This is a genomic window from Enterococcus sp. C46, from assembly GCF_040887565.1.
Taxonomy (GTDB): Bacteria; Bacillota; Bacilli; order Lactobacillales; family Enterococcaceae; genus Enterococcus_B; species Enterococcus_B lactis.
The window spans coordinates 57,672-173,014 of sequence record NZ_JBFOGA010000003.1; the positions used below are offsets into that span (position 1 = coordinate 57,672).

Sequence of the window (115,343 nt, forward strand, 5' to 3'; positions counted from 1 at the left end):
ATCAATGTGCTTTTCCTGCAATTTTTGATAGGCTTTGATCGCGCCGTTTTTGTACGCTTCCGTTACATCTTCGCCGCTTGTCGTCCATACTTTTGCTTGATCTTTCCACACATCGAACCCATTTCCACCAATGATTTCAGCAGGATCTCTAGGAATTGACAATCCGCCGATTACTTCTGGACAGACCATGACGGCTTCGCCAGTTTCAACTAGTTCCATCAATTCTGGTACTTCTTTTTTCTGTCCATCATAGCGACAGGCCAGACCGCCTAAACATGCACTGATTCCAATCATTGACTGCTCTTCCTTTCTATTCAGCAAAGTGCCTTCCTATTATACCATTTATTTCTTCTGTAAAATAGCCCCTTGTACTGATTCTATGCTAAAATATAAACAGAATGAAACCTATTTAAAGGAGATTTGAATGAAAAAAATACTAGTTGTTGATGATGAACCTTCTATTGTGACGCTCTTGACGTTCAATTTGGAAAAAGAAGGCTATAAGGTAACCAGTGCCGCAGATGGAGGCGAAGGATTAGAATTAGCATTAGAACAATCATTTGATTTCATCATTTTAGATGTGATGCTTCCAACGATGGATGGCATGGAGATCACTCAGCGGCTGCGTCAAGAAAAAAATGAAACACCGATTTTAATGCTGACGGCTAAAGATGATCAGGTGGATCGAATCATTGGTCTGGAGATAGGTGCTGATGACTATTTGACCAAACCATTTAGTCCACGTGAAGTATTAGCACGTATGAAAGCCATATTCAGACGGATCGAACCTCGTAAGCAATCAAAAGATGAAGCTGAGCCTGAATATCTATCGATTGGACAAATCACTGCTGATTTGACCAATTATCAAGTCACCGTAGACGATCATCTGATTGAACTCACACCGAAAGAATTTGAATTACTCGTTTATTTCATGAAACGAAAAGACCGTGTGATCGATCGCGACACATTGCTAGACCGCATTTGGAATTTTGACTTCGCAGGACAAAGCCGTATCGTAGATGTACACGTTAGTCATTTGCGAGAAAAAATCGAGCGAGATCCAAAACATCCAAAGTACTTGGTGACTGTTAGAGGATTTGGCTATAAGTTTCAGGAACCAAAACGATGAAATGGAAAAAAATTTATGAGCGTCTCTTCTTTCTTATTCTTTTAATTAGTTTGTTTTTTGGTGGTTGGCAATTGATCTCCCATTATTTCCAACAACAGATCGTCGAACAGCAAGAAAGCTACCTGACAAAAAAAGCACAACTACTGATCCGGCAATTAGATGTCGAAAACCTCCAAGCAGCGCAAAACAAAACTGCTTTGGAAGAATTCGTCCATCAGTCGAACGAACGGATCACTTTAATGGATGCTACTGGAAAAATCTTATTTGACACAAACAATGAAACATTGAATGAACGGCGAAGTTCTCGTCCAGAAATAAAAGCTGTATTGAATGGTGGGAACCTAGGTAGCGCTTTGCGCAAAAGTACTACTTTGAATGAGGATCTTTTATACGTCGCATTACCAGTCAAAAAAGGAGGCCAGTTAGAAGCCATTTTACGTATCGCAGAACCGACAAGCGGATTTTTACCGAGAACGGAGAGCTTTCGCCGTTGGGTCTTTTTCTTCTTTCTGTCTTTCTTCCTTGTTCTTGCAGGAATGATTTATTACCTGATCTACCAAAAAAATCAGCCTTTGAAAACTGTCCTGCCTGTTCTTAGAAAAATGGTACAAAATCCAAACCAAGCAGAAGTAATCATGCAGACACCTGACCAATGGGAGGAATTGTATCAAACAATCAATGAGCTGAGCGAACAAATGAGTAAGATGTATCGAGCGTATACTACAACAGAAGAACAATTGTACACATTATTAAATGAACTGATGATAGGCGTATTCCTGATTGATGATGCTGATTCTCGTTTACTACTGCTTAATCCAAAGATGCAGTTGCATTTAAACGTGACAAGCTATGAACCTGAACAACGATACACAGAAGTCATCCAAGAGCCAAAACTCATTCAGCTGATTCACCAAGTGACTCCTGAGCATCCGCTGATCCATCAGGAGATCACCATCGCTGAAGGACGACAGACATTAGACTTGAGTTTGCGCTACTTTACTAATTCAGAAGGTACCGGACAGATTCTAGGGGTGGCGTATGACTTAACGAAAGTGCGACGTTTAGAAAAGCTACAAAAGGATTTCGTGGGCAACGTCTCCCACGAATTAAAAACTCCTGTGACTTCACTGATTGGTTTTACCGAGACTTTACTGGACGGTGCAAAAGATGACCCACAAACTCTGACTTCTTTTCTTGAGATCATGCAAAAAGATGCGATTCGGTTAGATAAATTGATTCGGGAAATCATCCAGCTGTCAAAAGACGGTGAAAATTCTTACGAGATCCAGACGATTTATACAGAACCTTATTTCCAGCAAATCGTTCAAAATTATCAGCCAATCATCGAAAAGAAACGGTTGACGATTCGATTGATTGGAAAGAACGAACCATTTACTACTAAAACAGATATCCTTTATCCAATCCTCAAAAATCTGATTGAAAATGCTGTCCAATACTCAAAAAACGACAGCGAGATCATTATCCGTTATCAGGCAACAGATGAATTATCGTTTTCTGTCCAAGATTTTGGTATAGGTATCGACATTGAGGATCAGGAACGGATCTTTGAGCGTTTTTACCGCGTAGACAAGGCACGAAGCCGACATTCAGGCGGGACCGGACTAGGGTTAGCGATTGTAAAAGACTACGTGCAACTCCTTCATGGTACAATTACTGTAGACAGTCATCTTGGAACAGGTTCGACTTTCACCGTTACCATTCCGAAAAGCAATTAAATAAGGCCTGCTTGCAGCAATGTTTAGATGTCTAACGATCATCTACTACGCTGAAAAGCAGGCTTTTTATTAGCTAAAAACGCTGAGCCACATGTTATAGATCTTTGTCATGATGTGTAGCTGTCTTTTCTGACATCTTTACAATCAGCTCCTGGTTCATTTTCTGATAAGCATCTATAGCATAATCAGCAAAACTTTGTGTTTTTTGATTCAAATAATCCGTTAATTTTTCGGGATGATTTACTATTAATTCTCTTGCTTGTTGGTCTGTACTTGCTAACTCTTTCGATAGATGGTCTCGAACTTTTTGGCGAGTTGGTAAAGTAATATTTTTCTTAAAATCACTATAGTATGGCTTCGTCAAGATGTTCGTCAACCGATATGTCCAGTAAGCGGAAATATCATCTGGCATATCTGTTCCTTTTTGATAAGCTTCAGGTGTCTCGCTTATATTGCTATAAAATGGTATATAATTGCTTGTATCAGGAATCCCCAACGCTAACCAATGGATACCACTGATTTCTTCTGGTACATTGTTTCTTATCTGTAGAATATGAGATTCCATCGTATTCGGCACAGAGATTGGACGATACTTATCCGGCTTTGTCCCTTCGATGGTATCATATTCAGTACCATTAAAGTGTAATGTCATGATATAAGCTGTTTCTGCAATTGAAATAGGTTTATCTGGTTTGACAAACATCTCAAATGAACGATCTGTTATTTTTTGTTTCTTTGAAGGTGTCAGTTTTCTCTGTGCATCCCATATCCTAGGAAGATTGTATTTTTCATCCTTTGACTTATCTGCAAATATGTCTCTTAAAGAAATATCCCGTTTCGTATTTATCAGTTGTTTCTTTTCTAAAAAAGATTCTAAATCTGCTGAACAAAGATAAGAATCTTTGTCCTTCAAATCAAATGAATCAATTGACAACATATTAGGAATAACTGCATAACAGTCATCTGGAACTTTGACAGCTGCCCACTGATGACCACTAAGTATCTCCATATACCAGATTTCATTTTTATCAGAGAAAATCACACCATTTGTCTCCGCAGCTCCTTGCTTAGCAACGATTTTTCCTAATCGTTCTACCCCTGCTCTTGCTGAATCAATATAAGGAAGGGTCACGGTCAACATAGAGTCTTCTGCGATACCATGCGCGGTATATGGATCTTTTTTCAATATCTCTTCCTTTGTCGTAGCTGATTCAGTAGCGCTCATTGCAACGTTCTTGCTATTGATACCATCTTCTTCAAATAATCCTTCTGACGTATCCCATTCTGGGGTCGCTGTGTACTTCAGCTGTTCTTTCGGAAGATCAAGGGTAAATCCATTCCCTTTTGATACAAAATGTGAAGGATTCGTATTTTCTTTTCTGACAACAAAGTATTTTGACCAAGCCGTGTTCAGATCTTCATTTCTAGCAATCATCGTTGAACCATCTACTGAAGCATTTTTTCCTACTAAAATCGTCGTACAAGCATCAATAGAAACTGATAAGAAAATCCCATACAGTACACCTAAAAATAAACTAAATTGAAGCAATCTTCTATTTTTCATTTGAAGCATCCCTCCCACTTTTGTAAAAACGCTTTCAAAAATGATTATAGGACACCTGAAGTAAAGATTTAATTGGTTTTCTATAAGTTCTAGATAAAAATTTGCTTTGTTTTTTATACAGAAAGAAGCTTAGAAAATACAATTTTTTAGTTAATGTATTTTTAAGCTTCTTTTATCTTATTAGTCATTTATTTCTTTTGAATACTCGAAGGAACCGAGGCAATTTATTTATTATCTCCGGCTCTTTTTCATTTTTACGTTCAAACAAATATTCTACCAATGTAGTCAAATGCCTAAAAATCGAATCTGCCGAGAAAAATAAAATACTCAACAACAAAAGCGATACAGCTGAGATACCGGTGATTGAAAACAGTTTATGCAAAAAAACGACCGAAAAAAAGATACCGCTAGCACAGAAAAGAATGATCTGACTTCTGAATTTATTCAGCGGTGAACAGATTTTATAGAGAACGAGAAATCCTACTGCAATCAAAAGCATAGTAGATGCTGTAGAAACATCTGTTTTATTTAGATCCAAAGTCACCCCGCAGATCACCAACGCACCGACTACGATCATATCTGTCAGTCCACCTGGCACAGCCTTTTCCATCACATTCATGATGAACTTCCCTCTGATTCGCTTTTTGTTTTCTTCTAGAGCAAGCAAGAAAGATGGAAGTCCAATCGTAAACAAACTAATCAATGTGATCTGTGATGGTTCTAAAGGATAGGTCAAAGCAAAGATGACTGAAAACAGCGAAAGCAAAAAGGAGAAAATATTCTTCACTAAAAACAAGCTGGCTGATCGCTCAATATTGTTCACGACGCGCCGTCCTTCTGCAACAACTTCCGGCATGCGTGAAAAGTCAGAATCAAGCAAGACCACTTGTGAGGCCTGCATGGCGGCTTCATTGCCAGAAGCCATCGCTATACTGCAGTCTGCTTCTTTCATGGCTAGAATGTCATTCACGCCATCACCTGTCATAGCTACTGTATTGTTACGCTTTAGCAATTGAACGAAGATTTTCTTTTGTTCTGGCTTGACGCGTCCAAAAACTGTATATTTTTCGACAGCTGCTTCATATTCTTCTTCTGATAATTTAGACGCATCAACGTACTGATCAGCATGTGAAATCCCTGCTTGGACAGCTACATTAGATACGGTGAGCGGATTATCTCCAGAAATCACTTTGATAGCTACTTGCTGTTTTTTGAAGTAATTGAATGTGGCTTTTGCTTCTTTTCTGATAGGATTAGCGATCAGGATATACCCTAATGGTGTGACTGCCTCCGTTAATACTGGTTCTTCAAGAATCCCATCGTACACACCAAAGACCAACACGCGATAGCCTTTTTCAGCGAAAGAAACAAACTCTTCCGCATATTCCGGCAACTGATCTCGCAAAACCATTTCGGGTGCTCCTAAAACATATACCTTGTCTCCCAACGCTACACTGCTGAATTTTTGGACAGAAGAAAAAGGAATGACTTGGTGATAGGATTGATCAGTGGTTTTTGTAAAGTATTCTTTGACGGCTTCCATTGTTGCATTGTCTCCTGCCATCGCTTTTGCATAGTCAGCAATGCGCTCTTCCAGTTGATCTGATTGGCTGATTATTTTTTGTTTTTTAGAGACAATCACTTTTTGGACAGACATTTTGTTTTCTGTGATCGTTCCTGTTTTATCTACACAAAGGACATTTACTCTTGCCAATGTCTCAATGCTTTTCATATTGTGTAAAAGAACTCTTTGCTTTGCTAGTTTAGTCGCACTTAATGCTAATGCAATCGTCGTTAACAAGTACAGTCCTTCAGGTATCATACCAATCAATGCTGCTTCCATTGCGACGACACTTTCTTTCATCGTGTTTCCATTAAAAAAGTAACTTTGAGAAAAAAGCAGAATACCGATAGGAATAATGATGATCCCAATCCATTTGATCAATTGATTAAGAGAAGCAATCATCTCCGACTGTTCTCCTTCTCCCATTGTCTTGGCTTTGACTGTCAATTGGGAAATATACGAATCTGCTCCGACTTTGTCTAATCGGGCGTAAGCTTTTCCGGAAACAACGAAACTGCCGGACATCAATGGATCACCTATTTCTTTGGTTATCTCATCTGCTTCGCCTGTCAATAAAGCCTCATTAACTTGCAGTTTCCCTTCCACGACCTCTGCATCTGCTGGAATTTGATGTCCAGTCTCTAAAATAACAATGTCATCTATTACAAGGTCTTCTATATCTATTGTTTGTTCTATCCCGTCTCGTATGACATTGACTTTTGCTGTATTTAAAACATTTAGTTCGTCCAAGATCTTTTTGGATCGAATTTCCTGAAAAATGGCGATTCCTGTATTGGCTATGATAACTGGTAAAAAAGTCAAGTTCTTATAGGATTCTACTAAACAAAGCAAAATAGCTAAGATAAGAAAGATCAAATTGAAATACGTAAAAATATTTTCCAATATAATTTGTTGGTTTGTTTTGAATGTGGGATCGACTGAATCGTTTGCTGCACCTTTTTCTATTCGTTCCTTGACTTGTTCTGCTGTCAATCCTTCTTTGTACGAGGGAAAAAGACGGATAACTTTGTCAGATGATTTTTGTGTTATTTTCTTTTTTTTACTTCGATTTGTCCATTTATTCTTCATGTGGCTACCTCGATCAATTTCGTTTTCTGGATATTTACAAACTTCTCCTATCCAGTATAGAACAGATATGAAAAGTGTTCCTCCTATTAAGCTTGCATACACCTTTCATTCCTGTCATATAGCAAAAAAAGAGCGACGACAGTTCTATGTCGTCGCTCTTTTTCTCAATTAAAGGAAAAATCTATATGCGGGGAAAGATAGTTGATTTTTCCTTGATTGTCACTATAACTGTAGCATATTTATCTGCTAGTTATTTGATATTTCCTTCGTGGTCACGTTCTACTTCCATCATTGTGATTGGTAAATAGCCCAATTCTTTAACAGGTCCTTCTTGGATTTCTTCTGTCATCATGTAGTCTAAGAATTTTTGGACTTCAGGGGAAGGTTTTCCGTTCGTGTACATATGTTCATAGGACCAGATTTTCCAGCTGTTATCTGCTACATTCTCTTCTTTTGGTTCTACACCGTCGATACTTAGTGCTTGTGTGGAATCATCGAGATATGAGAAGGCCAAATAGCTGATTGCTCCTGGTGTTTGACTTACCAACTGCCGAACAGTTCCTGATGAGTCTTGTTCTTGGGACTGTATAGGTGTGGCACCATCTAATCCCCATTTTTCAAATGTCGCACGGGTACCGCTGCCGTTTGCACGGTTCACAACGTTGATCTTTTGATCTTTCCCGCCAACTTCATTCCAATTAGTGATTTTTCCTGTAAAGATATCAATCAATTCCTGTTTTGTGATATCTTTGACACCTGTATCTTTGTTGACGATTGGTGCCATCCCAACTACTGCTACTTTATGATCCACTAATTTAGAGGCATCGATCCCGTCTCTTTCTTCTGCAAATACATCAGAGTTTCCGATAGTAACTGCTCCAGCTTCGACTTGGCTCAAACCAGTTCCACTTCCTCCTCCTTGTACAGAGATTTGATAATTCGGATTTTCTTGTACAAAACTTTCTTGTGCTGCATCGACCAAAGGCTGTAATGCTGTCGAACCTACCGCAACGATTTTTACCTGTTCATTTGAGTCACTTGAATTATTTTGTGTGGCAGAGCCATCTGTATTTCCTGATCCTGAGCCGCATCCGGCTAAAAGAACTCCAATCATGCCTAGAGTAAACAATACTTTTTTCATTTTATTGCTCCTTTCTTATTTACAACTAAAGTTTATCAGTCGACTGTAAATCCCTCGTATGGTTGCTGTAAAAATATAGTTAAGTTATGTAAAAATCATGTAAACGTTTTTCAGATTCTTTACACGATAATAAAAAAGCATATGAGAAACAGGCGTTTTCCGCCGCTCATATGCTTGTTACCGATGATCCACCATCAACGGTTATTTTTTATAGATACAGATCGTTCACTTTTTATCCGGATCTCTGTCCAGAAGTAAAAGAATGTCGCAAGAATAAATGAGACAATGACTAAATAGAAACACGGTTTAATGGTCAAGAAATACATGGAGGGATATGCTGAATCCTTCAGTCCGCTCTCGCTCAAACCATTAGGACCGATGATCATGCGAGGCAACAAGGAAAACATAGATGTGAATATGAGTAAACAAGAAAAATAAAGCAGCTGCCAATTATAATGATTGATCAGAGATTTTGGCAGTAATAGACCTACACTTATCACTAAGTAAAAAATAGTCAAAGCTGGAAAATTTCTAGAAACCACAAATCCACTTCCTTGGATCAGCCCTAATATCTCGGCACCTTGCACAACAGCATTTACCCATGTAAAAGGTAGCAAAACGATAGGAAAAAACCAAAAAAATAAATAAAGCCGATCGATTACTGCTTTTCTTCTCATCAATGTTCCCCCAAACCAATTTTTCTTTCATCATACTATACAATTTTCTATCTAAAAAAATTAGGGGGAAAAACTTTTTTTTTAGAGATAATGGCATGAGAGTTTATTCATTTAATCTAGAAATAATGAAAAAGTAATTGATTATTATATGATTCAATTTACAATAAAATTAACAAAATAATAACACTTGTTAGGTGGTGACAAAATATGATAAAAACGTGTTGGAAGAATCTTCCATTGCTTTTATCTTTTGTTCCTTATGTGCATTTCGCTTTACTGCTTGATTTCTATTATCATTCCGTAAGCGGATTCATCACGTTGATATTTTTATCTCTTTTTGCTGGGTATTATTTCCAAAAAAGCAGGCGTATTTTATCTTTATTTATCGCCAACATTATATCTACTGTCACTTCCTATTTATTTTGCGTCAATTTTGCTGAATGGCGGTACTTTTATCATCCTTTAAAACCGACCCAACTGATTTTGATTCTAGCTGGCATTTACTTAGTTCCACAAATCCTTGGATCGTTATGGGCGGTAGCCTTATCTTATAAAAAAGCACGGCATCCCTAAAAAAATAAACCCTATATGTACAAAGAGAAGCTGTTTTTTTCTTTTTGTACATATAGGGTTTTCTTATAATTCATGTAGAAAAATTTTTTTGATAATAATCTTATCCATCAATTGGGATTGACTGTTTTGCTCCCCTATGATTTCAGCGATGATGGTCCGATTTTGCGGTTTTCTTCTTAGCTGGTAATTGATTTTCCCGGTTTTCATCAATTCGCTGAGCATATCCACGACCCCGCCAAATCCGGTTTTTTTCGTAATAAAACCAAGTGCGACCATTCGTTCATCTAGATTTTTTGCTGTAATCGTCACACCAGTAATAAGCGAGTGCTGTAATGTTTGTGCCAACTCTTCCATCCCTTCAGCATTGGATACGACGGAAGCTGTTTTATTGACAGATTCTTCATGTATTTCTTTTTCCTTTGGTTCTTTCAGTTCCTCTTTCACTGTTTGACGAAGGACATCTAGTTCTTGCAAGAGCGTTTCGTATTGTTCTTGGGTCAACATCACACCAGCTACTTTTTCCCGATTAAATATATATACGCCAGTTCCCGCGTCTCGCGCTTGAGCAAATACATCCATCGGCGATCGTTTCACTTCTGTGATCGAAGATGTGGGAACTTCTAATTTCTTTAATTCCAATGGATTTCCTCCTTTACTAATCGCTTTTTATTATAGCATAGACTGACTTGTTTTGATCTGTTTTCCAAAGGTTTTATCGGTTTTTCCCTAACCAGTAATTGACATCCGTAAGTAGTCTTTCAATACCAAATGAAGGATGGTACAGATACGTTTTTTGATCTTCATTATGGTCTAATGGAAAAAAATGATCCGTAATCACTAGATCTGCATAACGAGGTGGCTTATTTCGAGTGCAAACATGGATCGAAATCCGTTTTCGATGTCTTAGGGTTTTGTTCAGTACCCCGGCAAGTCTTCTTGCTTCCTGATGTTCATAACGAAAAAAAAGACGATTTTCACTTCAGGAGGATGGACATCTAAATACCCCCGTTCTTGGAGTGTCTTAAGTAAAAGCATTCCCCACTCAACTGCGGGGTGTGCAAGTGCTTGTTGGATTGCTAGACGAAATTGATACAGTTTATCTTTGGAATTGGGAAACTTTTCTAATGTTTCCTGATAATAACGAACTTCTTCTTCCACCAATCGATCATGGATACCAATCACATAACGAAGCCATTCTTGGTAAAGTACTTTTGTCAGCTTTGATTTATTTCCACTTTCAAACTCACTATTCAGCCAAAACAGCGAATCAAGCTTTTCAGTTACGATCGTCAATTTCCGATAGTCTTGTGTCTCTTCTATCCGTTCCCACCGTTTTTCAGTAATCTGGTTACAGCTCAAGCGCAAAATCGCTAGATAATTTTTTTCTTTTATTGGCAAAATCTGCTCTTCTCTAAAAAGTAATTCTGGAAACAACTCAAAGAAAAGGGTTCGACTGTCTCCTAAAATCTCGATTTCTGCCGGATCCTTTCGTTGCTTCAATAATTGGATGAATGTCTCTGAAAAGGATTGCTCTCCATCGTCTGCAAAAAAATGGGGGAAATCTTTCAAGAAACAAAATAGCAGGTACCGTATTTTTCTTTCTGAACCAAAGATCTGCGCTTTTTTATAAGAAAACGAAAGGTGATACTCACCAAACCATTTTCTCAACCGCTCTTGTGTCGAACGATCATACTCCTGCTCATAAGGTTCATTCAACAGCAGATTTTTCAGTAGACAAAAAGGTGGTGATTGAATCAGAAAAACAAAAAGGAGGTAGGGTTCGCTATATCCTTGATCATAAACTAACTGAACGGTTTTCTTATGAAGAATCAGCTGGATTGGACAGTCGCTTTCTGCCAAACGTTTTAGATGCCGATCAACTGTTTTGACATCGATTTTCAGTTCTTCAGCTAGATCCGTTTTTCGCCAGATCAGATCTTTCATTAGGTTGATTAGTGAAAATAAATTCTGTGCATTTTTTGATAATAGTTTTTGCCATCTCATTGATCATCTCTCACCTAGTTTCTAAACATATTGTTTGATCAGAAAGGGCTCTTTTCTAAAAAGATAAAAAGTCCCTTTCTATTTACTTAATTACGCAAATTTCTCTCATTATTTTTTATTTTACTTAATTTAATTGTATTCTCATTTTAAAACGAATGTATTTAAAAAAAACATAATAAAATCACTTTGCTTGTAGGATGTATCCCCTTCCATTACAATTAAAATAAATAGTGATTTCATGAGAAGGTGATGTGAAAATGGAAGCTAAAATCGAAGAATCCAAACAAAAAATCGATCAGTTGATACAAGAATTAGAAAAAGCGGTCATCGGTAAACGTTCCACTATCCAATTGATGATCGTTGCCCTGTTAGCAGGTGGTCATGTCTTGTTCGAAGATATTCCCGGTGTAGGTAAAACATTACTAGTCAAAGCACTAGCAAAGGCTGTGCAAGGAACCTTTAGCAGAGTCCAATGCACACCCGATCTTCTTCCTAGTGATATTTTGGGCTTTTCCGTCTATAACTCACAAACAAAAGAGTTTGAATTTCGTCCGGGGCCAATCTTTACAACGATCTTGTTAGCAGATGAAATCAATCGTACGACTCCCCGTACTCAGTCAGCACTTTTAGAAGCAATGGCAGAGAATCATGCAACGATCGACAACAATACATACCCCCTAGACAATCATTTTTTTGTCTTAGCTACACAAAATCCAATCGAGTATGAAGGAACATATCCTTTGCCGGAAGCACAGCTCGATCGTTTTTTATTCCGACTACAAATTGGTTATCCTTCTTTTGACGACGAACTTCTGCTACTTTTGGATAAATTCGAAAAAGTGTTGGATAATTTGAAGGTCGTCTTGAACAGTCATGAAATAGAAGAAATAAAAACAAGTGTGGCGAATGTCTTTGTCAGCCCAGAAGTGGCATCTTATGCCTTGCAGTTAGTATCCGCAACAAGAACCCACTCTGCTATCCAGCTTGGTATCAGTCCACGAGGAAGCCTTGCCTTTATTCAAGCAGCAAAAGCCTATGCATTAATCCATGGGAGAAATTACGTCACGCCCAAAGATTTGCAAGATTTAGTTCCTTTCGTTTTTTCCCACCGCTTGATTTTTTACGATCGTTCATTGAAGGAAGACGAAAAGACACAAATGATCCATGACCTTGTTGCCCAAATCCCAATTCCCGTGAGGTAGATAATGGAAAAAGCCAAAGATTATTTCATTAATTTTGTGTTATTTCTGATATATTTCGTCATTGTCTTTTTTGCTCTTGTATTCAACAATTCTTTAGGGTGGTTCTTATTGGCTTTTTTTACTCTTTATGTATCATGGAGTGTGTTTTCATTAAGCACCTTTCTAAAGAAACTTTCTGTTACTGGCACAGTCCAGCCAGTCGTTTATCGTAAAAAAAGTATACAGGTTATTTTTTCTATAGCCAGAAAAAGAGCTTTTTCTTTCCCTCTCCCTCGTTTACAGATCGTCTTTCCAGAGATCTTTGCAGAAAAAAAACAAGAAATATTGATCCTTACAAATAAACCGCAAGAAGTCCAAGTACTTTGGCAACCAAAAGAGAGAGGGTTCCATGAAGCATTAACCGTCATTTTTACAGCCTATGATAGTCTAGGACTTTTTAGAAAAAGGACAAGAAGAGAGCTTTCTTTTCCTGTGACTGTTCTTCCTGCTTTTCATAAAACTCAAGCAGAAACATTGCAAAGAGTTCTGGAAAAAAAACAACAGCTGAACGCGTATCAAAAAGGTCTTGATTTTCGAGAACATCGCTCTTATCGCCCCGGCGATTCTTTTAACCGAATCGATTGGAAATTGTCTGCTCATAGTCAAGAGTGGTTATACCGCGAATACGAGTATCAAGAAGAATATTCTCCGCTTCTTTGCTTTTGGGGTTCACCTAGCTTGAAATTTGACCATCTGCTAGATTTGTATTTTTCTTTATGGCATCTGAGAAAAGAAAAGCAGCCGGAACTTCTGATATTAGGCGACCGTACCTTTCATGGCAAAGATCCTGGATATACCTATTTTGCTTCTTTGAACGCTGGCGATGAGAAAACTTTTTTGGCACACTTGAAAAAACAGGCAAAAAAACAAATCGTCCTCTTTATTCCTGAGCATTCTCCTGAAGTCTCAGAAGCTGTCGAAACATTGTCGAAAGATCGAACGGTCTATCTTGTTTATTTCGCAGAAAAACAAATCATGATACAAGAAAAAGACAAGGTATGTTCACTGTCAGGAGGTGAATGGATTGACGATTAAATGGGAAAAATACCTGCGTGGCGTTTACTCCTTTATGATGCTAAGTGTAGGTGCTCCGATATTTGTAGCAGCTAATCAATTGCAAAATAGCTATCCTCTTATCCTGACTATTGGTATCCTATGTCTTATTGTCTGCTGTATTCCTAAAAAATGGGTACGATTACTACTTTCTTTGCCAGTAATGATTGGCTGTTTGTTTACCTATTTTCCTTCAAAGACAATTTCTTTATTATGGGTCGTACAGTTTTTTTCGTCAGTTACAGAGGAATTCTTCCATCTATCCCAAGGTAAACTTCATTATTTACCAGAAAAGACAGCTTTTTTTCTCATATTGTTGTTGATCTATTTATTTATTACTTTGACCGTGGATTACGACTATTGGTATGCACCCTTTCTTGCATTGATGGGTTACTTCATGATGCTTACCGTTTTTCGGGAAAAAGAACTATTGTACGAAATGATTGCGGTAGTAGCTGTTTTATGCGTATATTTGGCAGCAAGGCAATTTTTCTCCCTCCGATTGTTGTCGGGAAACGCTCGATTCCAGTCGTTTACTACGATCCTGCTTATTTGTTTGTTCACTTTCAGCGCCATCTTGCCTTTATATCTCCCAAAAGTACACCAATCTCTTGAGGAAACGAGTGAACCGATCCGAGAATATCTTAATGATGAAGGGCTTTATGACAGACTCCATGAGTATCAATTAACCGGAAGTGCCAGAACGGGTTTCAGTGAAAATGATGAACAACTTGGTGGTCCATTGTATGATAATGGCGAAGTTGTTTTTACAGCGAACCAGAAAGTAAACGGCTATTGGAAGATAGAAAATAAGAATCATTACACCGGTTCTGGATGGGTAGAAGATCCGGATGCACCCATCCAACCAATCCAAGAATTTCCTGTTGATATCACAAGCTACCAAACAGTTATGGAAGAAAAAGAAAACATTACATTGACGCTAAAAAACCAAGCTTTCTTACCTTATCCTTATGGAAATACTACCTTGACTGATTTTTCATTAGCCAGTGGACAAACGCTTTACTATTTGCCTGAAAGCCAACGATTCATCCCTGTCCCGAATGAATCGACGCGATTGGCGTCCTTACAAACAGAAAGATTAGCTTTTACGAGAGAAGAATTAAAAAGCAGTCAGTTAGAGGCCGATGATTTAGAAAAACAACAGACAAATCTTCAGTTGCCGAAAGGGTTGCCTCAACGTATTGAGGACTTAGCGATCGAATTGACCAAAAATGAAGCAACTTTAATTCGTAAAGTTGAAGCTGTCGAACAGTATTTGAAAACAAGCGGGAATTTTCGCTATTCCAAAACGGATACCGGACATACGCCTAAAGAACGCGATTATGTAGATTATTTCCTCTTCGATTCAAAAGTCGGCTACTGTGACAACTTTTCAACTTCTATGGTCGTCCTTCTTCGCACACTAGGCATCCCAGCTCGGTGGACAAAAGGGTTTACGGATGGGATTAGAACAGGAACAGATGAGCAAGGAAATGAGGAATACAGCATTCTCAATAGTCATGCTCATTCTTGACCAGAGGTGTACTTTCCCGAGTTTGGCTGGCTTCCATTTGAACCAACTCCTTCATTTGCCAATCCAACTGTTTCACAACCAGCCGCTGAAACAACAGAAACCGTCCAATCTGCTGAAGAACAGCCAAAAGAAAGCGAAAATATAGTAGAAACTATTTCCAGTGAGAAACCTGAGACTATTTCGTCAGATAACACGACACTCACACCGTCTTATAAAATCGTCTTATTCAGCCTTGGGGTGTGTTTATCCGTCTTGTTGTTCTTTCTATTGTTATTTAGAAAATCTCTGCGCTGGACAAGTTATCTTATCTATCTTCATTTTTTTGCTTCTACTAATGCGGTTGCGTATCAAAAACTTCTCCACCATTTGGAAACACTGGTACCGCGCACCCCCGCAGAATCTTTGCAGGCATACAGCCAACGAATAGAACAAACATTCAATCTAGATCAACGTTTCATTCGATTAACTGCTCAATATGAAGCAGAAATATATGGGAGACAAGCAGATCCGGTAAAATTCGATAAAAAAACCTATTTAGAACTAACGCATATAATAAGAAAAACGGTATCCAAAAAGGTTATGACAAAAGGGAGCAGCTTCAAAAAATAAGATAAAATTCCTAGAGAATCTACTTCTGGAATGCCGATAACCAGCTGATTGAGCATCGATTATTCGTAAAAAAAGGTTGTGACACGTTTTTTGTCACAACCTTTTTTCATTATTATTTGATTTTCAATGTCAAAGCATTTAGAGCTACAACTACCGTACTTAACGACATCAAGACAGCACCAACTGCTGGACTTAATATGATACCAATTGGCGCAAGAATTCCGGCTGCTAGCGGAATTGCAAGAATATTGTAACCTGCCCCCCACCAGAGGTTCTGGATCATTTTCTTTCGCGTTTGCTTGGCTAGATCAAGGAAATGCAAAATATCTTTTGGATCGCTGTTTGTCAATACGACATCCGCAGAATCGATTGCGATATCTGTCCCTGCACCGATTGCCATCCCGATTGAAGCACGGGCTAAACTTGGCGCATCATTGATCCCATCACCCACCATGATTACTTTTTTCCCTTGGTCAAGGTATTTCTGGACAACAGCTTCTTTATCATCTGGTAATAAACCGCCATAATATTCTTCGATCCCTAAATAATCTGCTACTGCTTGGGCAGCGTTTTTATTGTCACCAGTAAGCATGACAGGAGTGATTTTTCTTTCTTTCAATGTTCGGATAAATTCTTTTGCTTCTGTTTTTACTACGTCACCTAAAGCAACGATTGCAGCTAGATGATTTTCTAAAATCAGGAAGCTGATGGTATTTCCTTGTTCTTGGTAAGGTTTCAATAATGCTTGTTCTACGTTTAATCCGAGACGCTCAACTTCTTTTTCATTAACTATTTTCACTTGTTGGTTTTTGACTGTTGCCTCTAGCCCAACTCCTGAAAGATTTTTTAGATTTTCGGCTTGATAAGGCTTGATTTCATGTTCTTTCAAATAATTCATAATGCCAACAGCCAATGGATGATTGGCATTCGCTTCCAATGCTCCTAAATATTGAAGGATTTCATTTTTATTGAACGCATCATCAAGTACTTCGACACCCGTTACAGTAAATTTTCCTTCTGTTAGTGTTCCTGTTTTGTCCAGCATGATCACATCTAGATCATTAGCTTGCTCCAGTGCATTGCGGTTTTTCAAAAGTAATCCGTTTTTAGCTGCTATTGATGTAGAGCGAGCAACAACTAATGGGATAGCTAAACCTAGAGCATGAGGACAGGCGATGATAAAGACTGTTACCATACGTTCTAATGCATTAGGAAGATCTGTCAAGAACAACCAGGTGATGAATGCCAGGATACCCACAATTAATGCGACATAAAACAGCCATTTTGCCACTTTGTCAGATAATGACTCTAGCTTGGATTTTTCTCCTTGTGCTTTTCGCACCATTTCCATAACCTTCGCTAGATACCCATTTTCACCAGTTCCAGTTACTTCGATTTCGATCGTTCCATCCCCATTGATAGAACCGCCGATCACTTTATCATTGGCTCGCTTTTTGATTCCTTTTGATTCGCCAGTCACAGCTGATTCATCAACGATAGTTTCACCTTTCAAGATAACACCATCTGTTGGCATTTTGTCACCGGAACGGACGATCAAATGATCGCCTTCGGTTACTTCTTTTAGTGAGACTGTCTCTTCTTTTCCTTCTTTCGTCAAGCGTTTCACTGATTCTGGCAGTAATTCTGCTAGTTTTTGTAAAGCATTGCTGGCATTCGAAACAGCGTTCATTTCGATCCAGTGACCTAGCAACATAATGACGATCAATGTAGCTAATTCCCAGAAGAAATCCATGACGTGCGTATGAGGATTGATCAGATTCGCGATAAACGAATAGACACTATAAATATATGCAACTGTAATCCCCATCGCGATCAGCGTCATCATAGCAGGACTTTTTTGTTTCAATTCCATTTTTGCCCCGCTTAAAAATGGCTGTCCGCCATAGATAAACAGTATAGTTGCTAAGATCAGTACGAGCCAATCCGAACCAGGAAATGTTATCTGGAAGGGAAATTCCATTCCCATCATTGGTGAAAAAAGAATGATTGGGATAGCTAGGATAAGCGATAGCCAAAATTTTTGTTTGAAATTCCCCATGTGCATGGAATGATCCATACCGCCATGATCGTGATCCATGTGCATCGAATGGTCCATTTGTTTGCTGTCCGCTATATCTCCATGGTTATGTTCCATATGCATTGAATGGTCCATCTGGCTATGGTCATGCTTCATCTCCATCTGTTTTTCGTTTGAATGAGCACTTTCTTTGTTTCCTGCTTCTTTTTTATGCTCCTGTTTTTTCTCCATATCGTTCCCGTTCATTTTTACTCCATCCCTTCTCTTACTTTTTCATGTGCCGATTTAAGCTCAGGGAGTTCAACAATACACTGACGGAACTAAACGCCATCGCTCCTCCTGCAATGATTGGATTCAAAAAGCCTAATGCAGCAAAAGGAATGCCAATCGTATTATAGACAAAAGCCCAGAAAAGATTTTGTTTGATTTTTCTCAATGTCATTCTAGACAACTCGATTGTTTGAGCAATGGATGCCAAACTACTATTCATCAGCGTTACATCTGCTGTTTCCATCGCGATGTCCGTTCCACTTCCCATTGCCATACCAACATCAGCTAATGCGAGAGCTGGCGCATCATTGATTCCATCGCCTGCCATACCGACTTTTTTGCCATCTTTCTGCAGTTTTTCCACATAGGCTGCTTTATCCTCTGGAAGTACTTCGGCAAAGATGTGCATTGGATCAATACCCACTTGTTTACCGATCGTTTCGGCTGCCAGTTTGTTGTCTCCTGTCAGCATAAAGACATCTAATCCTTTATCCTGTAACTGCTTGATTGCTTGTTTGGCTTCTTGTTTGATTTGATCTGCCACGGCAATCAGCCCGATTACTTGCTTTTCATCAGCTAAAAACATGACTGTTTTTCCCTGCTGTTCTAATTCTAACGCGTGTTCTTGGTATTCATCAAATGATAGGTTCAATTCAATTAATCGTTTACGTGTACCCGCAAAATAGCGTACTCCGTTAATCGTACCGCTGATTCCAGCACCTGGATGAGCTGTAAAATCGATCATATCGTATGTTGCTGCTTCTTGCAGTTTTCCGTATTCCACGATTGCTTTACCTAGTGGATGTTCAGAAGCTTGTTCTAAAGTATAAAAAATAGATAGGACTTCTTTAGAACCGACTAGATCTGTAACTTTGGGCTTTCCTTCTGTAATCGTTCCAGTTTTATCCAAAACAATGCTGTCTAAGTGAGCAGCTGCTTCTAATGCTTCTCCGCCTTTAATTAAGATTCCGTTTCGTGCGCCAACACCCGTTCCTACCATGATAGCTGTTGGAGTTGCTAAACCTAATGCACATGGACACGCAATGACTAATACAGAGACACTATGGACCAATGCAAGTTGCCAATCACCCGTGATCAATCCTGTCGCCACTAGCGTGATGAATGCAATGACTAAAACGATCGGAACAAAAATCCCTGAGATTCGATCCGCGATTTTTTGAATTGGTGCTTTGCTTCCTTGAGCGTCTTCCACCATTTGGATGATTTGAGCTAAAACTGTCTGCTTACCAACTTGTGTGACTGCCATATGAAGCAGACCATTCGTATTGATTGTTCCGCCAAAGAGTGTGTCATCTGGATTCTTTTCTACAGGAAGACTTTCGCCAGTAAGCATACTTTCATCGATCGCACTACTTCCTGAAATGATTCGACCATCTGCTGGGATCTGCTCACCAGGACGGATGACTAGCTGATCGCCAACGAAGACTTCTTCAATCGCTAACGTTTCTTCTTTACCGTTTCTTATTACTTGAGCTGTTTTTGTTTGAAGAGACATCAATTGTTTGATTGCATTACCTGTTTTCGTTTTTGCTGTATGTTCCAAATATTTGCCGAGCAAAATCAACGTGATGATCATACTGCTGCTTTCAAAATAAAGATCTTGGGGATGTCCACGGAAAAATCCGTTGTAAATGCTCAATGCAAAAGCAGCTGATGTTCCGATTGCTACTAGTACATCCATATTTGGTGCTTTCGTCTTGATTGCATGATACGCCCCTTTATAAAAACGAGCACCAACATAAAATTGGACAGGTGTAGACAGAACTAACTGAACGATTGGCAGATGAAAAAAGTGAACAATTGCCGCATGGCTCCCCAACATCATGGCAATCATTGACAGCATCAATGGCAAAGTCAAAATCGTACTCAATACAAGATCGAATAGCATTTTTTTCAAATATACTTGCTTTTCTTCCGCAATTTTTTGTTTATGGGCTTCATCGTACAAAATCGCACCATAGCCGATATTCTCTACGCTTTGGATTAATTTTTCAGTGGTCGTCCCTTCATATTTGACACTTGCTTTTTCAGTGGCCAAGTTGACTGTGGCATTGACAACACCAGGTTGTCCGTTCAGCTCTTTTTCGATCCTAGCAGAACAATTTGCACAAGTCATACCTGTAATGACGAATGTGTCCATTTTGGTTTCTGCTGCTGCCATCAAATCACCTCTGCTTTATATCCCAATCCATTGATTGCTTGACAGATCTTTTCGGATTGGACTTTTGTTTCATCAAACTTGACTGTACCGTTTGCTTTTTTCAAGTTCACTTTTACTTTCTGTACGCCGTCAAGTGCGCTTACCGCTTCTTCGACTCTTGCAGCACAATGATTGCAGCTCATACCTTCGATTGAAAATTGTTGTTTCATTTTTTCTTCCTCCTATTGATGTTGTTTACATTCACATTGACCTGGGATACAGTTGCATTCGATTGTTTCGACTGGTTGCTTTTGTTCTAATTGTTTCAAGATTTCATTGATATCTTCTTGAGTCAAAGTAGCTTCTTCTACTAGATCCGCAATCGTCTCTCCAATCCTTTTTGCACAGATATGGGAAAAAAGATTCTCCGTCGCACTACGAACTGTTTCCATCTCTGAGACAGTTGGATGATAAATGAATTTTTTTCCTTCTTGTTCTGTCCAGATCACTTCTTTTTTTACCAAACGTCCCAGCAAAGTTTTGATCGTTGCTGGTTTCCAATCCATCGAATCAGCTAAGATCTGCGTGATTTCTTGGGCAGTCGTCTGCCCAAGTGTCCAAATAACCCGCATGATCTCCCATTCTGAATCGCTGATTTTTACCGGCGTTTTGACTTTCTTCACTTATTTCACACCTTTCGTTTACAAATGTAATCAATAGCTTATGAATAAAGATTACACTTGTAAACAAAAACTGTCAATTATTTTTGCTCTCTATTTTCAATTTAGTTAAAAATTCTTGTTTTTCCCCTCTTGTTTTAAGGATGATCAGTTTGTTTCGTGCATGGTTTTCTTGGATCAGTTGCTGTATTTTCGGTTCATTGTTTTCTTCAAAATGCCAGATAAAAGATAAAAATTCTACGTATTCCCTGTTTAGTTTCTCTGTAAATGCTTCAGGCATATCTGGCCGTGATTTTTTGTTTATCTTTCTTTTTAGAGAACGCCAAACTACTCGGTAGATGGCGACATAACGCGGCACTTTAAGCCAAATGATTTTATCTGCTTCTTTGATTCTCTCTTCTAACGTAGAAGTATAATTTCCTTCAACGATCCATGACGGATTAGATACCATAAACGATTGCTGTTCTTGTAAAAACCACTGTTTTGCCTGAATACTGTAATCTGTCGTATGCCATAAAAGGTCTAGAGGCAGTAGCGGAAAGCCGGTGATTTCTTTGATCTTCCTTGCGAGGGTCGATTTTCCCGACCCACTTTGTCCAATCACGATGATCTTCATTTTCCTCCCTCACTTCTCTTTGGAATTTGGTTCGATCATACCACTTATAATGCCACAAAAAAACAAGGGACTGTGACAAAAGTCGTGTCAAAGTCCCTTGTTCCGAATAAACGGTGTTCTCCTGCCAACTCCTCGGTCACAAGTCACACTATTCAACAAACATGAGAAGCTGTTTTTTGAACTTGTTCCTTGTGACTCAGAGTGAAACGGCAAGTTCCCGACCTCTGGGTAAACGGTGTTCAATCAGCTGACCACTTCTGTTACAACCTCTTGTAACAAGTATTTCTATATTTAAGGCTGAACCACAGTTTCTGGCTCAGTGATTTCTTTATTTTTGTCTCGACGAGCGATGGCCGGCAAGATCATGCCTAATAAGATCAAGACGATTGGTGTGATGATATTCGTGAATAGCTGGAACCACCATGCTTTAGGATCCGCAGTGTAATCTACTTTTGGCACCATTCCTAAGATACAGGCGAACGCAGTGAAGGCAAAGCACCAAGCACCGAAGATAAACCCGATTTTTGGATTTTTGACAAATTTATATTCAGAATTGAATTTCTTATAAGCTTTATTCAACATCATATACGCCAAGAATACCCATAGGTAACGCATTGGCATAACAACTGAGTTCAAGTTCGTCAACCATTTAACTAATTCATTCATATCTTTGATACCGAAGATTGGCAGCAAAATAATGATTCCTACTAGGATACCTGTCAAAAGATAGCCGTTTACTAATGTACCTTTATGACTACGTTTACGTAGCCAGTTTGGTACGAATTCTGGATCTGCATCTGCTAACAAGATTTTTAACGGTGCATCGATTGAAAAGGCTAATGCGGAGATTTGTCCGATCATATTTGTCAATGCGTAAATAATCATCAATGAGTTACCGATACCATAGTAATTACCTAAAATTTGAAAAGCACTGTATGCCCCATTTGCCATCAAGTCTTTAGGAATATTATCGCTAGCAAACAGCATGCCCATTGCGACTGAACCTAATACAGCACAAATCCCTACCATTGCTGCTAAGAAAATCATCCCTTTAGGAAATTCTTTTGCAGGGTTTCTTGTAGAGTTGACATAAGGGGATATTTTTTCCGCTCCTCCAACTGCAAATACTAACATAGAGACGGTTGTGAAATAACTGAAGTCAAAGGTTGGAATATATGTTTTCACTTGATTCATATGCGGTGTGGCAAATTCCATCGTTGGGTTGATGAACGGCGCCGTTACTGCTAAAAGAATAAATAAGATCGACATGACGAACATCGCTGTTCCGGCTAATCCGCCGATCACTTTCAACGTAGAAAGTCCTTTTGTTGATAAATATAAAAAGGCAAGAAATATAATAAGTGAAATAACTGCTACCATTTGGACTGACATCGTATTTACGATATTTCCGTTTCCTTGGACCGCCCAACCCCCTGCAATCAGGATGGCTTGAGGTTTTTGTGCCAAATAAGGAATATGCACGACCCAGTAAGTCCAAGCAGCATAATATGCCAGCCGTTTATTGGATGTCGTATTTTCGACCCATGAACTGACGCCTCCTTTACTATCCTTGAAGGCTGAGCCTAATTGTCCAACGATCAATGCGTATGGAATGAAATAAATGGCTAGAATCAATAGCCAAGAGGTGACAACTGATACTCCTTGCTGGGCATAGTTATTAACTACATTCCCCATGCCCCAAACCATGTTGAATGCAATTAACGCAACAGTGAACCAGCGTAATTGTTTATTGTTCATTCGTTCTCTCCTTTATAATAAAAATTTGTTAACCAAATGTAATCATATTCAATTTTTAACAAACTTACAAGACAGCGTTATTTTATGTGTGTATTCTTTTATTTAATACACATCATTTTTTCATATTTTTTCCATCAAAAAAAGGAGTTGTTTTCTTTGATTTCATTGATTTTATTGTATTTAAAGCAATTTTGAATTTTCTGCAAAATTAAAAACATCAGTTATTTTATAATCTTAGCCATTTTCTTTGTATTCTTTTATTAAGAAAAAGGTATAAAAAAAGAGGACGTTCATTCGTCCTCTCTACTGGTCAATATTTATTTTTTACATGTAAGCTTCGCATGGCATTCAAAACAGCTAGGACTGTTACCCCGACATCTGCAAATACTGCATCTCCCATTGTTGCAAAACCAAAAGCACCTAAGGCAAGTACCAATATTTTTATCCCAATAGCAAAAACAATGTTCTGCTTGACGATCTTCAATGTTTTCTTTGCTAACCGGATCGCATCTGCAATCTTCGATGGTTGATCGTTCATGATGACTACATCTGCTGCTTCAATTGCAGCATCGCTTCCTAATCCACCCATTGCAATCCCTACATCTGCTCTTGCTAGCACTGGTGCATCGTTGATTCCATCTCCGACAAAGGCGGTCTTTTTATTGCTTCTTTGTAAGATTTCCTCTAACCGCTGTACTTTATCTTCTGGGAGTAATTCACTGTATATCTTGTCCACGCCAACTTGCTTCCCGATATGATCAGCGATTTTTTTCGAATCACCTGTCAACATGACTATGTGCTTGACACCAGCCTGTTTTAGTTGAACCAATGCGTCTACGGCATCTTCTTTCAAGGTATCCGCAATGACAAGATAACCACTATAACTTTGGTTGATTGCTATATAAAGCAATGTACCGATTTCTTGACTTGAAGGAAAAGAGATTTCAAACCTTTCCATCAATTTGTGATTACCTACTAATATTTGTTTGCTGTCAACTTCAGCTAAGATTCCTTCACCTGCAAATTCTTGGATATTTGTTGCCGGTAAAAGCGGACCTTCGTAGCCTTCTAAAACGGATTGCGCAATCGGATGTGTAGAAAACTGTTCTGCACTTGCAATATATTGCATAAATTTCTTTGGATCAATTCCTGTTGGATCGATCGTCTGGATCGAAAAGTCGCCTTTTGTTAATGTGCCAGTTTTATCGAAAACCACTGTCTCAGTTTGTGCAAGCAACTCCAAATAATTTGAACCTTTTATTAATACACCAATTTTACTTGCTCCGCCGATCCCACCAAAGAAACTAAGTGGTACGGAAATCACTAATGCACATGGACATGAGATCACTAAAAACGTCAACGCCCGATAGATCCATTCAGAAAACGCCGCTCCAGAAACTATTGGAGGTAAAACAGCCAATAAGACGGCCAACCCTACAACGACTGGTGTATAATATCGCGCGAATTTGGTAATGAAATTTTCAGCTGGTGCTTTTTTGCTGCTGGCATTTTCTACTAATTCTAATAATTTACTGATGGTAGAATTTTCATAGGATTTTTCTACTTGAACTAAAAATGGTTTATTTTTATTGATAAATCCACTTAATACTGTTTCACCAACATATACAGATTTAGGAACGGATTCACCTGTAAGTGCGGATGTATCGACTAATGATTCTCCTTCGATGATCGTTCCATCTAACGGTACACGTTCACCAGGCTTAACAAGTACATACTGACCAATCTGCACATCTTCAGGATTCACGGTCATCAATCCTTCTTCTGTCTGTATGTGCGCTGTTTCTGGACGAATAGCCATCAATTCACGAATCGATTTTCTTGAATGATTGACTGCCAATCCTTGGAAATATTCGCCGATTTGATAAAACAGCATCACTGCTACGGCTTCTGGATATTCACCGATCAACATAGCGCCGATCGTAGCCACAGACATGAGGAAATTTTCATCAAAGATTTGTCCTTTGACGATATTCATCACCGCTTTTTTCACTACATCATATCCTATCAGCAGATAAATCAATAAATATCCTATCAAACGAATTGGTTCGTTAAAATCAAATAATAGCAAAACAGCGATACCTGCAAGTGAAAATAAAATCCGGATCAGCGTGTTTCTCTCTTTTTCATTTCCATGTTCAGATACTTTTTCTTTATCTATTTCTGTTACCTTGACGTCTGGTTCTAATTCCCTCACTACTTTTTTTGTTTCCTGTTCAACCGTAGCTAATCGATCTTCCGCTACGTCAATCGTTAGTTTTCCAGAAGTGAAATTTACCGTTGCTTCCTTGACTCCATCGATTTGCTGGACTCCTTTTTCGATTTTCATCGCACAGTTCGCACAATCTAAACCTTCTAATCTGTAACTTTTCATTTTAATGACCTCCTCGCCTTAACATATGAATATCTCTTCATAACTAATTATAAATGAATGTACATTCATATGTCAAGGTATCCGAAAGAAAAAATGAGTTTTCAAAATATAAAAAGAACCAGATAAAACACGTGATAGTTGTGTTTCATCCAGTCCTCTCGTTCATAAAACATGTTTAGGACACTCTTTTAGAACATCCTGACTTATATAATCTCTGCACCAAATGGCATTAACGCTAATCGAGCAAGTTTGAAAGATTGCTTTGCAAATGGTATCCCTATAATCGTGATACATAGAAGGATGCCGCTGACGACATGTCCAAGAGCAATTGGGAGACCTGAAACGATCAGCCAGATGATGTTAACAATCAATGACATGCCGGACTGGTGATAAATTACTTCTTTGCCAAAAGGCGCAAAAGAAAGGGAGGCGATTTTAAAACACTGCATACCGATGGGGATACCGATGATCGTGATACACCAAAGTACCCCTGCTGCTAACCAGCTAAGACCCCCAATTAGTCCGCCAAATATGAACCAGATGACATTTCCTAAACAACTCATTGTATTTCTCCTTTTATTACAGTTTTTAATTAGAACTGGACAAAAAACGATTTGATTTTTCTTTTTTTAGCTTCCAGCATCAAGTATTCCGCAAATCTTTTTTGGATTTCTTCCGTTTTTTCTTTTGTTACTAATGTGTGTTGGATTAGTTTTCCTGCTGGTCGCTGATCCACCCGTTCTTCTGATTGCTGTTCATCTGCTTGCGCAAAACCGATGATCCTGTTTTCTTTTGTTACAGCAACGATCAATAGTTTATTCCTATCATGTAGTTCAGCTGCCGTTTTTACTTTTACGAATGATTCTGGATGATCAGTAATCAGCTGATTGATTTGAGGGAGATCTTCTTTTACTGCCCTTCGTATTTCCATCATTTCTCCCTTTTCTTTCGTTCATTTTTATTTCCACTAAAAAAATCAACTGCGGAAATCGCATCTATCCAACTTTGTGCAATAATCTCGTGTCCGCCAATCGTTGGATGCACGCCATCTTCTTTTGTATATTTCGAAAAACCATAAGCGATTCCTAAAGCATTGAATATTCCATCTAAAGGAATCAGTAATGTGCCATATTCTTTTGCGAGTTTACGAACGGTTTGGATCTTAGGGTCTAAGTCTTTGCGCCACCCATAACGATCATTTGTCACAGGAAGTACAAAAGGCTCCATTAATACGATATTGCAGATTCCAGCTGCTTGTAGTTCATTTAGTAACTCTCGATAAACGGATTCAAATTGCTGCACAGATTTCTCAGTGCCGAATATAGCTTGATCTCCAGTATTATGCCACGTATCATTGATTCCAATCAAAATCGATACATAATCAGGTTGCAGAGCTAAACAATCTTCTTGCCAGCGCGCTTGCAGATCTGCAATTTTGTCTCCTCCTATCCCACGGTTTATACATTCAAATTCCATCGTTGGATATCGTGAGATTAGTTTCCCGGCAATCAAAAGCGGATACCCTTTACCTAAATCCGTTGCTTCTGAACGGTCTCTTCCTGCGTCTGTAATACTGTCACCAATAAATAACACGCGTGTTTTCATTTGTCAAAAACTCCTTTTTGAATAAAACGACGATTTTCTTCCTTATATTATCCCATAAGCTCTGCCAAGACGAAAGAGTAAATAGATGTATAAAAAAAGACACCCGCCTAGTTTCCTCAAACGATTGGATGAATACTCAACAAGTGCCTAGTTTTTTATGCTTTTTTCTTAACGTGCCGGATTTTTCTTGATTCCTTCGTTGTTTGATTCAGTGAAATCGATCAGACCTAAGTTTCCGTCAATCAGCCCACTGTCGCCCGTCAAACTCAAAATATGACGAGAAGCATCAAAACGTATATTCATATGCTCATCTAAGTCTGCCAACGAATATCCCTTTACTAATATCTCTCCTAGATTGCTTGGGATAGATTGGTCATAACTTTCTGTCGACATATCTGATCCGATGATTCCAAGGGTGAATTGAACTTGCATGTGGATCATTGCATGCTGAGAATACGGACCTATTCCATCTTCGAATGTTAATATTAGTTTGTTTTCAGGTGCTAGATGCTGCTTTATTTCAGCAGCAGAAGCATCATCAAATCGGATCTCCATTTGAATCGCCTTCTTTGTATATGTTGGATTGATTGCGATTTCATTATAGAACCTTGTGAATCAAATAGCAATTTCTTTTGCTTTCTTCTCTTGTCTGTTGGAAACTTCCTTTATCCCGTATTTAAAAAAAGAACTGCGAGAGCTCGCAGTTCTTTTTTAGAATAAACGGTGTTCAATCAGCTGACCCTCGATATTAGCTCAAAAAACGGTAAAATATGAGAAGCTATTTTTCCGTTTTGTTTCTCTAATACTCAGGTCAAGGCACTGATTTCACAACCTCTTCCTTAAACGGTGTTCAAAAGCCAGTTTCTCGGTATTAAGCCAAATTTATGTAAAAATGTGGAAAGCCATTTTTTACAAAATTTTTCTTAATACTCGAAACTAAACAGCTTTTTCATCACTTCTTATGGATAAATTCGGTTCAACAAACGTGGGAATGGAATAGCTTCACGCACATGGTCGATACCAGCAATCCAAGTGACTGTTCGTTCAAGACCTAGACCAAAACCAGAGTGCGGAACAGAACCGTATTTACGTAAATCAAGATACCATGAATATTCTTTTTCATCCAAACCGTGATCACGGATTTGTTCTAACAAGAAATCATAGTCCGTTGCCCGTTCGCTTCCGCCAATGATTTCACCGTAGCCTTCTGGTGCGATCATATCTGCACAGATCACCACGTCTTCTCTTGTTGGATGTGGTTTCATGTAGAATGGCTTGATGGCTTTTGGATAGTTTAGGATAAAGACAGGTTGTTCGAATGAATTCGCAATGAACGTTTCATGAGGTGAACCAAAATCTTCGCCCCATTCGATGTCATCAAATCCATTTTTCTTCAGTAATTCGATTGCATCATCGTAAGTAATACGAGGGAATGGCAATTTTGTATAAGTTTTTAAGGCTTCTTTGTCTCGTCCTAGTACATCCAATGCGTATTCGCAATGATCTAAAACATTTTGTACTAAGAAGGCTACATATTGCTCCTGTACTTCTAAACTTTCTTCTTGGTGAGTGAAGGCCATTTCTGGTTCGATCATCCAGAATTCAATCAAGTGACGGCGTGTCTTTGATTTTTCAGCACGGAAAGTCGGACCGAATGAAAAGACTTTTCCGAAAGCCATAGCAGCAGCTTCCATATATAATTGGCCACTTTGAGATAAATAGGCTTTTTGATCAAAGTAGTTTGTTTCGAATAGATCCGTTGTGCCTTCTGGTGCTGAACCAGTCAAGATTGGCGGATCGATTTTGACAAAATGATGTTGATTAAAGAATTCATACGTTGCACGAATGATTTCATTTCTGATTTGCATGATCGCATGTTGTCTTGAAGAACGTAGCCATAAATGACGATGATCCATCAAGAAATCTGTTCCGTGTTCTTTTGGTGTGATTGGATAATCGTGGCTCTCGCTTACTACTTCCACATTTGTAATCCCGATTTCATAACCGAATTTTGAACGGCTGTCTTCACGAATTTCTCCAGTTACTAACACAGATGTTTCTTGGTGCAGATTTTTAGCTGTTTGGAAAACTTCTTCTGGCACTTCGCTTTTTACAACCACCCCTTGGAAAAAGGCTGTTCCATCTCTTAATTGTAAAAATGCGATTTTTCCGCTTGATCGTTTATTTGCGACCCAAGCGCCGATTGTTACTGTTTCTCCCACATGGTTTTTCGAATCGATGATTTGAATTTGTTCCACGTATGACTCTCCTTTTATATTCCTTGAATTTCTTCAGGATTAATTTTGACTTTTACTCTCAATAAATTGCTTGATTCTGCGTACCGCTTCTTCTAACGTAGCCCGATCAGTCGCATAACTCATGCGGACATTCTCTGGTGCCCCAAATCCTTCGCCAGTCACAAGTGCTACCCCTGTTTCTTCTAAAAGATCTTCTACCCATTTTGTGACATTCTCATACTTACACATGCGTAGCGTTTCTTTTACATTAGGAAAAAGATAAAAAGCTCCTTGCGGCTTTTCAAGAGAAACACCTGGCAGTTCTGCCACAAGCGGATATAACGTATTCAGGCGTTCTTCAAAGGCGTTCCGCATTTCTTCCACTGTATCTTGCTCGCCTTTCAATGCTTCAACAGCTGCATATTGACTGACTGCGGTCGGATTGCTAGTTGATTGGGAAGCAACAGCGATCATTCCATTGATAATTTCAGGATTCCCAACCGCATAACCGATGCGCCAGCCTGTCATCGCATAGGTCTTAGACACGCCATTGATGATGATGGTCTGATTTTTGATTGCTTCTGAAATCGTTGCAATTGGAGTAAACTCATTGCCATTATAAACTAAACGACCATAAATATCATCAGCAACTATCAAAATATCATTTTTTACTGCCCATTCACCAATTGCCTGCAGTTCATTCTTGCTATAAATCATTCCAGTCGGATTCGATGGCGAATTGATGATCACGGCTTTTGTTTTTCCTGAACGTGCTTGTTCTAACTGTTCAACAGTAACTTTCCAGTTATTAGATTCTTTCCCTTTCACAAAGACAGGCAGGCCTTCTGCCAGTTTCACTTGCTCGCCGTAACTGACCCAATAAGGCACAGGAATGATGACTTCATCTTGCGGGTCCAAGATTGTTTGAAAAAGTGTATACAAAGCAAATTTCGCGCCATCTGTTACGACCGTTTGTGAAGATTCATAGACAAGTCCATCATTTTTCTTCAGATAATCAACGATCGCCTGCCGAAGTTCTGGGATTCCTGCTGTTGGTGTATAATAGCTAGCTTTTCCGTTGCGGATTGCTTCGATTGCTGCTTCTTGGATGTTTTCTGGTGTCGCAAAATCCGGTTCTCCCACAGTCAAACTCAGCACATCTCTTCCTTTTGCTTTTAACGCCTTGGCTTTTGCCGCAGCTGCCAAAGTAACAGATGGTTCTAATCGTTTCGTTCTTTTTGATAACTCCATCCCATTCATTCCTTTATCTATTAAATTCCTTTGATTGTCTTGACTTCATCTCCTGATTCAAAACCAATCAGGTAATAATTCAATTTTCCATTTGTTTCTTTTCCTATTACTTCCCATACAGGCTGATCATCGTACATTCCTAAAGCTGCTTTTTCGATTTGGATTTCAGGATGAGCTGCAGCAATTGTTTGTTTCGCTTCGTTTTCAGTCAATCCCTTCGTTTGATCCAATACTTTTACTTTTTCACCAGATTTAGGAATGATAACGGCGATTTCTTTTCCTTTATCATTCGTACCCGTCAATGAAAAGTACGTTTTCTTTCGAGTAAACCAGTAAAAATGATCGGCTTCCTCGAGATTTGCATATTTCTTTGCGATTTCTACTGCTTCTTTTTTCGCCTGGACCGCCGGACGACTGGAACGCAAGTAAAAAATCGAGCTGATCACGATGACCGCTAATAAAAATACGATCAAGCCAAGCAATACGCGATTAATCGTTTTTTCCTTTGTCTGTTTTTTCTTCAAGGGTCGTCGCTCCTTTATCTTCATTCCTTTTCATTATAGCAGATTTTAATGATGAAAAAAGACGGCACCTTTAACTTCCTTCTTCATTTTTCTTTAAGAATTCATGGATATCCTGATAGATTTCATCCATAGCTAGCTCTTTTATCGGTACTTTTTTCGGTAATGCATGGATGATTCGTGCGCCATATTTTGCAGTGACTAGTCTTCGATCCAAAATAAGCAATACGCCACGATCTGTCTCCGTCCTTATCAAGCGACCTAATGCTTGGCGTAACTTCAAAGCTGCTTTAGGTACGGATTCCTGGTAAAAAGGATTGATCCCCTCTGATTCTAAATAAGCGTTCCTAGCTTTGACCATCGGGCGAAGCGGATTATCGAAGGGTAAACGTGTGACTACAACGATCTGCAAAGCATCTCCAGGCAAATCTACACCTTCCCAAAAGCTGTCAGCACCAAATAAGACGCTTTTTTCTGACAAAATGAAGCGTTTCAAAAGTTTTTCCCGACTTCCGCCAAATCCTTGAGCAAGAATTTCACGTCCTTTTTCTAGCATAGACAAATGCATTTTCTGATATACCTTTTGCAAAACATCATGAGAAGTGAATAAAACAAGGATCGGCCGATCTTCTTGTTCAATCAATCCTGTGAGTGCTGCTTCTAAATAATCGATATATGCTTGATTGCTGACTTGATGGACTGCAGGTGCTTCTTTCGGCACATAGATTCTTGCCTGTTTCTCGTAATCATAAGGAGAAGCAATCACTTTAAGAGGTGCTGCTTCAATGCCCAGTCGTTTAGAGAGATACTGTCGATTAGGTCCGATCTTCAGCGTTCCTCCAATATAAAGAATATGGTCATATCGTGGATACCACACAGTGGACGGCAACATAGCTGCTTGAAAATCATGGAGATGAAAAATCATCTGCTGTGCTGTATTCCCAGGAACGAACCAATGGATCAAATGATCTCGCCAATCTTCTAGCCATTGGTCCATCAGCAAGTATTGCTTGTCTAATTGATCAAATAAGCTATATAAACTTGCTAAATCGATCCGCATCTGGTTAGTCCAACTTTCTTGGATAATCTCAAAAGTCAAGCGCATTTGTGATTGTAGTTGTTGGATCTCTTGATAAAAAAGTTGCAGGTGATCCATTGCTGTCCCAGATTCCAGTGGCAGCTGATCCAACATTTCTTTTGTCATCATGACTTCTTCTGGATATTGTCCGTTAGGTTGCTTGCTGCTTACTAAGTTCATTAATCCCTCTGCCACGCAAATCTGCGCTTCGCATAGCGCAGAGAGTTCTTCTCGATAAATCGACAACCAGCGTAAGGCTTCATGTTCCTTCGGCAAATAACTTTGTATGCGGTCAAATAACTGATTCGGCTCTTCCAACTGCTGGATTTGTTTATGGAAGTAGTTAATACTTAGTCGTTTGTCATTTACTTTTTCAGCAATTTCCGGCAAATGATGCACTTCATCAATCAACAAATAAGGACTAGCTGGAAGCAATGGTTCTTTTCGCTGTGTTTCTTGTACTAAAAATGCATGGTTGACAATCAAAAAATTGCTTTGTTTGATTTTCTTTTGCAAGAAACGCACAAAGTCTTGTTTGTAAAACGACTGATTCCTTGCTAAAAACCCGGTGCCTCTGTGCGCGACATCTGCAAAGAATGCATGGTTCAGATTAGTTAAATGTAATTCATCCAAATCACCGGTCTTCGTTTGTGTTAGCCATACTAAGACAGCCATTTGGTACAAAGCATATTGTTTTTGTCCCGGCGGTTCCACAAGTGTACCTTTAAAACGCTGTAAATCAATATAGTGGCGATAGCTTTTGATAATCACAGGTTGTATCGGCTGTTCTAGTAATTGATTCAGTAATGGAATGTCTTTTTCCATGATCTGCTGCTGCAAAACAAGCGAAACGGTGCTGATGACAGCTGGTTTTTCAGGTGTAGCCAAATAACTCAAAGGCAACAGATAACCAATCGTTTTGCCCATTCCTGTAGCTGCTTCGATCATCAAATCTTTTGATTCATCTTTTGTGAAATGGTCGTAGACAGCATTCATCAGCCTGTTCTGTTCTTTTCGATACATCAGTGTTTTACCAAACATTTTTTCTTTTGCTTGTTTTTTTCTTGGATATGTCCGCTCGCCATAATGGACGGATGTGAATAGTTCCACTTCTTTTTTCTGCAAAGCTAGCCCATCGATGATTTCTAATGAGAGATCAAGGGGCTCCGGGTTTTCTTTCATTTCTTCAAGCACGTGGTAAATGAAACGACTCGTATCCATTCCTGTATGGCTACTTAATCGTGCAATCTGCTCTAATGTGATGATCGGCAATTTCCTCATTCGTTCTTCGATCAGTAAAAGAAGCTGACCTGTCACTTCGGCATCACTATCCGCCTGATGAGGATTCTCATGAAAAAAGCCAAGGCTTTCTGACAAATCAGCTAAGCGAAAACTTGGTTCCGTCGGCAAGAAAATTTGTGCAAGTTCTACGGTATCGATGCCCGGTATCTTCAAACTAGGAAGTCCGCATCGCATGAGTTCATGGTTCAAAAAATTATAATCAAAATAAATATTATGCGCGACAAATATGGTGTCTGCCAAAAGATTGTAAATCGTTTGGGCGACATCTTCAAAATAAGGCGCTTTTTGGACGCGTTGATTCGTGATCCCTGTTAAATGCTGGATTTGTTTTGAAATCTTCCGCCCTGGATGAATATCGATCGAAAAACGTGAAGTGATCCGACCAGCTTCAATCATGACGCAGCCAAATTGGATGATCCGATCTTCTTTTGGATTCGTCCCAGTCGTCTCGATATCAACGACTGCATAAGTTCTTGGTTTCAAAATATCTTCCTCTTCTCCTGCCTCTAATGTTCTTTTGAAATTATACTACAAAGTGCAGAAAAATACTCTCATCGCTTTTTAAGGAAAAAAAGACAAAAAAGCCCAGACACATAAATGTCTGGACTTTTATTTTTAATATAGGTAAATTAAGCTTTAGTAACGTTTGTTGCTTGAGGTCCGCGTTGACCTTCTTCAACGTCGAAAGTTACTGCTTGGCCTTCTTCTAAAGTTTTGAATCCGTCGCCTTGGATAGCTGAGAAATGAACGAATACATCGTTTCCGTTTTCTGCAGTGATGAATCCAAATCCTTTTTCTGAGTTAAACCATTTTACTGTACCTGTTTCCATAATAAAAATCCTCCTTGTGTTTCAACACATATTTTGCAATTACTTGAATGGTGTATATCTGGAAGATGTTTATTTGAAACAAGCTACCACAGATTACCGAACAAAAACTACTTCTACAGTATATCATACCGTTTACAAAAACGCTAGAGTTTTTCGATATTTTTTTATAAAAAAATGTTTTCTCAGCGATTACATCAAGTGAAAAACCGAACTTTCTTAATGACAAACGTTCTATTGTTCAGATACCCCTCTTTCGATCCATTGCACCTCTTTAAACTAAAAAATTATTCTATCTGACTATTTATTGTTTCTGTTTCAACGGTTGAGGATGGGGAAGACTCTTTAGTAGGTCTGATGTTCTCATGGTATTTCTGATAGCCTATGACAGTGACCAGAAGAACAAGACAAACCAATACGATCAACGAGATTAATTTTTCTTTTTTGTTCATACCTATACCTCATAAATGACAGGATGATGCCCATCATATTTCTGAGCATGGGTAACAGCAAAAGCTGCAGCTGTTGAATGGAAGAAATGCCAGCAACTTTCGTAATCACATGACGGACAATACCAAAAATAACCAAACCTTGGCTGCAAAGCCCGTTCTTCTGTTTCAGGGAACGCAGAATCAAACGCTGATGTCTGCGCATAAATATTTTTGTACATACGTGCGCCTGTGCTTAGAGAACGCTGTGTTTCTTCTGCAAAAACTGGTTGACTTGTTAAACTTAGGGATAGAGACAGCAAACACCATAACAGTCTTTTTTTCATAAAGATCTCCTTATCGATAAGTTTTTCCCAATTAAAATCATATCTCAAGAACGACCGTTATTTGCATTTCATTCATAAATGGTGTTTTTTGTATCATAATCGTCAAAAAAGAGGTCGTGACGATGTCACGACCTCTTGATAAACGATGTTCCAGAAGTAACTTCTTCGGAAATAAGCCGAAATTTCACAAAAATTTGAGAAATAATTTTCGTAAATCTCTTCTTATTCTTGATGCAGAACAGCTTTTTCTCTCTAATACTCAGATAAAAACACTGATTTCACAACCTCTTTAATAACGAAGAATCGCTGTCAGACTCTTTTCATCTGGCGCATCTTTTTGATCCAAAATAAACACTTTCCCACCATTAATAATCACATCGTCTGCCAAAGCATTCAGCACTTGACGCCGATCATATTCTGTTTCAGGATCTTCTCCGAAACCATCAGCTAAGTTTGACGTAGCGATAAACAAATGGGATACTTTTCCTTCTTTCGCAGCTGGAACGATATCAACTAACTGATCGATGAATTTCTTATCTAAAAGTTTATTGTACTCTTTTGATTCTTGGGCTGCTAGTTCACTTGACAGCTTCTTCGCTCCTTCTTCGATATCTCTAAAGGATAGTTGTGCTGGAGAAGCAGAAATCGCAACGTCTGCACAATAGTAAGGATTTTTGGCGATTTTTTTGAACATCGTCTGATTTTCTGGTAGAGCGAATAAATAAATCGGCCATTGTTCAGGATTTTCGAAAGAATCCTTCAAGTACGTATCAACTGCTTGGTAATAGTTGACCCAATCGATCTCTACTTCTTCATCTTTTGGATTCACGCCATGGAAAGTAACGCCATCTCGGGCACCGCCTCCTCCATTAGAAGAGAAGTTCAAACCGCCACCTGTCAGTTCAGATCCCAATGCAGTAACAACATCGACCGGTGCCCCTTCTGGTAGAGACACTTCTTTTACTTGTTTGTTGCTGACTTCATACAATTTCATGGAGTCGCGGTTCAATCCCAACAGATAATAGGAATAGTTGAACTGTCCATTTTTGATAATGGCCAGTAAATAAGGAAGATCACTTACATAATATTGATCGTCTACCGGGATACTCAAACGATGTATATAGGTTTGATCAGCAGTTATAATGACCGCTACACTCGTAGTTGCACTACGCCAAAACGAAGGATCTCCTAACAAATTTTCAATTTTTTCTTGGAACGGGGACCAGTCATGCTCGGAATATTTTTTTTCAAAACGTTTCTTTGCTTCTTTTGCAAAATTTTTGAATTTGATTTGATCTTTTTCCACATCTTGATGTGCGACATGCGTATTCAGCATGATCGTGACGAACGGTCCTTTAGCGCCTTCTGAAGTCAATTGTGACAGTAGTTCTTTATCCTTTTTTGCCATAAACGTACCCCTCCTAAAAAAATCATTCCTTTGTGTCTATCTAAAGTCTACCACAACACTATTTTTCCATACAATAAAACGTATCTAAAAAAATAAAACGGTTTCTTTAGTTGGGTATTTTGCAATTTTTTTAAGTTATCTTCATAATTTCCTCAATTATTTGGGTATAGTCTTCAACTATTCTTCATGAAAGGCTGTTAGACTAAGAAAAAGAATAAAAGAGGTGGACCTTATGCATTTGATTATGATTTTTAGTTTATTAAGTATCATCAGCTTGTTTGCTTTCAGCGCTTCCCGCTTATTAGAGGCGGAAACACAGCCTGTTCCTATAAAAGTACGAAAAAATGACCGCTAACCTTTTCATAACGCGCGTTCTTATCCTAAAGTTTTTTTCAGAAACATTGAAACTCTCTTCCCTCTCTGATAAAATTTTAATTTGTAGCGAAACAAATTAAATACAAGGAGATCGGATATGTCCATAAAAAAAACACGTCTAGTCCTATTATTGGCTAGTCTCATTCTTTGCCTTGCTTCTTTTCTACCATCTGTTGCTGTGCAAGCTGAAGATACTTTCAAAGTAAATGCAAAAGCAGCCTTTGCTGTAGATGCGCAAAGCGGTAAGATTCTTTATGATCAAGATGGAGAAAAAACCATGGGGATCGCTTCAATCACAAAAATCATCGGTCTTTACATCGTCCTTGATCAAGTAAAAGAAGGGAAACTATCATGGGATGATAAAGTTTCAATTTCAGATTATGCAGAAAATTTGAGTGTCACCCCAGATTTATCAAATGTTCCTTTGCATAAAGAAAACACCTACACCGTTAAAGAATTATTCGACTCTGCAATCATCCAGTCAGCCAACGCTTCAATGGTTGCCTTGGCAGAAAAAATCTCTGGCAGCGAAGCAAAATTCACTGAACGAATGAAAGAACAATTGAAAGATTGGGGTATCAAAGATGCAACGATCGTTAATGCATCAGGACTGAATAACTCTTATCTTGGCGAAAACCGACCAGAAGGTACTGGAGAAAACGACGAAAATCAAATGTCTGCTCAAGATGTGGCTATCGTTGCCCGTCATTTGATCTTGGATTTTCCAGAAATACTGGATGTATCTAGCACTACGACACAAATGTTTGGCGAAAACACGCAATCACCAGTAGAAATGGTCAACTGGAACTGGATGCTCCCAGGATTCGTGAATTATAAAGAAGGCGTGGACGGATTAAAAACTGGTACGACTGAACTTGCAGGAGCCTGTTTCGTCGGTACGATCACTAAAAACGATCAACGAATCATCACTGTCGTATTGAATGCAGACGGCCATGCGGAAAACCTAAGTGCCCGTTTCAATGAAACAGCTCGCTTAATGGATTATTGCTACGACAATTGGTCAGAAAAAGAGCTTGGAAAAGCCAATGCAAGTATCCCTAGTCTAAAAACCATTGATGTAAAAGACGGGAAAGAATCAACAGTGCCCGTTGTGCTTAAAAGTCCTGTAAAAGTATGGGTACGGAACGATATGGATACTGGAAAATTAACAATCACACCAACTCTTGACAAAAAACAAGTCACTGACAATGAGATCCAAGCACCTATGGATAAAGGAACAAAAATCGGTACCGCAACGATCACCTTGGCAGAAGATAAATTAGGTTATCTAGAAGACAACAACGCGCCATCCACAGAAATCATCACGGATAAAACCGTAGAAAAAGCAAATATTTTCGTTATTGGCTGGCGACGCGTCGCAGAATTTTTCGGTAACTTGTTTTAATTGAACAAAAAGAAAAAAGCATCTTTCCATGTGGAAGATGTTTTTTTGCTTTTTCTAGTTTAAATAACAGCTTTTTTCATCTATTTTCGTTATACTGTATAAGAAAAAGGAGTTGAATTTATGAATCTAACCAGAGATCTGATTTTTTTGGTTCTCTATCTTATTGGGGTATTCTCCATCGTTTATTGGCGAAAACAGAAAAAGGATCCTTCCTTGTTCTTTTACAGCAGTACGTGGACATTTGCGGTAATCTTGACTTATTTTGTCGTGTTGGAAATTTTTTATTCGACCTTTTATTTTTTGATTCCCTTAGTGTTTTTCAGTATCTTTGCCTTTTCCTATTTTTCAGAAAAGCGAAGGCTGCTGAATGGTCTTTTATTCAATGTTTTCCTCATTAGTTTTGGTATCTACTTGTTTGTCTTGCTATACGAAACACAAAATATTTTTCTTGGCGGACTGATTGCCTTGATCACGATCCCGTTACTGCTTGTCTTTCTATTCGGCATTTATGGATTGATCGTTTTTCTTTTTTGGAACGGTGTCACAGTTTTACGTAGAGAGTCGCATTCATTAGCTAATCTTTTAACGTTGATACTAGCCATTTTTCTTACATTGTTTCTTGTTTTTGACTTTTTCTTGTTAAAATATTTACCACAATGGATAAATGCTTTGTTTTTCTGCATCCCATTGATCTTGATCTATCTATTTATCGTATTCTACAACTTTTTGACTGTCTCATTCTTGTATCAGTTCAACCGCCCTCGATACAACCAAGACTTCATCGTTGTGTTAGGCGCCGGGTTGATCAATGGAGAAACAGTTTCTCCTCTTCTTGCCAAGCGAATCAATAAGGCGATTGCTTTTTATTGGGCACAAAGCCGTGCGACATTAAATCCGCCTATCCTATTAATGTCGGGTGGACAGGGAGCAGACGAAAAAGTACCAGAAGCAATGGCGATGAAACAATATGCCATGGAACAAGGAATTCCTGAAAGAGATATTCTTGTCGAAACCAATTCGACAACCACTTTGGAGAATATGCGCTATTCAAAGGAAATCATGGATCAGCAAATGAAAGGGCCCTATCGCGCGATCTTCAGTTCCAACAATTACCACATTTTCAGAGCTGGTCTCTATGCACGACAAGCGAAACTGAAGGCAAATGGCATTGGGGCAAAAACAGCTTTCTATTACTTGCCTAACGCGTTTTTAAGAGAATACATCGCCATCTTGATGATGAACAAAAAAAGACATATGATCATTTGCGGATTGCTTTTCGCAGGTTCCGCATTCTTATCACTGATCACTTTACTTTTCTAAAAAACCAAGGTGTGACAAAACATATGTCACACCTTGGTTTTTTCTTTTATTCTCTTGACGATTGGCAAGAATAGTATTCCTTTTTTGACGGCTACTTGCTGTGCAGAATAAATACCGCTGTTTCCTGAACACATAAAGCTGATCAAGCAGATCATAAAGAAGTAAACAGCAGCTTGTGAACCAAATAATTCGATTCCCATCACAAAACAGGCAATCGGTGTATTTGTCGCACCAGAAAATACCCCGATAAAACCTAATCCAGCAAGAAAAGGAACAGAAACATGGAGCAAAGGCGCTAGTACTGCGCCAAGCGTTGCACCAATCTCAAATAGTGGTGTCACTTCTCCCCCTTGGTACCCCGCACCTAAAGACAAGACCGTGAAGAATAATTTCCCAATAAAATCATAAGCATGTGCCTGTCCATTAAATGATTCCTGCAGTAACGGAAGACTCAACCCAAGGTAACGTTGTGTTTGCAAAATCAACGCTGCGGCTACAACTACTGCTCCACCTATCGTATTTCGCCAAACAGGATGAGGAATCCATTGCGCATACCGCGCTTTTAAAAAGACGATCGAACGGCTGAATACCCAACCAATCAAACCAAAAGCAATCCCAGCAACAAAAACTTTGAAGAACAGCAACATACTCCATTCAGGAATCACACCCATTTGGTAATGTAGATGAGAAACACCATAGCTTTCTGTCATGAAATTTGCAAAAAGCGCAGCAAAGAAGCTAGGAAATATTGCTTCTGTTCGGACTTTACCGATTGCCAACACTTCTAATCCAAATAATGTTCCAGCTAAAGGTGTGCCAAATACAGAACTAAAACCCGCACTGATTCCACTGATAACCAAAATCTCCCGTTCTGCTTTATCCAATCGGAATAAATGCGCTATATTATCAGCTAATGCTCCCCCCATTTGAACTGCTGTTCCTTCACGACCAACAGATCCCCCAAATAAATGGGTAGTGATGGTCCCAAACAAGGTCAATGGAATGAGCCGCAAAGGGATCTTCTCTTCTCCTCCATTCCCTTGATCGATCACTAAGTTATTCCCACGACTAGAAAGACCGCCATGATACGCATAAAGATAAGCAAAAAGCGCGCCGCTGACTGGCAATAGATAAAGTAGCCAAGGATGTGCTAGTCGGATATCTGTCACGAACGTCAGGCTATTTAAGAAAAAAGCAGACAAGCTCCCCATGAATACTCCGAGAATCGCTGTGACCACCAGCCACTTCAACATGTACATCAAAATACGCACTGGACTCGGTAATTGTTTTTCCATAAAAAATTCCTCCTCAAATAAAAAAACGCCTACTAAAGAAAGGGGCTGGCCCCAGACTTTAGTAGGCGTCATTAGCTATCTTACGTTAGCATTTAAAGGCGAACACCATCACCTATTCACTTCCATTAAAAGATAGCATATTTTTCTGTAAAAAACAATAAAATTATCGTTCTTTCTTTACACGTTCAGCAAATTCATAGAAAGGAGCCAATTTCGTTAACTGTTGATTACATTGATCACTATCATGACAAATATAATTCCCCTTTTTCGTATACGTGCCATCAGAACCGGCTTTCGTTGTAGAAAGAAAGAGCGAGACATTCGATGTTTTCTGACAGATCGCACAGATTCCCTTATTAATCGTTGGTGATAAAGTACCGCTGATCCCTTTTAATTTTCCATCTTCGTAATAAACCATGAATTTTTTTTGCGTCCCTGGATCATTCCAACCGATGTACGTATGTGCTTGCAAGTCGATTTCATTCCAAGCGGGTTGTTTGAGTTTTTTCACTTTTCGGAATAATTTCTCGATTTGTGGTTTGCTCGGCTGCATAAACGGCTGGACGATTTGCTTCAGCTCCTCCAATGCTCGTTCTGCTTGCGTTTTTGTCAGTTTTACATCTAAAACTGTCGTTAAAAACGTATCGATTTCTGGTGGTTCGTAACCTAATACATCGCGAATCTTTTCAGCTGCTAGAGCCTGAACCGTTTGTACCGTTTTTGAGTCATTGACAGATGAGTACGCATTTAATAACTGCTCTACTTCTCTTTTTATAAAAAAATATTGATATGGTTTCATTGTTTGTTCCATGATTTTAAAGTCCTTTCTTCTAACCAAAGTGCATACTTTGTAGAAAAAAGTGATCTTCTGCAAAGTATGTGTTACCTGAAGATCCCGGACTCTTTTAAATAAGATACGTTTTGCATCTTATCATCACCCCCTTTAATGTTCATTCTTCTATGTACATGATTCATTCGATAAATAAAAGTAAACCGTATCTTGAGCAGATAGTCAACTGCAAACAGAAAAAGGACTGTGACAAAAGTCGTGTCAAAGTCCCTTTCTATAAACAAACGGTGTTCCAGAAGTAGCTTCTTCGAAAAATAAGCCGGAATTTCACAAAAATTTGAGAAGCAATTTTCGTAAATTCCTTCTTATTTCTTGAAGCTGACCCACTTCTGGCACAACCTCAATATGGTCTATTATTGGTTTTACCTGTTAAATCGAGGATTCTTTTCCGAAGTAACGTTGCCATCTCTTACGCATACTTGCTGACATAGGCTGAGCGGCTTCTTTGACTGCGCAGTATTTGTCTACGAATGTTACGATATATCCTTCTTTGTACTTAGGCGGTGCAATCGTTGCGCCCCACATGTGCTTCAAAATGATATCTCGCTCAAGATCCGACAATTCGGTGATCTTTTCTGCATTCTTTACAGCGATTCTTGGATGGATATACGCATGTGTGCCTTCATCAAATTTCGTCGTACGCCAATCATAGTAGAACAGATCGTGCAAAAGTCCAGCACGCGCTGTTGCTTTAGCATTGCCACCCCATTTTTTTGCGAGCAGATAACTATAGTAAGAAACACTGATGGAATGCTCCAAACGAGTGGAATGAACATGCTGTGTGTAATTCGCTAATTTTTTCACTGCTTCTGTTTCTAAAAGATCTTCTACATAAGACATATATTCTTCGTCTTCACGCCATTTTTCTGTCATAATTATCGATCTGCCACCTTTTTGAATTTCATTTTCTTCTGAAATTGATCTAAGTATACCACCAGTGTTCGGATTATTCTAGTCGCCTTGGATAAAATAGCCAAAGCTTAATAGTTCCTTAATCATAAAGAAAAATGATAAAGAACAATCCCTGCCGCAACCCCAACATTCAACGATTCCGCATTTCCTTTCATCGGGATATATACGTTCTGATCAGTCAAAGACAAGATTTCCTGACTTACCCCCTGACCTTCGTTCCCCATGATTATTGCGAAGTTATCTGATTTTTCTACTTTGTCTAATGCGTGTGCTTCTTCATTTAATTCTGTGCCATACACTGTAAACCCTTTGTCTTTCATTAAAGGAATCACTTCTGTCAAATCTTTTTGCAACACAGGCAAATGATAATTGCTTCCCTGCATGCTGCGCAGCACCTTTGTACTATAAATATCTGCCGTTCCTTTGCCTAATAAAACACCAGCCATATCAAATGCATCTGCCGTACGGATCATCGTCCCTACATTTCCAGGATCTTGTACATTATCTAATAACAGCCATCCTCCTGAAAAATCTGGCGTGCCTTCAGCCGTTAACGCCATCACTGCTAAGATTCCTTGTGGTGTAGGTAGATCCGATACAGCATCCATGACCACATCCGAAACTAGAAAAGTAGAAATCTCTTTGTTTGCGGCCAGCCAGTCTCCCCATTCTTTCATGCCTCGCTGTGTCACAAAAAGTTCTTTTATTTCTGCATCAGACGACGCAGCTTCTTCAATCAGATGGAACCCTTCCAAAAGATATTCTTCCTTTTCTTCCCGATATTTCTTTTTATGTAGTTTTTTTAATTCTTTGATTCTTGGATTTTTTGCTGATTGGATCTCTTTCACATTCCTCACCTCCCCATGATTATATCATGGAATAGGTGCTTGAGCTTGTTTCATCCTAAAAAAATCGGTATCATTAATTTATAAAATAGGAAAGAAAGGTGACGAACATGCGCAAAGTTAAAATGAACGTCCAAGGACGCGTCCAAGGCGTAGGATTTCGCTACATGACCAAGATGGTCGCTGATCAACTAGGCGTGACTGGAACGGTAAAAAACGAAGACGACGGCTCAGTCACAATCGAAGCAATCGGCAATGACGACATCATCCAGAAATTTATTGAAGAAGTCAAGAAATCACCGAGCCCAAGTGGACGAGTGCAGTATGTGGATGTCCAAGAAGACCCGATGATTGAGGAACGAAAGAAATTTGATGTGGTGGGATAAGGTTGTGAAAAAGCTGGTCTGCATCAAGCATTAAGGACAGGTTGTGAAAAATAGCTCTCCATATTTTTCAACAGGCTGGACTTAATGCCGTAGATGCAAGCTTTTGAACACCGTCGATAAGGTTGTTTTTGAGGCGCTTTGCCTCGAGTATTAAGGAGAAACATTTTCAAAATAGCTTCTCATATTTTGTTAATACCGAGAAACTGACTTTTGAACACCGTCGATAAGGTTATTCTTGAGGCGCTTTGCCTCAAAAATTAAGGACAGCAGTGAAAAAGCTGATCTATCACTTGCAGTGAGTTCATTTGACTCCGCTTTTTCGGGCAGAAAAAAAGTTTTTAGTTTATTAAAGTAAGAAAGAAACACTTGGAATCATTCTACTTTTTCCTAGTATTTCTTTCTTGATTTTTTGTCTTTTTTTCAAAATTTTCCGCTACGTAAAAGAACGAATATTTATATGAAATTTCTATGAAGTTGATTGAATTCCATGCGCTTTTTTAGTATAGTTAAGTTTGTGTAAAAATTATAGAAGAGGAAGTATTCTATGAATAAATGGAAAAACTGGTTATTGGGATCCGGACTTGTCAGTATCCTGCTCTTTTTATCTGGCTGTGTGCGGATGGATTCAAACGGAAACCCTGACACTTCGGGAATCGTTTATCGAGTACTCGTCCATCCTATGGGCCAAGCGATTACATATCTAGTTGAGAATTTCAATTGGTCTTATGGCTGGGCAGTTATTGCAATGACTGTGATCGTCCGTATCATCATCTTGCCACTAGGTATTAGTCAATCGAAAAAAACAATGATCCAATCTGAAAAAATGCAAGCGTTAAAACCACAAGTTGAAGCAGCCCAACAAAAGCTAAAAGCTGCAACAACACGTGAAGAACAAATGGCAGCACAAGCAGAAATGCAGCAAGTATACCGCGAAAACGGATTGAGTATGACCGGCGGAATCGGCTGTCTGCCTCTATTGATCCAAATGCCGATCTTCTCTGCCTTGTACTTTACGGCACGTTACACAGAAGGTATTCGTGAATCATCTTTCTATGGCATCGATCTAGGCTCACCAAGTATGGTACTTGTTGCCATTGCAGGGGTCGCTTATCTGCTTCAAGGATATATCTCAACGATCGGTATTCCTGAAGAACAGAAAAAGACGATGCGTACGATGCTGATCGTCTCTCCTGCTATGATCGTCTTCATGTCGATCAGTGCGCCAGCCGGTGTTACACTTTACTGGGTAGTCGGTGGTGTGTTCAGCTGTCTGCAAACATTCATCACAAACGTTATGATGAAACCACGTTTGAAAGCACAAGTGGCAGAAGAGTTGAAACAAAACCCACCAAAACAAGTCGTCACTCCAAGAAAAGATGTGACAGAATCAGCTAAACCAGCTGACAGCAAACAAGCAACCAAACAAATCAAGCAACCGAAAAACAGTACAAACAACAAAGGCCGCAATGCAGGAAAGCAACAGAAGCGGAAGTAGATAGTAAATAAGAGTGTAATAAAAATTCATTAACAGTTTTAGCAATTAAAAATATCGACCAAGATTTTTGAAAAAGAAATCTGGTCGATATTTTTATTTAAGTGAATGTTTAATTTGAATCATCGATTGATCGCTATCTAATTGCAGCAGCATCTTTTTATGAAGAAACAACTTTTTCTTATCTATCAACGTAGACAGGTGTTGCTGTTTCTTCTAATAGTGTACTTAATTCTTTAATATTTTGTTTTCCTTCTTCTAACATCCAACTACTCGCTTTTTCTTCGCCTTCGGTAACAAAAGGTGCTACGTAAGCGCCCCATAGAACAGTACCTTACTAACAAATGCACCTCAAGATATACTTGAGCTATCAAGAAGTCTGGAGGTTTTCTATGTATAAATTAAATGAGATTGTTCCTGTCCAATTAGGAAACGAAAAGAGTGCACCAGAAAAAGGTAAACCCGCGGCTGCCAAGTTAGCGATGCGCATCAAAAGAGAGAATGGTTCTGAAGTTTTGATCTATAACGGTATTAACAATTATATTCTTCAAGCTATTTTGAAAGAACTGTTGTCCAATGCTTTATGATTTACTTCAAACCAAACATATTTATATTGTGTGCGGAAAAACAGATTTGCGAAAAGGAATTGATGGTCTTGTCAGTCTTATTCAACAAGAGTATCAACTCGAGCTTTACGAAGATGCCGTTTTTTTATTTTGCGGGAACCGTCAAGACCGTTTCAAACTTCTCTATTGGGACGGTGATGGTTTTCTTCTCTGTTATAAGCGGATAGAAAACGGCAAGTTAAAATGGCCTCGGACGAAAGACGAAGTTCGAACCTTAACGAACCAACAGGTTCGATGGTTGTTAGAAGGATTAAGTATCGATCAACCTCGAGCTATTTTGCCAGGAAAAAAAGGAGTTTTTTAAGCTGGGGGGTTAACACAAAAAATGTGTTGAACCCCTATTTCTTGTGCGTTTCTTGTGGTATTCTGTAACAAAATCAGTTCGATTCAAGGTGGTGAAAAATTTTGGAAACTACAGATACGTTGCTTCAGTTGCTTCAAGAAGCCCATAAAACCAATCAAGCACAACAACAAACCATCCAGAATCTTACAACTGAAATCCAACTATTGAATGAAAAGGTCAATTATTTAACCAACAAATTATTTGGACGCTCTAAAGAGACTCTCTTTGAGGAAACGAATGGGCAATTGAATCTTTTTAGTGATGAAGAAATTTCTGTAAGTGTTCCAGAAGCAGCTGCCACCATTATTCCAGTAAAAGGACATCAACGAGTTGTAGGAACGAAAGCAGACAAAATCAAACACTTACCTATAACAGAGAAAGAACATCTCCTTCCTTTGGAAGAACAATTTTGTGAACATTGCGGTTCACAGATGAAAGATATCGGACGGACAAAAGTACGAGAAGAAATTCGTTTCCATCAGGCTATGTTGGATTGTCTCACCCATTATCAACATACCTATTGTTGTAAAAGCTGCGAAAAAGAAGGACTTTCTTCTTTTAAAAAAGCGATCGTTCCTAAACCTTTGATTTCTAATAGCTTAGGTTCCAATAGTTTAGTGGCGGAAACGATCCGGATGAAATTTGGTCAGAAAGTTCCTGCCTATCGGCAAGAGAACTATTGGAAACAAACACATGGGTTGGATATTTCGAGAGATAATATCACCAATTGGCATATTAAAGCAGTGCAAAACGCGTTAGACCCTTTAGGAGAACGATTAAGAGTCTATCTTAATCAAGAAGAGATTCTACACGGGGATGAAACAAGTTATCGTGTGATTGAAAGTGCCAAAACAGATACCTATTACTGGCAGTTTTGTACAGGAAAAGACAGTCAGCATCCCATCGTTTATTATCACCACGACGAAAGTCGTGCTGGAGATGTTCCGAAAACTTTTCTCAAGGAGTTTACAGGGTATTTACACTGTGACGGCTATAGCGGGTATAATGCCGTGGAAAGTGTACGACTTGTCTATTGTTTCGCGCATGTTCGGCGGAAATTTTTCGAAGCAATTCCAAAAGGAAAGAAAAACACGGATATTCCCGCAGCTCAAGCAGTCAAACAATTGGATAAATGGTTTGTCCTAGAAAAGAAATGGAAAGACTTTTCTCCTGAGAAGCGATTAAGCTGTCGGCAACAAGAACTGCGTCCATTATTTATTGCTTTTTATGAGTGGATGGCAACGATAGATCCTGTTGCAAAATCCAAGTTGGATGCAGCCGTTCAATATGCGTGTAAACTACGAAGTGGTTTTGAACCTATTTTTGAAGATGGTCGTTTAGAACTCACAAATAATCGTGCGGAGCGAAATATCAAAGAGCTGGTGATAGGACGGAAAAATTGGTTGCATTCCACAAGTCTTGAAGGAGCACGAACTTCAGGAATCATTCTGAGTGTATATAAAACAGCAGAACTTAACGGATTGAATCCTGTAAAGTATCTAGAGTTTCTATTTGATAAGATACCAAATCTTCCCGTACTTTCAGCAGAAACTTTAGATCAACTGTTGCCTTGGAACAAGGATGTACAACAACATTTTTCTCGTAACTAAAAACGCCAAACATTCCCGATTCTATTCTATAGGTCGGGTTATTTGACGTACAGGTACTGTTCTATGGGGCGCTTACTTATGTTCATAATATTTCATGTTCTCATATAAGAAATTGTTGCCTTTGACAGCACCAAAACCTAATCCAGTAGCGACTCTACCTGGTAACTCCATCCCCAAATAACAAGAATGATGTAAAAGATCATCTAATGGTCTAATCAGTTCTACATCTGTATCTAAATATATGCCACCATTATTATAAATAATATCCAATCGAGCGTAATCAGAAACAAAAGCATATTTTTTTGCTTTGTAAGCCTCAGCCATATAATCAATTTTGAATACATCATAATTTTCTTCATTCCACTCAATAATCTCATAATCAGGACAAAACAACTTCCATGATTCTATACATTTTTTTACTTCGTTTGGAAGTGGATTTTTTCCAAACCAGCAATAATGAATCTTCTTAGGTATCATACTTTAAAATTCCTCCTTCTCTAAAAATTATTTGATATCTAAACTATTTACAATACTTTCTAGTTTTTCACAAAACTTTAAATTATTACTATTTACCTTAATTTGTATATCATTTTTAGAATCATTTAATAAATTTAAGAGTTCATTAATCTCTTTAATTACATAAATATCATAGCCCTTTTTTTTAACTGCTTCAGCAAACTCTAATTGATGATCATTTACATGTTCACTAAACTGTTTTTGTCTAGGAACAACTATAGGTTTTTTTCCCTTTTTTAAAACGTTCATAAATGTAGAGGGGCCACCATGAGTGATTACTAAACGAGCTCTATCAATATATTCTTCCATCTGCTCATAAGATAAAAATTGTTGGAAATCACAAGCTTTAGGTATATAGTTGCAAAATCCAGTTTGCATGAAAATTTCTTCTGAAACCAATCTGCTTTCTTTTAATCTATCAATTTCTTTTATTAGACGATCAAATTGCTGTTCATGTGTTCCAACAGTCACAAATATCATTAAAATATACCTCCGAGATTAATTGCTTTTGGATACACTTTTTTCATCTCATCCCACTGCACAATAAATTTATCTGTCACAGGATATACTAATTTTCCAGTCAGGGTTGGCGCATCAATTCTATCAAAAACCTCAATGTAGATAGTTTTTGCTCCCATTAGTTTACCTAAATAGAAAAACGGAACTGCTACAGCCGCACCGGAAGATATGATTAAATCTGGTTTTTCTTTTAATAGTATTTTAATAGCGAGAAAAGAATTACGGATTAAGTTTATTACATTGCGATTTGTGGGATAATAGCATGAAAAAAAACGTTCATTTTTCAACATACTTCTCGAATCCTCTTTATCAAATGTCACCCAAAATCTTTCTTCTTTTTCCCAGAAATTTTTTAATAAATATAGGTGGGTCAGATGTCCCCCACTTGAACCTACTAAACAAATTTTCAATAACTTACACTCCTTAATATGCCCCATTCGGTTTTATAACGATCCAGATTGTCTTGATGATTAGTTTAAAATCATTCAATAAACTTTGATTAGTTATATATTCTAAATCTAAATCAACCATTGCATGAAAACTAACATCATTTCTACCACTAACTTGCCACAAACCTGAACATCCAGGTTTTACATACAAGCGTTGAAGATCATATCTCGTGTACTCAGCTACTTCCCTCTCCAAAGGCGGGCGTGGACCAATTAAACTCATATCTCCTTTTAAAACATTCCATAGCTGTGGTAATTCATCAATGCTTTTGGCACGGATAGCTTTACCTATTTTGGTGACACGGGGATCTTCTTTCATCTTGAACATTGCCCCTTCTATTTCATTTTGATCCAGTAACTCTTCCAATTTTTCTTCAGCATCTAAACACATCGAACGGAATTTATACATTTTGAATGTTTTTCCATTTTTACCAACCCGTGTATGACTAAAAATTATCGGACTTTTTGGTTCTTCTTTTCTTATTCGATAAGCTACATAAATCATCAAAGGAGAAGCTAGAATCAAACCAATAATGCTCCCCACGATATCAATCATTCTTTTAAAAAACAAGTAGACATACCGTTTTTCTACTTTTTCTTTATCCAACCAAACCTGATTTGGATGTACTTCACTAATGCGAGACAATAAATCTTCACTTTCCATACTTTCAGTCCCTTTCACTATTTCACTCTCTCCTCATTTCCATTTTATCTATGAATGAAGAACTAAAATAAACCAAACTTCTTCTTTTTTACCTCTTCATAGACTGGATAACTGATCTCATCCCCGTTGATCAGGTCCTTTGCGACTTGTTTCATCTGTGCTACTTTTTCCTTACCAAAGTCCTTGGCGATTTGCTCATAACATTCTTTTAAGTAAAAGGTGCGTTTAGAGACCCCATGGGCATCAGAGGCAGCCATTTGCACGAGGTTATGTTTGACCATCATTTTGGCTGTTTTCTGGATGTCTTTGCCAAATACACCGACATAACTTGGTGCGGTGAGTTGGGCCAAGCATCCCATATCTAGGAATGGCAGCAAATGATTCGTGTCTTTACGAAAATGCGCGTTGCGTTCTGGATGGACGATCACTGGTGTCTTTCCTAGTTGTAACAACTCAAAAAAGAGCTGTTCTGCATATAACGGCACTTCCAGTGTCGGAAATTCGATTAGAAGATATGTATCATCTAAATCTGTAAATAAAATTTCATCTCGGTGGATGTCTTCAATCAGTGTTCCGGTAATACGTACTTCTTGTCCTTCCAATAACGTCAAAGGTAATTGTCTTTTCTCTAATTCTGCTTGTAACGAAGCGACTAGAGAAATGACTTGGGATTTTTCATTGCTGTATTTTCCATTATTATGATGGGGTGTGCATAAAATATGTGTGATCCCTTGTTGAATCGCTTTTTCAGCCATGGCGATACTGGCATCTAAGTTTTCTGCTCCGTCATCGATTCCTGGCAAGATATGGCAATGTAAATCAATCATTTCTCTTGTCTCCTCTCTTTTTATTTCTTAATTCCCGTAGTAATAGCCAGCATCTTTGCTGTGTTCTGCCCCATTGTATACAACACCAAGGACACGCGCTTGTACCATATCCAGCAATTCTTTTGCTTTAGACAATGATTCTTTACGTGACGTATTTTCACGTACGACCAATAAGGTACCATCCGTTTTTGAAGACATAATCTGTGCATCTGTTACGGCAACGACTGGCGGCATGTCGAAGATCACTACGTCAAATAGTTGTCTTGCTTCTGCTAAAATCTGATCCATTCTTGGCGAGCTTAGTAGTTCTGATGGATTTGGTGGTTTAGGTCCACTTGGCAGAATCGACAAATTGTCGACTGGTGTTCGTTGGATCTCATCTGCTACACTTCCTGATGAACTAAGAACAGTACTTAATCCGCTTGCGTTGTTCAACTTGAACGTTTTATAGATGACGGGCTTACGTAAGTCTGCGTCGACTAGCAGCACCCGTTGACCAGATTTGGCAAAAACAACGGCAATGTTTGCTGCAGTGGTCGATTTCCCTTCTCCAGGTCCTGATGAAGTCACAACAATCGTTTTGATTTGCTGACCAGCTGCGGAGGCAAACTGGATATTCGTCCGAATCGTACGATATTGTTCAGCGATTGGTGAAGAGGGATTTGTGAGTGTGACCAAACTGACTGCATGAGTTTGGGTTGCTTTTTGTTTCTGTGTTCGTGCCATTTTTCTTTCCTCCTAGACTCTTGAGCGGCTTCTGCGTGATGGCGCTGTTTTATCGTTTATAGCTTTTGGTTGTGTCGGAGCTGGTCCTTTTTTACGGATACCAGCATTCAATTCTTTCGCTGACATTTCTGGTACAGTTCCTAAGATTGGGAAGCCTAATGTATCCGTCACATATTTTTCATCTTTTACTGTCCGATCGAGTAATTCAAATAAGAAAGCTAGACCTACGCCTACCATCATTCCTAACACTAAGCCAATCACTAGATTCAATTTATTATTTGGCGAAACAGGTGTCGTATTGGCAACTGCACCTGAGATGATCGAGATTTTATCGACATTCATCACGTCTTTGGCGTTCTCTTGGAATACTTGTGACGTTGTATTAGCAATCTGTTGAGCCGTCACTGCATTCGTGCTTGTTGCTTGGATCGAGAACATTTGTGAATTTTGTGACTGATTGACGGAGATGGCATCTTTGATTTGTCCAGCAGTCATTTTTACATTGTCTTCTGTTTCTAAACGATCTTTGACTTCATTTAATACTAGATCACTGACAATCATATCTTTATACGTATTGATCATTTGTAGGTTCGTATTGACATCATTGACATTTGCAGTGTCTGATTGTGGCAGTGTCACGATCAATTGTGCTTGTGAACTGTATTTTGGTGTCAAGATGAAAAACGTCACGATTCCTGAGATGGCCAAGCCAGCAAACATTGAGATGATGATTGTTGCCAAGTGTTTGCGTAATGTTTCAAAAATTTCTTTCAAGCTGATTGTCTCTTCCATTTTTTCTCCACTTTCCTATTTATTCTCTAGATTCATTTGATCTTTTAATTCTTTTTTCACACGGTCAAGTTCTTGATCGCTGACTTTTTGGTATGAGATATTGTCTTGCATGAAGCCTTCTCCTTGCAGCTGATCTTGCTTGATCGTACCAAATGCCTCCCGATAATCTAAAGCGATTTTTTTCATTTCATCAAAGCTCATGTCTGTTTTCATATTCGACTCTAGAGCATTCAAAACGGATTGATAGTTGCTGACACCGTTTAGACTCAATACTTTTTTCGCTACACCTTCTACGATCTTTCTTTGACGCTCTTGTCTACCATAGTCACCGTTTGGATCTTCATAACGCATACGAGAATAAGATAATGCCTGATCCCCGTTCAATGTAATTTTACCGATCGTAAAATCATAGCCATCTTGTGAGAAAGTGAGGTCATTATTGACTTCGATACCACCAACTGCATCAACAAGTTCTTTTAGCCCTTTCATATTGATAGAGACATAGTGATCGATTGGGATGTCTACATATTTTTGTACGGTATCCATCGCCATGGCAGCTCCGCCGAATGCGTAAGCGTGGTTGATCTTGTCTTTTGTGTCACGACCTACGATGTCGACATACGTATCTCGAGGAATGCTGACGATCGTTGTCTGTTTGTCTTCAGGACTGACTGTGGCAACCATCATCGTATCTGATCTTCCTTGATCGACCCGACCTAAATCTCCAGTATCAATCCCCATCAATAGAACAGAGAAAGATTCTTGTTTGTCCAGATCAACTGGTTTCGTTCGTTCTCCTTGGGTTCGTTCCACTGATTCGTAAGTTTTCTCAATAGAATGTGAGAGATCTAGATATAATTTTGCTCCTACTCCTACGATTGCTAATACTAATACGACAAGAATTGCTAAAATAATTAGAAATATCTTTTTCCCTCTTGATTTTCTTCTTCGTTTTGCCATAGTTTCCTCCGTTTACTAGCCTTGCTTGAATTCTCGCTTATTAATAGCTCGTATTGCTATAGCCCATTTGCTGAGCGACTGTTTCTGCTTTTGACGCGTATGCGGCTCTTATTTTTTCATTCCGGATCTGTTCGATGAGACTGAGTGCGGTCATATATTGATCGTAAGTAGCAGTAGCTGTTACTTGACCGTCTTTCAGCATCGTATCGAATAGCTGATCTAGTTGCGTGACTTGTGCAATTTGGGTATCAGCGAATCCTAGATATTGCATAACGACTGTTTTCCAAGCACTATCCTTAAAAAAGCTCATATTTTCACGTACATGGGCGACATCTGCACTTGCCAACTTTTCTTTGATGATGACATCATCCACAGCTTGCTGCCAGTTTGATACGTTTTTAGTAAATAATTTATTGACAGCCGTCTGGATCTTCAGTTTTGATTCTGCATCCTCTAACTGCGTTAAGACTGCTTTCTTTTCTTCTTGGATCGCAGCAGCTTCTTTAGGTAATTCTGATTCCTTGATGTCATAATCATCTGCCGAAAGTTTGATAGAAGATAGTTTATGTGACAAATTTGAAACTGTTTCTTCTGTTACTTCAGGATTTAGGAAAATTTTTTCTTTTGTACTGTACAGCTTATCTACTTCTTTTGATAAAGAGGTCATGGTGTCTTTTTGATTGGTGATGGCAGATTCTGCGTAATTGATCCGTTGATGATGTTGCCGCTGATTATTGAGATGGTATCCAAACAAGCAAATCACAATAGCGCCTGTGCCTACCGCCACAGTAGCCAATAACTTGACGAACGGCTTTTCCATAGATTCACTCCTAAATATTGATGATAGATAAATAAAGATGTGATTCATTCACATCAGAATGAGCGCTTTTTATTTTAAAAGCATAATTAAACTAATATATTCATAGAAATATTTATAAATAGGTTTTCCCTATATAATCATACCACAAACAGTTTTTTTGACTAGGGAAATTCCTAATTTAAAAGTAAATAAAACAGTAACAAGATTATGATTAATCGTTTTCATTTTTATTTCCTCACTTTTCATGAGCGTTTTTGAAAATTCGAACAAAGAATAAAATAACAAAAATTATTAAAATAGAATTAATAACAGCTATTTAGATTTATAACAAAAAAACAGAGACACAGCACGTTTCGTGCATGCTCTCTGTTTTTCAAACAAAAGACTATTTTGTGATGATTTGATCCAAGCTTGCTAATGACAAAGCCATGACAGCTATTTGACTTAGTTGTGTTAGTCGGTTCTTACGTACTGCTGGTTCATCAGCCATGACCATCGTTTGATCAAAATAATTTTCGATCAGTGGACGAAGAGCGACAAGCTGGTCGTAGTTTTCGTGGATCGTTTGGTCAGCAAAACTTGCTTTCATTGCTTCTACTGCTTTGTGTAATTCTTTCTCTGCGTCGTTTTCGAACAGCTCAGGATCTACTTCTGATTGTTTTTCAAGCTGCGCTTTTTTCGCTAAGTTCACGACACGTGTCAAAGCTTCCATTGAAGGTTTGAAGTCTTCATCTGCAAGATGTTGTTTGAACAATTGTGCTGCTGCAAATACTTTTGTCAGATCTTTTTGTTCCGCATTCAAAACAGCATCGATGACATCATGACGAATATTCTTCGTTGTCAATAATTGGCGCAGACGGCCTTTGATAAAGTCGATCACTTGTTGTTGCCCTTCTGATAAACCAATGCCGAAACGATCCGTATCTTTACTGATAACATCGCTAATCGTTTCTTGCAGAACAGACAAAGGAAAGGCCCATTTTTTCGATTCGATGATCCGAACGACACCGTATGCTTGGCGACGTAAGGCATAAGGATCGTTTGAACCGCTTGGGATCATCCCAACAGCAAAGAAAGAAAAGATGCTATCTAATTTATCTGCAATCGCTAAAACAGAACCTACTGTAGACTGAGGTAGCTCTCCTTCACTGGATATAGGCATGTAATGCTCACGAATCGCTGTCGCTACAGCAGGTTTCTCGCCTTTCAGCAGAGCATATTTTTCGCCCATGATCCCTTGCAGTTCAGGAAATTCCCCTACCATGTTGGTTACTAGATCAAATTTATAGATTTCAGCAGCTCGTTGCAGATCCATCAATTCTTCCTCAGATAGTCCTACTTGTTCGCCAATGATACGGGCAATGACTTGTACCCGTTGCATTTTCTCATAGATACTACCGATTTTTTCATGGAAAGTAACAGTTTTTAGTTTTTCAACGTATTGGTCGATTGAAGCTTTCTTGTCTTCATTATAAAAGAATTCCGCATCTTCTAAACGAGCCGTCAATACTTTTTGATTGCCTCGAACCACATTTTCCAATTTTACCCGATCACCATTACGAGCAGAAATAAAATGAGGAAGCAGCATACCTTGATCATTCCGTACCTCGAAATAACGTTGATGTTCTTTCATAGAAGTGACTAGTACTTCTTCAGGAACAGAAAGATATTTTTCTTCGAAGTCGCCAGAAAAGACAGTTGGATATTCGACTAAATTGTTGACTTCTTCTAGTAAATCTTCGTCTAGATCAATAACCCAATGATTTTTTTCGGCTAATTCATTGGCTTGTGTAACGATCATTTCTTGTCTTTTTTGCGGAGACGCAATGACGAATTGTTCATTCAATTTTTCTTCATATTCTTTTGCATGCGCAAATGTCACATCTTCGCCTAAGAAACGATGACCTCGAGAGGCTCTGCCTGTTTTGACATCCAAGATTTCGAATGGGATTACTTCGTCATCTAACAATGCCACGATCCAGTGAATAGGGCGGATATATTCAAAATCGTATTCTGCCCAATGCATCGTTACAGGGAAAGTCAGGCTTTTAATGACATCTGCTAAACCTGTCAATACTTCTTTGGATTCCTTACCATGAGTGTATTTCGTTACATAGACATATTCCACACCTTTTAATTCTCTAAAAGTGATAGCGTCTGTCGTCAGACCTTGTCCGCGGACAAATCCTTCCGCTGCTTTCGTCCAGTTTCCATCTGCGTCCAAAGCAATTCTTTTGGCTGGTCCTTTGACTTCTTCTTCACTGTCCGCTTGTCGTTCTGGAATGTTTGTTACTTTGATTGCTAAACGGCGCGGTGTGGAAAATGTTTCGATCGTATCATAAGTCAATTGGTTTTCATCTAAAAATTTTGCTGTTTTTTCTTCTAATTGTTTCATGCTTGGTGTGACAACATGAGCAGGCATTTCTTCCAGCCCGATTTCAAGTAATAAGTCTTTTGCCATCTTATTCAGCCTCCTTCACGTTTTCTGGATTTGCTGTGTTTTTATTCAACAAAGGGAATCCTAATTTTTCGCGTTCTGCCACAAAGATTTTGGCTACAGCACGAGCCATGTTGCGGATGCGAGAAAGATAACCGGCACGCTCTGTTACGGATACTGCACCGCGGGCGTCTAATAAGTTGAATGTATGGCTACATTTCAAGATATAATCATACGCCGGATGAACAAGATTTTCATCGATACAGCGTTTAGCTTCTTTTTCAAAACGATCAAAGTTGCTTAGTAGCAAGTCTTGGTCGCTTACTTCAAAAGAATATTTAGAATGTTCATATTCTGGTTGTTTGAAGATCTCGCCATATTTCACGCCATCAGCCCATTCTAAATCATAGACACTTTCAACTTCTTGGATATAAGAAGCAAGACGTTCTAATCCATAAGTGATCTCAGAAGTTACTGGTTTACAAGGCAGTCCACCAACTTGTTGGAAGTACGTGAATTGTGTGATTTCCATTCCGTCAAGCCATACTTCCCAACCCACACCGGCACAGCCCATGGATGGGTTCTCCCAGTTGTCTTCAACAAAACGGATGTCGTGTTCTAATGGATCGATTCCTAAAAGGCGCAAGCTTTCTAAATAAAGCTCTTGGATATTCTCAGGTGAAGGTTTCATCACGACTTGGAATTGATGATGCTGATACAAACGGTTTGGGTTTTCGCCATAACGTCCATCAGCTGGTCGGCGAGATGGTTCTACGTAAGCAGCATTCCATGGTTCTGGTCCGATTGCCCGTAAAAAGGTATATGGGCTCATCGTACCTGCTCCTTTTTCTGTGTCATAAGCTTGCATCAGCATGCAGCCGTTTGATGACCAAAATTTTTGTAATGTTAAAATCATATCTTGGACGGTCAATTTTTTACTCATCTGTTTTGCCCCTTTCAATTTTAAAGCGTTGCTGTCAAATAAGAATACAGGAAAGAAAACGACAAAAAATCCCTATGTCTGACTACAGACATAGGGACGAATAATTCGCGGTTCCACCCTACTTCCGAATAAAGATTCGGCAGCTTCATTTATCGTACTCGCAAGTGCCTCTTCAAAAATCGTTTGGGTCCGGCTCCCACTCTCCCGAACTCGCTAAACCACGTATTTTTTACTGATTTTGGTCAATGTACGTATTCATTTTGCAGTTTTCTTGTTTCTATAATAGATCCTCTCACTGAACGATCTATTTGATCTACGGTTAATAATAGACGGAACTCCCTGTGTTTGTCAAATGGTTTTGATTTTTTGTTGTATGTTTCATTTACTATTCTTCTTTTTCAGGTGTCTCTTTTTCTTTTTTAGACTGATCTTTCTCTGGCGTCTTTAACACGTGTGCCCAAGACTTCATTTGATCGATGAACTTTTTGCTTTTCAAATGGATACCGACATATTCATCATACAACTGGTCGATGAGTTCACGGATTGCTTGTTTGGTTTCTTCTTTCAGATGGATTCCACTGATCTTATCATAAGAAATAGCTGAAAACATCCGAACGAAATAAACAGCTCGAGGATCTGCATGATAACGGTGATCGTCCATCGACCAGTGTCTTTCGCATATCACACCACCATATTTGGAAGAATAGTCAAACTTTCCTTTTGTTTCCCCACATACGACGCAGTGCGTCCAGATCGGCGCGATCCCGAAACGTTGCAGTATTTGGACTTCAAAAATATTCGTGATGATTTCTGCATCATCTCCTTGATCCATCCGTTGCAGTGCTTGTTGCGTAAACTGGAACAAATGCGGGTCATACTGATGATCTTCGATTGCCGCATCTACTAGATTCAATAAATATGTGCCATAGCCGCTCAAAAAGATGTCTTCTTGGATGTGTCGAAACGCGTGGACATCTTTGACACTGCTTAAAAATGACAAACCTTCACTTCGAAAATTCCCGATATAAACTGCTTCAGTAAAAGGGAGCAAAGCCGGAGCTAAGGGCTGATTTTGCCGATGGATCCCTTTGATATAAAACATCATTTTGCCAGAAGATTCCGTAAAGATTTTGACTAATTTATCTTTTTCTTTGTAATTACGGCTAGATAAAATCAAGCCTTTTGATTCTGCAAGCTGGCTCATATTCTCCCTCCTAAAAAATAAATCTGGAAAAGCAGATTCTGCCGATCCAGATCACTTATGTTACGATCTTCCGCAGCTTTTCTCAACACGCGGATTTTTATCCAGTTTATTTCTATACCTAACTTACAAGAAGCTCAGAATATCAATATTCGTCTTTTCGGTAGCCGAAGTCTTGCAGATAGACTTTTTTGTCTCGCCAGTCTTTTTGAACTTTGACCCAAAGTTCTAGAAAGACTTTGTCTCCTAAAAGATTTTCGATATCTTTTCTCGCTTTCGTTCCTACTTGCTTCAGCATTTTTCCGCCTTTGCCGATAATGATCCCTTTTTGGCTATCTCTTTCGACAATAATCGTAGCCTGGATATGGATTTTATCATTCTCGTTTCGCTTCATCGAATCAACAACGACTGCGACAGAATGAGGCACTTCGTCTCGTGTTAAAAACAAGACTTTCTCACGGATCAATTCAGAAACGATGAAGTATTCAGGATGATCAGTCACTTGATCATCTGGAAAATATTGTGGGCCCTCTGGCATTTCACTGACTAATACATCCATCAAACGTTCGACGTTGTTTCCTTCTGTAGCAGAAATTGGAATCACTTGTGCAAACGGCATCTGCGTTGAATAATCTTCGATGATTCCCAACAACTCGTCTGGATGGATTTTATCGATTTTATTGATAATCAGATAAACAGGAGAATGCACGTTTTTTAGACGTTCAATAATAAAATCGTCTCCTCGACCGCGTTTTTGATCAGCGCTGATCATAAATAAGACCGCGTCCACTTCTTTCAACGCACTGTAAGCTGCTTCTACCATAAAATCTCCTAAACGATGCTTTGGTTTATGGATTCCTGGTGTGTCAATAAAAATCAACTGAGCTTCTGGTGTAGTATATACTCCTTGGATTTTATTTCTAGTTGTCTGCGCCTTATCACTCATGATGGCAATTTTTTGACCCACGATTCGATTCAATAATGTGGATTTTCCTACATTCGGGCGGCCGACGATTGCGACAAACCCTGATTTATGTTCTGGCATATACGTTCTCCTTTTTAATTAAACAACAAATGATATATTTTAGGGACAAATAAAATCAACCCAACGATGACGGCAAAACAAGCGGTCACTAAAACTGCTCCAGCTGCCATATCTTTGATTTTTTTCCCAATCGGATGAAAATGAAAATCCGTAAACATGTCCACGACATTTTCAAAAACAGTATTGATGATCTCTACTATCCATACGAGAAAAACAGCTAAAAGCAGCCATAACCATTCTATCCGATCAAGCTGGAAAATCACGCCCATAAACAAAGCGAGGATTCCGAACGCAACATGTTTCCTCATGTTGCGTTCTTCCTCAAAAACGGTTTTGACTCCTTGGACGGCAAATTCCACGGACATCAGGAAATGTTTGTTTTTCTCTACGTTTTTATCTTTTAAGTCCATAGGCATCTAAGATCTCTTTCTGTAAACCAAACATTTCTTTCTCATCCTCTGGTGTCATATGGTCATACCCGTTGATATGCAAGAATCCATGAACCGCTAAAAAGCCAAGTTCCCGATCATACGAATGGCCGTAAGCTTCTGCTTGCTCTGCAGCACGTTCAGTAGAGATCATGATGTCTCCCAGTACACGAGGCAATGGATTCTCTCCATCTTCAAAAATCACTGGGATTTCGTCTTCGCCCTCTTCTTCCAAGGCAAAACTGATGACGTCTGTCGGTGCATCTTTTCCACGGTAATCACGATTGATTACTTGGATCGCTGCATTGTCCATGAAAGTAACAGACATTTCTGTTTCTTCTGGCAACTCTAAATATGATGCTGCAAATTGCAACAAGTCGTCGATTTCTTTTATTTTCTCTTCTGAGACTTGGTTTGTTTCATCCATGAAAGTAATATCCATTATACATCGCTTCTTTCTATTCTTCTTGCTATTCTTCTTGTTCTTCTTTTATCTTCTCAACTTCCGATTTCATTTTAGGATATTTGATCCGAGAATGGAAGGTACTGCTTAAACCGCTGATCAATGATTTTTCTACTTTACGGATTTCTTTTAACGTCAATCCACTGTCGTCCAATTGTCCATCGGAAATACGCTCTTCAATAAGATTATGGACAAAACTTTCGATTTTTTCGCTCGTTGGATGGTCCATTGCCCGTACTGCCGCTTCACAACTGTCAGCTATATTGACGATTCCTGCTTCACGGCTTTGAGGTTTTGGTCCAGGATAACGGAATTGCTCTTCCGTGACTTCCGGGTTGCGTTCCTTTGCCTTAACGTAGAAATAACGCATCAGCGTGGTTCCATGATGCTGTCTGCAAATATCGATCACCATTTGCGGCATATTATAATCTTCCAATATTTTGGCACCATCTGTCACATGTCCAAAGATAATATGTTTACTGTCTTCTGGCAATAAGAAATTGTGCGGATTTTCCGCTCCTGAAGGCAAGTTCTCAACGAAAAAGCTGGCGTGTTTGATCTTGCCGATATCATGATAATAGCAAGCTACTCGAGTTAGTAAAGAACGTCCACCGATTTCTGCTACAGCATTAGCACTTAGATTGGCTACCATCATGCTATGGTGATACGTGCCTGGTGCTTCTTCCAGCAACTGTTTCAATAAAGGATGATTAGGATTGCTGAGTTCATTTAATACGATCACACTATCATCATTGACCATCAATTCAATATAGGGGTGCAGACCTATCGTCAGCAAGAATGAAAACAGTGCACCTGTGAATCCGCAGACTAGCGTTAACCAAGTCGTTGCATCCCCAAAGCTCATTCCTTGGTAGATAATCAAAATGACATCCATCATCACAGGAAAAATAATGACCCACATAGCAGCGGATAACCCTTGTTCTGAGATCCGTTTGCGTCTGACGATCGTTGCCATGAGACCAGAAAATACATAGGACATCAAAATAACTGTCAGAAAGTTCGTGCCAATCGAATCATAAAAAATGAAAAGTGCGGATACTGCTTGAAAAATACCAGCCATGATCCCTGCTCTTCGATTCAAGAAAAAGCTTAAAACAAGTGGAGCAAAAGCCGCGGGGTAAAACAGCGGAATATAAGCAGCTTGTTCTGTTTGGAAGAGTTGGAAAAATTTCATTAGTACGACGCTTACTGACATTGCCGTCACGTAGAAAAGTACGTATTTTGTTCTTTCTCCTGCATTTTGGAATTGAAGTGAATTATAAATCAGTACACCGATTTGAAGCAAAACAGCTAAAACCATGGCAATGAGTGGGAAAATAGAAGTCGTTTGATTCGTCAATCCTAGTAATTCCAATTTTTTCATCGCTGAAGCATCAATTTGATTTCCTTCGCGAACAATAATTTCTCCTTGGAAGATCATCACTGGTTGTACAGCTTCTCGTGCAGATTGTTTTAATTCTTCTGTCTTTTTCTCATTCAATACATCATTAACTACAATGCCTTGATCCACTAAGTAGCGAATCATTTGTTGCTGCTCTGTTGTGACATTCAAATATTGAATCTGATCTTCTGCTTCTTGTTTAAAAGCTTCCAATTCGCTTTCACGAACTTGTTTACTCATCTGTTCGTCAATGAGCTTCAAACTTTCATCCCTAACCGTGTGAATTTCCGTTTCAGTCATTTCAAATATCGTCGAATAAAAATTGTTCGGCAGTTTTTGGTAAAACGCAACGTTTTCTGCATTCACGTTTTCAAAATTTTTCTTCAGTGTAGCAATCCGCTCTTCTGTAGTAGGTTTCGGGATATTTTCATCTTCCTTCGCCTTATCTACCTTGTCATTATAAGATTTGTTGATGGTATCATTCGTCTTATCGATCAATTCGAATAATTGCTTGATCCGATTGTTCTGGTCATCTGCCAGATCTTTTTGATAAGTATATTCTGGAGTCACTGCTTCTGCTGCCAGTTTTCTTCTTTGTTCGGTTTCTTCCGTGTTCTCAATCGTTTTATTCGCACGGATACTCTCTTCTGCTACTTGGCCTTCTCTGAAATCATTGGCCTTTTGTTTGACACTACTAAATGTAACGCCGCAGACAATGATAAAAAACAAGAACAGAAGGAAAGGCAATGCTGCCTTTCCGAGTTTTTCTTGTAGTTTCTGCAGTGTTTTATTCAACATGTGCTTATCCTCCTAAGCAAAGCTTATTCTTGATGAAGATCCGCCTTTTCATAAGCTTTGATGATTTCGGCAACTACAGGGTGCCGAACAACGTCACTTGCTTCAAAATTAACAAAATCGATTTTTTTGATTTGCTTTAATGTTCGTTCTGCATGAACAAGACCACTTGTCGTCCCACGAGGCAAGTCTATCTGACTTGTATCCCCATTGACAATCATTTTTGATTGATAACCGAGACGGGTCAAGAACATTTTCATCTGAGCGACTGTCGTGTTTTGTGCTTCGTCCAAGATAACGAATGCATCATCCAATGTCCGCCCCCGCATGTAAGCTAAAGGTGCGATTTCGATCACGCCTCGTTCCATCAATCGGTTCGTATGATCCAATCCAAAAATTTGGTATAAAGCATCATAAACAGGCCGCAGATAAGGATCCACTTTTTCTTTCAGATCCCCGGGTAGAAAGCCTAGGTTTTCCCCTGCCTCCACAGCGGGCCGCGTCAAAATGATTTTTTGCACTTCGCCTTTTTTTAGGGCAGCAATTGCTAATACTACGGCAAGAAACGTTTTCCCTGTTCCGGCTGGCCCTACACCAAATACGATGTCATGTTTGGCTACCGATTCAACGTATTTCTTTTGACCGCTGTTTTTTACCCGTATAGGTTTTCCATTACGGTCTTTGACGATCTCTTCCTCATACATCTCAACAAAATAATCTAATGTACCTTTTTGCCCCATCTTCAATGCCGTCACAACATCTGGCGTACTTACGTGGATTCCTCGTTTGATCAATTCCTGTAATGTCCGAATGACTGAGGCAGCCAAGGAAATCTGGGATTGCTCACCAATGATCTGAATGATTTCTCCACGTGTATGGATGGTTGTTTCCGTTGTTTCCTCGATCAGTTTTATATGCTTGTCGTGTGCACCTAAAAGCATGCTGACATCATCAGCAGCTGTCAATCTAATCTCTAAAGAACTAGACTCTTCCGTCAAAAATAGACATCCCCTTTTTTTCGATTCATTCTTTCCTATTTTACCATACTCAGAAGAAACTATATAGCAAATAAGAAAAGGTTGTAAAAGAGTCGCTTAACCATACGTACCAAGAAACGTTAAAAAATAGCCGTTTCCATTCGCTAAAGGTCTCGTTTTGATAAAAAGAAGCTGAGAATGTAAGTTATATGAAAGTGGAGAACAAAATATTTCGTTTCATTCAACAAGTATTCTCTAGGTATTTTTCCTGTTTCAAAAAAAGAAAACAAAATAGTTAAAATATTCTTGCATTTCAAAAAAAACAGGTGTATTATTACGTCAACAAATGAACATACAGCAAAGCGTCGAGGAAAACAGTAGGCTATTCAACGATTTATTCCCAGTGAGTCATGTAAGTGAGAAATGACAATAAATCGAATAGACGAACATCATTTCCGAGTCAATGTCGAAAACGTAGATCATTGTGGCTGCCTCCATTATCAGGCTAGCGGATAACTTTATCAAAAAGCGTCCGTGAATGAAGAAGCTTTTTTAAGCGAAAAAAGGTGGTACCGTTCTAGAATCTAGAGCCCTTTTCCCAAGTGGAAAAGGGCTTTTTTTTATTTTAAGGTGGTGGTTTTCATGGAATCTGATATTAGTGGCATTACTAATTGCTGCAACGTTTATATCGTCAATCAAAATGATAATTATTGGAGGAAAAATTTATGGAAGAAACAAAAACTTATTCATGGAAACAACTATTGATGGTCAGTTCACTTATCTTCGGGATGTTCTTCGGGTCAGGTAATCTAATCTTTCCTGTCCACTTAGGTCAAATGGCTGGCGCAAACTGGGTCAGTGCTGGCGTAGGATTTGCTATCTCAGGTGCTCTTTTCCCATTACTAGCTATCTTAGCTGTAGTAGTGACAAAAAGTGATGGTCTGTATGACTTAGCTAAACCTGTCGGAAAATGGTATGCTGCCTTGTTCTTAATCCTTGTTCATTTGACGATCGGACCATTTTTCGGTACACCACGGACAGCTGCTACTGCTTTTGAAATGGCTGCTAAACCATTTTTGCCTGAAAAATATAATTCATTAGGTATGTTTTTATTCTCTGCTCTTTTCTTTTTACTTGCTTATTTCCTTACTGTCCATCCAACACGGTTGGTCAAATACGTCGGAAAGTATCTAAACTCCTTGTTTCTTGCATTATTAGCAATCATTTTTGTCGTTTCTTTATTCCATCCAATGGGAAATCTAAATCAATCTGCTGCAGATACTTATCAAACAAACGCTTTAACAAATGGTGTCCTAGAAGGTTATAACACGGTTGATGCAGTAGCTTTGCTTGCCTTAAGTGTCACTTTTGTCCATGCAGTCCGTGACCTTGGTTTCAAAGATAAAAAAGTCACAGAATTAACGGCAAAAGCTGGTAGCCTGAGCGTTGCGCTAGAAGTCATGATCTATTTTGGACTTGTTCTTCTCGGTGCGATGAGTTTGAATAAGATGTCTTTATCAGAAAATGGCGGAACTGCACTTTCTCAGATCACTAATTTTTATTTAGGTAACTTCGGCGCTAGCTTCTTAGGAGTGATGGTCACATTAGGTGTCTTCACTACCGCTATGGGACTCGTTGTTTCTTTTGCGCAAGATTTCCATAAACTGTTCCCTAAAGTCAGTTATATGACATGGCTGCGGTTAACGACTTTCGTCTCTTTTGTCGTTGCAAATGCTGGTTTAGACAATATCATCCAATGGTCTTTACCAGTATTGATGCTTTTGTATCCATTGTCGCTTGCGTTGATCTTGCTTTCCTTAACAGCAAAATTTTTCCAAAAGACACCATTTGTCTATCAAGTAACGATGTTGTTTGCTGCTGTTCCTGCCGTATTGGATATGCTGGCAAATTCGCCTGCTTTAGTGAGTCAACAAAGAGTTGTAGCAAGCATGCTCGAATTTTATCATCATCACGTTCCTTTTGCTGCATTAGGACTTGGCTGGATGGTCCCAACGTTACTTGGTTACGCTGGCAGCCTACTGTTTTATTACGCCTATCGCCTATCAGGGTATAAACAAGAAGCAAATGAACTACCAGAAGAATAACCAAATCAAACACAATTTAACATAAGAAATATTAAACAGGAAAAAACCAGCTAGATGAAAGAATCCTATTCTTTCGTCTAGCTATTTTTTAGTTCTCTTTTTTACGCGCACAAAAAAACTGCGGACAATGATTGTCCGCAGTTTAAATGATAAAATTAAGATTGTAATAGTTCTTTCACAATGGCATTTACTTGGTTTCCATCTGCTTTTCCTTTGACTTTAGGCATGATCGCACCCATGACTTTGCCAAATTCTTTCATTGATGAAGCACCAGTTTGTGTGATTGCTTCTTGAACAAGTTGTCGAATTTCTTCGTCGGAAAGTTGTTCCGGCATGTATTTTTCGACTATCACAATTTCACTTTTTACTTTTTCAGCTAAATCGTCACGTCCTGCTTCTTCAAACTCATGCAAAGAATCACGTCGCTGTTTCATTTCGCGAGACAACACCGTTAATTCTTCTTCTTCTGTCAAGTCGTGACCTTCTTTAATCTGCTCGTTTTGTATAGATGACTTGATCATTCGGATGACTTGTAAAGATTCCTTATCTTTCGCTTTCATCGCTGTTTTCATGTCATCGTTTAATCTACTTAGTAGTGACACACTACCAACTCCAATTCATCACAGAACTAGAATTTTTTGCGTTTTCTAGCTGCTTCAGATTTTTTCTTGCGTCTTACACTTGGTTTTTCGTAGAATTCACGTTTACGAGATTCTTGTAAAGTACCCGCTTTTGACACGGAACGTTTGAAGCGACGAAGAGCATCGTCAAGTGATTCGTTTTTGCGAACGACTGTTTTTGACATGTTAATTCCCTCCCTCCGAGCTTAAAAAGTAACCGTAATTGTTATTGAAATATATCTCAAAAAACAAGACTGTCCTGTAAATATTATATCTAATGCTGTTTTGACCGTCAAGGAAATCTTGCTTTTTTTTAAAATTATCAAATGTTATTTTATTTAAATCCTTATTGACAATTTTCACATCTTCCGAAAATCTCGAATCTATGCCCTTCGATTGTACATCCACCGAGCTGTTCTTCGAAATAATTCATTGGACACATATGGATTTCTTTCGTTGTTCCGCACACCGTACAGATAAAGTGATGGTGATGGCCGATTTCCCCTTGACAGCAATGAAAACGAAACTTCATCTCTCCATTTAAATCGGTTTCTTCCAGTAAATCGATTTCTGCAAAATCATGGAGATTTCGATAAATCGTATCGTAACTTACTCCTTTGAATTCCTGATTCATATAGTCAAAAACTTCTTTAGCGGATACGTAGCGATTGCGCTTCACTAAATAAGTTAACAATGCTTCTCTTTTTTTAGTATATTTAAAACCGTTATTTTTCAATGTTTCTAGTGATTGTTCAATCAATGTCTGTTTTTTCATGACTTATTCCTCCAAATCAAAATGATTACGAAGTACACATTCTAGAGTATGGTATAATAAACATAAAAAAAATGCAAGTGAGGTTTTATCCATGTCTTCCGATTCTACAGAAATTGTTACTTTTTTTGTCATCTCTGACTCTGCTGGAGAAACTGCGACAAAATTAGCGCAAGCCACTATGGCCCAATATCCTACCGTTGAGTTCAATTTATTCCGCAGAACATTTGTGACAGATGAGAAAACATTGATGCAGGCACTGCAAGATGCACTAAAAGAAAAAGCCCTTGTCCTACACACATTGATCAATCAAGAATTGATCGAGATGACGCGTTCTTTTTGTGAAGAACATCAATTATTTAGTTTTGATGTGATGACTCCGCCGATATCAGAAATCGAGCGCTTAACTGGTATCAAGCCCATTCGGCAACCTGGCGCCCTTCATTTATTGAATGAGAACTATTTCAAACGGATCAAAGCAATGGAATTTGCTGTAAAATACGATGACGGGAAAGATCCTCGTGGGTTTCTAGAAGCAGATGTCGTTTTGCTAGGCGTATCCAGAACTTCCAAAACGCCTTTGAGCTTGTTTTTAGCTAACAAAAATTTAAAGGTTGCCAATCTACCTTTGATCCCACAAGCACATATTCCCAAACAGCTTTGGGAGATCGATCCTAAAAAAATCGTGGGACTGACGAATAACCCAGATATTTTAAACAATATCCGTAAAGAACGGATGCGCTCTTACGGATTAAATCCTGATACTGCTTATTCCGATATCGAAAAAATACGAGCTGAACTCGATTTTGCGAATGATCTTTATGAAAAATTGGGCTGCGTAGTAATCAATGTCGCTTCTTTATCTATCGAAGAAACAGCTTCACTTATTTTGAATGCTTTAGACCTAGAAGACCATAGTTATTATGGAACTGAAACCACCGAAGAAACAGACTAACAATTTTTCTTTAAAAAAACTGGACTGTGTCAGCGAAGAAGATTCGTTGACACAGTCCAGTTTGTCTCTATTTGCACCTATCGTTATTGATGTTCCACATGTTTGAGTGTCTGGTTCAAAATATCCAGTACGTGAGAATCATCAAGACTATACAAAATCGCTTTTCCCTCACGATGGGACTTGACGACATGGTTTTCTCTTAATAAACGCAGTTGATGCGATACAGCAGATTGTTCCATTTCCACTGCTTGGGTGATTGCTGTCACATTTTGTTCCCCGTCTTTCAGATACAGCAGAATTTTGAGACGAGTGGGGTCACTCAACATTTTGAATAGTTGGCTGACTTTCTCTACTTTTGTTTTTTGCGTGTCTGGCAATCCATTCACCTCCAACTTGAAAAAAGACTGACTTCTAAAGTTTACCACTTTTTCCATCAGTCTCAAGTTTTTTTATTCTTCTGTCATCTTTTGGATAATCGCTTCATAAGCGGCTACTTTTTCAGCTGCGTCTTCTGAAGAGTTTCCTTTTACACCGATATAAAATTTGATTTTCGGCTCAGTTCCTGAAGGACGGATAGCGATCCAGCCATTTTCTTCCAGCGTATACTTCAATACATCAGATGGCGGTGTCGTTAGTTTTTCTACGTTTCCTTCACGGTCTGTTCTCGTCAACTCTTTGAAGTCTTCTGTTTGGATGACTTTTGCTCCGGCAAATTCTGTTGGTGCTTCTTCACGGAATTTTTCCATCAAAGCAGAGATTTTCGCAGAGCCTTCTTGTCCGCTCATTGTCACAGAAATCGTTTTTTCTGCGTAGTAGCCATATGTTTCAAAAATCGTTTGCAAGCCATCATACAACGTTTTGCCTTGTTTTTTATAGTAAGCTGCTACTTCTGCTAATAAGAGCAATGCTTGGATCGCGTCTTTATCGCGAACGAAAGGTTTAACTAAATAACCGTAACTTTCTTCGAATCCGAACATAAAAGTATGGGAATGATCTTCTTCAAATTGTTGAATTTTTTCAGCAATGAATTTGAATCCTGTCAATACATTGAACATGGTAGCCCCATAGTGTTCCGCAATTGCTGTAGGTAATTCGCTAGAAACGATCGATTTCAATACCGCTGCGTTTTCAGGTAAAGTGCCTCGCGATTGGTGTGCTTCCAAAATATATTGAGCAAACAGGGCTCCGATTTGGTTTCCGGTCAATACTTCATAGGAGCCACTTGGCAAACGAACGGCTGCACCTAAACGGTCTGCATCAGGATCTGTTGCAATCAGCAAATCAGCGCCTTCTTTCTCGCCAAGTCGTATCGCATACTCAAAAGCAGAGTGTTCTTCTGGATTTGGTGATTTGACTGTAGTGAAATCTGGGTCTGCGACAGCTTGTTCTGGAACTAGTACGAATTGTTCGAATCCAGCTTGTTTCAACGCACGTTCGCCCAACATTTTTCCTGTTCCGTGAAGTGGTGTGTACACAAGTTTCAAATCTTTCCCCATTGTTTCCACCAATTCATGATCAATCGTTACTGCTTTGATTTCTTCTAGATAAGCGGCATCCACTTCTTCTCCGATGATCGTGATCAATCCGCTATGTTCAGCTTCTTCGTCAGATAATACTTCAACTTTTAACGGATTGCTGACTTCACGGACATATTTCGTCAATGCATCTGCGTCTGCAGGAGGCATTTGTCCCCCATCTTCTCCGTAGACTTTATATCCGTTGTAAGCTGCTGGATTGTGGGATGCGGTTACCATGATTCCCGCAAACGTCTTCAAATGACGGACTGCAAAAGAAAGCTCTGGTGTTGGACGTAGACTTTCGAATACATAAGATGGGATATTGTGATGTGCTAATGTTTTGGCTGCTTCCATGGCAAATTCTGGTGATTGATGGCGTGAGTCATAAGCGATAGCGACACCTCGGCGTTTTGTTTCTTCGCCTTGTGTATCCATGAAACGTGCAAGTCCTTCTGTTGCTTGTCTTACCGTATAGATGTTCATTCGATTGATCCCAGGCCCTAAGATTCCCCGCATGCCTGCAGTACCGAATTCCAACGGTGCATAAAAAGCATCTTCAAGTTTTTCAGGATCTTCACCCAGATCATTTAATTGTTTTTTTAAGTTTTCTTCTAAATTTTCTTCATGTACCCATTGTTCATACACTTGTTCCCAAGACATGAAAATAACACCTCTTTCTGAAATATGGTTCTTAATAAGTATAGCATTCACTTATTAGATATGAAAGTATGAGGACCAAAAAACGCTTAAATCAAGAAAGGATTCTTTTATCAAGCACGGTTGCAAGTATTCGCATAAATCGGATTCAGTAGATTTCACGCGAAAAAAAAGAGTAAAAGAACAATTGAAACCGTTCTTCCACTCTTTTTAAACTTATGCAGTTGTTTCTTCTAAAGATTCCAAGTATTTATACACTTGTTGTCCAGCGATCCCACCATCACCAACAGCAGTAGTGATTTGTCGCAAATCTTTTTCACGAACATCTCCGATGGCAAAAACGCCTGGTATATTCGTCTTCATTTCGTTGTCTGTTGGAATCCAGCCAGCTTCGTTCGTCAACCCTGCTTCTCTAAATGGTGCAGTTAATGGATCCAATCCTACATAGATGAATACTCCGTCTGCTGCCAAATCAAACTCATTGCCAGTTTTGACATTACGTGCTTTCACACCTGTCACTACCATTTCATTTCCAACGATTTCGTCAACGACTGTATCCCACATAAAGGAAATTTTTTCATTCGCAAATGCACGGTCTTGGATGATCTTTTGTGCACGTAATTCATCTCTACGGTGGACGATGACTACTTCAGAAGCAAATTGTGTCAAATAGATGGCTTCTTCTACTGCTGAGTCTCCTCCTCCGATCACTACTAGACGTTTGTTACGGAAAAATGCACCATCACAAACTGCACAGTAAGAAACGCCACGTCCAGCAAATTCTTCCTCGCCAGGTACGCCTAATTTACGGTGGATACAGCCTGTTGCGATAATGACTGTTTTTCCTTCGTAAGTTTTATCTTCACAAATAACTTCTTTGTGGCTGCCGTGATCCTTGATATCTTGCACGATTCCATAAGCATTTTCTGTCCCAAATCTTGAGACACCTTCATACATCTTATAAGCTAGATCAGGACCCATGATTGAATCGAAACCAGGATAGTTTTCGATTTCTGCCGTATTGTTCATTTGGCCGCCAGGAGCGCCTTGTTCGATCATCAATACGGATAAGTTTGAACGTGAAGCATATAAAGCAGCAGTCATCCCAGCAGGCCCTGCGCCAATAACGATTACATCATACATATGTAGATTCTCCTTTACTTAATCAAGTAAGCATACTTTACAGCCAATGCGAAAAAAAGTCTATTGTTCTGCTTGCGTTTCTCGAATAGCTTTATTATACTCGAAAAATCCGCTGAAAAACAATAGACTTTTATAAATCATTGATCAATCGTTCGAAAGATTTTCTCCATTTGAATCAATTACTTTTTTATACCAGTTGAATGATTTCTTCTTCGAACGGGCTAATGTGCCATTTCCTTCGTTGTCACGATCGACATAAATGAATCCGTACCTTTTCTTCATCTCACCTGTACCAGCTGATACTAAATCAATACATCCCCAAGTCGTATAGCCTAATAGATCGACTCCATCTAATTCTACTGCATCTTTCATTGCCTGGATATGTGCTGCCAGATAGTCGATTCGATAATCATCTTCCACATAACCATTCTCATCGGGCGTATCGACTGCACCTAAGCCGTTTTCTACAATAAATAGTGGTTTTTGATAACGATCATAAATATCATTCATCGTTATTCTCAAGCCTAATGGATCAATTTGCCAACCCCATTCACTTGCTTCCAGATATGGATTTTTGACAGAAGCAAAGATATTTCCTGCAGTCTGTTCCAAGAGTTCGTTGTCAGTAGTCGAAACTCGAGAAGAATAATAAGAAAAGGAGATAAAATCAACAGTATGTTCTTTCAGCAATGCGGCATCCCCAGGTTCTATTTTGATCTGAATGCCATTTCGTTCCATTTCTTTCAATGCATAAGCGGGATATTCTCCTCGTGACTGGACATCAATGAAGAAATAATTTTCTCGATCTGACTTTCTAGAAGCCCAAACATCTTCAGGATTGCAAGTGTATGGATAATATGCTCCTGCTGCCAGCATACAGCCTACTTTGTTCTCCGGATCTACTTCATGAGCGATCTTCGTTGCGATGGCACTTGCAACCAACTCATGATGTGCCGCTTGATATTTGATTTGTTCTTCATTTTCTCCTTCTTCAAAATACAGCCCTGCGCCCATGAATGGTGCATGAAGGATCATATTGATCTCATTGAATGTCAACCAATATTTGACAAGTCCTTTATAGCGATTGAAGATGACTCGGCACAGATTTTCATAAAAACCAACGAGTTCTCTAGAACGCCACGCACCATATTCTTTGATCAAATGCATCGGACAATCAAAATGTGTAATCGTCACAAGCGGCTCGATCCCGTACTTTTGACATTCTTTAAAGACATCCTCATAAAATTTCAAACCAGATTCATTTGGCTCATTTTCATCGCCCATTGGAAAAATACGACTCCAAGCAATGGACATCCGATAAGTCTTGAACCCCATTTCTGCAAACAAAGCAATATCTTCCTTATAATGATGATACATATCGATCGCAATTTTTGCTGGATAAAAATGATCTTTATCAAATTCAAACATTTTCTTTTTTCCAGTAATGACAGGAAAACGGTCTTCTCCGATTGGCACAACATCTACGTTCGCTAACCCACGTCCGCCTTCATCATAACCACCCTCGCATTGATTGGCTGCTGTAGCACCGCCCCATAAAAAATCTTTTCTGAATCCCATCATACTTCCTCCATTACATGTGTATTGCTTGACAATTCTCTTGCCAGTTCATCTTGGACTTCGATTCCTTCTGCTTTTAACCGGCTGATTGTTTCCTTGAATTGCGGTAAATACTGCTGATGTGCAATAAACAACTCATCCATGATCCGTTTTGCTGTCTTTCCTGATCGTATAAGCGGATTGATCGTAAACGCTTGTAAAGCTGTTCCATAATCACCAGTCACGGCTGCTTCGATCGTCAGCAATTCCATATTCTTCATTACTTGCAACCAGCCTCTTTCAGCAGCAGGAAGGGAACCAAACGCTACATTTCGTGCGCCTTGTGCGCCAACATAGGCAGTGACTTCTACTACACAATCTGCCGGCAGATCAGGAACAGCTCCATCATTCTTTGTAGACACCACGATCTGTGTTTCTTTATTTCCATAGATCGAAGCAATCGTTTCACAGGCAGCATCTGAATAATAAGCACCACCTCGTTTTTGCAATTGTTCAGGTTTATGATCCAATTCTGGATCTTTGTATAATTCAAACAGCTCTGCTTCTGTTTCTTTCACTTGTTGCGCTCTTGTACCAATCGTTTGATATTCTTCTAAAGCATGTTCCAACATTTCTTCTTCACGGTAGTAATAGCGGTGGTAGCCACAAGGGATCATGTTCATTTGTTTTAATTGTTCTTTGAAAAACGGGATGTCAAAGATATTTTTCGGCAATCCATTGTCTTCATCGTATAAACGATCAATCAAATCTGCTGTGCGGTCATTTCCTTTATTATCTGCTACTTTGTGCCAATGGAAGTGATTTAGACCGGCAAACTTGTAGATCAGCTCTTCTTTTTTCTTGCCAAGCATTGCTGGTTCTGTCATCGTCGCCATTACTGGCACATTGCATAATCCGATCACTTTATCCCATTTGCCATATCTGATAACTGCTTCTGTCACCATCCCGCTTGGGTTCGCGAAATTGATCAGCCAAGCATTTGGACATAAACGCTTCATGTCTTCAACGATTGCCAAAACCACTGGAACGGTACGAAAAGCTTTGAATATCCCGCCAGCACCATTTGTTTCTTGCCCAATCATCCCATAATAACTAGGGATCCGCTCGTCTTTGATTCGTGCATCTAATTGACCGACACGAAACTGAGTCGTAACAAAATCCGCATCTTTCAATGCTTCTTCCCGATCCAAAGTTGCATAGATCTTGACTTCATACGGAGAAGCATCCCACATACGCTGAGACATCTGACTGACGATCTCAAGCTTTTCTTTTCCTTCTTCTACATCTACGAGCCAGATTTCTCGTATCGGTAATTCCTCATATCTTTTGATAAATCCTTCAATCAACTCGGGGGTGTAACTGCTGCCTCCACCAATCGTAGCGATTTTGATTCCTTTTGCCATGTTCTCACTCCTTTGCTTTTTACACTTTTATTATCTTTTTTGTAAACAAAACAAACAATAGAAATTCGTTTCTTTCCAGTAACATTTACAAAAGTTAGTGTTTTCTACTGGATTTTTGTAAATATCTTGTCAAAAAATGACTTTATTAAGCTATATAACATAAATCCGTTTACAAATCATTTTCAAAAAAGTTATAATTTACGTAAAAAAACTAGAAGAAGGTATCTACATGTTATTACGTGAAAAAATCAAAGAAATCTCCTTTTCTCCTTCAGAAAATGAAGTGATTCAGTTTCTCTTAAGCGATTCTCCAGCACTTGGCGAAATGACCATCCAAGAGATTTCTGAGCGATGTTATGTCCACCCGTCCACACTCATCCGTGTAGCAAAAAAAATGGGTTTTGATGGCTGGGTCAGTTTTCGTAATGCTTTTTTAGCTGAAACAGCCTATCTTGAAGGGAATTTTCAAGACGTAGATGCGAATCTTCCTTTTTCCACCACAGACGGTATTATGACGATCGCAAATAAAATGGCTTCTTTAGAACAGATGACGATTCAAGATACACTTTCTCTCATTCATCATGACCAACTGCAAAAAGCCAAACAACTAATGCTTCAAGCAAAAAAAATCGTGATTTTCGCCAGTAACTCGAATACTTTGATTTCTCAAGATTTCATGCTGAAAATGAAGCGCATCAAAATGGATGTCACGATTGTCACCACTTTTGGTGAATCGTTCTATGAAGCGTACAATTGCACGAGTGATATGTGCGGGATTCTGATTTCTTATACGGGTGAAAACAATGTGATCCTTCGTACCGCAGAAATATTGAAACAAAATCATGTTCCAATTTTAGCTTTGACCAGTATCGGTGATTCAACGCTATCCTCAATGAGTACAGCCGCTTTGCGACTTACGACACGCGAACGACTGTATTCAAAAATTGGTAATTTTACGATCAATACATCGATTTGTTATCTTCTAGACGTGTTATATAGTTGTGTTTTTGCAGAAAATTATCAACAGAATTTAGTCCATCTAATTTCTGTAGGACAAAAATTTGATAAACGCCCTATCAGCTCAGCCATCATGAAAGAGCCTTTCAATTTTGAAAATAAAGAAGTGGACTAAAAAGAATAGTTAAGTCTATTCCATTCTTTCACCTAACCGTTCAGGTCAGTGCGGTGATAAGTGCATCGTCTGGCCCGACCGTCTCCCCTTGATTTTCCAAAATATCCAAATAATCCATGTAATTGGTGACGATTACAGGTGTTTCTAAACTGTATCCTTCCTTTTCGATTTTCTTTTTGTCGAAGCGGAGCAACAGATCGCCTTGTTTCACTCTTTCTCCTTGCTGCACCAAGCTTTCAAAATATTTCCCTTCCAACTGAACAGTATCCAATCCGACATGAATCAGCAATTCCAGACCTGTTTCAGAAACCATTCCGATTGCATGTTTCGTGGGGAACAGGGTCATGACTGTTCCGTCAAAAGGGGCACGTACTTCTCCTTTTTCAGGGTAGATCAAGATTCCTCGACCTAGTGTTCCTTGTGCAAAAGCTGCATCCTTTGCTGCTTTCAGTGGAGCGATTTGTCCTTGTATCGGTGTTTTTACAATTTCTTTACCTGATCTTTTCTGTCTGTCATCTGTTTCACCTGCTTCCTCCTTCCAAAAGAAAAAAGTCAGCGCAAAGGATACCACCATCGCAATGGCGATCCCAATCAATACATTAATCACATCTGTTAAATCACCATCTGGTCTAATATAGTTGGGAATTGTAAAGATGCCTAGTCCACCTTGATTCCAAGAAGTTAAATTCATTAACCCACTATACGCGCCCCCTAACGCACCACCGACACAGGTAAAAATAAATATTTTTTTACGTGGTAATGTAAACCCATAAATAGCTGGCTCTGTAATCCCCACAATACCAGAAACAATGGCTGGTATTGCAATTGCTTTGTCTTTTGGATTTCTAAGCTTAAAGTAGAGTGCGGTAAGTGCTGCAGTTTGTCCAAAAGACACTACTGCAACAGGTGTTATAATATTTTGCCAACCATTCACAGAAAATTGCATCAATCCCATTGGTACGATTGCCCAATGGAGACCAAACATCACCAGAATTTGCCAGAAGAAGCCTACGATTGCTCCATAAATAACTGGCGAAAGTGCTAAAAGTGTTTCAAATCCAGCCATTAAAATATCAGTTGCGAATGTGAATACTGGTCCAACGAGTAAAAAACCTAAAGGCATTGTAATAAGAACGGTGAAGAATGGAACGAAGAAATTCGCGATCATCTCAGGTACTAACTTTTTAATTGGTTTCTGAATTTGGCTAGCTAACAACACAATAAAGATAATGGGAATGACAGAAGAAGCGTAGTTACGCGCAATCCAGGGAATGCCGAATACTGTTTGATAAATAGGTGCTTCAAAAATAGTGCCAGAAAATATGGTCGTTAGTGGTGCTTCTGCTGCACCACTCAAAGCTTCCAGCGACAAGCTAGGATTCATTAATGCTGCGCCAAGCAACATCCCTACGAATTCATTTACTTTAAATTTACGGGCAGCTGTTAAACCGATAATAACAGGCATAAATTGGAATACAGAATCACCGATATTATCAAACATAACAAATGTGCCAGAACCGCGGTCAAACGCGCCTAAGAAGACAAGGAATGCTGTCAGTCCACGAATCATCCCGCCAGCAGCTAAGATAGCAAGGAATGGTTGGAAACAGCCCGATATTCCATCAATAAGCATATCAAACGGTCTCATTTTTTCTGTTGAAACAGCCTCATCAAAAGTAAGGTTTCCTGCTTTTATAACCTCTTCAAACACGACTGGCACATGATTCCCGATGACAACTTGATACTGCCCTCCCGCTCGCATTACCGTTACAATACCGTCCATATTTTTCAAGATCTCATCATTTGCTTTTTCTTCGTTTTTTAATTTGAAACGAAGCCTTGTGATACAATGTGTCAAACCATTGATATTTTCCTTCCCACCGACATTTTCTACGATTTTTCTCGCTAATTCTTGGTATTTTCCCATTTCTATTCCCTCCAATATATTAGTGGAAAGTTTAGCCAACTGAATGTCACTACCCTTATTTCATACGTTCTTGTTAATTTATCCTCCTTTTTTTATTTATTTACAACGATTCTCATGCACTAAACGCGCAGTATGGATCGTTAAATACATTTTTTCGTCCGTGGACATCTGGTAGTTGAACGTCTCGGCTAAAAAGTCTGCTATTTTCTCAACGCAACCAAACGTATCCTTATATTTTTTTTGAATAACCTGAAACAATTCCTCAGAAACTTCTCCCACTTCTGATTTTTCTCCATCTAGGACGCGTGTCAGAAAAAAACGTAAGTGTGTGACGAATCGAAAAAAATGGACTGAATCTTCATCAAATGTAATCTTATAGTAATAGCGGACGATATTTAGAATATCCTGTATTGTTATAGTAAACAGGTAGGTATTGTCTTGTTGGCTTTGAATGCCTTGTGCATTGACTAAATGCAATGCGATAAATCCGGCTTCATCTTCTGATAACTTGATGTGGTATTTATCCGAGATTTTCTTCACTGTTTTTTTCCCGATGGCATACTCTTTAGGAAATAGTTGTTTGATATCATACAGCAATACATTTGGTACAAATATTCCCATTTTGTGACGTTCGATAGCCGTATACAAATGATCCGTCAATGCAATATACACAGAATCATTCAACTGGACTTGTAGAGCCTCTTCTGTATATTCAATGATTTCACAAGAAATTTCTAAGTACTCAAGAGGAATCGCTTGTGCCAATTCTTGGAACTGTTGTGAAAGCCCGTCATTTGTCAACTGAAATTTTTTGTCGATGCATGAGTCAAAAATCGGGTCACCCACTTTCTTTTTGAATGCCAAACCTTTTCCCATCACGATCATTTCCTGATTTCTTTCATCCCTGGTTATTACGACGTTGTTATTCAGTACTTTCTCAATCAGCATGTTTTGCTCCTTTCCATGATATATAGGGCTGTATCCAAAACAAAAAGAAAAACCCAAAAAGCCGTCCATGGAACCATGGGAGACTCATCAGGTTTAGCTTGCATCAGGCAATCACTATCCAAGTTGTATCGTTTTCTTTATATTATCGAAAGCAAACGCTTTTGTCAACGCTTTCTTAGTGGTTATTAGCCGCTTTTGACTAGCTGTCGTCGTCTTTTTTAAATCGGGTGACTATGCCACTAACGCTCACAGATGAAGAATCTGGGAAGCTCTGTTTTATTTTCACTCTAGCGCTTAGGGCAAAATGCTACTATGCTACTGTCACAACCTCTTTTTACACACCACTGCTTTGCAGTTTGTACATATCTGCATACAAACCATTTTGCGCTAGAAGTGTTTCATGATTCCCACGCTCTACTATATGACCTTTGTCTAAAACTAAAATCAATTCTGCATCCCGAATCGTGGACAGCCGATGGGCAATCGCTATCGTTGTCCGTCCTTGTCGCATTTTTGCCAATCCTTCTTGGATCAATCCTTCGGTTTCAGTATCGATATTTGCTGTTGCTTCATCCAATACTAGTATTTTAGGATCTGTCACGATTGTTCGCGCAAAAGTGATCAGCTGTCGTTGTCCACTAGAATAGCTGGCACCGTGTTCGATCACTTTTGAGTGATATCCTTTTGGTAATTCATCGATGAACTTGTTTGCTTGAACAAACTCAGCTGCATGGCGAATCTGTTCGTCTGTGATAGCTGGATTCATCATCCGGATATTTCCTGCAATATCTCCATAAAACAAGAAGGCATCTTGCAAGACCAATCCCATTTTCTTACGTAACTCTTCCATTGGATATTCTCGAATGTCATGATCATCAATCAAGATTTGGCCTTCATAAAATTCGTAAAACCGCATCAATACGTTGATGATCGAGCTTTTTCCGCTTCCGGTGTGCCCCACTAATGCAACGGTCTCACCCGGATTAGCGACAAAAGAGATATTGTTCAATACATTGTGCTCTCCATCATAAGAAAAGCTTACATTGCGAAACTCGATCTTACCTGAAGTAATCGCTTGATCTGCTCCAGGATTTTGTTGCGGTGCATATTCTTCTGTATCCATGATTTTCAAAATACGACTACCGGCAACCATCCCATCTGTAAAGGTGCTCAAAAAGTCCATCATTTGAGACATTGGATTAAAAAATCCCTGGACATAGGTCGTAAATGCATAGATCAGTCCAACTTCTACGGGAGAATGCAACGCATCGATCCCAAACAAAGTCAACGCCAACGCAATCGCCAATGCATAGAGAAAATTGATGATCGGACTTAACAGAATCGAATTCGTTTTGATCATCGCATAGCGCGTGTCTAAATACTCGTTGTTCACTTGTTCAAATTCTTTAGCTAAACGAGCTTCTTGGCGAAACTGCTGGATAATACGCATGCCGGAAATCGATTCATTCAATTTCGTGTTCAGCTGACTTAATTTTTCCCGCATATTTCGGTAAATACGAGAACTGAATTTCTGGTAATACCAGATGACGATTCCTAAAATCGGCAAGAACACCAAAGTCCACAAGGCAATTTCTCCATTGATTTGAAACATGGCAATGAATGAAGAAACGACTGCAAAGATCCCAGTCAATACCATCAAAAAGACATACCAAAATTCAAATAGCGTTTCTGTGTCATTCGTCACTCGAGAAACGGTCGATCCTGCCGGTGTCTGGTCAAAATAACGCATACCTAGTGTATGCAGCTTTTCAAATAATCTTACCCGAACATACTGATAGGTCTTCAATGAAGCCATGGAATACAAATACCATTGGAAAAACCAAATGATACTTTTGACTATGACTCCAAACAAGTACACACCAGCAAAAAACAAAATAACTTGTGTCGTAGCTGACTGTTTAGCCAGATGATCATCCATAAAAGTTTGGATGATCCTTGGCAATAGGACATTGATCACAGACAGGGCAAACGCAAATAAGATAGCAACGATGAACGTTCTTCTAAAAGGTTTGGCGAACTTCATCAGTCGTTTGATGATCTTCTTCTGTTCTTTAAGTGGAATCGATTTTGTCCATTCCGATTGATAATTTTCATCCATCAGGCCTCGCCTCCTTCTATCTTCGCTTCTAATTGCTGTTTTTCCCACATTCGTTCATACCAGCCACCTAATGCAAGCAGCTCGTGGTGGGTTCCTCGTTCAATGATTTTCCCTTGATCGACAACAATGATTTCTTTTGCATGCATCACGCTGCTTAAACGGTGAGCTGCAATGATGGTTGTTTTCTCTTTTCTTATTTCTTTTAAATTATGCAAGATAGCTTCTTCTGTTTTGGCATCTACTGCAGAAAGTGCATCATCTAAGATCAGCAATTCAGGATTTTTGATCAATGCTCGAGCAATCGAAATCCTCTGTTTCTGTCCGCCAGATAAAGAGACTCCACGTTCTCCAACTAAGGTATCATAACCTTTTGGCAATTCCTTGATTTCATTGTTGATAAATGCTAAAGAAGCCGCATGCTCTACTTCTTCTTCTGAAAGTTTTGGATTAGAAAAACGGATATTATCTCGAATGGTCATCGAAAACAGGAAGTGATCCTGAGGCACATAACCGATTGATCCTAATAAAGCATTCAATGAATATTCTTTGATCGAACGTCCGCCAAATTGGATTTTCCCTTGATAATCATCGTATTCACGCATCAGTAATTTGATGATTGTCGTTTTTCCCGCACCAGTTTTCCCAACAATACCTAATGTTTCTCCTTCTTGGATCGCAAATTTGATTTGTTCTAATGCTGGTGATTCTTCTTTCGGATAGTTAAAAGAGGAAATAGCTACATTCAGCTCGCCTTTTGCCGGGGTCTGCACTGCACCCAGTTGTTCCACGATATGCGTCTTTTCATGCAAAAGTTCATTGACGCGATCATAAGAAGCATTTCCTCTTTCCAATACGTTGAACAATCGACCAATCGCAAACATCGGCCAAACAAGCATACCGATATAGCTAATAAATGAGACCATCTGCCCGATCGAGATCGTGCCTTCCAAGACATACTTTCCACCTAAAATAATTGTTGCAACATAAGACAGACCGATAATCAAGGTAATGAATGGATCAAATAAGGAGTCTAAAAAATTGACTCGTTTGTTTTTAATAATTGCATCTTCAATCTTTTCTTCAAAATCCGCGAGATCTTCTTTTTCTTGTCCAAATGTTTTAATGACTTTGATCCCAGTGATACTTTCTTGTGTCTTATCATTGATACTAGAAAAAGCTTCTTGCGAATCACGAAAAGCATCGTGGAGTTTTGACCCCAGCACTCGTGAAGTAACGGCTAGCAAAGGCAGAGGAATCAGCGCAATCAGTGTTAAGCGCCAATCAATAAACAAAATCATCGCAATGATCGTTGTTCCGCCCGTAATCACTGAATCTGCAAAGGTCAAGATTCCAGCTCCTGCTACATTCTGGATTGCATTCAAATCATTCGTTGCATGAGCCATCAAATCTCCAGTCCGATATTTTTGGTAAAAGAGATTGTCCATTTCTGTAAAATGTTTGAATAGCTGCTGCCGAAGTTCTTTCTCCAACCGAGCTGCACTTCCCCAAATATTCGTCCGCCAGATATAACGAAAAAGATATTGTAAGAAAGCTGCAAGGATCAATAGTAAGATCCACCAAGAAATGATCTTTATTGATAAATTCTTATCGGCGATCTCATCAATGATGATCCCAATCACTTTCGGAGGAACTAACTGTACCAAGGCCACTGCGAATAGGGAGAAAATCCCAATTAAATAATGTTTCTTTTCCTGACGAAAAAACCAACCTAATTTTCTAAAAATCGACATTTTACTCCTCCTTTGTCTTTATCAAGAGCATAGGATTGTCTGTGCTTGTCTTTTTTGCTGAATAGTCTGAATAGTCTAACAAATTACGAAATAAAAAACGGACTGAAAAAATCAGCCCGCAAAAAGTCTTTGGGTCAGAACCTATTTTTTCCCTTGGTTCTTCATTTGCTGCATCATCTGGCGAATTTTCTTCTCAGATGGTTTTTGCCCCATTGACATCATCATTGATCGCAACATGTCCTCATTAACGGGAGGATTTTTTTCTAAATAGTCTTTCATATATTTACGCGCTAGGAAAAAGCCACCTACTGCGCCGATTAGCAAAGCAATAATAGCAATAAGTACGACAATACCTGTTGATACCATATAAATCTCTCCTTTCTATTTCCGAATTGCTCTCAATGATTTATTTTACTAAAGTTTATTGAAAAAAGAAAGGCGTATTCTTTAGTTTCATGCAAAAAATAGTGGTTTTTTTAGAGAAGAACGAAATTTCTTTTATTAACCAGCAAGACACGCCACGAAAAAAAATTAGGCATACCGAATCTTTTTCTTTAATTTTTTCTTTCTGAGGTGTAGAATGTAATCGTAGATAAATAGGAAAGGTGGTTTTTTCTTGAATAATCAATCCAACAAACAATTTCATAAGCATCGACTTATTGAACATACAAATGGTTTATCTTTAGCTGAAGTAAATGGAACAGTGGATGTACCAAAGGGAAAAAGTTTTTTTAAAACACTTCTTGCTTACTCTGGACCAGGTGCATTAGTAGCAGTTGGTTATATGGATCCAGGTAACTGGTCCACTTCGATCACTGGTGGACAAAATTTCCAATATTTATTGATGTCAGTTATTTTGATGTCTAGTCTAATTGCTATGCTTTTACAGTATATGGCAGCAAAATTAGGAATCGTGACCCAAATGGATTTGGCCCAAGCAATCCGAGCACGGACAAGTAAGACATTGGGTGTCATTTTATGGATCTTGACTGAATTAGCCATTATGGCAACAGACATCGCAGAAGTCATTGGTGCAGCAATCGCCCTCTACTTACTTTTTGATATTCCATTGGTAATTGCCGTATTTATCACTGTGTTAGATGTTTTCGTCCTTTTATTGCTGACAAAAGTCGGGTTTCGTAAAATCGAAGCTTTGGTTGTCTGCTTGATTTTCGTCATTTTATTCGTTTTCGTCTATCAAGTTGGCTTGTCTAACCCTGATTGGCACAGTTTATTTGCTGGCTTTATCCCTAACAGTCATACATTCTCAGACTCACCTGTCATAGGTGGTGAAACTCCGCTGACTGGAGCGTTAGGGATTATTGGTGCAACAGTCATGCCGCATAACTTATATCTTCATTCAGCAGTTTCTCAAACTCGGAAGATTGATCACCAAGACGAAGAAGATGTAGCACAAGCGGTACGCTTTTCTACTTGGGACTCTAATATCCAGTTGTCAATGGCTTTTTTAGTCAATGCACTGCTATTGATCATGGGTGTCGCTGTATTCAAAACCGGTTCTGTCCAAGATCCTTCCTTTTTTGGTCTGTATGAAGCTTTATCTGATCCATCAGCTATGAGCAATGGTATCTTGATTGCTGTAGCAAAATCTGGTATCTTGTCTACTTTATTTGCTGTAGCACTTCTTGCTTCTGGCCAGAACTCTACTATTACTGGTACGTTGACCGGTCAAGTCATCATGGAAGGCTTCATCCATATGCGTATCCCGATTTGGCTAAGAAGACTAGTCACACGATTGCTTTCTGTGATTCCTGTATTGATTTGTGTTTTGTTTACAAGTACAAAAGGAACGATAGAAGAACATACCGCTTTGAATAACTTGATGAATGAATCCCAAGTTTTTCTGGCTTTTGCATTGCCATTCTCGATGATTCCTTTACTGATGATGACCAATAGCCAAGCGGAGATGGGGAGCCGATTCAAAAATTCATTTGTTGTAAAACTTCTTGGCTGGTTCTCTGTGATTAGTCTGACTTACTTGAACTTACGAGGATTACCAGGTCAAATCGAAAGTTTCTTCGGCGAGCAAGCCACCTCAGCTCAACTAGCATTGGCTGATCAAATCGCCTATGTAATCATTGTTCTTGTCCTTCTCCTGTTGGCATGGACGATTGGTGATTTATATAAAGGAAACAAAAAATATGAACAGCGTTTGCAAGAAACGATAGAAGAAATCGAATAGAAACTGATTCTTTTACACAAAGGAGGTTGTGACAGAAGTGGGCAGCTTCAAGAAATAAGAAGGAATTTAAGAAAATTGCTTTTCAAATTTTTGTGAAATTTCGGCTTATTTCCGAAGAAGTTACTTCTGGAACACCGTGTATCAGAGGTTGTGAAAAAGCTGTCCTGCATCAAGTAATAAGAACAGCCAAACAAAAATAGTTCCTCATATTTTACGTTTGGTTGAGCTTATTACCGCAGATGCAAGCTTTTGAGCACCGTTTATTCGGAAAAAGGAACTGCGACAAGACTTTTGTCACAGTTCCCTTTTTATTTGGAAGATAAAGCTTTTTTCAGATTCAATTTACTAAAAACTAGCATGCTTGTTACTGCGATGAATTGCGTTAATGGCACGCCTGCGCCAGTGTAGACACTTAAAAAATAATCCTTTTTTTCTGGCGCATAAGAACAAAACCACGAGACACCGAAAAGAAAAACCAATTGTGTCAGTATTAATCCGATGACTACAATCAAAGAGGAACTATAATAGGCACGATCAGCTTTTGCAAATACGGTTCCTAGTATCATAAGTAATATCCCTGCTATTGAAGCAATCAGCACGGGAATGGCCAGAACTTGGTAAATTTTTATCATGACATTCGCGACTTTTGCTGTTTTTGTCAACTGGAAATCAGGTGTTCTCGGATCACTGCTATCGATCCAATTATCCATTAGTGGAAGATTCAATAGTTCTTGTGCCTGTTCGACTTGTTCTTGCGTCCCGAAACTATAATTCCCCCCTTGATGGAAATCTTTGTATCGCCATGCATAGGCATATCCTGATTTCAGAAAAGCAAATACAATTGGCAGATCATTCATCGTCTTTCCATCCCCTGATCCCATCAGATAAAATTCTTTTTTCTTTTTGATAGTTCCCTTTTGATAGGCTTCTTCTAATTCTTGATTGACTTTTTTCCAAAAATCATTGGTTTCTTTTGCATTGTTTTGGTAATAACCAGATTCGCTTACCACATCTCGCAATGCCCAAAAAATGATATCTCCTGGTAATTCTTTTACTTTTCCGCCTTGGGTCCACGCATGAGTCGTATACAATTCGTCAATACGAGTAGAAACAGTATGAAATGTAGGAGATGCGTCTAAAGCTTTATTTAATGCAGCATGCGAGACCCATATCTCACTGTTTTCTTTATTTAAGTTTGTTTCGTCATCTATTCGGATCAGCTGTTTCATCAAACGTCCAAATTCGCCACTCGAACGGTCATTGATGGCGGCAATACCATATGTTGTCTCGTTTTTATATTCGATCCACTGATAGACGATGGAGAAACCGACTAGAGGGAGTAAAAACAATGAAAGTTTCAGACATTCTTGTTTCGAAAGGAGAAATGGTCGTTCTTTTAACTTCTTTGCTTCTTTGAAAGAAAAGTCTTGTCCTAGCAAGATCTGAACGAAACTGATGCCTAACGCGACTACAGTAAAAGGAAGAAGCCAGATGGAATCTTCGCGAATGAACCAAAAGAAAGGAAAAGAAACAGCTAGCCCTAAAAACCACGGCAGCAATTTTTTGCTGGAATTATATTTGCGGTAATAAATAGCTAGTAAACAAGCGATAATGATCTCAACAGTCGGGATCACGAGAGCATTACGATATGTTCGAGTGGAATATTCATGTGTAAAACTAATCGGAGAAAACAAAAAATAAAAATAGATACTTAAAAGAAGATACTTGTTCTTCACGATTGGTTTAAACGCTAGTGCAACCAATATACTGGCAAGAATACTGAACATGCCGAATAAAACTGCATAAGAAAGATGCAGTTTATGTGCAAGTACTAAAAACAAGCTGTAGGAGATCCCTTTTGAAAGTGTCGTAGTCGTGTACTCCCCTAGCCATTTACCATCCAAAATATTTTGAGCATAGTGAATCAGCAGCTGATCATCATAGGTCGCCGACATATCTGTTCCATAGATTGCTTTACTATATAAATACAACCGAATAATTGTAAATAATACGGCTATGCCAAGAATAAAGTATGTATGTTTCTTTTTTAGTTGGTCGATCAAGGGGTTTAAAATGTTCAGCATCTTTTCGTCCTTTCAATCACGTTTTGCTACTTGTTTGTGAAACTTTTCGTTTTTTACTTTTCTATCAGTATACCCTGTTTGTCTGAATTTAAAAAGAGGGGGCGAAAGGAGCATGTCGAAAACGAATGCAAAAAGCACTCCTTTGTTTCTTAAACAAAAAAGGACAAGGCAGACTGCCCAATCCTTTTTTGTTGCTGTCAGATAGAAAACTTAAAGTGTGACTTCTTCTGCTAATAACTCAGGGAACACTTCGGGATCGAATGCTTGCGCTTTGAACATGGAAATTTCTTTTCCATATGGTGCGTAAGCTTTCTTTTTATCTTTACCGACATATGGGGTTTCTAATATTTTCGAAATGTTGTCAAACATTGGATCATGGACGATTTTGTTCAATGTGTCAAATCCAATTGTTCCAAAACCGATATTGGCATGCCGATCTTTATGAGAACCTTGTGGATTTTTAGAATCATTGATATGCAGTACTTTAAGCCGATCTAATCCGATGACCTTATCAAACTCTTCCATTACACCTGAAAAATCTTCTTTTATATTATATCCGGCATCATTCGTATGACATGTATCAAAAGTAACGGATAATTTTTCATTCAATTTTACTCCATCGATGATTTGCGCTAATTCCTCAAATGTTCGACCGATTTCCGTACCTTTCCCTGCCATCGTCTCCAAAGCGATCTGTGCCGTCTGTTCTTTTGTCAAAACTTCATTCAACCCCTCAATAATTCTAGCAATCCCAGCTTCTGCCCCTGCTCCTACATGAGCGCCTGGGTGAAGGGTGATTTGAGTAGCACCTAAAGCTTCCGCACGGACAATCTCTTCTCTCAGAAATTGTACAGCAAATGGAAACATTTCTGGTTTGATCGTATTTCCCAAATTAATGATATAAGGCGCATGAACGACGATATTTGTTAGTCCGTTTTCTGCCATAAATGCTTTTCCGGCATCAATATTCATCTCTTCGATAGCTTTTCTTCTAGTATTTTGAGGAGCGCCTGTATAGATCATAAAGGTCGAAGATCCGTAACTGGCTGCTTCTTCTGCCGCGCCTAACAGCATTTTCTTTCCGCTCATGCTGACGTGTGAGCCTAATAACATGGATGGATTCCTCCTTGAAAGGCAATTGTTTCGAACAATTCCTATATATATTGATAAGATGATGTACAAAGAAAATAGTTTGTTTTTCTTTGCCCTGTTCTCCATAGTAACTGAAACTTTCCCTAAAGAAAAGCTTAAGAACTCTTTCATAAAAAAGATCATTTCCTCACGTTTTATCTCATTCGAAAAAGAAATTCCTGTCAAAAACAGCCTTGTCTGTTTTTTTGTCCTATTATTTGCTATAATTAGCGAAATAAAACCATTAGTTGAGGTGACCCTTTTGCCACGCAAAAATACTCGAAAAAAACAGAATAGAAGAAAAAAAGAAAAATGGTTTGTTCCTAAGATTATTTTTAGAGTGTTTCAATCATTGACTGTTTTTATTACTGTTCTTCTTTTGTTGTTCGCAGCTCTAGGTATCGGAATAGGTGCTGGCTACTTTGCCTATCTTGTCGAAGACACACAATTGCCGACTAAAAAAGAACTGCAGACAGAACTAGGAAACATTACGGAAACGTCAAAGATTGTTTATGCAGATAATACAGAGATATCAAAAATCCAGACAGATCTGATGCGGACGACTATTTCATCTGATAAGATTTCGCCTTTATTGAAAACCGCGATTATCAGTACAGAAGATGAATACTTCGATAAACACCAAGGTTATGTCCCTAAAGCTGTTTTACGAGCACTAGTTTCAGAAGCGACTGGCATCGGCTCGTCTGGAGGATCCACTTTGACACAGCAATTAGTCAAACAACAGATCCTAACCGATGAAACAACATTCAAACGTAAAGCAAACGAGATCGTTCTTTCTGCACAAGTAGAAAAACACTTTTCAAAAGATGAGATCATTGCTACGTATTTGAATGTCTCACCATTTGGTCGGAATAATAAGGGGCAAAATATTGCTGGAGTCCAGGAAGCTGCTAGAGGAATCTTTGGTGTAGATGCAAAGGATGTGACTCTGCCGCAAGCTGCTTATATCGCTGGTTTGCCTCAAAGCCCTATCACGTATAGTCCATACACGAATACAGGCGCGCTAAAAGAAGATCTTTCTGCCGGTCTTGCCAGAAAAGATTTTGTTTTATTCAGTATGTACCGTGAAGGACAAATTACGAAAGAACAATACGAAGAAGCGAAAGCCTATGATCTTACAAAAGACTTTCTCCCACAACAAATCGCGGAACAGACTGACAGAGAATTCTTGTATTATACCGTGATGAACGAAGCAACAAGGATTATTGCACAACAATTGGCAGAAAAAGATAATGCTGATATGTCAGATTCATCGGTCAGTGAAGCTTATTATCAAAAAGCACAGCAAACGATCCAAAACAAAGGATATACGATCCATTCGACGATCGATAAAGATATCTATGCTGCATTGCAAACCGGCGTAGAAAATTATGGCTACATGTTAGATGATGGTGCTGGTAGCCAAGTGGAGACTGGAAATGTATTGATGGATAACAGAACCGGACGTATCTATGGCTTCGTGGGTGGTCGGAATTACAGCCAGAATCAAAATAACCACGCCTTTGATACAGAACGTCAAGCTGGTTCATCCATCAAACCGGTTCTTGTTTACGGTCCTGCAATCGATATGGGACTTGTCGGATCAGAATCCCGTGTATCAGATTATGCAACGACTTGGCAAGAAGGAAAAAATGCTGGTGAGAAAATCGTCAATGCGACCAATGAAGGGTCGAACACCTTCCAAACCGTCCGTGAGTCACTGGAATGGTCCAACAATATCCCAGCTTATCACTTATATCAAGATGTGTTGAATTCCGGTGGATCGAAACAATACGCTTACGAGCACTACTTGGCGAAGATGAACTACCCAGCAAATGATAATTGGGGCGTTGAATCGGCTCCTTTAGGGACAGTAGATGTAACGACGCTTCAACAGACAAATGGATTCCAGGCCTTAGCAAATGGTGGAGTCTACGAAGAAGGCTATATCATTGATTCCATCACAGATAATGCAGGTAATGTGATTTATAAACATGAAAGTAATTCTGTCCGTATTTATTCCGAAGCAACGGCATCGATCATGAATGACATGATGCGTAGTGTGATCAATGAAAAAATCACTACACCATTCAAAGATGTCATCTCAAGCTTAAACGGAAATCTAGGAAATGCAGATTGGGTCGGAAAAACTGGTTCTACCAATGAATACCGAGATTCATGGCTGATCGTCTCAACTCCATCTATCACTATCAGTAGTTGGGCAGGACACGATGACAATACTGGAATGGACAGCCAAGCAAGAATACGTTCGGCTAATTATCTTGCCAATCTAATCAATCAAGCTTACCAAGCAAACCCTGAGATTTTCGGCACTGATGAGAAATTTGACTTATCATCCGATGTGATGAAGAAAAAAGTATCTGGGTTCACAGGACAAACAGCTGGAAAAGTTACTGTCAATAAAAAATCCATCCAAACGCCAGGAAAAACAGTGGAGTCACTTTGGGCAAAAAATGGTCCGAAGAAAAGCGCCTTTAAATTCGGCGTTGGCGGTACTGATGAAAACTATACAGATTACTGGAACACCGCTTCAGCTTATGCTAGAGCGAATCCAGAGACCAAAGAATCAGACGATAAAGATGATTGATCTAATAGATTAATCAGAATTAAAGGGAGCTGCGACAAAAATCTTGTCACAGCTCCCTTTTTCCGAATAAATGGTGTTCAAAAGCTTACATCTACGATATTAAGACAAATTTATGTAAAAATGTGAAAAACCATTTTCACAAAATTTTTCTATATAACTTTACTAACGAAACTGTTTTAATTTCTTTTCTTGTCTTTGGAATAATTCAGTTAGTTTTTCTGCAAATTGCCCTTTTACTGATTCTTTCAAGTGTACATGTCGGTTAGAAAATTCTTGAGCAGCTTCTTCTGCAGTCATTTGGTGGTTTTGATCTGTCAATCGTTTTTCTGCCCAAATTTGCTGAGATATCCCCATACCAACTGAACGTACATTTGATCGATGTAGATTTTTCTCTAATTCTTTTAGTAATTGCATTAAAAATTCATTCATAAGATGATTTCTCCATAGTTATTTGTCTGATTTTTTGACGATAGGAACGTTCTAGTTCATCTTGCTGCTGATAGAGTTTTCGTCGTTCTACTTGTAGGGCTTGTTGATAATGCTCCTGATAATTCGAATAACTTCGTCTTGCTTGAAACAGAGGCTCATTATCTAAAGCTAAGTTCTTTAATACATGATGCAGTCGCTGCTCCTCTTGCTCCATCAATCGTAATCCTTGATTCTTAAAGTGGATCAATTCATCTTCTTGAGCTTCTAATTGTCTTCGTTCACTTCGATAATCTCTTTCCAATTCTTCTAGTTTCATCTACTTCTCCTTTAATTGAATTGCTGTGCTAATTCTCGATCTCGTGCCACGATTTCATTGATTTTGTCTTGGATCTCCTTCGCCAATGTATCAAAGGCCTCCCCCATACGTCTTGCCTTATTGATTCGTAGCAGATAGACTTCTTTCGCAGAATCGACTAAGTTCTCTTTTGTGGCGCCCACACTAGCTAATGCTTCTATGATTTCCTGTTCAGTCAACGAAGGGGCGACAACACGTGCTTGCCGCAAGCCTTCTTGCCATTTTTTCTCTAGCTCAAAAATTCCTCTTTGATTGATGCGGATAACTTCTTCCATAGCGCTTTTCATTTTTGCCGATAACTTTTCCACCACTAACCTAGCTTGTGTGTCATCTAAGTAAATTTGTTCATTAACTGTCAGCCGGCCGCCACTTAATCGTAGTTTTTTACGTATGTTGTTCAGTTCTTGCAACTGATAGGAAAACAACTGGGTCGCTTGGTTTTCTTTCTGTTGTTTTCGAGCTTTGACATTGTTTTCATTTTCAGGAATAATCAGCTTTCCATTTTCATCAAACTTCCAAGAGGTTAAACTGTGGGAAGCAAGCAGATTCAAGAATGCTGTTTCCATACTGATCCGAACTTCAGCACCTGTGCCATTACCACCAAAATTACCGATAAAATCGGCGTGATTTCGGTAATTGGTGAGCATACCGGGATTTTCTTCCACCCATTTTTTTGCTTCTGGTGATAAGAGATCATACGGGTCCGGCCCGTTGAAGCCGACATTTTTCCATTGTTTCTCTGCTGCTACATATAATGCTAAGAATCCACCTAATGAATGGCCGGTAGTAGAAATAGCAGCTTCTCCATATTCCTTTTTTACTTCATTAGCAAATGCAATCGCTGAATTGATTTGCCCCGCTGTTTTCAATCCACTAACGGATAAAATCTTGTTTGTTGTTGCTTTTTCAGAAAAACTTGCTCTTGGTCTATTCCCATAGAGATTCATGATACTTCTTGCATCCGTTTCCAAATCTTTCCAATCACTTAAGTTCGTTCCTGCAAAGGCAATCACTACTTGAGAAATATCCACTTTACCGTTCTTGATTGGCGCTACAGCCATCGCCTGCATGCCGTCGAAGGAGTTTTTGATTTTTAGAATTTGGAACTTTGTATTGCCGAAATTATAAATTCCAGCTTCTTTTAAATAAGATGCATAATTTTTATGCTTCGGGTCTAATAAATAAACTATATTACTAAGCTTATTGTAATTTTTTTCTGTTATAGTCAAATTATTTCCTCCTCCTCATTCGAATATATCACTTTAATTTTATTTTTAGTTTTTCCTTCTTTTTGTATTTTTTCATTTACAACTGCAAAACCACTTAATTCGGTATCATTTTTGATGAAACCATAATCAAAAGTTACAGATTTACCTTCAATATTAGTTAATATCACAATGATGTGATAAAAACCGGTTATATTATTGTATCCAGTACGTTCAATCTTCACTTCCTTGATATCCGCAAAGGTATTTTTCAGAACTTTGACGGACTGTTTTTCTACTGCGAGTAAATCTTTCTGTCTTTGCACTTCTCTTTTGTCCATGTAGACTTTCCCTCCGATTCCTATAGTAAGAATGGTCAAAATGATGACTATGGTCTTTCGTCTTTTCTTAGGCAAATAGAAGTCTCCTTTCGGGTTATGTATGATGGATTGTTTCTCCTTTAAGATAAGTACGCAATCGAGCCTGGATTTTTTTGGATTTTTTAGAGTTACTTTTCTACTTTCTTTTTTATCACGTTTTCATTTTAAAGTAATTTTGATAGTAGTGAACAAAATGTAGCATCTACGCACAGATTGTGTCGTATACGATGGACATAAGGTTTGTTTCCGCCATTTTCTCTTTTTTTAAAGTCACAAAAAAAAAGGGGTTATGACAAAATTTTGTCTTAACCCCCTTTCTCGTATAAACGTTGTTCCAGAAGTTGACCACTTTTGGAACAACCTTTAAATGATTGATCTTTTATTATTTAGTTGATCCTTTTTCTTCGATTCCATAAGGCAAGATAATCGTTTTTTCTTCGACTTCTTCTTTATTCATCATTTTCGTCAATAGGCGCATGGATACCGCTCCTAAATCGTATAATGGTTGTGTGATACTTGTCAAACGAGGACGAGCTACTTCTGTCAGTAAAGAATTGTTGCTTGTGATGATTTCGAATTCTTCTGGTACTTTTACGCCGCGGTCTAATAAACCATCCAAGATACCAATGGCTAATTCATCGTCTGAAACATAGACAGCTGTTGCACCGCTATTATGGATCCGGTCAACTAGAGACAGACCATCTTTAAAGTTGTATTGTGCCTCAAAAATCAATCCTTCGCTATATGGTAGATTGTTTTCGCTTAATGCTTCTTTATAGCCTTTTAGACGGTTTTGACCATTGATAGGATCAATCAGCGCACCGCTGACAAAAGCGATTTTTTTATTGCCGCTTTTTGCTAATTTATTTACTGCATCTTTTGTTGCTGATACATAATCAATGTTTACGCTACCTACTTGTTCATCTGGATCAATGGAACCAGCTAGTACAACAGGCGTTTTTGAACGTGAAAATTCTCCACGGATTTCGTCTGTGATATGGTGACCCATAAAGATCACGCCGTCCACTTGCTTAGCCAATAAATTATTCAATACATTGACTTCTTTTTGATCGTTGCCATCTGAGTTTGCTAAGATGATATTGTATTTGTACATTGTTGCCACATCGTCGATACCACGTGCTAAAGAGGCAAAGAACATATTGCTGACATCAGGAATGATTACCCCAACTGTTGTTGTTTTCTTACTTGCCAAGCCACGTGCGACTGCATTTGGACGATAATCCAAGCGATCGATAACTTCCAAGACTTTTTTTCTTGTTGCTGGTTTGACGTTTGGATTGCCATTTACGACACGTGAAACAGTAGCCATCGAAACATTTGCCTCTCTCGCTACATCATAGATAGTGATTGTTTGCTTTTCCATTTGTGTTCTCCTATTCATATTTTATATGTTTTCTGAAAATACGTCTTACATTTCTAAAATAGGATATCAAATAATCTCAACAATTGCAACCGTTTTATCTCTGTTTTCATGAAAATTTTTACTTTTTTCAGTTTTAAGAACGTTGGTCTTTTAATCAATCAGTGGTACAATTATTGAATACAAAATTAATTTAGAAAGTAGGTTGCCAAATGAATAACGTAAAAATCAATGAACTACGTCAATGGATGGCACAACACCAAGTAGAATTGGCTTATATCAGCGACCCTGGCCACATCGCTTACTTTTCCGGATATGAAAGTGATCCTCACGAGCGTGTACTAGCTCTTTTTATCCCTCTGGAACAAGATCCTTTCCTTTTCACTCCTGCTCTGGAAGTTGAAGATGCTCAAAACAGCAGCTGGGCGTACGATGTACGTGGCTACTTAGACAGCGAAAATCCTTGGGAGATCATCGGAAAAGAGCTTCGCGCACGCTATGGGCAACCTGGTAATGTAGGTATTGAAAAGAATGCTCTGACTGTCGATCGCTTCGATGCTATCTCTGATATCTTGACAGGTACAGATTCTTACACCGATCTAACTTCTATTATCCAGCGTCTGCAACTGATCAAAACGGTAGAAGAAAAAGACAAACTGATCGAAGCTGGTAAATGGGCCGATGTTGCCTTTGAAATTGGCTTCAAAACAGTAAAAGAAGGCGTAACTGAACAAGCAATTATCGCAGAAATCGAATACCAATTAAAAAAACAAGGTGTTTCACAAATGTCTTTCGACACATTAGTCCTTGCAGGAGCAAATGCTGCAAGCCCTCATGGTACACCAGGAAGCACGAAGGTTTCACCAAATGAACTAGTGTTATTCGATCTTGGCGTTATTTGGAATGGCTATTGCAGTGATGCTACTCGTACAGTTGCTTATCAAAAACCAACTGAATTCCAAGAAAAAATCTATAACATCACTCTTGAAGCACAGCTTGCCGCACAAGAGGCAGTTCGCCCAGGTGTGACAGCAGGTGAACTTGATCAAATCGCACGAAACGTGATCAACAGCTATGGCTACGGCGAATATTTCAATCACCGTTTAGGTCACGGAATCGGAACAACCGTCCACGAATTCCCTTCTCTTGTAGAAGGAAACGACTTAGTGATTGAAGAAGGGATGTGCTTCTCTCTTGAACCAGGAATCTATATTCCTGAAAAAGTAGGGGTACGTATCGAAGATTGTGTGTATGTGACAAGTGATGGTTGTGTGCCATTCACGACTACACCAAAAGAATTACTTGTTTTAGAGTAATGAAAATAAAAAAGGTGAGAGCTGGTCCGCTCTCACCTTTTTTATTCTAGAAATGAGTAATCTTAGTGATTGGTAGTCGAATCTGTCATTGTATCTTTCATTTCTTTTTTAGCTTCTTTTGCATCTTCTTTTGCCATTTTCAACATTTCTTTTGTGTCATCTGCAACTGGTTTTGCTTCTGACATTCCTTCATTGACCGTCTCTCCTGCTTTATCTGCAGCATCTTTTACATCGATCATGATATCTTCTGAAGTATCTTTAGCAATACTACCTAATTCGTCTGCTGGCTTTTTCAGATCTTCTGCTGTTTTTTTGAAACGATTAGATAAATCAGCTGATTGTTCTTTGAGGTTTAACAAGATATCATCTGATTCACTTCCTGCTTCCTCTGCTGATTCACTTACCTTCTGCTTAACATTGCCTGCTAGATCCCCTGCTTGTTGAGAAAGATCTTGCGCTTTTTCTTTTGCAATACCTGTTAACTCAGATGATTTTTCTTTTGCCATATCTGTGTAATCTGAAGCCATGTCCATCAAATCATCTGCTTGAGCAGCCAATTCATCCCGAAGTTCTTTACCAGATTTGGGTGCTAACAATAATGCGGCGATTGCTGCGGCTGTACCTCCAACTACTGCACCTAATAAAAATCCACCTTTTTTAGCCATTCTTATTTTCCTCCTGTCGTTTCAGTATGTTTTTTGTTTTTAAAAAATTTCATCGCTGTTCCACCGACTTTTCCGGCAACAGTCGCTTTAGCTGTCGTTTTTCCGATTCCGCCGACTTTCGTCACGATGTTTTTACTAGAATGATTAAGTTCCGATACACTTTCACTTAAATCAGCAACTGCTGTGAACAATGGATCGATCGTTGCGACTTTTCCATTGATATCCAAGAGCAGCTCATTACTTTTGACTAGCAAGCCTTCTACTTGTCTAGATAAAAGATCTACGTCTTGTGTGACGATCTCAATTGTCGTATTTGCTTCTGCGACAGTCTGGTCTACTTTTTCTAAAGTTTTGGAAACTTGCAACAATACGCGAACGATGAAAACGACAAGTATCGCAAAGGCGATTGCTGCGATCAATCCTGCAATTTCTCCTCCTGACATGATCAAACTCCCTTCTTCTCTCTCTTTTCTATAAGGATAGCATTTTCGTGTTTTTTAAACAAATAAAAACGAGCTTCAACTACTTTTTATTCAATTAGCAGCTGAAGCTCGTTAGAAAAAAAGATTATTTTTTCTTTTCTTCTTTGATTTCTGTTATTCCTTTTGGATTATGATTGATCTTGCTTCCTTCTGCTTCTAATGTTTTACCTAAAGACATGATGTATTCACGCAAAGGTGCCCCTACTTCTGGATGTGTCAGACCATATTCAATACTTGTTTTCATAAAACCAAATTTGTCACCAACGTCATAACGTTTACCTGTGAATTTACGGGCAAATACGCGTTGTGTTTTATTCAACGTATCGATTGCGTCAGTTAGTTGGATCTCATTTCCAGCACCTGGTTGTTGTTCTGATAATACATCAAAGATTTCTGGAGTCAATAAGTAACGCCCAATAATAGCTAAATCACTTGGTGCTTTGCTTGGATCTGGTTTTTCAACAAAGTTTTTGACATTGTATAACCCATCTTCCAGTACTTCCCCTGGGTTGATGATTCCGTATTTTGAAGTTTCATCGTGAGGAACTTGCATAACGGCAATCGTAGAAGCGTGTGTACGCTCATAGTCATCGATCAATTGCTGTGTCAATGGTACTTCGTCTTCCATGATATCATCGCCTAGCATAACGACAAACGGTTCATTTCCAATAAAGGCTCTTGCTTGAAGAACGGCGTGTCCTAACCCCTTTGGATGAGATTGACGGATGAAATGCAAATTGACATCTGTCGTTTCTTCTACTAATTTCAATAATTCGGTTTTTCCTTTTTCACTTAGGTTTGTTTCTAATTCGATATTTGAATCAAAGTGATCTTCGATTGGTCGTTTAGCTTTTCCTGTAACGATCAAGATGTCTTCGATTCCTGATTTCAACGCTTCTTCAACGATGAATTGGATCGTTGGTTTGTCCACGATTGGCAACATTTCCTTTGCCATCGCCTTTGTTGCTGGTAAAAATCTTGTTCCTAATCCTGCTGCTGGAATAACTGCTTTTTTTACTTTCATATACATTCGCTCCTTCAAAAAATTGTTAATGAGAATTCATTTTCTTTTTTCCCATCACGTAACATGATTTCTTTTGCGGCTGTTTTGATTTCTTTTTGTTCATACAGCACTTCATAGATTGTTTGAGTGATGGGCATTTCGATTTCCATCATTTGGGCTAGTTCCATCGCTGCTTGAGTAGTATTCACACCTTCAACAACCATTCCCATATTGGCTAGCACCTCTTCTAGAGGCTGACCTTGTCCTAACAAGTTGCCTGCGCGCCAGTTTCTGGAATGAACACTTGTGCAAGTAACGACTAGATCACCTACTCCGCTTAAGCCAATAAAGGTCAGTGGGTTGGCACCCATTGCTACACCTAAACGGCTGATCTCAGCTAATCCGCGCGTCATGATTGCCGCTTTTGCATTATCGCCAAACCCTAAGCCGTGAATAGCACCAGCTCCAATGGCAATAATATTTTTCAAAGCTGCTCCCATCTCTACACCAATCACATCAGGGTTGGTATAGATTCGAAAATAATGGTTCATGAACAGCTCTTGTACATATTTTGCTGCTTTTACATCTGTGCTTGCCGCTGTGATCGTCGTAATGTCATGCTTTGCTACTTCTTCCGCATGGCTTGGCCCAGAAAGAACAGCAACAGCTTTTCTTTTTTCTGTCGGGATTTCCTCTAACAAGATTTCAGAGATTCTTTTATGCGTTCCCTGTTCTAATCCCTTACTTGCGTGGATGATCACTGGCTTCGTATTCAATTTGGCAACTAGTTCTTTTGCAACAGAACGTATCGCTTTCGTTGGGATAACGAATAGTACCGCATCTGCATCTTTTACTGCATCTTCCATATCGGTGAATGCTCGGATGGAATCGGGTAGATGATGATCTGGTAAATAACGTTGATTGGTGTGTTGGGTGTTGATTTCTTCTACTTGTGAAGCACGATGTCCCCAAATCCGAACGTCATGTCCGTTTTCAGCGAGGACTTGTGCTAAAGCAGTCCCCCAAGAGCCTGGTCCTAAAACCGCTACTCTATAATTCATTTTACCACTCCTGAAATTTTTTTCATTTTTAACGCTCTAAAAATCAAATAATTTGTTGATTTTTTCCTAATGAGCGGTCATAATCCGGTAAATTTCCTTTTTTTCTACGCCAAATAAACAGAATCAATGTGCCGACAAATAAAACAGCAGACAATAATTGAGAAATGCGGATCACACCTAAAAAGTAAAGGCTGTCTGTGCGTAATCCTTCGATAAAGAAACGTCCGAAACTATACCACATTAGATAACATAAAAGGACTTCTCCTTTTTTCAAAAGATGTGGTTTCTTCCGCAAAACCAAAAGCAGAATAAATCCAATCAAACTCCAAAGTGATTCATAAAGAAAGGTTGGTTGTCGATAGATTCCTTCGATATACATGTTATCAATGATGAATTGCGGTAAATGCAGACTTTCTAAGAAACTTCGTGTCGTGTCTGGACCATACGCTTCGTGGTTCATGAAATTTCCCCATCGTCCGATTGCCTGCGCCAATAATACGCTTGGTGCAGCGATATCTAAAAAGGTCCACAAAGAAATAAAATGATATTTGGTAAAAAAGTACAGTGTGATTGCACCTGCAATCAATCCCCCGTAAATCGCTAATCCTCCTGAACGGATATTGAATATCTGGATTGGATCAGCTATATATTGGGGAAGATCGAATAAAACATAATACAAGCGGGCACCAATAATGGAAATCGGCAATCCCCACAACATAAAATCTGTCACGTCATCTGCTTTTAATCCTACCCGAACAGCTTCTCTGCTGCTGAGCCACATGGCAATAATGATTCCTGATACGATAATCAATGCATACCAGTAGATAGGAATTCCTACAAGCTCAAAAGCAACTCGATTGATTTGTGCTAACATATTGTCACTCCTTGCTAGTCATTGCCTGAGTTTTCTTCAATCAAGCGACTTAATCTTTCTTCAAATGTTTTCGTTGCGTCAAAGCCCATTGTACGTGCGCGGAAATTCATTGCGGCTACTTCAATGATGATTGCAACGTTTCGTCCTGTTTTGACAGGGATTTTTATTTGTGGAATGCCCACTTCCGCGATTTCAACGGTCGTGTCTTCAGAGCCCAGACGGTCGTATTTCTTATCTTTTGCCCATGCTTCTAGATAAACAGCTAACTGGACTTGCATAGAGCCTCGTACCGCACTCGCACCGAAAAGATTCATTACATCTATGATACCGATCCCTCGAATCTCAATCAGATGTTCCAGGATTTTAGGAGGTTCTCCGATTACCGTCAGTTCATCTTGCTGATAGACATCTACTCGATCGTCTGCGATCAATCGATGTCCGCGCTTAATCAGTTCCAACGCCGTTTCACTTTTCCCTATCCCACTGTCCCCTTGAATTAGTACACCTAATCCGTAGACATCGACTAACACACCGTGGACACTTGTTCGAGGGGCTAAGCGTCCATCTAAATAACTAGATAATTCACCTAGCAGCCGGGACGTTGAGATAGGCGAACGCAGCACAGCTATCCCATTTTCATTGGCTGCTTGGATCATTTCTTCCGGAGCCGGCAATCCTCTTGAAATAATAAATGCGGGCATATCTTCACTACATAATCTTCTCATAATGATCAAACGCTCTTCTGGGATCATCCGTTCCGCAAAACTGATTTCTTTACTGCCAAATAGCTGTAAACGATTATGGGAATAATAATTAAAATAACCGGTCAACTCTAGTCCTGGGCGTGAGATGTCCCCAGTCACGATGACGCGGTCTAAACTTTTCTCGTCGCCTGTGACGATTTCCAAAGATAATTTTTTTACTAATTGGCTAACTTTTACAACTTCTGACATTCATGCTACCTCATTTCTATTAGAGTGTTCTCTATCATTTTATCATTGTCTAGCCAAAAGTACTACCAATTAAAAAAAACGTTTTTATTTAATTACCAATGTAATAGAAAACGCATTCTTTATTCTAAACAAAAAAGCTGCGCCGAGATCTCGGCACAGCTTTTTTTATTTTCTGCTGTTATGTTCACTAACAATTACATTGACAAGTGACATCAAGATAGCTACGAATAACGCTGCACCAAATGAAGAAAAACTAAAATGTTCTGCTCCTACAAAAAAGGAAGTCATTTTAAGAATCGCTGCATTGATAACAAACGTAAACAATCCCAATGTGACTAATGTAAAGGGCAGGGACAGGATCGTCAAAATCGGTTTGACAAACATGTTCAACACAGATAATACGAAGCTGGCAAGAACGGCCGTCCAAATACTGCTCACATGGACCATCGCAGGAAAAAGAACAGCCAACGATATGAATGTTAACGTATTAACCAAAATACGCTGAAAGTACGACATTAAAAGTCACTCCATTCGTCATCATCGATTTTTTCCGCTTCTTTGCGTTTTTTTGTTTGTTCACGATAATTGTTTTTTTCATAATATGCATTGTTATGTCCATAGTTTGTTCGTGCAGAACGCGCAGATGGGATAATCAAAGCTAATAAAATGTATAAAATGATTGGACTTCCAAAAGCAACTAAGCTTAAGAATACATAAAGCACACGGATAACAGTGGGATCAATCCCGATATATTCCCCAATCCCTGCTAAAGTACCTGTCAAAACAACATTTTTATTGGATTTTGTCAACTTTTTTTTCATCATGTCTCACCTCTGTTCTACTATTTTAAATGAAGAAAATCGTTGTGACAACCTTCTTCTTAATCGGTGTTCAAGAGATAGCCTATCGGCAATAAGGCACATTTTTTTAAAATAGGGGAAGCTATTTTAAAAAATCGCTTCTTATTGCTCAAGGCTGAACATCTCTTTCACAACCTCTTTATTTATCTGTATCTTTTAAATAGATACTTCCTGTTGTCGTTGAAAGCTGCACTTGTGCGATCTCATCATCTGAAACACGACGGAATTGCAACATTTGGTTTGTCCGTTCTTTTTTCTCACGAACTACTTCGTAATTGGACAGACGGCTGTTGATGCTTCCAAGACTTGTTTTAGCGTGTCCTTCCAAACCGATGCTATCTGGTAAAGCAACTTTGACATTCCCGTTCACTGAACTTGCTTCTACTTTTTTCAAATTATCTTCTTTAATCGTAAGACGTACATCACCATTTACTAAAGACACAGAAAGGTTTTCTGGTGTGGCACCAAATGTCACTGTACCGTTTACTGTTTCGATAATAGAATCTAAGATGTTCCCGTTTCGAATATCGATATTGCCGTTTACACCTTCTACTTCCAGCATCGTTGCAGTTAATTGGTTCACGATGATGTTCCCATTCGTAGATTTTGTATAAATATCTTTAGCTTCCAATGTCTCAATCATGATGTTGCCATTTAGAAGTTTGATAGCTACATGGTCGTATACTCGTTTAGGTAAGTAGAAAACAAGGTCTGCACGCACACGCTTATTTGGAATTTGAAAGGAGATATGATCTTCATTGACCTCGATCTGGCTCCGTTCAGAGAATGCTTCAAATGGTTCAGCACCCATTTTTCCGTAAAGTTTGATCTTGGCTTCCACTTTCACATCATCACTGTTCCACGTTTTTAACGTCACGTTTCCGTTTGCTGCCTTGATATCAAGGATACTTGCTGCAGGAGCTTCATAGTAAAATTCATGTTCAAATTTCGTTATCGCAATTCCAGGGACGCGTAAGCTGACATCTTTCCATTCCATGTTATCATTTACTGTTTCTGAAACAGTTTGGAATGTTTTCTTCAAGAATTTGCCTAACTGTGATCCAGCTTCTGACATTTTTTCGCCTACTTGATTCAGCGTATCTGTCGCTTGATCTTTCCAATCATCTGGCAATTCAAACTTATCCGTAAATGTTTCTTTTTTCTCAGACCATTGGTTCTTGCGGATATCTTTTAATTCTGCTTCCAGCTTCAATTGTTCTTCTAATAGTGTATCGCCGGTTGCTTCTAACTCTTTGATTTCTGCTTCTAACGTTTGACGCTGTGCTAATTCTTCTTCTGTCAACTCGCCTAATTCTTCTTTTGTATTCAGCTGCATCAATGCTTCCTGTTTCTCATTACGTGCTGCCTTATTGTCAGCGAATTGAGCATTTACTTCGTCTAGACGCGCCGAAGTTTTATTCGCTTCAGTTGCTAGTTCATCTAAGATCTTTTCTAAGTTTTCTTGATCTTGTCTTTCTTTTTCTTTTGGATCAACTGGCTCAGAAATTTTTTCTTCACCGTTTTCAAGTTCATCGATCAATTGACTTGCCTGATCTTTTTCTTTATGACTAGCAGTTACCTTGTCTGCTTCTTTTTTGATTTGTTTTTCGTCTTTTTCAGTTGCCATGCTTTCTAATAAATCTAAGCCTTCTTCAGTCGAAAGGATTCCTTTTTTCACTAAGTCTAAAATACGTTCTCTTTCTTTCATGGAAATTGCCTCCTTAAGCAAAATTGTTTGCAAGCTTTTCCTTACATCCATATTATGCACTGATTCAGTAAAAATGTCATAGGACTTAAGTTGTAACTTTTACTCCATCTTGAGTTGTTCTTTCTTTTTTGTAAAGAAATATGCTGTAGTCACGCAAGTTAAGGGCAGGACAAGTAGTGCGGCCAGTGTGGTAAGAATAGCCATCGTATATTCCAAGACAAATGATTTTTCATTGATTATTTGCTGAAAAGGAATGTCTAAGTCAATAAACCAAAGAATCAACGCTAAAGAACTCCCCATAAACGCAAAAAGAAGCGTCATCACTGTTGATGCCAATATTTTTTTAGCAATGGCAAAGCTAGCATGGCGCAATTGGTTAAAAGACATTTGCGGATTTGCCTGATATACTTCGAATGTTCCACTAGAAATCGCTACACTCGCATCTAAAACAGCTCCGCTAAGACTGATCAGAAGCAACGACCTCGTAAGTAGTCTAAAATCAATTGCTAACGTCTTATCTAAGCCAGATAGTTCTTCTAGTTCTATCGAAGTAAAGCCTTGGATCGCTAAAAAATCAGTGATAGGAATCAATAGTAGGAAACAAAACAAAAAGATCAGTATACTGGCAAAAGCGGCTCGCATTTTCAGATTATAACCGTTGATAAAAAATAAGATAACCACAGCGATCAATAGGAACCCTATAATCGACAATACCAATATCGGCCACTTCTGATGATAGCCGAATAATAATAGGAAAAAGATTCCTAAATTAATGAATAATCCTAAAAGAATATACATACCTTGCGTACCACCGACAAATAGCACACTGATTGCAAAAATCCCAACAAGTATAATAAGTACATTCATTTTTTTAACCTCCTTACAGCGAGAAAAAAGAGGACCGCGATGGGGATTGATAATACTATTCCTAAGCTGCCAGCAATGACGCGTAAAAGTTCTAATGATAAATGTCGTTCTACCGTTTCTTTGAAAGACCATTGATTTCCTAAATATAACAGAAGCGATGGAATCGCTCCGCTGATATAGACGAATAAAAGGATATTAGCCATCGAACCAATCACATCTCGGCCCACTTGCCTTCCTGAAAGCCATAGCTGTTTCGCTGATATTTTCGGTTGTTGCTTGGTCAATTCTTCTAATGTCGCAATAACTGTGATCACGGTATCGAGTGTCCCTCCAGCTGTCCCGATCAGCACGCTGGAAAGAAAAACAGATCGATACGGTCGTGTCAGATAATTCAGTTCTTCATAGCGAAGTCCTTGATCTTTCCAATGATTCATTGTCAAAAGACAAATAAAAAATGCTAAAAAAGCACTTATAACTGCAGCCGAAATTTTGATTATACTGCTTCTATTCCATCCGTCTAACGCCAATATACTAACGATTATCCCTATAACGACAAATAAGATTGCTATATTTAAGAGAGAGATACCTTCTGTTTTGGTAAAGAGGAGCAACAAAAGTAAAAGTAAAACGATGTTGATGATGAGACTTCCTAAAGCAAATACGCCCTGTTTTCCACCAATAAGCAACATGGTGCCAATGAAGACACTTGTAAAGAAAAAAAGCCAGCCATCATTTTTTTTTGCTACTAGTTGCCATTCATCTCCATGCATTTGGACAAGATAGATTTGTCTTGTTGTTATATTTGCTGTTTCGATTTGATTTTTTTGATAAGGAGCCGATAAAGAAATCACTTCTCCTTTTTGGTCCGTGTTCATCAATCTTCCTGTAATCAATTGTTGATCCTCTTCTATTCTCACTCTTTCGATCTCGATGACAGGTACGTCATATAGAGCAGCTTGACGCTGAATAAACCATGAAGCAAGTATACAAATAAAAAATAGAGTGATGATGATGCTAATCTTTTTTTGCATTCTTTATCCTTTCTATTGGAATAATGAAAAGGGTTTGTGACATGTTTTGTCACAAACCCTTTTCCAGAATAAACGGTGTTCAATCAGCTGACCTTCGGTATTAGCTCAAAAAACGGCAAAATATGAGGAACTATTTTACCGTTTGTTTCTCTAATACTCAGGACAAAACGCTGATTTCACAACCTCTTTTCCTAAATAAACAGCAGAATCACAACTTCAGTTTAGAAAATCTCATTGTGGTTCGTATTTAATTCAGTGATTTTCCCTGTAGCCAAGTAGACGATCCATTCACAGATGTTTGTCACATAGTCTCCGATTCGTTCTAGATAGCTGGCAACATTCAAATAGTCTGTGCCACTGATGACTGTTTCAGGATTTTCTTGCATGTTTTTGATGGTTGCATTATAGATTCGATTGAAATAGTCATTGACTCTTTGATCCATATTGGCGATTGTACGCGCATCTTTTTCGTCTGTTTTGACATACGCAACTAGGACGTTGTCCACCATTTTTTTCACGTAATCGGACATATCGGAGATCTCTTTTTCGATTTCCGGTATTCTCGTCTGTCCTTTTACGCGGATTGTGGATTTAGCAACGGACACCGCATGATCGGCCATACGTTCTAAATCAGAGCTAGCTTTCATGACCGTGATAATCATACGCAAGTCAGTTGTAACTGGCTGTTGTAATGCAATCATTTCAAAACTTTTCTTCTCCAAACGCGTTTCCATATTATTGATATTTATATCGTTTTCGATAACTTCTTGGGCTAAGATTTTATCGTGTTTGATGTATGCACGAACTGACTTGTGCACAGCGCTGCTCACCATCATCCCCATTTCGTAGAACTGATTATGGAGATTCAGCAATTCTTCTTCAAATTGTGTACGTAGCATTCCGTTTCCTCCTTATCCAAATCGACCTGAAATATAATCTTCTGTCTCTTGTTTTTCTGGATTCATGAATATCTTCTTCGTATCGTTGTATTCGATCAAGTGACCATCTAAAAAGAATGCCGTCTTATCTGAAATACGTGAAGCTTGAGACATATTATGTGTCACGATGATCATCGTATACCGCTCTCTTAATTCTAACAGCATACTTTCGATTTTCCCAGTAGAAACAGGGTCAAGTGCACTTGTTGGTTCGTCCAATAAGATGATTTCGGGATTCACTGCCAAAACACGTGCGATACATACACGCTGCTGCTGCCCACCGGATAAAGACAAGGCACTTTTATGCAGTTTATCTTTCACATCCTCCCAAACGGACGCTGCCTTCAGACTTTCTTCCACTACTTGATCAAGGACTTTTTTATCTTTTTCACCTTTTAACTTCAATCCATAGATGACATTTTCATAAATAGAAAAAGGAAATGGATTTGGCTGTTGGAACACCATGCCGATTTCTTTTCTTAGTTCAACAACATCTGTTTTCGGACCATAGATGTCTTTGTCTTTATATAAAACACTTCCGGTGATCGTTACATTTGGAATCAGATCGTTCATTCGATTCAACGAACGTAGATAGGTAGATTTCCCGCAACCAGAAGGACCGATCATCGCTGTGATTTCACCTTGATTGAAACTTAGATCAATTCCCTTTAGTGCTTCTTTCTTTCCATAATACAGATGAAGATCTTTGGATGAGATAATTTCTTTTGTCATGTTGAGGCCTCCGTCTTAACCAAAATGACCGGACACATAATCTTCGGTTGCCTGAATTTTTGGTCTGGTAAATATCTTGTTTGTTTTGTCATATTCCATTACTTTTCCTAGATAGAAAAAGGCAGTATAGTCGCTGATACGAGCTGCTTGTTGCATATTATGCGTCACGATAATGATCGTGTAGTCTTCTTTCAAGTTTACAAGTGTTTCTTCAACCGTTCCTGTCGAAATAGGATCCAAGGCACTTGCCGGCTCGTCTAACAGCAAGATATCGGGTTTCATCGCGATTGCACGAGCGATACACAAACGTTGCTGTTGTCCGCCAGATAAAGCCAAGGCACTTTTATCCAAGCTATCTTTTACTTGATCCCACAAAGCTGCTTGTTTCAAGCTTGTTTCAACGATTTCATCTAATTTCTTCTTGTTTTTTTCACCATGCTGTTTCAAAGCAAAAGTTATATTGTCATAAATCGATTTGCTAAAAGGGTTGGGGCGTTGGAACACCATGCCGATCCGTTTACGCATTTCATAAACATCCACTTGAGGCGCATTGATATCCACGTCTTTATACATGATCTTTCCAGTAATTTTCGTATTAGCAATCCCATCATTCATACGATTCAAAGAACGAAGATACGTGGATTTTCCGCAGCCAGAGGGACCAATCAATGCAGTGATCTTATTTTTTTCGAATTCTAGATCCACTCCCTTGATTGCTTCATTGTCGCCATACCAAACATGCAGATCATTCGTATATAATGCAACTTCCTTATCTTTTGGCATGGTAATGACATTTGTTTCATTCCAATTATATTTTTTCATTTTACTTCTTCTCCTTAGGCTGAAGTCATTTTTCGGTATAATCGTTTGCCAATCGCACGAGCGCCGAAGTTGAACAATAAAACAGCAATGATCAACACGGCAGAAGCGCCAGCCGAAACAGAAACACCATCAGGCATCGTACCTTCTGTGTTGATCTTCCAAATATGGACAGCCAGTGTTTCAGCTTGGCGGAAAATGCTGATCGGACTAGAAACACTTAATGGATTCCAGTTCGTAAAATCTAATGCTGGCGCGCTTTGACCAGCTGTATAAATCAATGCGGCAGCTTCACCAAAAATTCTTCCTGAACTTAGGATCACACCAGTCAAAATTCCTGGTGTCGCTTCTGGAACAACCACTTTTATCACTGTTTCCCAGCGTGACAAACCTAACGCCAATCCAGCTTCTCGTTGTGTGTAATGGACCGCTTGTAAAGATTCCTCGACCGTTCGAGTCAAAAGAGGCAAGTTGAATACGGTCAAAGCTAATGCACCAGAAATGATTGAGAAACCATACTGGAATTGAATAACGAAAACCAAGAAACCGAATAAACCGACAACAACAGAAGGCAAAGAGCTCAAGATTTCGATAGACGTACGGATCACGTCTGTCAGCCAGTTTTTTCCGGCATATTCCGAAAGGTAGATACCCGCACCTAAAGAGATAGGAAAACTGATGATCATGGTAATCAAAAGCAAATAAATCGAGTTAAATAATTGAATCCCGATCCCACCGCCTTCTTGGTAGGCTTTGGAAGGTTCAGTCAAGAATGACCATGAAATGTGCGGTATTCCTCGAACTAAGATATAAAGTAATAAAGCTGCTAAGATCAATACGATGATCCCTGAAACCACATATAGAACACCTGTAGCAATTTTATCTGAGCGTTTTGCGTTCATTATTTCAGCTCTCCTTTCTTCCCAATCATACGGATCACGATATTAAAGAATAATGACATCAATAGCAAGATCAGCGCTAATGACCATAACACATTATTTTCAACTGTTCCCATGATTGTATTTCCGATTCCCATTGTCAAGATGGACGTCAATGTAGAAGCAGGAGTAGTAAGTCCTGTTGGCATTAATGCCGCATTACCAATAACCATTTGGATAGCTAAGGCTTCACCAAACGCACGAGCCATACCAAAAACGACTGCTGTTAAAATCCCGGGCACTGCTGCTCGCAGCACCACTTTGTAGATTGTTTGCCATCTTGTGGCACCTAGCGCTAATGAAGCTTCCCGATAGTGTCGTGGCACTGCCTTTAATGCATCCACAGTCATCGTTGTGACAGTCGGTAAGATCATAACGAATAACACAAATGTACCAGCTAAGATACCGAACCCTGTCCCGCCAAAGATACTTCTGACAAAAGGCACGATAACAGATAAACCGATAAATCCGTAAACGACAGACGGAATACCTACAAGTAGCTCGATGACCGGTTGCAAGATCTTCGTTCCGTTTTTAGGAGAAATCTCCGTCATGAACACTGCTGCTCCAATAGCAAATGGTGTGGCAACAATAGCAGATAAAAAGGTCACAATAAATGAACCTGTGATCATAGGCAATGCCCCTACCATTGGTTTCCCATTTGCTCCGATTTGGCTTGGATTCCAATCTGTACCAAACAGAAAATCAAATACATTGATCTTATCAGTAAAAAAGGTGGCCAATCCTTTACTAGCGACAAAATAAAAAATAGATAATACAACCAACACGATCAGCGCGATACACAAAAAACTAATGAATTTTCCACGCTGTTCCATTTTGGAACGTTTTGATTTTGTTAATAATACTTTTTTCACATCTTCCACAGATGACTCCCCCTTAATCAGGTTTAACATACTCACTCAGTGTACAAATTGAACATCAATTTGGTTTTAATAACATGTAAAAGTTTAGCTAAGTTTGTAAATTTTGTGTAAAGATTACTCTTTAACAATGTTTCCTTGCCAATCACGTTCAACTTTCATATGTGAAACAGGGATATAGCCTAGCTCTCCGACAATATTATCTTGTACTTCATCCGATAAGATATAGTCTAAAAATTCTTTTGTCAGTTTTTTTGGATGATCTCTTGTGTACATATGCTCATATGCCCAAATCGTCCATTTGTTCGTTGTCACATTTTCATCTGTCGGTTCCACACCGTTAACATTCAACGTATCCACATCATCGGAAACGTAAGAAAAAGCAACATAGCTGATTGCTCCGGGTGTGTCTGCAACGATTTGGCGCACCATTCCGCTTGAATCTTGTTCCTGTGCCTGAACAGCTGTTTCTCCGTCCAACACCCATTTCTCAAACGTACTACGGGTCCCACTTCCTGATGCACGGTTCAGTATAACTACTGGCTGATCTTTCCCACCGACTTCACTCCAGTTTTTGATCTCACCCGTAAATAATTTTTTCAGGTTCTCCATACTGATATCTTTTACGCCAATATCCTTGTTCACAATAGGAGTGATTCCAACAACTGCTACTCGATGATCGACTAATGCCGAAGCATCAATCCCTGATTTTTCTTCCGCGAACAAATCAGAATTTCCGATATCGACTGCTCCTGACTGTACTTGAGACAAACCAGTTCCGCTTCCGCCCCCTTGTACATTGATGAATTTTCCAGGATTTTCTGTCTGGTAGGTTTCAGCAACCGTTTCTATTAAAGGCTGTAAGGCAGAAGAGCCAACTGCAGTAATGGATTCTCCTCGATCAATCCACTTTGAACAGCCTGATAAAAGAATAGCTAATCCTATTATTGGTAAGAATAATTTTAGTTTTTTCATTAGAAATCTCCTTTAATCCTAAAGTATGTCTATTCTATCATTTTCATTACTTGATGAAAACGAATCAAAACCATTAAATAACAAAATAAATTCTCATAATTGCAAAAAAAGCTATCTCATTAAAAGTTTCTATGCTATACTGGCTTTGAAATGTGTCTCTTTTAATAGCATATATTAGCTTATTTCTTGCTTTCCCCAAAAAACAAGAGATACCCCAAAGTTAATTTCGCTCATGCGAGACGCTTTCTCCATTTCTGACGTACTCTCAGAAATGGCCCCGAGAAAAAAGGACACGAGATTTCCATCTATTGATGGCTCTCCTGTCCTTTTTGTATTTTAAAGGAGCGGCGAAATCAGTCTTGCTAATCCTTCTTTCATCTTGATCATCATCCCTCGGTTTTCATACACTTCTTTTGTGAGATGCGTCGAAATCTTTGAATCTTCAAAGAATGCTTTTCTTACGCGAGAAGCCATTCGTTCATCATAGATCAGTGTATTGACTTCAAAATCCAATCTAAATGAGCGAACGTCGATATTAGCTGAACCAACGGAAACGATGCCGCCATCGATAATCATCGTCTTTGCATGGATAAATCCATTTTCATATGTTTCGATTCTTGCCCCATACTCGATCAGCTCTGCAGCGAAAGAATACGTTGCCCAGTAAACGAGAAGATGATCTGGTTTGTTAGGTATTTGGATATGGACTTTTACGCCTGAGAGAAGAGCCAACTTCAATGCCTCATGAATCGATCCATCCGGTATGTAATACGGCGTTTGGATCAATATCTCCCGTTTGGCTAACGAAATCATTTTCAAATATGTCATTTTGATTTGCTCATGTTCGGTATCTGGTCCGCTTGTCACGATTTGAACAGCCATATCACCTGTAGAATGAATGGTCGGGAAAAATTCCGGTGAATATCCTACTTCTTTTGTATGCTGAGAATTCCAGTCCATCAAAAAACGGTTTTGCAAGGTGTAAACCGCTTCTCCATAGATACGCAGATGATTGTCTCGCCAATAACCAAATTTCTTTACCAATCCTAGATATTCGTTTCCAACATTGAACCCACCTGTATATCCGATTTTCCCATCAATCACTACGATTTTACGATGATTGCGATAATTGATTCGAGGATTGATATACGGAACGAATAGAGGAAAGAAAAATGCGACTTCTCCACCTGCTTTTTTCAAATTCTGAAAAAAACTAGAAGAAACTTGTGTGGAACCCCATGCATCAAGAAGGACTCTGACTTTTACTCCGCGTCTTGCTGCCTCTGTCAATGCCTCTCGAACTTCTTCACCTAATGTATCACTGCGGTAAATATAATATTGGAAATGGATATGGTCTTCTGCCTGTTTGATATCCTCGATCAGCGCATCGAATTTTTCACGACCATCTGTAAATAAAGTGATTTCATTTTTAGTCGTATAAAGCGTACTTTCAAATACAGTAAGCATATAGATCAATTGTTTCACATCTACTTGTCCAGTAGGCGGATGAGGATAAAGTCCTCGCATCAATGCTTGTTTATCTTCTTCGATTTCTAGATTCTTACCGATTTTCCCTTGGATCTTCAAATCAAAGATTTTCTCTTTGGAAATCCCTCTTCCTAAAAAAATATATAAAATAAATCCTACAACTGGAATGAACATCAAAACGAGCAGCCATGCCCATGTTTGCGCAGTTTCCTTTCTTTCTCGAAAAACGATAATAAAGGAAAGCAAAATATTCATAATCAAAAGGATCGTAAAAAAATTGTCAACGATAATCTTCACGTCTTCACCTCTTTTTCTACCAACTTAAGAATACCCAAGTTGTTTTTTAAAGTAAAGAGAAAAAAGCCGCCCCATTTACTCCACCTAGCTGATAAAAAAAGAAAGCTGGAACGAAATCGTCCAACTTTCTGATTATATTTATCTTGTGACACTAGAATTTCAAGAAACGTCTCATAGAGATGATCGAGCCGAGTGAACCAATGATCACACCAATACCGACCATCAAAAGATTGATTTTCCAAACGATATTTTCTGGATGGATCAATGAATAATGAGATCGTAATAATGACGGATTGATCAATTGGTAAAACCATGCGTAACCAAATGTAATGATCAGTATCGGAAGAATGGCACCGATTAAGCCGATCCAACCACCTTCAAGGAAAAATGGCCAGCGGATATATCCATTTTTTGCTCCTACTAAACGCATGATTTGAATTTCACGCTGTCTAGATAAAATCGTGATCCGAATCGTGTTAGAAATGAGAAACATTGCTACAAACAACAGCAAGGCCGCCGCAACTAATCCCCATGTTCGAACTGCACCAGCAATTTGGAAAATCCGATCTGAGGAAGCCCCACCGTAATCAGAACGGGAAACATTCTTCAAATCTGCCGCTTTTTCTGCTACTTGTTTTGTATAAGAAGGATCGGTAGCACTTACTACGTATACATCATATAACGGGTTATTATCCCCTTCAAACAATTTCCAAGAATCGCCCATTTCGTTTTGGATTTTCTTCAATTCCTGTTCTTTGCTTGAAAATTCGACTTTTTTGACATGATCTAAGTCATTTAATTCTTTTTCTAGTTTTTTCATCTCTTCGTCTTTTGTACCAATGTCTACGAACACAGATACATCCACGTTTCCTTCTATATCTTGTGCTAGTTTGGTTGCGTTCATGATGACCGCCATGAACACACCAACTAAAGTCAACGTGATCGTTACCGCACTGACCGAAGCTACTGTCATCCAGCCGTTACGTTTCAAACTCTTGATACTTTCTAATAAATGGCGGAAAAAGGTTCTAATCATCGTATCCATATTCCCCTTCCGCTTGGTCTCGAATAATGCGGCCGTTTTCGATAGCAATTACTCGGTGTCGAATCGTATTTACGATCGTACTGTTATGTGTAGCCATCACGACAGTTGTTCCTTGTGCATTGATCCGATCTAATAGTTTCATGATTTCCCATGAGTTTTCCGGATCTAGATTCCCTGTCGGTTCATCCGCGATAAGTACTTTAGGTGTATTTACGATTGCTCGGGCAATAGAAACACGTTGTTGTTCCCCACCAGATAATTCGCTAGGAAAGACTCGGACTTTGTGTTTCAAACCAACAAGATCCAGCACTTCCATTACTCGTTTTTTGATATCCCGAGGTTTTCTGCCGATAACTTGCATGGCGTACGCAACATTTTCATATACTGTTTTTCTTGGTAATAATTTATAGTCTTGGAACACCACGCCGATTTCTCTGCGTAGATAAGGAACTTCGCGGTTTTTGATGGCTATTAGATCATGACCTGCGACGTTCAAAGTTCCTTTTGAAGCTTTTTCTTCTCGATACATCAATTTGATGAATGTAGATTTACCAGCTCCAGACGGACCAACAACATACACAAACTCTCCTTGTTCGATGACAATCGAGAGATTGCGGATAGCAGTGGTACCGTTTGAGTACTTCTTCATTACATCCTTCATTTCAATCATGGCGTTCTCTCCATATCTTTTTCAGTCTTTAGCTATTATAGCATGGCAATGTTTCAACTTGCTTGCAAAATCTTACAATTTTATTTCAATTTAACAAAGGGCTCTTATTGCAGATGCATTTTCAAATAGCCGTCAATAAATAAATCAAGATCTCCGTCCATAACAGCTTGGACATTTCCTGTCTCTACGTTTGTCCGATGGTCTTTTACCATAGAATATGGATGGAAAACATAAGAACGGATCTGTGATCCCCAGCCGATTTCTTTTTGTTCTCCTCTCAGTGCAGCTGCTTCTTGTTCTTTCTTTTCCACTTCTAATTGGTAAAGCTTAGCTTTCAGCATCCCCATCGCTTGTTCCCGGTTTTTCAATTGTGAACGTTGTGCCTGACTCGCTACTACTGTTCCTGTAGGCAAGTGAGTGATTCGTACAGCGGATTCTGTCTTATTGATGTGCTGACCACCTGCACCACTTGCCCGATATGTGTCGATCTTCAAATCATCTGGATTGATTTCTATATCGATCGTTTCATCAAGCTCTGGCATCACATCTACCGAACAAAAAGAAGTATGACGACGTTTTGCTGAGTCAAAAGGCGAGATACGTACAAGGCGATGAACACCTTTTTCTGATTTCAGATAGCCAAATGCGTTGTGTCCTTTGATCAGTAGGGTCACACTCTTGATTCCTGCTTCATCGCCTGCTTGATAATCTAGTGTCTCTACTTGATACCCATGCTGCTCTGCCCAGCGTGTATACATGCGTAAAAGCATGCTGCCCCAGTCTTGGGACTCCGTTCCGCCAGCCCCTGGATGCAATTCGACGATGGCGTTGTTTCGATCATAAGGACCATCTAACAACATAGATAATTCATACGTCTTCATTTTTTCATCTAGCGCATTGATACGTGTTTCTGCTTCTTCTTGCATTGCTGCATCAGGTTCTTCCTGCAACATCTCCACCATCAATTCGATTTCTTCCAGTTCTTCAGCAAGAGAATGGAATTGATCATAAGTTTCTTTATTTGCATTGTTTTCACTGATCACTTTTTGAGCAGCTTCGCTATCATCCCAAAAACCAGGTT

105 protein-coding genes, 3 pseudogenes and 1 riboswitch (2 of these 109 cut by a window edge) are annotated in these 115,343 nt (G+C 39.0%); of the genes and pseudogenes, 20 read left to right on the forward strand and 88 right to left on the reverse strand.

All coding sequences use genetic code 11. From position 1 onward, the window contains the following. Positions 1–294, reverse strand: partial view of a DUF523 domain-containing protein gene (locus AB3I27_RS05900; protein ID WP_002313561.1) — the 5' portion only. The gene continues 210 nt to the left of window position 1, outside the view; 294 of the gene's 504 nt are visible here — the first part of the coding sequence; the start codon lies at positions 292–294; its stop codon lies beyond the left edge, outside the window. Between the two features lie 130 nt (positions 295–424). Here AB3I27_RS05900 and AB3I27_RS05905 point away from each other — a divergent pair, with 130 nt between their 5' ends. Then, positions 425–1,129 carry a response regulator transcription factor gene (locus tag AB3I27_RS05905; RefSeq protein WP_002291606.1) on the forward strand — a complete coding sequence of 235 codons (705 nt, stop codon included), beginning with the start codon at positions 425–427 and terminating at the stop codon, positions 1,127–1,129. Further along, the gene (locus AB3I27_RS05910) at positions 1,126–2,865 is read left to right on the forward strand and encodes an ATP-binding protein (protein WP_002308716.1); all 1,740 of its coding nucleotides are present in this window, start codon (positions 1,126–1,128) and stop codon (positions 2,863–2,865) included. Before AB3I27_RS05905 ends, AB3I27_RS05910 begins: the two co-directional genes overlap by 4 nt. Before the next feature lie 94 nt (positions 2,866–2,959). Here AB3I27_RS05910 and AB3I27_RS05915 read toward each other — a convergent pair whose 3' ends face one another. The 4 genes from AB3I27_RS05915 to AB3I27_RS05930 form a co-directional block, all read right to left on the reverse strand. Next, the gene (locus tag AB3I27_RS05915; protein WP_235042562.1) at positions 2,960–4,429 is read right to left on the reverse strand and encodes a C69 family dipeptidase; all 1,470 of its coding nucleotides are present in this window, start codon (positions 4,427–4,429) and stop codon (positions 2,960–2,962) included. Positions 4,430–4,613: 184 nt separating this feature from the next. Further along, positions 4,614–7,082, reverse strand: a complete 2,469-nt coding sequence (locus tag AB3I27_RS05920; protein ID WP_002348523.1) for a cation-translocating P-type ATPase — start codon at positions 7,080–7,082, stop codon at positions 4,614–4,616. A 250-nt stretch (positions 7,083–7,332) separates the two neighbouring features. Further along, on the reverse strand, positions 7,333–8,223 hold the full coding sequence (locus AB3I27_RS05925) for a phosphate ABC transporter substrate-binding protein PstS family protein (protein ID WP_002313557.1): 891 nt from the start codon (positions 8,221–8,223) through the stop codon (positions 7,333–7,335). 194 nt (positions 8,224–8,417) lie between these two features. Beyond that, positions 8,418–8,900: a hypothetical protein gene (locus AB3I27_RS05930; RefSeq protein WP_002308710.1), complete on the reverse strand. Its 483-nt coding sequence runs from the start codon at positions 8,898–8,900 to the stop codon at positions 8,418–8,420. A gap of 207 nt (positions 8,901–9,107) precedes the next feature. On the opposite strand from AB3I27_RS05930, the gene AB3I27_RS05935 reads away from it, so the two are divergent. Then, entirely contained in the window at positions 9,108–9,473 is a 366-nt protein-coding gene (locus AB3I27_RS05935) for a hypothetical protein (RefSeq protein WP_002313555.1), read from the forward strand. 63 nt (positions 9,474–9,536) lie between these two features. Here the strand turns inward: AB3I27_RS05935 and AB3I27_RS05940 are convergent, their stop codons facing one another. Further along, the gene (locus AB3I27_RS05940) at positions 9,537–10,112 is read right to left on the reverse strand and encodes a hypothetical protein (RefSeq protein ID WP_002291618.1); all 576 of its coding nucleotides are present in this window, start codon (positions 10,110–10,112) and stop codon (positions 9,537–9,539) included. Between the two features lie 276 nt (positions 10,113–10,388). Further along, the gene (locus AB3I27_RS05945; RefSeq protein WP_002334823.1) at positions 10,389–11,477 is read right to left on the reverse strand and encodes a hypothetical protein; all 1,089 of its coding nucleotides are present in this window, start codon (positions 11,475–11,477) and stop codon (positions 10,389–10,391) included. 257 nt (positions 11,478–11,734) lie between these two features. Here AB3I27_RS05945 and AB3I27_RS05950 point away from each other — a divergent pair, with 257 nt between their 5' ends. The 3 genes and pseudogenes from AB3I27_RS05950 (at position 11,735) to AB3I27_RS05960 (ending at position 15,914) form a co-directional block, all read left to right on the forward strand. Continuing rightward, positions 11,735–12,679: a MoxR family ATPase gene (locus AB3I27_RS05950; RefSeq protein ID WP_002308706.1), complete on the forward strand. Its 945-nt coding sequence runs from the start codon at positions 11,735–11,737 to the stop codon at positions 12,677–12,679. Positions 12,680–12,682: 3 nt separating this feature from the next. Continuing rightward, positions 12,683–13,753: a DUF58 domain-containing protein gene (locus AB3I27_RS05955; protein WP_368022932.1), complete on the forward strand. Its 1,071-nt coding sequence runs from the start codon at positions 12,683–12,685 to the stop codon at positions 13,751–13,753. After that, positions 13,743–15,914: pseudogene (locus AB3I27_RS05960) on the forward strand (DUF4129 domain-containing transglutaminase family protein). Before AB3I27_RS05955 ends, AB3I27_RS05960 begins: the two are co-directional and overlap by 11 nt. Positions 15,915–16,026: 112 nt before the next feature. Here AB3I27_RS05960 and copB read toward each other — a convergent pair. The 18 genes from copB to AB3I27_RS06050 form a co-directional block, all read right to left on the reverse strand. Continuing rightward, on the reverse strand, positions 16,027–18,198 hold the full coding sequence (gene copB / locus AB3I27_RS05965) for a copper/silver-translocating P-type ATPase CopB (RefSeq protein WP_368022933.1): 2,172 nt from the start codon (positions 18,196–18,198) through the stop codon (positions 16,027–16,029). A gap of 19 nt (positions 18,199–18,217) precedes the next feature. Beyond that, the gene (locus AB3I27_RS05970; protein ID WP_309418723.1) at positions 18,218–20,404 is read right to left on the reverse strand and encodes a heavy metal translocating P-type ATPase; all 2,187 of its coding nucleotides are present in this window, start codon (positions 20,402–20,404) and stop codon (positions 18,218–18,220) included. Continuing rightward, positions 20,404–20,613 carry a copper chaperone CopZ gene (gene copZ / locus AB3I27_RS05975; protein WP_002308701.1) on the reverse strand — a complete coding sequence of 70 codons (210 nt, stop codon included), beginning with the start codon at positions 20,611–20,613 and terminating at the stop codon, positions 20,404–20,406. The genes AB3I27_RS05970 and copZ overlap by 1 nt, the downstream gene beginning before the upstream one ends. Before the next feature lie 12 nt (positions 20,614–20,625). Next, complete coding sequence (locus tag AB3I27_RS05980; protein WP_368022934.1) at positions 20,626–21,066, reverse strand: CopY/TcrY family copper transport repressor; 441 nt, start codon at positions 21,064–21,066, stop codon at positions 20,626–20,628. A 73-nt stretch (positions 21,067–21,139) separates the two neighbouring features. Then, the gene (locus AB3I27_RS05985; protein WP_002313548.1) at positions 21,140–21,679 is read right to left on the reverse strand and encodes a topology modulation protein; all 540 of its coding nucleotides are present in this window, start codon (positions 21,677–21,679) and stop codon (positions 21,140–21,142) included. Positions 21,680–21,970: 291 nt separating this feature from the next. Continuing rightward, positions 21,971–23,437, reverse strand: coding sequence for an APC family permease (locus AB3I27_RS05990; RefSeq protein ID WP_002291780.1), 1,467 nt, complete (start codon positions 23,435–23,437; stop codon positions 21,971–21,973). A 310-nt stretch (positions 23,438–23,747) separates the two neighbouring features. After that, positions 23,748–25,829 (reverse strand): heavy metal translocating P-type ATPase, encoded by a 2,082-nt coding sequence (locus AB3I27_RS05995; protein ID WP_368022935.1) that lies wholly within the window; start codon positions 25,827–25,829, stop codon positions 23,748–23,750. Positions 25,830–26,032: 203 nt separating this feature from the next. Continuing rightward, a complete protein-coding gene (locus AB3I27_RS06000) occupies positions 26,033–26,392 on the reverse strand; it encodes a YccF domain-containing protein (RefSeq protein ID WP_002291778.1) in 360 nt (119 codons plus the stop codon). A 29-nt stretch (positions 26,393–26,421) separates the two neighbouring features. After that, the gene (locus tag AB3I27_RS06005) at positions 26,422–26,763 is read right to left on the reverse strand and encodes a hypothetical protein (RefSeq protein WP_002316395.1); all 342 of its coding nucleotides are present in this window, start codon (positions 26,761–26,763) and stop codon (positions 26,422–26,424) included. Then, entirely contained in the window at positions 26,760–27,434 is a 675-nt protein-coding gene (locus AB3I27_RS06010; RefSeq protein WP_002320309.1) for an SGNH/GDSL hydrolase family protein, read from the reverse strand. The genes AB3I27_RS06005 and AB3I27_RS06010 overlap by 4 nt, the downstream gene beginning before the upstream one ends. 168 nt (positions 27,435–27,602) lie before the next feature. Continuing rightward, complete coding sequence (locus tag AB3I27_RS06015; protein WP_002308691.1) at positions 27,603–27,989, reverse strand: iron-sulfur cluster biosynthesis family protein; 387 nt, start codon at positions 27,987–27,989, stop codon at positions 27,603–27,605. A 404-nt stretch (positions 27,990–28,393) separates the two neighbouring features. Then, on the reverse strand, positions 28,394–29,692 hold the full coding sequence (gene asnS, locus AB3I27_RS06020; protein WP_368022936.1) for an asparagine--tRNA ligase: 1,299 nt from the start codon (positions 29,690–29,692) through the stop codon (positions 28,394–28,396). Between the two features lie 39 nt (positions 29,693–29,731). Further along, entirely contained in the window at positions 29,732–30,922 is a 1,191-nt protein-coding gene (locus AB3I27_RS06025; RefSeq protein WP_002344389.1) for a pyridoxal phosphate-dependent aminotransferase, read from the reverse strand. A 20-nt stretch (positions 30,923–30,942) separates the two neighbouring features. Beyond that, positions 30,943–31,470: a DUF5590 domain-containing protein gene (locus AB3I27_RS06030; protein ID WP_368022937.1), complete on the reverse strand. Its 528-nt coding sequence runs from the start codon at positions 31,468–31,470 to the stop codon at positions 30,943–30,945. Positions 31,471–31,516: 46 nt separating this feature from the next. Continuing rightward, positions 31,517–34,306 (reverse strand): helicase C-terminal domain-containing protein, encoded by a 2,790-nt coding sequence (locus tag AB3I27_RS06035; protein ID WP_368022938.1) that lies wholly within the window; start codon positions 34,304–34,306, stop codon positions 31,517–31,519. Positions 34,307–34,452: 146 nt separating this feature from the next. Continuing rightward, positions 34,453–34,653 carry a cold-shock protein gene (locus AB3I27_RS06040; protein ID WP_002288762.1) on the reverse strand — a complete coding sequence of 67 codons (201 nt, stop codon included), beginning with the start codon at positions 34,651–34,653 and terminating at the stop codon, positions 34,453–34,455. 451 nt (positions 34,654–35,104) lie between these two features. After that, the gene (locus AB3I27_RS06045) at positions 35,105–35,425 is read right to left on the reverse strand and encodes a hypothetical protein (protein ID WP_002291761.1); all 321 of its coding nucleotides are present in this window, start codon (positions 35,423–35,425) and stop codon (positions 35,105–35,107) included. Positions 35,426–35,714: 289 nt separating this feature from the next. Continuing rightward, the gene (locus tag AB3I27_RS06050; protein WP_002294874.1) at positions 35,715–36,833 is read right to left on the reverse strand and encodes a hypothetical protein; all 1,119 of its coding nucleotides are present in this window, start codon (positions 36,831–36,833) and stop codon (positions 35,715–35,717) included. 232 nt (positions 36,834–37,065) lie between these two features. On the opposite strand from AB3I27_RS06050, the gene AB3I27_RS06055 reads away from it, so the two are divergent. From AB3I27_RS06055 to AB3I27_RS06065, 3 genes are all read left to right on the forward strand, one after another. After that, positions 37,066–37,188 (forward strand): hypothetical protein, encoded by a 123-nt coding sequence (locus AB3I27_RS06055; RefSeq protein WP_002294875.1) that lies wholly within the window; start codon positions 37,066–37,068, stop codon positions 37,186–37,188. A gap of 117 nt (positions 37,189–37,305) precedes the next feature. Beyond that, positions 37,306–38,613 (forward strand): serine hydrolase, encoded by a 1,308-nt coding sequence (locus tag AB3I27_RS06060; protein ID WP_368022939.1) that lies wholly within the window; start codon positions 37,306–37,308, stop codon positions 38,611–38,613. Between the two features lie 120 nt (positions 38,614–38,733). Next, positions 38,734–39,933 (forward strand): YdcF family protein, encoded by a 1,200-nt coding sequence (locus AB3I27_RS06065; RefSeq protein WP_025477212.1) that lies wholly within the window; start codon positions 38,734–38,736, stop codon positions 39,931–39,933. Between the two features lie 26 nt (positions 39,934–39,959). Here the strand turns inward: AB3I27_RS06065 and AB3I27_RS06070 are convergent, their stop codons facing one another. From AB3I27_RS06070 to AB3I27_RS06085, 4 genes are all read right to left on the reverse strand, one after another. Then, positions 39,960–41,228 (reverse strand): voltage-gated chloride channel family protein, encoded by a 1,269-nt coding sequence (locus AB3I27_RS06070; protein ID WP_025478139.1) that lies wholly within the window; start codon positions 41,226–41,228, stop codon positions 39,960–39,962. A 55-nt stretch (positions 41,229–41,283) separates the two neighbouring features. Then, positions 41,284–41,350: riboswitch (Fluoride riboswitch) on the reverse strand. Between the two features lie 41 nt (positions 41,351–41,391). Next, positions 41,392–42,039: a FusB/FusC family EF-G-binding protein gene (locus AB3I27_RS06075; protein ID WP_002336521.1), complete on the reverse strand. Its 648-nt coding sequence runs from the start codon at positions 42,037–42,039 to the stop codon at positions 41,392–41,394. A gap of 408 nt (positions 42,040–42,447) precedes the next feature. Next, complete coding sequence (locus AB3I27_RS06080) at positions 42,448–42,951, reverse strand: HD domain-containing protein (protein WP_002291751.1); 504 nt, start codon at positions 42,949–42,951, stop codon at positions 42,448–42,450. Positions 42,952–43,073: 122 nt separating this feature from the next. Next, on the reverse strand, positions 43,074–43,838 hold the full coding sequence (locus AB3I27_RS06085) for a TrmH family RNA methyltransferase (RefSeq protein ID WP_368022940.1): 765 nt from the start codon (positions 43,836–43,838) through the stop codon (positions 43,074–43,076). A 107-nt stretch (positions 43,839–43,945) separates the two neighbouring features. Between AB3I27_RS06085 and AB3I27_RS06090 the strand changes: the two genes are divergently transcribed. Next, the gene (locus tag AB3I27_RS06090) at positions 43,946–44,221 is read left to right on the forward strand and encodes an acylphosphatase (RefSeq protein ID WP_002289551.1); all 276 of its coding nucleotides are present in this window, start codon (positions 43,946–43,948) and stop codon (positions 44,219–44,221) included. Positions 44,222–44,765: 544 nt separating this feature from the next. Next, the gene (yidC, locus tag AB3I27_RS06095) at positions 44,766–45,716 is read left to right on the forward strand and encodes a membrane protein insertase YidC (protein WP_002291748.1); all 951 of its coding nucleotides are present in this window, start codon (positions 44,766–44,768) and stop codon (positions 45,714–45,716) included. Between the two features lie 178 nt (positions 45,717–45,894). On the opposite strand, the pseudogene AB3I27_RS06100 reads toward yidC, so the two are convergent. Beyond that, a pseudogene (locus AB3I27_RS06100) lies at positions 45,895–46,023 on the reverse strand (tagatose-bisphosphate aldolase); the annotation flags it as partial. A gap of 82 nt (positions 46,024–46,105) precedes the next feature. On the opposite strand from AB3I27_RS06100, the gene AB3I27_RS06105 reads away from it, so the two are divergent. From AB3I27_RS06105 to AB3I27_RS06115, 3 genes are all read left to right on the forward strand, one after another. Next, entirely contained in the window at positions 46,106–46,300 is a 195-nt protein-coding gene (locus AB3I27_RS06105) for a hypothetical protein (RefSeq protein WP_002285758.1), read from the forward strand. Next, a complete protein-coding gene (tnpB, locus tag AB3I27_RS06110; protein ID WP_368022920.1) occupies positions 46,290–46,643 on the forward strand; it encodes an IS66 family insertion sequence element accessory protein TnpB in 354 nt (117 codons plus the stop codon). The genes AB3I27_RS06105 and tnpB overlap by 11 nt, the downstream gene beginning before the upstream one ends. A gap of 101 nt (positions 46,644–46,744) precedes the next feature. Continuing rightward, positions 46,745–48,292: an IS66 family transposase gene (locus tag AB3I27_RS06115; RefSeq protein ID WP_002296127.1), complete on the forward strand. Its 1,548-nt coding sequence runs from the start codon at positions 46,745–46,747 to the stop codon at positions 48,290–48,292. A gap of 81 nt (positions 48,293–48,373) precedes the next feature. Here AB3I27_RS06115 and AB3I27_RS06120 read toward each other — a convergent pair. The 17 genes and pseudogenes from AB3I27_RS06120 to AB3I27_RS06200 form a co-directional block, all read right to left on the reverse strand. Beyond that, positions 48,374–48,769 (reverse strand): annotated as a pseudogene (locus AB3I27_RS06120) (glycosyltransferase family 32 protein); the annotation flags it as partial. 27 nt (positions 48,770–48,796) lie between these two features. Further along, positions 48,797–49,288, reverse strand: coding sequence for a PssE/Cps14G family polysaccharide biosynthesis glycosyltransferase (gene pssE, locus AB3I27_RS06125; RefSeq protein WP_278023341.1), 492 nt, complete (start codon positions 49,286–49,288; stop codon positions 48,797–48,799). Next, positions 49,288–49,737, reverse strand: coding sequence for a PssD/Cps14F family polysaccharide biosynthesis glycosyltransferase (gene pssD / locus AB3I27_RS06130; RefSeq protein WP_278023342.1), 450 nt, complete (start codon positions 49,735–49,737; stop codon positions 49,288–49,290). The genes pssE and pssD overlap by 1 nt, the downstream gene beginning before the upstream one ends. 13 nt (positions 49,738–49,750) lie before the next feature. Beyond that, positions 49,751–50,440, reverse strand: a complete 690-nt coding sequence (locus AB3I27_RS06135) for a sugar transferase (RefSeq protein ID WP_123837932.1) — start codon at positions 50,438–50,440, stop codon at positions 49,751–49,753. A gap of 62 nt (positions 50,441–50,502) precedes the next feature. Next, complete coding sequence (locus AB3I27_RS06140; protein ID WP_368022941.1) at positions 50,503–51,267, reverse strand: tyrosine-protein phosphatase; 765 nt, start codon at positions 51,265–51,267, stop codon at positions 50,503–50,505. A gap of 27 nt (positions 51,268–51,294) precedes the next feature. Further along, positions 51,295–51,993, reverse strand: coding sequence for a CpsD/CapB family tyrosine-protein kinase (locus AB3I27_RS06145; RefSeq protein ID WP_368022942.1), 699 nt, complete (start codon positions 51,991–51,993; stop codon positions 51,295–51,297). A 12-nt stretch (positions 51,994–52,005) separates the two neighbouring features. After that, on the reverse strand, positions 52,006–52,785 hold the full coding sequence (locus AB3I27_RS06150; protein ID WP_104835672.1) for a YveK family protein: 780 nt from the start codon (positions 52,783–52,785) through the stop codon (positions 52,006–52,008). A gap of 15 nt (positions 52,786–52,800) precedes the next feature. Next, complete coding sequence (locus tag AB3I27_RS06155; protein WP_002314701.1) at positions 52,801–53,745, reverse strand: LCP family protein; 945 nt, start codon at positions 53,743–53,745, stop codon at positions 52,801–52,803. 40 nt (positions 53,746–53,785) lie between these two features. Beyond that, on the reverse strand, positions 53,786–54,565 hold the full coding sequence (locus tag AB3I27_RS06160; RefSeq protein WP_368022943.1) for a hypothetical protein: 780 nt from the start codon (positions 54,563–54,565) through the stop codon (positions 53,786–53,788). A gap of 385 nt (positions 54,566–54,950) precedes the next feature. Then, positions 54,951–57,026, reverse strand: a complete 2,076-nt coding sequence (gene glyS / locus AB3I27_RS06165) for a glycine--tRNA ligase subunit beta (protein WP_368022944.1) — start codon at positions 57,024–57,026, stop codon at positions 54,951–54,953. A gap of 1 nt (position 57,027) precedes the next feature. Then, the gene (glyQ, locus tag AB3I27_RS06170) at positions 57,028–57,945 is read right to left on the reverse strand and encodes a glycine--tRNA ligase subunit alpha (protein WP_002291706.1); all 918 of its coding nucleotides are present in this window, start codon (positions 57,943–57,945) and stop codon (positions 57,028–57,030) included. 385 nt (positions 57,946–58,330) lie between these two features. Next, positions 58,331–59,149 carry a DNA repair protein RecO gene (gene recO / locus AB3I27_RS06175; RefSeq protein WP_002291704.1) on the reverse strand — a complete coding sequence of 273 codons (819 nt, stop codon included), beginning with the start codon at positions 59,147–59,149 and terminating at the stop codon, positions 58,331–58,333. A gap of 142 nt (positions 59,150–59,291) precedes the next feature. Continuing rightward, positions 59,292–60,191, reverse strand: coding sequence for a GTPase Era (era, locus tag AB3I27_RS06180; RefSeq protein WP_002288753.1), 900 nt, complete (start codon positions 60,189–60,191; stop codon positions 59,292–59,294). 14 nt (positions 60,192–60,205) lie between these two features. Beyond that, complete coding sequence (locus AB3I27_RS06185; RefSeq protein WP_002316408.1) at positions 60,206–60,601, reverse strand: diacylglycerol kinase family protein; 396 nt, start codon at positions 60,599–60,601, stop codon at positions 60,206–60,208. After that, entirely contained in the window at positions 60,585–61,061 is a 477-nt protein-coding gene (gene ybeY / locus AB3I27_RS06190) for an rRNA maturation RNase YbeY (protein WP_002294935.1), read from the reverse strand. Before ybeY ends, AB3I27_RS06185 begins: the two co-directional genes overlap by 17 nt. 28 nt (positions 61,062–61,089) lie before the next feature. Next, the gene (locus tag AB3I27_RS06195) at positions 61,090–63,282 is read right to left on the reverse strand and encodes an HD family phosphohydrolase (RefSeq protein WP_002291699.1); all 2,193 of its coding nucleotides are present in this window, start codon (positions 63,280–63,282) and stop codon (positions 61,090–61,092) included. Positions 63,283–63,305: 23 nt separating this feature from the next. Then, entirely contained in the window at positions 63,306–64,277 is a 972-nt protein-coding gene (locus AB3I27_RS06200) for a PhoH family protein (RefSeq protein WP_002291698.1), read from the reverse strand. 704 nt (positions 64,278–64,981) lie between these two features. On the opposite strand from AB3I27_RS06200, the gene brnQ reads away from it, so the two are divergent. Continuing rightward, a complete protein-coding gene (gene brnQ / locus AB3I27_RS06205) occupies positions 64,982–66,361 on the forward strand; it encodes a branched-chain amino acid transport system II carrier protein (protein WP_002291696.1) in 1,380 nt (459 codons plus the stop codon). A 155-nt stretch (positions 66,362–66,516) separates the two neighbouring features. Here the strand turns inward: brnQ and AB3I27_RS06210 are convergent, their stop codons facing one another. The 3 genes from AB3I27_RS06210 to AB3I27_RS06220 form a co-directional block, all read right to left on the reverse strand. Beyond that, positions 66,517–66,963, reverse strand: a complete 447-nt coding sequence (locus AB3I27_RS06210; RefSeq protein WP_002291695.1) for a GatB/YqeY domain-containing protein — start codon at positions 66,961–66,963, stop codon at positions 66,517–66,519. 26 nt (positions 66,964–66,989) lie between these two features. Next, on the reverse strand, positions 66,990–67,166 hold the full coding sequence (gene rpsU, locus AB3I27_RS06215) for a 30S ribosomal protein S21 (RefSeq protein WP_002287321.1): 177 nt from the start codon (positions 67,164–67,166) through the stop codon (positions 66,990–66,992). A gap of 161 nt (positions 67,167–67,327) precedes the next feature. After that, a complete protein-coding gene (locus AB3I27_RS06220) occupies positions 67,328–67,756 on the reverse strand; it encodes a Fur family transcriptional regulator (RefSeq protein ID WP_002287322.1) in 429 nt (142 codons plus the stop codon). Between the two features lie 91 nt (positions 67,757–67,847). On the opposite strand from AB3I27_RS06220, the gene AB3I27_RS06225 reads away from it, so the two are divergent. Then, positions 67,848–68,708, forward strand: coding sequence for a pyruvate, water dikinase regulatory protein (locus tag AB3I27_RS06225; RefSeq protein WP_002294941.1), 861 nt, complete (start codon positions 67,848–67,850; stop codon positions 68,706–68,708). An 83-nt stretch (positions 68,709–68,791) separates the two neighbouring features. Here the strand turns inward: AB3I27_RS06225 and AB3I27_RS06230 are convergent, their stop codons facing one another. The 5 genes from AB3I27_RS06230 to AB3I27_RS06250 all read right to left on the reverse strand — a co-directional run bounded on the left by AB3I27_RS06230 (position 68,792) and on the right by AB3I27_RS06250 (position 75,006). After that, entirely contained in the window at positions 68,792–69,142 is a 351-nt protein-coding gene (locus AB3I27_RS06230; protein ID WP_002316410.1) for a helix-turn-helix transcriptional regulator, read from the reverse strand. 15 nt (positions 69,143–69,157) lie between these two features. Beyond that, complete coding sequence (locus tag AB3I27_RS06235) at positions 69,158–70,885, reverse strand: phospho-sugar mutase (RefSeq protein WP_368022945.1); 1,728 nt, start codon at positions 70,883–70,885, stop codon at positions 69,158–69,160. A 213-nt stretch (positions 70,886–71,098) separates the two neighbouring features. Continuing rightward, on the reverse strand, positions 71,099–72,025 hold the full coding sequence (gene trxB / locus AB3I27_RS06240) for a thioredoxin-disulfide reductase (RefSeq protein ID WP_002291688.1): 927 nt from the start codon (positions 72,023–72,025) through the stop codon (positions 71,099–71,101). 144 nt (positions 72,026–72,169) lie between these two features. Next, a complete protein-coding gene (locus tag AB3I27_RS06245; RefSeq protein ID WP_002325052.1) occupies positions 72,170–73,603 on the reverse strand; it encodes a 6-phospho-beta-glucosidase in 1,434 nt (477 codons plus the stop codon). Continuing rightward, positions 73,603–75,006 (reverse strand): 6-phospho-beta-glucosidase, encoded by a 1,404-nt coding sequence (locus AB3I27_RS06250; protein ID WP_368022946.1) that lies wholly within the window; start codon positions 75,004–75,006, stop codon positions 73,603–73,605. The genes AB3I27_RS06245 and AB3I27_RS06250 overlap by 1 nt, the downstream gene beginning before the upstream one ends. 229 nt (positions 75,007–75,235) lie before the next feature. Here AB3I27_RS06250 and AB3I27_RS06255 point away from each other — a divergent pair, with 229 nt between their 5' ends. Continuing rightward, complete coding sequence (locus AB3I27_RS06255) at positions 75,236–76,138, forward strand: MurR/RpiR family transcriptional regulator (RefSeq protein WP_368022947.1); 903 nt, start codon at positions 75,236–75,238, stop codon at positions 76,136–76,138. 40 nt (positions 76,139–76,178) lie between these two features. Here AB3I27_RS06255 and AB3I27_RS06260 read toward each other — a convergent pair whose 3' ends face one another. From AB3I27_RS06260 to AB3I27_RS06280, 5 genes are all read right to left on the reverse strand, one after another. Next, positions 76,179–78,065: a beta-glucoside-specific PTS transporter subunit IIABC gene (locus AB3I27_RS06260; protein WP_368022948.1), complete on the reverse strand. Its 1,887-nt coding sequence runs from the start codon at positions 78,063–78,065 to the stop codon at positions 76,179–76,181. A 96-nt stretch (positions 78,066–78,161) separates the two neighbouring features. Further along, positions 78,162–79,013 (reverse strand): BglG family transcription antiterminator LicT, encoded by an 852-nt coding sequence (gene licT, locus AB3I27_RS06265; RefSeq protein WP_368022949.1) that lies wholly within the window; start codon positions 79,011–79,013, stop codon positions 78,162–78,164. 334 nt (positions 79,014–79,347) lie between these two features. After that, positions 79,348–81,132 carry an ABC transporter ATP-binding protein gene (locus tag AB3I27_RS06270; RefSeq protein ID WP_002294953.1) on the reverse strand — a complete coding sequence of 595 codons (1,785 nt, stop codon included), beginning with the start codon at positions 81,130–81,132 and terminating at the stop codon, positions 79,348–79,350. Continuing rightward, positions 81,132–82,883, reverse strand: coding sequence for an ABC transporter ATP-binding protein (locus AB3I27_RS06275; protein ID WP_002294954.1), 1,752 nt, complete (start codon positions 82,881–82,883; stop codon positions 81,132–81,134). Before AB3I27_RS06275 ends, AB3I27_RS06270 begins: the two co-directional genes overlap by 1 nt. Before the next feature lie 141 nt (positions 82,884–83,024). Next, entirely contained in the window at positions 83,025–83,249 is a 225-nt protein-coding gene (locus tag AB3I27_RS06280) for a YneF family protein (protein WP_002291670.1), read from the reverse strand. Between the two features lie 250 nt (positions 83,250–83,499). Here AB3I27_RS06280 and AB3I27_RS06285 point away from each other — a divergent pair, with 250 nt between their 5' ends. Beyond that, complete coding sequence (locus tag AB3I27_RS06285) at positions 83,500–85,086, forward strand: Nramp family divalent metal transporter (protein ID WP_002320293.1); 1,587 nt, start codon at positions 83,500–83,502, stop codon at positions 85,084–85,086. A gap of 308 nt (positions 85,087–85,394) precedes the next feature. Here AB3I27_RS06285 and AB3I27_RS06290 read toward each other — a convergent pair whose 3' ends face one another. Together AB3I27_RS06290 and AB3I27_RS06295 are read right to left on the reverse strand one after the other, a co-directional pair. Continuing rightward, on the reverse strand, positions 85,395–87,170 hold the full coding sequence (locus AB3I27_RS06290) for a glucosyltransferase (protein WP_368022950.1): 1,776 nt from the start codon (positions 87,168–87,170) through the stop codon (positions 85,395–85,397). A gap of 210 nt (positions 87,171–87,380) precedes the next feature. After that, positions 87,381–88,283, reverse strand: a complete 903-nt coding sequence (locus tag AB3I27_RS06295; RefSeq protein ID WP_002308625.1) for a deoxyribonuclease IV — start codon at positions 88,281–88,283, stop codon at positions 87,381–87,383. A 280-nt stretch (positions 88,284–88,563) separates the two neighbouring features. On the opposite strand from AB3I27_RS06295, the gene AB3I27_RS06300 reads away from it, so the two are divergent. Then, positions 88,564–90,909: a transglycosylase domain-containing protein gene (locus AB3I27_RS06300; RefSeq protein ID WP_002345254.1), complete on the forward strand. Its 2,346-nt coding sequence runs from the start codon at positions 88,564–88,566 to the stop codon at positions 90,907–90,909. 162 nt (positions 90,910–91,071) lie between these two features. Here the strand turns inward: AB3I27_RS06300 and AB3I27_RS06305 are convergent, their stop codons facing one another. The 5 genes from AB3I27_RS06305 to ccpA form a co-directional block, all read right to left on the reverse strand. After that, on the reverse strand, positions 91,072–91,338 hold the full coding sequence (locus tag AB3I27_RS06305) for a hypothetical protein (RefSeq protein ID WP_002305583.1): 267 nt from the start codon (positions 91,336–91,338) through the stop codon (positions 91,072–91,074). Next, positions 91,331–91,654, reverse strand: a complete 324-nt coding sequence (locus AB3I27_RS06310) for a hypothetical protein (protein WP_002305582.1) — start codon at positions 91,652–91,654, stop codon at positions 91,331–91,333. The genes AB3I27_RS06305 and AB3I27_RS06310 overlap by 8 nt, the downstream gene beginning before the upstream one ends. Positions 91,655–91,665: 11 nt before the next feature. Further along, complete coding sequence (locus AB3I27_RS06315) at positions 91,666–92,922, reverse strand: lipase (protein ID WP_187169065.1); 1,257 nt, start codon at positions 92,920–92,922, stop codon at positions 91,666–91,668. After that, positions 92,919–93,314, reverse strand: coding sequence for a hypothetical protein (locus AB3I27_RS06320; RefSeq protein WP_368022951.1), 396 nt, complete (start codon positions 93,312–93,314; stop codon positions 92,919–92,921). The genes AB3I27_RS06315 and AB3I27_RS06320 overlap by 4 nt, the downstream gene beginning before the upstream one ends. Positions 93,315–93,660: 346 nt before the next feature. Continuing rightward, positions 93,661–94,662 carry a catabolite control protein A gene (gene ccpA, locus AB3I27_RS06325; protein WP_002291653.1) on the reverse strand — a complete coding sequence of 334 codons (1,002 nt, stop codon included), beginning with the start codon at positions 94,660–94,662 and terminating at the stop codon, positions 93,661–93,663. Between the two features lie 209 nt (positions 94,663–94,871). Here ccpA and AB3I27_RS06330 point away from each other — a divergent pair, with 209 nt between their 5' ends. Then, positions 94,872–95,975, forward strand: coding sequence for an aminopeptidase P family protein (locus AB3I27_RS06330; protein WP_002313499.1), 1,104 nt, complete (start codon positions 94,872–94,874; stop codon positions 95,973–95,975). 62 nt (positions 95,976–96,037) lie between these two features. On the opposite strand, the gene AB3I27_RS06335 is transcribed toward AB3I27_RS06330, so the two are convergent. The 21 genes from AB3I27_RS06335 to prfB all read right to left on the reverse strand — a co-directional run. After that, positions 96,038–96,640 (reverse strand): YtxH domain-containing protein, encoded by a 603-nt coding sequence (locus AB3I27_RS06335; RefSeq protein WP_002308610.1) that lies wholly within the window; start codon positions 96,638–96,640, stop codon positions 96,038–96,040. 2 nt (positions 96,641–96,642) lie between these two features. Continuing rightward, positions 96,643–97,083 carry a DUF948 domain-containing protein gene (locus tag AB3I27_RS06340; protein ID WP_002308608.1) on the reverse strand — a complete coding sequence of 147 codons (441 nt, stop codon included), beginning with the start codon at positions 97,081–97,083 and terminating at the stop codon, positions 96,643–96,645. Positions 97,084–97,207: 124 nt separating this feature from the next. Continuing rightward, positions 97,208–98,146 carry a UTP--glucose-1-phosphate uridylyltransferase GalU gene (gene galU, locus AB3I27_RS06345; protein WP_002308607.1) on the reverse strand — a complete coding sequence of 313 codons (939 nt, stop codon included), beginning with the start codon at positions 98,144–98,146 and terminating at the stop codon, positions 97,208–97,210. Positions 98,147–98,160: 14 nt separating this feature from the next. Next, positions 98,161–99,186, reverse strand: a complete 1,026-nt coding sequence (locus AB3I27_RS06350; protein WP_002308606.1) for an NAD(P)H-dependent glycerol-3-phosphate dehydrogenase — start codon at positions 99,184–99,186, stop codon at positions 98,161–98,163. Between the two features lie 43 nt (positions 99,187–99,229). Continuing rightward, positions 99,230–100,060 (reverse strand): prolipoprotein diacylglyceryl transferase, encoded by an 831-nt coding sequence (gene lgt / locus AB3I27_RS06355; RefSeq protein ID WP_002308605.1) that lies wholly within the window; start codon positions 100,058–100,060, stop codon positions 99,230–99,232. Positions 100,061–100,074: 14 nt separating this feature from the next. Further along, complete coding sequence (gene hprK / locus AB3I27_RS06360; RefSeq protein WP_002289568.1) at positions 100,075–101,013, reverse strand: HPr(Ser) kinase/phosphatase; 939 nt, start codon at positions 101,011–101,013, stop codon at positions 100,075–100,077. Positions 101,014–101,178: 165 nt separating this feature from the next. Further along, a complete protein-coding gene (locus tag AB3I27_RS06365) occupies positions 101,179–101,529 on the reverse strand; it encodes a phage holin family protein (RefSeq protein ID WP_002303620.1) in 351 nt (116 codons plus the stop codon). Then, entirely contained in the window at positions 101,529–101,837 is a 309-nt protein-coding gene (locus AB3I27_RS06370) for a PspC domain-containing protein (protein WP_002292752.1), read from the reverse strand. Before AB3I27_RS06370 ends, AB3I27_RS06365 begins: the two co-directional genes overlap by 1 nt. Positions 101,838–102,012: 175 nt before the next feature. Continuing rightward, positions 102,013–103,581 (reverse strand): daptomycin-sensing surface protein LiaX, encoded by a 1,569-nt coding sequence (liaX, locus tag AB3I27_RS06375; RefSeq protein ID WP_254755130.1) that lies wholly within the window; start codon positions 103,579–103,581, stop codon positions 102,013–102,015. Between the two features lie 99 nt (positions 103,582–103,680). Beyond that, positions 103,681–104,448 (reverse strand): YibE/F family protein, encoded by a 768-nt coding sequence (locus tag AB3I27_RS06380; protein ID WP_368022952.1) that lies wholly within the window; start codon positions 104,446–104,448, stop codon positions 103,681–103,683. Beyond that, entirely contained in the window at positions 104,445–105,137 is a 693-nt protein-coding gene (locus AB3I27_RS06385) for a YibE/F family protein (RefSeq protein WP_002316420.1), read from the reverse strand. Before AB3I27_RS06385 ends, AB3I27_RS06380 begins: the two co-directional genes overlap by 4 nt. A gap of 563 nt (positions 105,138–105,700) precedes the next feature. After that, positions 105,701–106,378, reverse strand: a complete 678-nt coding sequence (gene phoU, locus AB3I27_RS06390; protein WP_002289490.1) for a phosphate signaling complex protein PhoU — start codon at positions 106,376–106,378, stop codon at positions 105,701–105,703. Between the two features lie 12 nt (positions 106,379–106,390). Next, positions 106,391–107,149: a phosphate ABC transporter ATP-binding protein PstB gene (gene pstB, locus AB3I27_RS06395; protein ID WP_002292757.1), complete on the reverse strand. Its 759-nt coding sequence runs from the start codon at positions 107,147–107,149 to the stop codon at positions 106,391–106,393. Positions 107,150–107,164: 15 nt separating this feature from the next. Continuing rightward, positions 107,165–107,971, reverse strand: coding sequence for a phosphate ABC transporter ATP-binding protein PstB (gene pstB / locus AB3I27_RS06400; protein ID WP_002308601.1), 807 nt, complete (start codon positions 107,969–107,971; stop codon positions 107,165–107,167). Positions 107,972–107,985: 14 nt separating this feature from the next. Then, positions 107,986–108,870, reverse strand: coding sequence for a phosphate ABC transporter permease PstA (pstA, locus tag AB3I27_RS06405; RefSeq protein WP_002292759.1), 885 nt, complete (start codon positions 108,868–108,870; stop codon positions 107,986–107,988). Beyond that, positions 108,870–109,790, reverse strand: coding sequence for a phosphate ABC transporter permease subunit PstC (pstC, locus tag AB3I27_RS06410; RefSeq protein ID WP_002292761.1), 921 nt, complete (start codon positions 109,788–109,790; stop codon positions 108,870–108,872). The genes pstA and pstC overlap by 1 nt, the downstream gene beginning before the upstream one ends. 114 nt (positions 109,791–109,904) lie before the next feature. Beyond that, the gene (locus AB3I27_RS06415) at positions 109,905–110,762 is read right to left on the reverse strand and encodes a phosphate ABC transporter substrate-binding protein PstS (protein WP_368022953.1); all 858 of its coding nucleotides are present in this window, start codon (positions 110,760–110,762) and stop codon (positions 109,905–109,907) included. A 336-nt stretch (positions 110,763–111,098) separates the two neighbouring features. Further along, positions 111,099–112,547, reverse strand: coding sequence for a cardiolipin synthase (gene cls, locus AB3I27_RS06420; RefSeq protein WP_060806678.1), 1,449 nt, complete (start codon positions 112,545–112,547; stop codon positions 111,099–111,101). Positions 112,548–112,698: 151 nt separating this feature from the next. After that, complete coding sequence (gene ftsX, locus AB3I27_RS06425; RefSeq protein ID WP_002292767.1) at positions 112,699–113,583, reverse strand: permease-like cell division protein FtsX; 885 nt, start codon at positions 113,581–113,583, stop codon at positions 112,699–112,701. After that, on the reverse strand, positions 113,576–114,262 hold the full coding sequence (ftsE, locus tag AB3I27_RS06430; RefSeq protein WP_002292768.1) for a cell division ATP-binding protein FtsE: 687 nt from the start codon (positions 114,260–114,262) through the stop codon (positions 113,576–113,578). Before ftsE ends, ftsX begins: the two co-directional genes overlap by 8 nt. Before the next feature lie 104 nt (positions 114,263–114,366). After that, the gene (gene prfB, locus AB3I27_RS06435; RefSeq protein ID WP_096948712.1) for a peptide chain release factor 2 occupies positions 114,367–115,343 on the reverse strand (it continues 125 nt past the right edge of the window). Within the gene, positions 114,367–115,343 belong to an annotated coding region that runs on past the window's edge; the region does not span the whole gene.

What these genes read in the sequence shown, in the direction of transcription:
- AB3I27_RS05905 (WP_002291606.1), top strand. Translation starts at nt 425, where the DNA reads ATGAAAAAAATACTAGTTGTTGATGATGAACCTTCTATTGTGACGCTC.
- AB3I27_RS05910 (WP_002308716.1), top strand. Translation starts at nt 1,126, where the DNA reads ATGAAATGGAAAAAAATTTATGAGCGTCTCTTCTTTCTTATTCTTTTA.
- AB3I27_RS05915 (WP_235042562.1), bottom strand. Translation starts at nt 4,429, where the DNA reads ATGAAAAATAGAAGATTGCTTCAATTTAGTTTATTTTTAGGTGTACTG.
- AB3I27_RS05920 (WP_002348523.1), bottom strand. Translation starts at nt 7,082, where the DNA reads ATGAAGAATAAATGGACAAATCGAAGTAAAAAAAAGAAAATAACACAA.
- AB3I27_RS05925 (WP_002313557.1), bottom strand. Translation starts at nt 8,223, where the DNA reads ATGAAAAAAGTATTGTTTACTCTAGGCATGATTGGAGTTCTTTTAGCC.
- AB3I27_RS05930 (WP_002308710.1), bottom strand. Translation starts at nt 8,900, where the DNA reads ATGAGAAGAAAAGCAGTAATCGATCGGCTTTATTTATTTTTTTGGTTT.
- AB3I27_RS05935 (WP_002313555.1), top strand. Translation starts at nt 9,108, where the DNA reads ATGATAAAAACGTGTTGGAAGAATCTTCCATTGCTTTTATCTTTTGTT.
- AB3I27_RS05945 (WP_002334823.1), bottom strand. Translation starts at nt 11,477, where the DNA reads ATGAGATGGCAAAAACTATTATCAAAAAATGCACAGAATTTATTTTCA.
- AB3I27_RS05950 (WP_002308706.1), top strand. Translation starts at nt 11,735, where the DNA reads ATGGAAGCTAAAATCGAAGAATCCAAACAAAAAATCGATCAGTTGATA.
- AB3I27_RS05955 (WP_368022932.1), top strand. Translation starts at nt 12,683, where the DNA reads ATGGAAAAAGCCAAAGATTATTTCATTAATTTTGTGTTATTTCTGATA.
- copB (WP_368022933.1), bottom strand. Translation starts at nt 18,198, where the DNA reads ATGAACGGGAACGATATGGAGAAAAAACAGGAGCATAAAAAAGAAGCA.
- AB3I27_RS05970 (WP_309418723.1), bottom strand. Translation starts at nt 20,404, where the DNA reads ATGGCAGCAGCAGAAACCAAAATGGACACATTCGTCATTACAGGTATG.
- copZ (WP_002308701.1), bottom strand. Translation starts at nt 20,613, where the DNA reads ATGAAACAACAATTTTCAATCGAAGGTATGAGCTGCAATCATTGTGCT.
- AB3I27_RS05985 (WP_002313548.1), bottom strand. Translation starts at nt 21,679, where the DNA reads ATGAAGATCATCGTGATTGGACAAAGTGGGTCGGGAAAATCGACCCTC.
- AB3I27_RS05990 (WP_002291780.1), bottom strand. Translation starts at nt 23,437, where the DNA reads ATGAACAATAAACAATTACGCTGGTTCACTGTTGCGTTAATTGCATTC.
- AB3I27_RS05995 (WP_368022935.1), bottom strand. Translation starts at nt 25,829, where the DNA reads ATGAAAAGTTACAGATTAGAAGGTTTAGATTGTGCGAACTGTGCGATG.
- AB3I27_RS06000 (WP_002291778.1), bottom strand. Translation starts at nt 26,392, where the DNA reads ATGAGTTGTTTAGGAAATGTCATCTGGTTCATATTTGGCGGACTAATT.
- AB3I27_RS06005 (WP_002316395.1), bottom strand. Translation starts at nt 26,763, where the DNA reads ATGATGGAAATACGAAGGGCAGTAAAAGAAGATCTCCCTCAAATCAAT.
- AB3I27_RS06010 (WP_002320309.1), bottom strand. Translation starts at nt 27,434, where the DNA reads ATGAAAACACGCGTGTTATTTATTGGTGACAGTATTACAGACGCAGGA.
- AB3I27_RS06015 (WP_002308691.1), bottom strand. Translation starts at nt 27,989, where the DNA reads ATGGAGATCCGATTTGATGATGCTTCTGCTGCTGAAATAAAGCAGCAT.
- AB3I27_RS06025 (WP_002344389.1), bottom strand. Translation starts at nt 30,922, where the DNA reads ATGGAGTTATCAAAAAGAACGAAACGATTAGAACCATCTGTTACTTTG.
- AB3I27_RS06030 (WP_368022937.1), bottom strand. Translation starts at nt 31,470, where the DNA reads ATGAAGATAAAGGAGCGACGACCCTTGAAGAAAAAACAGACAAAGGAA.
- AB3I27_RS06040 (WP_002288762.1), bottom strand. Translation starts at nt 34,653, where the DNA reads ATGGAAACAGGTACAGTAAAATGGTTTAACTCAGAAAAAGGATTTGGA.
- AB3I27_RS06045 (WP_002291761.1), bottom strand. Translation starts at nt 35,425, where the DNA reads ATGAAAAAAAGACTGTTATGGTGTTTGCTGTCTCTATCCCTAAGTTTA.
- AB3I27_RS06050 (WP_002294874.1), bottom strand. Translation starts at nt 36,833, where the DNA reads ATGGCAAAAAAGGATAAAGAACTACTGTCACAATTGACTTCAGAAGGC.
- AB3I27_RS06055 (WP_002294875.1), top strand. Translation starts at nt 37,066, where the DNA reads ATGCATTTGATTATGATTTTTAGTTTATTAAGTATCATCAGCTTGTTT.
- AB3I27_RS06060 (WP_368022939.1), top strand. Translation starts at nt 37,306, where the DNA reads ATGTCCATAAAAAAAACACGTCTAGTCCTATTATTGGCTAGTCTCATT.
- AB3I27_RS06065 (WP_025477212.1), top strand. Translation starts at nt 38,734, where the DNA reads ATGAATCTAACCAGAGATCTGATTTTTTTGGTTCTCTATCTTATTGGG.
- AB3I27_RS06070 (WP_025478139.1), bottom strand. Translation starts at nt 41,228, where the DNA reads ATGGAAAAACAATTACCGAGTCCAGTGCGTATTTTGATGTACATGTTG.
- AB3I27_RS06075 (WP_002336521.1), bottom strand. Translation starts at nt 42,039, where the DNA reads ATGGAACAAACAATGAAACCATATCAATATTTTTTTATAAAAAGAGAA.
- AB3I27_RS06080 (WP_002291751.1), bottom strand. Translation starts at nt 42,951, where the DNA reads ATGACAGAAAAATGGCGTGAAGACGAAGAATATATGTCTTATGTAGAA.
- AB3I27_RS06090 (WP_002289551.1), top strand. Translation starts at nt 43,946, where the DNA reads ATGCGCAAAGTTAAAATGAACGTCCAAGGACGCGTCCAAGGCGTAGGA.
- yidC (WP_002291748.1), top strand. Translation starts at nt 44,766, where the DNA reads ATGAATAAATGGAAAAACTGGTTATTGGGATCCGGACTTGTCAGTATC.
- AB3I27_RS06105 (WP_002285758.1), top strand. Translation starts at nt 46,106, where the DNA reads ATGTATAAATTAAATGAGATTGTTCCTGTCCAATTAGGAAACGAAAAG.
- tnpB (WP_368022920.1), top strand. Translation starts at nt 46,290, where the DNA reads ATGCTTTATGATTTACTTCAAACCAAACATATTTATATTGTGTGCGGA.
- pssE (WP_278023341.1), bottom strand. Translation starts at nt 49,288, where the DNA reads ATGATATTTGTGACTGTTGGAACACATGAACAGCAATTTGATCGTCTA.
- AB3I27_RS06135 (WP_123837932.1), bottom strand. Translation starts at nt 50,440, where the DNA reads ATGGAAAGTGAAGATTTATTGTCTCGCATTAGTGAAGTACATCCAAAT.
- AB3I27_RS06140 (WP_368022941.1), bottom strand. Translation starts at nt 51,267, where the DNA reads ATGATTGATTTACATTGCCATATCTTGCCAGGAATCGATGACGGAGCA.
- AB3I27_RS06145 (WP_368022942.1), bottom strand. Translation starts at nt 51,993, where the DNA reads ATGGCACGAACACAGAAACAAAAAGCAACCCAAACTCATGCAGTCAGT.
- AB3I27_RS06150 (WP_104835672.1), bottom strand. Translation starts at nt 52,785, where the DNA reads ATGGAAGAGACAATCAGCTTGAAAGAAATTTTTGAAACATTACGCAAA.
- AB3I27_RS06155 (WP_002314701.1), bottom strand. Translation starts at nt 53,745, where the DNA reads ATGGCAAAACGAAGAAGAAAATCAAGAGGGAAAAAGATATTTCTAATT.
- AB3I27_RS06160 (WP_368022943.1), bottom strand. Translation starts at nt 54,565, where the DNA reads ATGGAAAAGCCGTTCGTCAAGTTATTGGCTACTGTGGCGGTAGGCACA.
- glyS (WP_368022944.1), bottom strand. Translation starts at nt 57,026, where the DNA reads ATGGCAAAAGACTTATTACTTGAAATCGGGCTGGAAGAAATGCCTGCT.
- glyQ (WP_002291706.1), bottom strand. Translation starts at nt 57,945, where the DNA reads ATGAGTAAAAAATTGACCGTCCAAGATATGATTTTAACATTACAAAAA.
- recO (WP_002291704.1), bottom strand. Translation starts at nt 59,149, where the DNA reads ATGAGCCAGCTTGCAGAATCAAAAGGCTTGATTTTATCTAGCCGTAAT.
- era (WP_002288753.1), bottom strand. Translation starts at nt 60,191, where the DNA reads ATGCCAGAACATAAATCAGGGTTTGTCGCAATCGTCGGCCGCCCGAAT.
- AB3I27_RS06185 (WP_002316408.1), bottom strand. Translation starts at nt 60,601, where the DNA reads ATGGACTTAAAAGATAAAAACGTAGAGAAAAACAAACATTTCCTGATG.
- ybeY (WP_002294935.1), bottom strand. Translation starts at nt 61,061, where the DNA reads ATGGATATTACTTTCATGGATGAAACAAACCAAGTCTCAGAAGAGAAA.
- AB3I27_RS06195 (WP_002291699.1), bottom strand. Translation starts at nt 63,282, where the DNA reads ATGTTGAATAAAACACTGCAGAAACTACAAGAAAAACTCGGAAAGGCA.
- brnQ (WP_002291696.1), top strand. Translation starts at nt 64,982, where the DNA reads ATGGAAGAAACAAAAACTTATTCATGGAAACAACTATTGATGGTCAGT.
- rpsU (WP_002287321.1), bottom strand. Translation starts at nt 67,166, where the DNA reads ATGTCAAAAACAGTCGTTCGCAAAAACGAATCACTTGACGATGCTCTT.
- AB3I27_RS06220 (WP_002287322.1), bottom strand. Translation starts at nt 67,756, where the DNA reads ATGAAAAAACAGACATTGATTGAACAATCACTAGAAACATTGAAAAAT.
- AB3I27_RS06225 (WP_002294941.1), top strand. Translation starts at nt 67,848, where the DNA reads ATGTCTTCCGATTCTACAGAAATTGTTACTTTTTTTGTCATCTCTGAC.
- AB3I27_RS06230 (WP_002316410.1), bottom strand. Translation starts at nt 69,142, where the DNA reads ATGGAAAAAGTGGTAAACTTTAGAAGTCAGTCTTTTTTCAAGTTGGAG.
- AB3I27_RS06235 (WP_368022945.1), bottom strand. Translation starts at nt 70,885, where the DNA reads ATGTCTTGGGAACAAGTGTATGAACAATGGGTACATGAAGAAAATTTA.
- trxB (WP_002291688.1), bottom strand. Translation starts at nt 72,025, where the DNA reads ATGTATGATGTAATCGTTATTGGCGCAGGGCCTGCTGGGATGACTGCT.
- AB3I27_RS06245 (WP_002325052.1), bottom strand. Translation starts at nt 73,603, where the DNA reads ATGGGATTCAGAAAAGATTTTTTATGGGGCGGTGCTACAGCAGCCAAT.
- AB3I27_RS06250 (WP_368022946.1), bottom strand. Translation starts at nt 75,006, where the DNA reads ATGGCAAAAGGAATCAAAATCGCTACGATTGGTGGAGGCAGCAGTTAC.
- AB3I27_RS06255 (WP_368022947.1), top strand. Translation starts at nt 75,236, where the DNA reads ATGTTATTACGTGAAAAAATCAAAGAAATCTCCTTTTCTCCTTCAGAA.
- AB3I27_RS06260 (WP_368022948.1), bottom strand. Translation starts at nt 78,065, where the DNA reads ATGGGAAAATACCAAGAATTAGCGAGAAAAATCGTAGAAAATGTCGGT.
- licT (WP_368022949.1), bottom strand. Translation starts at nt 79,013, where the DNA reads ATGCTGATTGAGAAAGTACTGAATAACAACGTCGTAATAACCAGGGAT.
- AB3I27_RS06270 (WP_002294953.1), bottom strand. Translation starts at nt 81,132, where the DNA reads ATGGATGAAAATTATCAATCGGAATGGACAAAATCGATTCCACTTAAA.
- AB3I27_RS06275 (WP_002294954.1), bottom strand. Translation starts at nt 82,883, where the DNA reads ATGTCGATTTTTAGAAAATTAGGTTGGTTTTTTCGTCAGGAAAAGAAA.
- AB3I27_RS06280 (WP_002291670.1), bottom strand. Translation starts at nt 83,249, where the DNA reads ATGGTATCAACAGGTATTGTCGTACTTATTGCTATTATTGCTTTGCTA.
- AB3I27_RS06290 (WP_368022950.1), bottom strand. Translation starts at nt 87,170, where the DNA reads ATGCTGAACATTTTAAACCCCTTGATCGACCAACTAAAAAAGAAACAT.
- AB3I27_RS06295 (WP_002308625.1), bottom strand. Translation starts at nt 88,283, where the DNA reads ATGTTATTAGGCTCACACGTCAGCATGAGCGGAAAGAAAATGCTGTTA.
- AB3I27_RS06305 (WP_002305583.1), bottom strand. Translation starts at nt 91,338, where the DNA reads ATGAATGAATTTTTAATGCAATTACTAAAAGAATTAGAGAAAAATCTA.
- AB3I27_RS06310 (WP_002305582.1), bottom strand. Translation starts at nt 91,654, where the DNA reads ATGAAACTAGAAGAATTGGAAAGAGATTATCGAAGTGAACGAAGACAA.
- ccpA (WP_002291653.1), bottom strand. Translation starts at nt 94,662, where the DNA reads ATGGAAAAGCAAACAATCACTATCTATGATGTAGCGAGAGAGGCAAAT.
- AB3I27_RS06330 (WP_002313499.1), top strand. Translation starts at nt 94,872, where the DNA reads ATGAATAACGTAAAAATCAATGAACTACGTCAATGGATGGCACAACAC.
- AB3I27_RS06335 (WP_002308610.1), bottom strand. Translation starts at nt 96,640, where the DNA reads ATGGCTAAAAAAGGTGGATTTTTATTAGGTGCAGTAGTTGGAGGTACA.
- AB3I27_RS06340 (WP_002308608.1), bottom strand. Translation starts at nt 97,083, where the DNA reads ATGTCAGGAGGAGAAATTGCAGGATTGATCGCAGCAATCGCCTTTGCG.
- galU (WP_002308607.1), bottom strand. Translation starts at nt 98,146, where the DNA reads ATGAAAGTAAAAAAAGCAGTTATTCCAGCAGCAGGATTAGGAACAAGA.
- AB3I27_RS06350 (WP_002308606.1), bottom strand. Translation starts at nt 99,186, where the DNA reads ATGAATTATAGAGTAGCGGTTTTAGGACCAGGCTCTTGGGGGACTGCT.
- lgt (WP_002308605.1), bottom strand. Translation starts at nt 100,060, where the DNA reads ATGTTAGCACAAATCAATCGAGTTGCTTTTGAGCTTGTAGGAATTCCT.
- hprK (WP_002289568.1), bottom strand. Translation starts at nt 101,013, where the DNA reads ATGTCAGAAGTTGTAAAAGTTAGCCAATTAGTAAAAAAATTATCTTTG.
- AB3I27_RS06365 (WP_002303620.1), bottom strand. Translation starts at nt 101,529, where the DNA reads ATGTCGTACTTTCAGCGTATTTTGGTTAATACGTTAACATTCATATCG.
- AB3I27_RS06370 (WP_002292752.1), bottom strand. Translation starts at nt 101,837, where the DNA reads ATGATGAAAAAAAAGTTGACAAAATCCAATAAAAATGTTGTTTTGACA.
- liaX (WP_254755130.1), bottom strand. Translation starts at nt 103,581, where the DNA reads ATGAAAGAAAGAGAACGTATTTTAGACTTAGTGAAAAAAGGAATCCTT.
- AB3I27_RS06380 (WP_368022952.1), bottom strand. Translation starts at nt 104,448, where the DNA reads ATGAATGTACTTATTATACTTGTTGGGATTTTTGCAATCAGTGTGCTA.
- AB3I27_RS06385 (WP_002316420.1), bottom strand. Translation starts at nt 105,137, where the DNA reads ATGTTGCTTATTGGTGGAAAACAGGGCGTATTTGCTTTAGGAAGTCTC.
- phoU (WP_002289490.1), bottom strand. Translation starts at nt 106,378, where the DNA reads ATGCTACGTACACAATTTGAAGAAGAATTGCTGAATCTCCATAATCAG.
- pstB (WP_002292757.1), bottom strand. Translation starts at nt 107,149, where the DNA reads ATGACAAAAGAAATTATCTCATCCAAAGATCTTCATCTGTATTATGGA.
- pstB (WP_002308601.1), bottom strand. Translation starts at nt 107,971, where the DNA reads ATGAAAAAATATAATTGGAATGAAACAAATGTCATTACCATGCCAAAA.
- pstA (WP_002292759.1), bottom strand. Translation starts at nt 108,870, where the DNA reads ATGAACGCAAAACGCTCAGATAAAATTGCTACAGGTGTTCTATATGTG.
- AB3I27_RS06415 (WP_368022953.1), bottom strand. Translation starts at nt 110,762, where the DNA reads ATGAAAAAACTAAAATTATTCTTACCAATAATAGGATTAGCTATTCTT.
- ftsX (WP_002292767.1), bottom strand. Translation starts at nt 113,583, where the DNA reads ATGATTAGAACCTTTTTCCGCCATTTATTAGAAAGTATCAAGAGTTTG.
- ftsE (WP_002292768.1), bottom strand. Translation starts at nt 114,262, where the DNA reads ATGATTGAAATGAAGGATGTAATGAAGAAGTACTCAAACGGTACCACT.